We start from the raw sequence: 115,343 nt of genomic DNA on the forward strand, positions 1-115,343 counted from the left end.
CAAACGCAAAGGGAAGGATAAGGATGCTATTCTTGAAAAGTCTGCAGACAACACTTCCGTTTGGGAACTGAAGGGCGACCCGACTGAAGGAGCACTCGTGGCACTGTCTGGAAAGATGGGTCTGACCGCTCAGACGCTTGCCGTAACCTACACTCGTGAACAGGAATTTCCGTTTGATTCTGAACGGAAGCTGATGTCTGTGATCGTAGGCCATCCTGGAGGACGGATGGTATGTACAAAAGGTGCGCCCGATGTACTGCTCAATCGCTGCTCATACATGCTTTGGGAGGGCGGTGTTGTGCCTTGTACGCCGACTTTGCGGCAAAAGGTGCTTGATGCCAATGAGCAGATGGCTTCTGGAGCCCTTCGTGTGCTAGGTATGGCTTACCGGGATATGCGTCCAAATGAACATGTGAATAGTGAAAAGGATGCGGAGAATCAATTAGTCTTTATTGGTTTGGCTGGAATGATTGATCCGCCACGTCGTGAAGTCCGCGATGCCATCAGCGTCACACGCCGGGCCGGGATTAAGACGGTTATGATTACCGGTGACCATGGAACAACTGCCGAGGCTATTGCTCACCAGCTGGGAATTCTGCAGCGTGGGGGAACGGTGCTGACAGGTGCTCAGTTAACCCGGATGGATGATGATGAGCTGGATAAGGTATCGGACAATGTGTATGTATTCGCCCGCGTATCTCCAGAGCATAAGCTTCGGATCGTTAAATCGCTACAACGTCATGGTCACGTAGTGGCTATGACCGGAGATGGAGTGAATGACGCTCCAGCCATTAAGGCTGCGGATATCGGAATAGCCATGGGTATCACAGGCACAGATGTGACCAAAGAAGCATCATCACTTGTTCTCGGAGATGATAACTTCTCTACGATCGTTGCAGCCATCGAAGAAGGCAGAAACATCTATGAGAATATTCGTAAATTCATTCGTTATTTGTTGGCATCCAATGTAGGAGAAATTCTGACAATGTTCTTTGCCATGATGCTCGCTCTGCCATTGCCACTCGTTCCCATTCAAATCCTTTGGGTCAATCTGGTGACAGACGGACTGCCAGCGATGGCCCTTGGCGTGGATCAGCCCGAGAAGGATTTGATGGAGCATAAACCGCGTGGTGCGAAAGAGAATATTTTTGCCCGCCGCTTAGGCTGGAAAATTATAAGCCGTGGACTCTTAATTGGCTTATGTACGCTAGGAGCATTTTGGCTAACTTTACGTATAGCACCAGAGAATCCTGCACAATTGATTCGGGCACAGTCGGTGGCTTTTGCGACACTCGTTATGGCACAGTTGATCCACGTCTTCGATTGCCGCAGCTCGCGCTCAGTGTTCCACCGCAATCCGTTCCAGAATAAGTATCTAGTGCTTGCCGTATTGTCATCAGTCTTACTGATGCTGGCCGTAATGTACGTGCCTGTGCTCCAGCCTGTCTTCAAAACAGTGCCGCTCAATTTCCGCGAATGGTGTCTGGTGTTTGTAACAGCGGGGATCCCAACCTTCTTGATGGGTGCCGGCAGTGTTTGGGGCGGCAAACGTAATCGGGGGCGCAGCGGCAGTACGATGATAAAAAGTACAAAAATTTCAGCATAAAGTCAATACTAATGCTCCATTCCTAAAGGTATACTTGTTGCAGTTAACCGCTCATATGCTTGCGAAATGCTAAATTACACAGAACCTTAAGCTTAAGCGAATGCTAACATAACATAACCTTTAGGAGTGGACTTTTAATGGAATTTACAAAAATGCACGGCCTCGGTAATGACTTCATCGTTGTTTTCGGTGAGCAAGAGCTGCCAAGTAATGCAGCGGAGCTTGCTGTAACCCTATGCAACCGGTTCTTTGGAATCGGTGCTGACGGATTGGTATATATCCTTCCTTCTGAGCGTGGCGATTTCATGATGCGTATTATGAATTCTGATGGTTCGGAGGCGGAGCAGTGCGGAAATGCTATTCGCTGTGTCTCTAAATATGTATATGACCACGGACTGGTAAGCTCAGAGCAGATTGTAATAGAAACGATTGGTGCCGGAGAACAAAAGGTTACATTAAACGTGAAAGACGGTGTTGTGGAGACTGTAACCGTAGATATGGGCGAACCTGTATTGTCCGGTCTGCAAATTCCAGTATCTATTGATGCAGAGCCAGTGCTCTCTCAGCCGATTGGAGCGGACGGAACCGAATTTACGTTCACAGCGGTATCCATGGGAAATCCTCATTGCGTGATTTACGTAGAAGATGCAGTGAATTTTGATCTTGCCACATGGGGACCTAAGCTTGAGGTACATCCTTTGTTCCCGAGAAAGGTGAACGTTGAATTCGCAACGGTGCTTGATCGGGGTAGAGTGGATATGCGCGTATGGGAACGTGGAGCAGGACCTACGCTTGCCTGTGGCACAGGAGCTTGTGCAACCCTTGTCTCCTCTGTGCTGAACGATCTTACAGACCGGGCAGCTTGGATTAGTCTAAAGGGCGGCGATCTCTATATTGAATGGAATGAAGAGGATAATCATGTGTATATGACTGGGCCTGCTGAGGTCGTATTCACGGGCAGTGTAGCAATATAAAAAAATAACAAAAAGGGCAGTCCAAGAGCGCATTCTTGGACTGCCTTTTTTGTGTTTCTAACCTGATGTGACTTTAAGCAGCCGAATAATGGAAGGAGTAACCGAGAATAATACTACAATGTTTATGAAAAAAGGAGGGGAGCTTGTTGAACATCAACGGGTTAACTAAAAGAAATAAATCCGGTAAGGGACAGCAAGCAGACCCGGCGGGTTCAGGTTCTGGAGCCAGATTAACCATTCATCTGGAGCAGACACTAAACAATATCATTACCGAGCTGGGAGATAGTCCGGATCTTAGAATCCGCCAGGTAAAGCTTGGTGAGCAATCCTTTGTTGAGGCTGCTGCGGTACATCTTAATGGTCTAGCTAAGACAGAAACCGTTAATCAATTTGTAATGGGTTCATTGCTCTCTATTACGGATGAGATGCTCAAGGAAAGTAATACTGCAGCAAATAATCTGAATGACCTCATCTTAAACCGTGCCCTGGAAATAGGTGAAGCGCAGCTGCAGGAGGATTGGAACGAGGTGCTGCTCGGAATTCTTTCTGGGAAGACACTGATTCTCATTGAAGGTTATGACAGTGGCATCATGTGTGAGACTGAAGGAGGGGAAGCTCGTTCTGTCACTGAACCCTCGACTCAGCTAGTTGTGCGTGGTCCAAAGGATAGCTTTGTTGAATCTTTGGCTACGAATGTCTCATTAATACGCAGAAGAATAAGATCACCCAAACTAAGGCTCGAGCATGTGAAGATCGGGTCGGTAACTCAGACCGATGTGGCTTTAATGTACATCAAGGATACTGCGGACGAGAAGCTGGTTGAAGAAGCTAGAAAACGGCTGCAACAGATTAATGTAGATGCCATCATGGAATCCGGTTATATCGAAGAGCTGATTCAGGATAAGACCTTTACCCCTTTTCCAACGATCAATAACAGCGAGCGGCCAGACGTGGCTGCAACGAATCTGTTAGAAGGGAGGGTAGTGATTGTCGTTGATGGCACCCCTTTTGTATTGATTTTGCCTGCGGTTTTCACTCTTTTTTTTCAGTCAGCTTCGGATTATGCGCAAAGGTTCGATATTGCTATTCTGATGCGAATTATTCGGTATATCAGTTTTATCGTGCTTATTCTAGGGCCTTCCGTGTATATAGCTTTAACGACGTTTCATTATGAGATGATCCCTACGACTTTGCTGATCAACCTGTTATCGCAACGAGAAAATGTGCCTTTCCCCGCTTTTGTCGAAGCTATTCTAATGGAAGGTGCGTTTGAGATCATCCGGGAAGCGGGAGTAAGAATGCCGCGTGCAGTTGGGCAGACCGTATCTGTAGTAGGTGCTCTGATTCTTGGTCAGGCCGTGGTAGAGGCTGGAATTATTACGCCCGTTATGGTGATTGTGGTCGCGTTGACCGGGATTGCGAGCTTTGCCATTCCAGCGTATAACATGGCGATTGCGGGCAGAATTATCCGCTTTGGTTTTTTGATATTGGCCGGTATGTTTGGTTTTTACGGGATTACATTGGGTTTAATCGTACTGGTTGCACATATGAACAGTCTGCGGACTTTTGGCGTTCCTTATTTGTCTCCAATCGTGCCTTTGTCATCTAGAGGTCAGAAGGATGCCGTCTTAAGGTTGCCTTTGTGGGCGCTTGGCACAGCAGAACCAGCTCCTGCTACTGCGCAGCAAGGGAACATTTCAGAAGGGAAGGAGATCACAACCGGACATGAACAGAACCTATCTCCAAAAATTCTTGATAAGACTAAAGGGACACAGTCGCATAAGAAAGAAAAGCAAGATTCTGAGTAAATGCAATTTTTTCTTAGCAGGACTTTTACCTTGCGTATTGATCTGTCTTAGTCTCACAGGTTGCTGGGATAGTGTGGAATTAAACAGAAGAGCCATCGTTTCGGGTGTGTCCATAGATAGAGGACCTACAGAAGAAGAGAAATACGTAGTATCCTTTCAGGTTATCGTTGCTGACGAAATCTCTGGGAAGAACGCTAGAGGGACTTCACCTGTTTCGGTATATAAAGGTAGCGGCCGCTCTATGTTTGAAGCATTAGCCAATGCCTCGCGTCAGACTGCACGTTTTTTGTCTTTAGGACATATTCGGGTAGTCATCATTTCCGAGAAGTTCGCGCAAGAAGGCATCAAGGATATCATGGATGTGCTGGAAAGGGAAAGTGAAACCCGGCTGACAAGTCTGATTTTTATTTCCAAGGGACAGCCTGCTAGTGAATGTATGACGACTATGACCGTGTTCGGAAGAATTCCATCCAACGATTTGGTGGAAAAGCTGCAGACGACCTCCAAGCAATTCGGATATAACTATCGGATGGAAGTGGATGATATTATCCGGGGGATACAGGTTCCTGGTGGGGGGCCAGTGATCAATGGCGTGCTAGTGACTGGAGATTTGGAGCAGAGGGAAAGTAATGATAATTTAAAAAAAATAAGACCGGAGGCCATAATAAAAGTTACGGGTCTTGCAGCTTTTAAAGAAGACAAGCTTAAAGGGTGGCTGCAAGGGGAGGAGGCGATCGGTACCGTTCTGCTTAAGAATAAAATCTCTCAGATGCCGGTACTGGTCTCGATAGGCGAGAATGATTATATATCGTTTAATGTGTATTTATCACAGGTACATATCCACGCTGATGCGAAAGACATAGAGCATCCTATCTTCACGATTAACGTCACTCAGCAGGCTGGATTAAAAGAATCGCCCAATGGCTTGGATCTAACAGATCCAACGGTGTTAAATAATCTTTCGAAGCTTTTGGAAAAGAATATTAAAGAACAGATTCGCGCTGCCATAACAACTGCCCGTTCGTTAAAAAGTGATTATCTAGGTTTTGGTGAAGCAGCAGAAAGAGCTAATCCACGTGGCTGGAAACAAGTAAAAGATCATTGGGATCGTATATTTGGAACCTGCCAGATTAATATCAATACGGATGCTGTGATCAGGCATACGGATATGCGGAGTGATTCCTTTCAGTCCAAGTATAAGTAATGACGATAAAGGAGGAGCAGCTATGGGAAAAATAAAAATAGGATTACTCCAATTTTTCACGTTGACTTTGTTGTTTGAACTTGGAACAGCACTGGTAGTGAATCTTGGGATGGAGTCTGGTAAAGATGCGTGGATATCCATACTGCTCGGAAATTTGATCGGTTTGATTATTTTTTCGGGGTACACTTATTTATACAGAAAGTTTCCGGATCTCCCCTTAACGGCATATACCCGCAAGCTGCTGGGAAGATCCTTAGGTACGGTGATTTCCGTTCTCTACATTATCCTTTTTCTCAATTTAGCGGGTCGTGATTTACGGGATGGCAGTTCCATGCTGGTTATGGCTACTATGCACCGCACACCGTTGTTTATCATATCTACATTGATGATCTTATCTTCTGCGTATGTTTTGCATAAAGGAGTAGAGGTGTTATCCCGAACTTCATTGGTATTTGCAACTCTCGTAATGCTGATAGGTATATTTTGCTCGATCATGCTGATGTTATCGGGCTCCATTAATTTGAATCGATTGCTTCCTGTTTTTGAGAATGGGTTCCAGCCTGTGATCGAATCTGTCATTCGCCAGAACTATATGTTCCCTTTTGGTGAAATGATTTGTTTTACCATGCTAATGCCCTATCTGAACAATGTTAAAAAAGGTCCTTGGGTCATCGGAGCAGGGATATTTGTTTCAGGTTTGCTCTTAAGTCTGACCATGATGCTGAATATCTCCGTGCTGGGCACAGATATTGTGAAACGTTCACCCCTCCCTCTGATGCCCACGATTAGCAAGATTTCAATCTCTGATTTTATTCAACGTGTGGATATTCTAGTAGTTATGGTGCTGATTATCGGCGTTTTTTTCAAAATGTCAGTGTTTTTTGCGGCGGCACTTATAGGGATTTCCGAATTGTTCAAAATTCCTTACCGGAGAATGGTCTATCCCTGTGCTCTGATCATTCTGTTCAGCTCGATGTTGAACGCGCGGAGCTTTACTGAACATATTAATGAGGGCGGGAGATTGTTATATACGATTTTCCCCTTCTTTATGGTGTTGATCCCTGTAATTCTTGTCATTGTTGCGGCGATAAGAAGTCATCTTTCCCCGCCACGTTCTGGTTGATGTCCTGTTTTCCAGTAGTAGATATCGGGGATGAACAAGCAGAGCAGCAAAATAAAAGCCGTTGCTTTCTCAGAGGCGGTATAGAATAGATAATTAAGGATATAGCCGACGTTACCCAGCCCATAGCCATACAGCCAATCTAGCAAATAAATATACAATAAACAGAGAATGGCTAGCAGTAAAGTTACAGCGTATTTTCGGATCAGAAACTTTCTTGTTTTTTTCTTCAAAGTATTCTCTCCTTTATGGAAATATCAGCATTAACGTTAGTATGAAGCTTTTTATAGATGAACATGCATGGTGGATATTTTGGTCTAAATGCATTTCTTTTGGAAAGCTTATCATCCATACCGATTTATGTTACATTAGTATGAAACTAAAGTTAGAAACTAATGTGGCAGGGGAGGATCTTGTTGTGAAGCCGGATTTACGTTCCGCATGGGGAAATAAAGTATTAGTCGGAGACGGAGCGATGGGCACCTACTTATATCAGAAGGGTTTCCCGGTCGGCATTTCCTATGAAGAATTGAATTTGACCTCTCCGGGAGTAATCGAAGATGTTCACCGCAGCTATATTGAGGCAGGGGCAGTGCTGCTGGAGAGCAACACCTTCTCGGCGAACTATGACAGGCTCTCTAAATATGGTCTAGAATCTAAGGTGGAGGAAATCAATCGAGCAGGGGTTAGAATCGCTCGCCGGGCTGCTGGAGATCATGGGTATGTATTAGGAGCTGTAGGATCTATTCGCGCGGGCAAACGTGCGAATCTCTCTTCCACAGAGCTGAAAAAATATTTTACACAGCAGATTGCTGCATTGTTAGATGAGGACGTAGATGGCATTATGCTGGAAACCTTCTACGATGTTGAGGAACTGCATTTAGCTCTAAGAACGCTCCGCAAGATCAGCTCGCTTCCTGTAGTTTGCCAATTAGCTGTCGATGAAACAGCACGCACATTAGATGGATTAACTTTGCCGGAAGCTTTCCGTATCCTGGAAAGCGATGGCGCTGATGTTATCGGATTTAACTGTAACACAGGCCCGAACGGAATGAAGCGGGCGCTCAAAGCTGTACAAGGGAGCCTGGTTTTGCCAGTTTCTGTGTATCCAAATGCGGGTGTAGCGGATTATGTAGACGGAGAATACCGGTACGGGGCTTCTCCAGAATATTTTGGGCAAATGGCGCAGACTTTTGCGGAGATGGGCTGCCGGATAATCGGTGGTTGCTGTGGTACAACTCCGCAGCATATCGCAGAAATCTCGACTGCACTGAAGAATTATGTACCGCAACCGCTTCCTAAACCGTTGCCACCTACTGTGGAGCGTGTATCGCTGCAAGATAATTTTGGCGATGAAGATAGAGAGGGTAGAGAGCCGAACCTGGTTGATCTGGTAAAGGAACGACATACGGTTATTGTTGAGCTTGATCCACCTCGTGAATTGGATATCGCAAAGTTTATGCAGGGTGCAGAAGCGCTAAGAAGAGCAGGCGCGGATGCGTTGACACTCGCCGACAATTCTCTGGCTGTTACACGGATGAGCAATATGGCGTTGGGGCATTTGGTGCTCGCTAAAACCGGACTTCGTCCGCTAGTGCATATTGCTTGCCGGGATCGTAATTTGATTGGTACTCAATCCCATTTGATGGGTTTTGATGCGCTTGGAATTGATCATGTGCTGGCCGTAACAGGTGATCCTGCGAAATTTGGAGATCTTCCCGGCTCAAGCTCGGTTTATGATTTAACTTCTTTTGAGATAATTAGAATGATCAAGCAGCTGAATGACGGGATTTCCTTCTCAGGTAAACCTTTGAAACAGAAAGCGAATTTTGTAATCGGAGCTGCGTTTAACCCGAATGTTAAACATTTGGATAAGGCAGTGCAACGTCTGGAGAAGAAAATCGCCTCTGGTGCCGACTATATTATGACTCAGCCTGTCTATGATCAGGAACTTATCGTGAAGATAGCTGAGGCAACAGCACATCTGGAAATCCCTGTATTCATTGGGGTTATGCCACTGGCAAGCGGTCGAAATGCAGAGTTTCTACATAATGAGGTTCCCGGTATTCAGCTTACGGACGATGTCCGCAACCGCATGAAGGGACTTGAAGGGGAAGCTGGAAGAGCAGAAGGTGTCGCTATCGCTAAGGAACTGTTAGATGTTGCTACTGCCCATTTTAATGGGATCTATCTGATGACTCCGTTCATGTTCTACGATATGAGCGCACAGCTAATGGAGTATGTGTGGGAGAAATCAGGACGCAAATTGTCCCCCTTGTTTCGCTAGTAATAATCAATTACAATAGTGTAATGGATGTGATTCCGTTGTCATTTAGCATGACCGGATACGGTCAATCGTCCCTGCAATTCGGCGGCTACAAGATTATGTTCGAAGTGAAATCGGTGAATCACCGGTACTGCGAAGTTGTACTGCGGATGCCCCGGGATTGGACGGGTTATGAGGATGTGTTGAGAAGAAAGGTTCAACAGCACATCAAACGGGGAAGAATAGATGTTACCATCAATAGAGAGCACGATGAGTCGACTGTTAGACCGGTTCTGAATCACTCTGCTGTAATGACCTATCTAAAGGCAGCAGAGCAGCTTAAGAATGAATATGGTTTGAGTGGTGAGTTGACTTTACGTGATATACTTTCTATACCCGGTATTATGGACAGCAAAGACGAGGCTGCGGGTGCCGTGTCTGCGACATTAGAAGACTACTCCGAAGTATTGGAGGCGGGACTTGAGCAGTGTTTGCAGTCTCTGCTGGAGATGCGCGCCCGTGAAGGCAGTTATCTAGCCGCAGATATTGAACAGCGCCTGAACCATCTTGAGAACATGCATGCTGAAATGGTTGAACTTGCACCTGTCGTAATCATTGAATATCGAGAGAAACTTCGACATCGATTAAATGAACTAAATGATGGGACGTTCGCTTTTGATGAGCATAAATTTGGGATGGAGATCGCTATTTTTGCAGATCGCTGTAATATTGATGAAGAGTTGACCCGGTTGTATAGTCATTTCGAGCAATGCAGAGCCCTCCTGAAGGGGAAAGGACCGGTAGGACGCAAACTGGATTTTCTCATTCAGGAGATGAACCGTGAGACGAATACAATCGGATCGAAATGCAATCATCTAACTCTCGTGGGTCTTGTGCTAGATATGAAAGCAGAACTGGAGAAGATTCGAGAACAAGCTGCGAACATAGAGTAATCGGGAATAGGTAATAGCATAGAACTTTATGGGGGGAACTACCGGAACATGGCAATCAAACTTATTAACATTGGCTTTGGAAATATTGTGTCTGCCAACCGCATTATTTCTATCGTCAGTCCGGAATCTGCACCAATCAAACGTATTATCCAGGAGGCACGTGATCGGCATATGTTGATCGACGCCACCTATGGCCGACGGACTCGTGCCGTAATCATTACAGATAGTGATCATGTCATCCTATCGGCTGTACAGCCGGAGACTGTGGCGCATCGCTTATCCAGTAAAGATGACGACAACGACGAATAACAACTAAATGGAGTGTATTATGTCAAAAGGATTGCTCATCATATTATCCGGACCTTCCGGCGTAGGTAAAGGTACTGTTTGTACAGCACTACGTCCGAAGATGCCCGAACTTGTCTACTCAGTTTCTGCTACTACTCGCAGTCCGCGTGCGGGTGAGGAAGATGGCGTCAACTATTTTTTCAAAAGCAAAGATGAATTTATGGCAATGATCGAAGCCGATCAATTGCTTGAATACGCGGAGTACGTAGGTAATTATTACGGTACTCCACGTGATTTTGTGGAGAGAACTCTCAATAGCGGCAAAGACATTATTCTCGAAATTGAGGTTCAAGGCGCTCTCAAAGTTAAAGAGAAATTTCCTGAAGGGATTTTTGTGTTCCTTCTTCCTCCATCCATGGACGAGTTGAAGGACCGCATTCGCGGACGGGGTACTGAGCATCCAGATGTGATCGATCACCGCATGACTGTAGCGGAGGATGAGATCAACTTAATGCAGCATTATGATTATGCTGTTGTGAATGATGAGATTGATCTGGCTTGTAAGAGAATAGAAAGCATTATTATCGCCGAACATTGTAAAGTCAGATAATTTATGCTGAAGGTCAAATGTATTAACAGTAAACTATGAAGAGGTGTCCCAGTGCTATATCCATCCATTGATGAAATGATGACTAAGGTTGACAGTAAGTATTCGCTCGTTGTCGCTGCTGCACGTCGTGCTAGACAATTGCGTGAGGGTGGCAAGACAGATGTGAAGAATCCTAGATCGCATAAATTTGTTGGTGTTGCTCTTGAGGAAATTTACGAAGATCGCATTACTCTAACCCGCGGTGAAGAGTAGTCTCAAGCATAAGTAATAATGACCTATTGTAGAAACGGATGCCGCCTATTTGTTTTGAGGCGCTGCCGTTTCTTCTTGGGTTATGGAGCATTTACGGGTCTTAAATTTATGATGAAAGCCCAGAACCGGGCTCTTTATGACAACCGGAAGGTTGTTATTTTTTTCTCGTCGTAAAGATAGCCATTCGTTGTAAGAGTAGGGAACAGGGGGGAGATCATGTTGAAGAGCTTGAAGGGGAAGACTATTTTACTTGGAATCACAGGAGGAATTGCTGCTTATAAAGCGGCGTCCTTGACCAGTAAGCTTGTCCAAAAAGGTGCCGAGGTCCATGTCATTATGACAGCTTCGGCGAAGCAGTTCATTACAGAATTAACTCTACAGTCACTATCGAAGCAACGAGTATACAGCGATACATTCCAGGAGAGAGATCCATCCTCCATTTCACATATTGATCTGGCAGATGCTGCGGATCTTGTGCTGGTAGCACCCGCGACCGCAAATATGATTGCCAAAATGGCGCACGGGATCGCCGATGATATGTTATCTACAACGCTGCTAGCTACTACGGCTCCTATTATGGTTGCACCAGCTATGAATGTTCATATGTATCAGCATCCAGCTGTACTTAATAATTTGAATATTCTCGCTAGTCGGGGCATTCAATTTATTGAGCCTGGTGAAGGACTGCTGGCATGTGGATACGTTGGCAAAGGTCGGCTAGAAGAGCCAGAGGCTATTGTGAGTGTGGTTGAGAATTTTTTTGCACATCAAGCAAGCGTCGCATCCAAACCTCTTGTGGGTAAAAAAATCGTCATCACAGCGGGTGGAACGGTAGAACGCATTGATCCAGTACGTTATATCTCCAATGATTCATCAGGTAAAATGGGCTTCGCATTAGCACGTGCTGCGCGCGTAATGGGAGCTGAGGTAACGTTGATTGCTGCGCGTACAGATGAGGCTCCTCCACAGGATCCAGAGATTTCAGTCATTCGTGTTCAATCTGCACAGGAAATGTATGAAGCAGTTACCGCACAGTGGGACAGCTGCGACATTATGATCAAGGCGGCGGCTGTTTCGGATTACCGTCCGAAGCATAGTGAGCCTTCTAAGATTAAAAAAAGCGGAGAGACGATGACACTTGAGCTTGTGAAGACAACGGATATTCTGGAAACACTCGGTAAGAACAAAAACAAGCAGTTTTTGGTTGGCTTTGCTGCGGAAACGGGCAATACGGAATTTTATGCTAAGGACAAGCTGATCCGCAAAAACTGCGATCTCATCGTTGCTAACAATGTAGCGGCTGCAGGAGCCGGATTTGGAGCGGATACGAATATCGTTTCGATATATGATGTGAATGGTTTGGTGCTTGAATTGCCACAATTGTCGAAGGATGAGGTTGCTCGTCGTTTGCTGACGCTCGTGGCAGAGCGAATTACTGGAGCTTCATTATAATGGATATCGCCAAGGTCATTGTGGATGTGCCTGTACGCAGCACTGACCGGCCATTTGATTATAGTATTCCAGAATCCCTGAAATTATGGATTGAAGTGGGCAGTCGGGTAGCCGTTCCGTTTGGGCACCGGACAGTCCAAGGTTTTGTAGTTTCTTTAGAATCAGGCGAGACCCTAGTGAATCCTAGCCTGAAGCCAATCCAAGAAGTGTTGGATCTGCTCCCGCCTTTATCTCCTGAATTAGTTGAGCTTGCGGACTGGATGAGTAAAAGATATGCCTGTAGACGAATTTCAGCACTGCAGGCGATGTTGCCCACCGCTCTAAAAGGGAAGGCAGAACGGCTGATTTCACTTGGAGATGTGCAGGAAGAGACAGCATTTCCAGAGGATGAATTGTTCCCAATGTTTGCGGACACAGGGGATGAGGAACGGCTAATCACAGAATTTATTGGACGTAGTGGCGAAGTTTCCATGAAGCAGCTTACTCGTGCATTTCCTGAGGCTGCTGAGACGGTGAAGTTCATGCTGCGGCGTGGAGTACTTATAGAGAGTCAATCCATTAAGGATAAAATGGGCAAGAAAAAGCTCAAGGCAGTCGATCTGGCGATAGGTGTCACTGCTGCCCGTGAGGCTTTGAACAAATTTCCGAAAAAATCAGCACGCCAGAAGGAAGTTCTGAGCTTTTTAGTTGATATGGAAGCTACACTCCCCATGGCCCTTAAAGAAGTTTTGTCTGCACTCCTAGTAACGGCAAGTACTGTAAAGGCCTTGGAGGAAAAAGGATTTATCGAGATCAGTGAAATTGAAGTCTATCGCGATCCTTATCAAGGGCGAGATTTTAAACCTACCGCACCTCTACCGCTCACAGCGGAACAAGAGGTCGTATATACAAGGATTTCTCGAACCGTAGAAGAGCAGCTTCACGAAGTATTTCTGCTTCATGGCGTTACGGGTAGTGGTAAGACAGAGATCTATTTGCAGTGTATTAAACGTTGTTTAGATCAGGGTAGACAGGCTGTTGTTCTTGTTCCAGAGATTGCTTTAACGCCACAAATGGTGGAGCGGTTTAAGGGACGGTTCGGCAGCGGGGTCGCGGTTATGCATAGCCGGCTGTCTGTTGGTGAGCGATACGATGAGTGGCGTAAAATCCGTGAAGGAAAGGCCACAGTCGCTGTAGGCGCAAGATCGGCCGTGTTTGCTCCTTTCTCCAACTTAGGGCTGATTATTATGGATGAAGAACATGAGACCTCTTATAAACAGGAGGAGAATCCGAAATATCATGCCCGTGATGCTGCTATTCGTAGAGCAGAGCAGTGTGGGGCAGCTGTGATTCTTGGATCTGCCACGCCTTCGCTGGAAAGCTATCATGCTGCAAGATCGCAGAGTGATATTCATTTTTCACCGGTACTGCTGGAGATGCCTACCCGTGCGCTTGGAAATGAACTTCCAAAGGTGAATGTAGTAGACATGCGGGAAGAGCTTAAAGAAGGCAACCGTTCGATGTTCAGCCGAAAGCTTCATTCAGCACTGGAAGAGAGGCTGGAACGCGGAGAACAGACGGTGCTGCTGCTTAATCGTAGAGGTTTCTCAACCTTTGTCATGTGTCGTAGCTGTGGTTACGTAGCCGGTTGTCCGGAATGTGATATCTCACTAACATATCATAGCCGTAGTGACAATTTGCGTTGTCATTATTGTGGCCATGCTGAACCAGCACCTAAGCTTTGTCCGGAGTGTGGGAGTGAGCATATCCGGTTTTTCGGAACGGGTACACAGCGGGTGGAAGAAGAGCTTGGCAAGCTGTTCCCAGGCATACGAGTGATTCGTATGGATGTGGACACAACAACAGAAAAAGGCTCACATGAGAAGCTGCTGAACCAATTCCGGGACAAAAAAGCGGATGTTCTCCTGGGGACTCAGATGGTAGCAAAGGGACTGGATTTTCCAGATGTCACTCTTGTTGGTGTAATCACAGCAGATTCAGCGTTGAACCTGCCCGATTTTCGCGCAGCAGAGAAGACATTCCAATTGCTTACACAAGTTGCAGGCAGAGCAGGCCGGCATCAGCTTCCAGGCGAAGTGGTCGTTCAGTCCTATACGCCAGAGCATTATTCCATTATTCATGCCAGCGGACATGACTATCTCTCTTTTGTACGTGAAGAGCTGAAGCATCGTAGAGGCCTCCATTATCCGCCGTATTGCAGACTCATCCTGGTCACATTGTCTCATGAACAGCTGCCGCTTCTACTGCGGATGGCAGAGAATTATGCTCTGAATCTTCAAGGAAAAGCCAGACAGCTAAGATGGTATGGAAGTCTCGATAAGCTAACCAGTGATGTGTTAGATCTGTTGGGTCCTGTGGCTTCACCTATCCCTCGATTAAAGGGTAGATATAGATTCCAGTGTATGATAAAATGGCGCGGCGCCATCGATGTAATTGGACTTGTCCGCCAAGTGGCTGAAGAGTTAGAGGATTCTGTACGGGATACTGGTCTTCAGATCAGCATTGATGTGGATCCGCAGATGTTGATGTAAATCCGTATCATGTTACAATGTAAAAAAAGAGCTTTATCAATTGACTTTAAATATAGAAATGTTCAGAACGGGAAGGTGTTTTGTAATGGCTATACGTTTGATCGTTAAGGAACCGGATGAAGTATTGCACAAAAAAGCTAAAGAAGTAGCTGTAGTTACTCCTAATGTTAAAAAATTGCTGGATGATATGGCACATACGATGTATGACGCTGAAGGAGTAGGGCTGGCGGCACCCCAAGTCGGAATTTTGAAACGTCTAATTGTGGTGGATGCGGATGAAGAGCATGGATTGATCAAAATGATTAACCCTGAAATCATCAGCATGGAAGGTGAACAGCTAGGGCCAGAAGGATGTCTTAGTATTCCTGGCTTGAATGGTGATGTACGCCGTGCGGAGACTGTAACTGTACGTGGCCTTAACCGTGAGGGTAAAGAGATTACGATAACCGGCAGTGGTTTACTTGCCCGGGCTTTTCAGCATGAGATTGACCATTTGAATGGAGTTCTGTTTACAGATATCGCTGAAAAAGTGTACGAGATGACTGCTAACGAGACTGAGGAGTGAGGAATATGAAGATTGTTTTCATGGGAACTCCAGCCTTTGCGGTGCCAAGCTTGCAAATGCTGGTAGATGAAGGCTATGAAGTTGTAGCTGTCATCACCCAACCGGATCGTCCGCAGGGGAGAAAAAAGATCTTGGCTCCTTCACCAGTTAAGGAAGCCGCATTAGCTCTCGGATTACCTGTGCTTCAGCCTGAACGCATGCGTCGTCCTGAGGCAGTCGCTGAGCTGGCTGCATATGAGCCGGATTTGATCGTCACGGCTGCTTATGGTCAAATTTTGCCTAAAGCTGTGTTGGACTTACCGCGGAATGGTTGTGTGAATGTACACGGTTCGTTGCTTCCTAAATATCGGGGAGGTGCTCCGATTCAGCGTAGTATCATCAATGGTGAGAAAGTGACCGGCGTTACTTTGATGTATATGGCGGAAGGGCTGGATACCGGTGACATGATCTCTCGTGTCGAAGTGGCTATTGAGGCTGAAGATACCTCTGGAACTCTTTTTGAGAAGCTAAGCCTAGCGGGACGAGATCTGTTAAAGTCTGAAATGCCACGTTTAGTGAGTGGAAAAGTTCAAGCTGTTCAGCAAGACGATAGTGAGGCAACTTATGCTCCTAACCTTAATCGCGAGGATGAACGTTTGGATTGGAACGCGAGCTCGCGTGATAACTATAATCGAATTCGTGGATTAGTTCCTTTTTCCGGCGCATTTACGCTCTGGAATGGTGAGACCTTTAAAGCTTGGGCTTCTAAACTGCCTGAAGAGCAGAAAGCAAGCGATAGTGCTCCAGGAACGGTGCTTTCTGTAACCGAGCAAGGTGTCGAAGTGAAAACAGGTGACGGAAGTCTGCTGCTGACAACGGTTCAACCTGCTGGCAAAAAAGCAATGAGTGCGGCCGATTTTAGCCGTGGTGCTGTTATGAAGCCAGGGACGGTGTTAGGTTGAGCGGCGGTGGAAATGGTGTTGGCCGATCAGCTGTAAATCCTAACGGTGGTAAGAGACAGGGGAACAATTCCAAAGCAGTTGGCAACAACGGCAGAGCTGGCAATAAGGGTAAGGTTGCCCCTGCTTCTGCCCGGGAAATCGCGCTTGATATAATGGTTAAAGTTGAGCAGCAAGGTGCATATAGCAATTTGCTGCTCAACAGCAGTCTACAGAAGGCGACACTTAGCAAAGAAGATGCCGGACTGGTCACAGAACTGGTTTATGGCTCTATTTCGCGGATGAACACCTTGGATTATGTGCTTGAAGGATTTGTTAGTAAAGGGATAGCTAAACTACAGCCATGGGTCCGTAATTTACTGCGGTTAAGTTTATATCAAATTATGTATCTGGATCGTATACCGTCCCATGCAGCTGTTAATGAGGCTGTTAATATAGCGAAGAAAAAAGGCCACCAGGGAATCTCAGGGATGGTTAACGGTGTGCTGCGCAGTGTGTTGCGCGCTGGTGATCTACCGGTTCTGCCTGAGGGGCTGAGTCAAGCGCAGCGGATATCGATATTATACTCACATCCGTTGTGGTTAGTGGAACGTTGGATTACCGAGTACGGTGTCGACACGGCGGAAGCGATTTGTGCATCTAATAATGAGCCGCCTGCGGTCAGTGTACGTGCGAATACAACGATGATCAGTCGTGAAGCTCTGCTGAACCAGATGATTGAACAAGGTCTGCAAGCTTCAGCATCTGAGGTTAGTCCCTATGGCATTGTTGTGAAAGGCGGCGGAAACCTGGCGCTCACCTCCTGGTATCGTGATGGATATCTCTCCGTTCAGGATGAGAGTTCTATGCTTGTAGCTGAAGCGGTAGCTCCGGAGCCTGGGATGAGGGTACTTGACTGCTGCGCTGCTCCTGGGGGCAAAACAGCACATATGGGCGAGCTCATGAAAGATGAAGGATCAATTTACGCTAATGATCTGCATTTGCATAAAGCGAAATTGATCTCAGATCAAGCAGAACGTTTAGGTCTTGATTGCGTATCTACAGGCAGTGCAGATGCGCTGGAGCTGGAGCACACTTTAGAGCATCAATCCTTTGATAGAATTCTTCTCGACGCACCTTGCTCTGGACTCGGCGTAATTCGCCGTAAGCCAGACCTCAAATGGCGTAAGCAGCCGGAAGATGTGGCTAGCGTAGCGTCATTGCAACGGGAATTGCTGCAGTCGGTCTCTAAACTGTTGAAACCGGGTGGCATTCTGGTATATAGTACCTGTACTACTGAACAAGCGGAAAATAGTGAAGTAGTAGCTGACTTTTTGAAGCAGAATCCTGACTTCACCGCTGTAACTTTTGCCTCCACATTATGGGACAGGCTGGAGGGTACTGCGCTGGCTGAGGGTGAGGGAATTCAGCTGCTGCCTCATCATTATGGGAGCGACGGGTTCTATATTTCCAAGCTGCAGAGAGTCTTGTAACATAGCAAATTTTCTGACAATTGTAGTATCCTCCGCCCGCCGGGCTACCGTACGGCGGGCGTTTTCTTTTACCGTCTCTGAAATTTGTGTTAAAATAGGAAGAATGAGAAATAATACGCATATCCTTATGAAAGAACAGGTGTAGATAATAATGAAACCTTTAATATATGATTTTTCCTTAGAAGAGTTACAACAGTGGGCGAAAGACAATGGTGAGCCTGCTTTTCGTGGTGGACAAATTTTTGATTGGCTGTATGTAAAACGTGTGAATGACTTCGAAGCAATGAGCAATTTGTCCAAAGGGCTTCGCCAGAAGCTGAATGAACAATTCTCTATTGCAGCGCTAACAGAAATTACTAAAATGGAATCTAAAGATGGAACTGTAAAATTCCTGTTTGGATTGCATGACGATCATGCTATCGAAACAGTTATCATGAAACATAATTATGGCAATAGCGTTTGTGTAACAACCCAAGTAGGATGCCGAATCGGCTGTACTTTCTGTGCTTCCACACTCGGTGGATTAAAACGGGATTTGACAGCGGGAGAAATTGTAGCTCAGGTTGTCCGTTCCCAACAAATCCTTGATGCGCGCGGCGAACGTGTCAGCAGCATTGTTATCATGGGTACTGGTGAGCCGTTTGAGAACTATGATGCAACAATGAGATTCCTGCGTCTTATGATTCATGAGAAGGGCCTAAATATCGGACAACGGCATATTACTGTTTCCACCAGCGGTATTGTACCGAGCATTTATAAATTTGCAGAAGAAGATACCCAGATTAATTTGGCGATTTCGATTCATGCGCCTAACGACGCCTTGCGTTCAAAGCTAATGCCTGTTAACCGCCGTTTTCCGTTTGATGATGTAATTGAATCATTGCGTTATTATCAAGCTAAGACGGGACGACGTGTCAGCTTTGAATATGCCTTGATCGGCGGGGTAAATGACCAACCGGAGCATGCTGAGGAATTGGCCGGGGTGCTTAAGAGCATGCTGTGCCACGTCAATTTGATTCCGGTAAACCATGTGCCTGAGCGAAAATATGTACGTACTTCACGCAATGATATCTTTGAGTTTCAACGTATTTTGGCTGATAACGGGGTGAATGTTACTATTCGCCGTGAGCAAGGCCATGATATCGCGGCCGCATGCGGACAGCTGCGTGCCAAACATATGGAGTTGGGGTGAGGATATTTGATCAGAACAGTTCATGCCAGCGATATTGGCCGAGTACGCTCTGTCAATGAGGATTCGGTCTGGATCGGCGCGACGCGCCACGGTTATACACTCGGTATTATTGCCGATGGGATGGGTGGACATCAGGCTGGTGAAACCGCAAGCAGGCTCGCTTTGGAGACAATGAGGAATAACCTGGACGGGTTAGAGCCTGAACTTCAAGACGAAGCTCTGCGTGATGCGTTGTCAGCTGCTATTTTGGAAGCTAACAGCACTGTGTTCAGGGAGGCTTCCGGTGACGATAAGTATCATAATATGGGTACTACTGTCGTTGCTGTTCTTTTGAATGGATCAAACGGATATATTGGCCATATCGGAGACAGCAGAGCCTATTTAATAAAAGACAGTGCGGCAGTTCAACTAACCGAGGATCATACGCTAGTCAATGAGCTGTTCAAGAACGGTCAGATCAGTGTGGAGGAATTGGATAATCATCCGCGTCGTAATGTGCTGACGAGGGCGCTTGGAACAGATGCTGAGGTTGAGGTTGATATGGCGCCTATAGCTCTGTTACCAGGGGAAATTTTGCTTCTATGCAGCGATGGTTTAAGCAACTTTGTCACAAATGAGCATTTAGGCAAAGTAGCAGGTATACATGAGATATCGTTAGAGGAAAGAGCGGACCGTTTACTTCAGCTGGCACTGCTCGCCGGCGGTGGCGATAATATTAGCGTCGCTTTGTTAGAACATCATGGAGAGGCCGCTGTGCCCGAAACAAAGGAGTGGGATTGATGATCGGTCACGAATTGGGCGGCCGTTACCAAGTCATCGAACGGATCGGGGGAGGTGGAATGGCGCTCGTCTATAGAGCACATGACATTCTTTTAAACCGAAATGTCGCCATCAAAGTATTGCGCAATCAGTTTGTACATGACGAGGAATTTATTCGCCGTTTTAGGCGTGAGGCGCAGTCTGCCGCATCTTTGTCTCATCCGAATGTCGTCAGCATATACGATGTAGGACAAGAAGACGAAATTCATTACATTGTCATGGAGTATATTGAGGGTCAGAATCTTAATGAAATTATAAAAGAACGAGCGCCATTGCAGGTTGATGAATCCGTACGGATCGCTTCACAAATCTGTGATGCCCTAGATCATGCGCATCAGAATCAAATTATTCATCGTGATATAAAACCACATAATATCCTGATCGGACGCAATGGACGGGTGAAAGTAACCGATTTTGGGATTGCCCGCGCAGTTACGTCAACAACCATTACACAGACCGGTTCTGTGGTTGGTTCAGTACATTATTTCTCGCCAGAGCATGCCAAAGGTGTCTCTACAGGAGAAAAGTCTGACTTGTATTCTTTAGGTATTGTACTTTATCAAATGCTTACTGGAAGCCTGCCCTTTTTGGGAGAGAGTCCGATTAGTGTAGCTTTAAAACATCTGCAAGAAGAGTTTGAAGAGCCAAAACTTCTGAATCCACTCATTCCGCAAAGCGTTGAGAATGTAATTCTGAGATCAATGCGTAAAAACCCGGAGGAGCGGTACGACTCTGCCAAAGAAATGTTACAGGATTTGGAAACATGCTTATTGCCGGAGCGCCGCAGTGAGGCGAAGATTCTGTTCAACGATGAAGAAGACGAGGATCGTACGCGGGTTATCCCGGCGATAAAACCGATTCAAAGAAGCAATGGTAATCGTAATCATCGTGAGGAACGGATGGTTCGTGATGAAGATGATGAACCGGTGCCTTCAAGTAAAGGTAAAAAACAATGGGCAAAACCCACATTATGGATTGGGCTTACCTTACTGTTGCTGTTGGCTATGGCCAGTCTCGTATGGTACGTTAAATCACAGCTAGTTGTTCCTGAGGTTTCCGTTCCTTATGTAGTAGGTAAACAGATAGAACAAGCACAAACTGAGCTTGAGGATTTGGGGCTTGAGGTTGCTGATCCTATTCTGTATGACTACAGTCCGAATTTTGAAGAGAATGTGGTCATTAAGCAGAGTAGGGAAAAGGATGCCAAAGTGAAAAAAGGAGCGTCCCTTATACTCACTGTGAATACGGCTAAGCCATTACCCAAGATGCCAGACGTAGTTAACAAGAGCTTTGATGATGCGGTTAAAGCATTGATGGCGCTGGGTGTAGCCCAGGACAGGATTGATAATAAACCTCTCTATGACGAAAATACAGATGAAGGTCTCATTGTAAAATCTGACCCTGCATTAAATGCTGAATTCGATCCTGAGACGGTTCAAATCACCCTTTACGTAAGTAAAGGAGAAGAAAGTGTACTGTTGCCAGATCTCATCGGTAAGACGGAGAGTGAGGCAAAGGCGCTGCTTGAAGGTGCCAAGCTTGTTCTTGGAGAAGTGAAGAAAGAATCCAGCTTCAGCATTGAAGAAGGTAAAGTAACAAAGACTTGGGCATTTGATAAAGGGACAGGTACTTCTGTTCCACCTGGAACAGCGATTACGATTTACTTAAGTACAGGTTATCCACCTGAAGCCCTGAATTATACCTTTAATGTGCCAGTCGCTCCTGCTCAGGATGGGAAAAAGAGCAAGATTCGTATCGAATTCGTGGATGCGCGCAATAATGGAGAGAAACAGGATTGGGGAACACGTACCATTGGAAAAAGCCAAGTGTTATCTGTGAATCTAGTATTGGCTCCTAATAAAGATGGTTCAGTTATTGTTACCCGTGACGGTGTACTTTTGGACACTTATGTCATTCCTTATATCGATGCGAAGAACGGAACCGTTCAGGAGCCTGAGCCACCAGTTATAGCAACACCACAGCCAACTCCAACACCTTCTGCTGAACCTACGCCTACAATTGAACCTACGATTGAACCGGAGATCTTGCCGGGTTCAGGTTCAGAGAATGACGGAGGGAATAACGGGGCGGTGAATCAGACAGGGTTCGTAAACAATAGTTCTATAAATAGTGAATCGACTAATAATGGCAATAATAAGCACAACAATAAAGGCAAGGATAAATCTAAAGATAAAAACAACAACTAAACAGGGTTTAACCTGAACGGTTGGCGTAGCGAAATGACCCGGGGATATCAGACTTGGGTCATTTTCGCAAAATCAGGAGAGGAAGGCTCACTATGTATGCCTGAAGGAATAATAGTTAAGGCGTTAAGCGGTTATTATTATGTGAAACCGCTCCGCGAAGGATTAATTGCGACTGAAGAGCATTCTGTTCAATGCAGAGGCCGAGGAATTCTCAAGAAAAAAGGGATCGCTCCGCTAGTTGGAGATCGGGTTATTTATATCCTTACTGAGCATGGAGAAGGAATGGTGGATGAACTTCTACCTAGAGAATCTGAACTGATTCGTCCACCTGTAGCGAATGTTAAGCTCGCAGTGCTTTTATTCTCCGTTCGGGAGCCCGATATGAACCTGAATCTGTTGGACAAGTTTCTAGTTCATATTGAGCATTCGGGTCTGGAACCCCTAATTGTTCTGACTAAACAGGATTTGGCGGATGATGATGGTGAAGCTACCCGTTATGTTAAAGAACTTTATGAGGATATCGGATATGAAGTGATGGTCACAAGTTCACTTACTGGTGCCGGAAGCGATGAGCTAAGACAAAGGCTTACTGGAGGCATCAGCGTATTTGCGGGTCAATCCGGGGTTGGTAAGTCCACCTTATTGAATCGTATTGTTCCAGGGCTTAAACTGGAGACTGGAGAGATCAGTTTACGATTGGGACGTGGTCGTCATACGACCCGTCATGTGGAGCTGATGGATATTGGTGGTGGAGGTTTTGTTGCAGATACCCCAGGTTTTAGTCAGCTTGATTTCTTGGAGCTTGGTGTAGAAGAGCTGTCCACTTGTTTTCGTGAATTTGCTCAATACGCATCCGATTGTAAGTTCCGGGGCTGCAGTCATCAGCATGAACCAGGCTGCCGTGTAATAGAGGCTTGGAAAGCAGGGAAAATTGCGGATAGTCGCTATGATCATTACAAACTGTTTTTTAATGAAATGAAAGATAAAAAGCGGAGGTACTAACATCATGATACGAATAGCACCATCTTTATTGTCGGCGGATTTCGCGCGTTTAGGTCCAGAAGTTGCAGAGGCGGAAGCCAGTGGTGGAGATTGGATACATGTGGATGTAATGGACGGTCATTTTGTGCCGAATATCACGTTGGGTCCACCTATTGTAAAAGCTGTATCGTTACATACCAAGCTGCCACTTGATGTTCACTTGATGATTGAGTCACCAGAACGTTATATTCCTGATTTTGCTGCAGCTGGTGCAAGTGTGATCACCGTTCACGCTGAGGCATGCGTTCATTTGCATCGTGTGGTTCATCAGATCAAGGAACTGGGGCTGAAGGCAAGTGTAGCAATTAATCCGGGTACTCCGGCATTAGCGGTGCGTGAGGTGCTGGAGGATGTGGATATGATTCTGGTGATGACCGTTAATCCAGGCTTTGGTGGTCAAGCATTCATTCCTAACACTTTGCGCAAAATCACTCAAATTCGAGAATGGGCGAATGAAGTGAATCCAGATTTATTGATCGAAGTAGATGGTGGAGTATCGGAAGATACAGCACCATTGGTTGTGGCAGCTGGAGCCGATGTTTTGGTAGCGGGGAATGCAGTTTTTGGCCGGAGTGATCGTGCTGCGGCGATCCGAGGAATTCGAGAAGCAGCCGAATCAGCACTGCGTTAAAAAATAGGCGATTGAGACTAGAGGTATAGGCCAAGTCCTCGGTGCATAAATATGGTTACATGAGCAGAAATCTCATGTAGCCTTTTTTTGTTTTGGCAGGGAGGACTGCAGTTCGTTTCCGTTATTGACAAGAGGAAAGTCTCCTGCGTACGGCATGAATTGATGGGAGGGTAAATCATGAAATTTTACACGTTTAAGCTGCCAAGGTTTTTGGGAGGTTTTGTTAAAGCAATATTGAACACATTTCAGAAGAGTTAAGCCTCTAACAGAAAAGAAAACATGAAAAAAAGCACCTTACAAATGTAAAGGGTGCTTTTTGCTTCATATAAGTTATCGTTCGGTCTTAAAAATTGCTAAAGACTAAACGCGTTCAACTTTACCGGCTTTCAAAGCACGGGTGCTGACGTACACGCGTTTTGGTTTACCGTTCACGAGGATACGGACCTTCTGAACGTTAACTCCCCAAGAACGACGGTTGCGGTTATTAGCGTGAGACACGTGGTTGCCGCTGCTCGGTTTCTTGCCTGTTACTGCACATTTGCGGGACATAGATTACACCTCCTTATTCCTAACACCTGCATAAACAATACTTATCTATAATATCACAGCAAATTTTGCTACGTCAACCGATTCAAAAACATTTATTTCTTTTAATACTTATAGTACAATGTAAATTAGTGCATTATGTCCTGTTAATCATAGAATGATTAGGCATGAAGTTAGGAAGGGGAATTCTCAATTGAGTAAGCGTTCTATAAACGGAACAGATTTTACCGCTATGGTATTGGCTGGAGCGGATAAGCTGCAACAGCATGCAGAACACGTCAATTCCCTAAATGTTTTTCCGGTCCCAGACGGAGATACCGGTACAAACATGAATTTGACGATGACCGCAGGTGCGAATGAATTAAAGAAAAATAACACCACTTCTGTGGGCCAATGTGCAGGTGTACTCTCCAAGGGCTTATTAATGGGAGCTCGCGGGAATTCCGGCGTTATTTTGTCCCAGTTATTCAGAGGGTTTAGCAGGTATGCGGCTCAACATGATGAGCTTAATACACAGCAGTTCGCTGCTGCGCTGCAAACCGGAGTGGACGCTGCGTATAAAGCAGTTGTAAAGCCTGTAGAGGGAACTATTCTTACTGTAGCTAAAGAGGCTGCAAGACATGCTGTTTATTATGCCCGCCGTACTACTGACGTTGTGGAGCTGATGACAGAGGTATTAGCCAAAGCAAAAGAAGCCTTAGCTTATACACCTGAGCAATTACCTGTATTGAAGCAAGTCGGTGTTGTAGATTCTGGCGGTCAAGGTTTGGTCTACATTTATGAAGGGTTTCACCAGCATCTGACGAACGGAAGTACCGGTCTGTCTGAATCTGTGCAAGGACAAACCCACACACCAGTTGCACCAGCGCCTAAACCCGTGTTAACGAAACCTGAAAATGAACTGTTTTCTGTACAGTCTTCTGCACAGTCACAGCTATCTACTGAAGATATAGAATTTCTATATGATATGGAGTTTTTCATTAATCGCCAGTTAGGCGTTAACGTGAGAACTAATTTTGATGAGGAAGCTTTTAGGAAAGCGTTGTCAGTTAATGGCGATTCCATTATTGTAATTTCGGATGATGAGACGATTAAAGTGCATGTGCACTCTAAGGCTCCGGGTGAAGTGATGAACTTGGCTCTTCTTTATGGGGAGATCACGCAGATTCATATTCTTAATATGCGAGAGCAGCATCGTGACCTGTTGACTGCGGGCATGGATATTGCACCAATGCCTGATGTGTTCGCTGATATGCCGAATGAGAAGAGCGCAGTGCAAATGTCTCCTGCTGAACCACCAGCTGATGATTTGGCACCTTACGGCTTCATCGCGGTATCTTCTGGCGCAGGTATTGCTGATATTTTCAAAAGCCTTGGAGTGGATGTAGTCCTTGCTGGTGGTCAAACAATGAATCCTAGCACGGAGGATTTCGTGAACGCGATTTCTTCTATATCTGCGAAGCATGTTTATATTTTGCCGAATAACTCGAACATTGTTCTTGCCGCTCAACAAGCTAAAGATCTTCTAGAAGGCGAACGTGAGATTACGGTGATTCCAAGTAAAAGTATTCCACAGGGAATAGCAGCAGCTTTTGCGTTCCAAGAGGAAGATGCTGTGGAGACTAATTCTGAGAATATGCTGGAAGCAATCTCTCATGTGAAGTCCGGACAAGTAACGAACGCTGTGCGTGATACAAGCTTTGATGGGCTGGAGATTAAATCGGGCCAATTTATTGGGATTTCTAATTCTAAAATTGTTGCTGCGGCGGATGATCTTTTGGCTGCAAGTCAGGCGCTGTTATCCAACATGCTGGAGAATGGCGACGAAATCGTCACGATCCTTATTGGTGCAGAAACAGAATCCGAGGCTACTGATTCTTTGAGTGAGTGGCTGGAAGAGACTTATCCGAATGTGGAAGTTGAGATTCATGAGGGTGGCCAACCCCTGTATTATTATCTGTTCTCTGTAGAGCCATAGATAGGAATTAATGGTTCTATAACAATAGAGTAGAAATTTGTTATTGCGTAGTTGGCAAAATTATAGCTTGGGGGAGAAAATCCATGAATCGTACCATTATCGTCACCGACAGCACTTCAGATATCCCGCCAGCAATGGCGGAAACGTACGGAATTGAGGTAGTACCGTTGACCTTAATGTTCGGCGAAGAGGCTTTTAGGGACAATCTGGATATGACTCCGGAGCAGTTCTATGAGCGTCTTCCCCGTACCTCACAGCTGCCGACTACTTCTCAACCCTCACCGGTTGAATATATGAATGTGTACCGCAGTATTCTGGAGCGTAACCCGGGCTGTTCTATCCTTTCCTTTCATATTTCTTCTGGACTGAGCGGGACTTATCAATCTGCATTGCTGGCTAAATCGATGCTGGAGGAAGAGGGAGAAGGAATCACTGTTGTGGATTCTCTCTCCGCTTCTTATGGTTTTGGATTTATGGTAGTGGAAGCTGCCAGAATGTCTGCTGAGGGCAAAGGACCTGAAGAGATACTTGAGGCTGTAGAAAGCCTACGTCAATCGCGTAAGCTTTACTTCTTAGTAGATACACTTGAATATTTACAAAAAGGCGGGAGAATTGGGAAAGCCTCCGCTATTCTGGGGACACTTCTGAATATTAAGCCGATCCTGTCCATTGATGCAGAAGGTATTATTTATGCGGTGGAGAAAGTTAGAGGCCGTAAGAAGGCTGTCGCCCGTATGATTGAACTGTTCAAGCGGGATCTGCAGGGTGTAAACAAAATCAATGTGGCCGTGGGTCATACGGCTGAACCGGCTTCCGGCGAAGAGTTCCTGAATGAGCTTGCAGGACACTTCACCTTGGAAGAAAAAGTGCTGACGAACGTCGGCCCTGTCGTGGGCAGCCATGTCGGTAACGGTACATTAGCTGTGTTCATTTGGCCTGCAAAATGAGGGATAAATATGACACTGGCATTAAATCAAATTGAAGTAAAAAACATAACTGGCGTGAGTGCTCAAAAGCAAAGCGAGCTTCACGCCTTTGGCGTCTTTACAGTAAAGGATTTGTTAGAGTATTACCCGTTCCGCTACGAGGATTATCGGCCCCGAACGCTTAGCGAGACTAAACACGGGGATAAAGTGACCGTAGAGGCAAAAGTAATCGGTATCCCTGTGCTGCAGCGCTTTGGCGGCAAGTCACGTCTCAGCTGTAAGATGGTTGCAGAGCCATGGATGTTCACAGCAACCTGGTTTAACCGCCATTACGTAAGAGAGCAACTCACTGTGGGACGGGAAATTGTGCTGACCGGAAAATGGGATCAGAAGCGCAATCAGATTACAGTGACTGATTATGAATTTCCGGATCGTGGTGAAGGAAAGACGGGAACACTGCAGCCAGTCTATTCAGTAGGTGGTAAGATCACGCAATCCTGGATCAGGAAGGTTATTAATCAGGGACTTCAGCAGTATGGGGATCTGATTCCAGAGATTTTACCGCATTCTATTATGAGGGAATATGACTTCATGCCGCGTAAACGGGCCATTGCCACTATTCATAGGCCTGAGGACACTCGTGAAGGGCAGCAGGGGCGCCGTAGGATGGTATATGAGGAACTATTCCTGTTCCAGTTGAAGATGCAAGCCTTCAGAGTTCTGAACCGCGGGCGGATGGATGGGGTAGTCCACACAGTGGATAACGCGACGGTACGCCAGTTCGTACGCAGTCTGCCCTTTGAGCTTACAGATGCGCAGAAACGTGTAGAGCTGGAGATTTTACATGATCTGCGTTCACCATATTGCATGAATCGTCTGCTGCAAGGAGATGTTGGCTCGGGTAAAACAGTGCTTGCGGCAGTGGCGCTTTTTGCTACGGTAAGATCTGGTTTTCAAGGTGCGCTTATGGTGCCTACAGAGATTTTAGCAGAGCAGCATATGCGTTCACTTACCAGAATGTTTGAGCCGTTCGGGATTACTGTAGGACTCCTTACGGGCAGTGTGACTGGCCGAAAACGTAAAGAATTATTGGCCTCGTTGCAAATGGGGATGCTTGATATCGTGGTAGGAACACATGCTTTGATTCAGGAGGATGTATTTTTCCGTGATCTGGGACTTGTAGTAACTGACGAGCAGCATCGTTTTGGTGTGAATCAGCGTGGTGTATTGCGGCGTAAAGGATATAATCCGGATGTACTGACGATGACGGCGACGCCTATTCCTCGTACGCTAGCCATCTCTGTTTTTGGCGATATGGATGTATCCACTTTATCTGAAAGGCCGAAAGGCCGGGTGCCAATAACTAGCTACTGGGTAAAGCATGATCTCATGGATCGTGTGCTGAATCTGATTAAGCGTGAAATTGATCTCGGTCGTCAAGCTTATCTGATCTGTCCGCTTATTGAAGAGTCAGAGAAGCTGGATGTGCAGAATGCTATTGATTTGCATATTCAGATGAGCCAAGCTTTCCCTAGCTATAAAGTTGGGCTTTTACATGGTAAAATGACTCCCGCTGAAAAAGATGAAGTGATGCGGGCGTTTTATAACAATGAGCTGCAGCTGCTTGTGTCCACTACGGTGGTGGAGGTGGGTGTAGACGTTCCTAATGCTACATTGATGATCATTATGGATGCGGATCGTTTTGGCCTGTCACAGCTGCACCAGCTGCGTGGACGGGTAGGAAGAGGGCAGCATGCCTCTTTTTGTGTGTTGGTAGCTGATCCAAAATCTGAAATCGGACGTGAGCGAATGACTGCCATGACCGATACGGATGACGGATTTGAGATTTCCCGAAGGGATTTGGAGCTGCGTGGTCCGGGGGACTTTTTTGGGACAAAGCAGAGTGGATTACCGGAGTTTCGGCTGGCAGATATGACGGCTGACTTTGAAATTCTCGAGCAGGCGCGGGATGATGTTGCTGAGCTGCTTAAGGATGAAGCCTTTTGGACATCACCTGAATATGCATCTCTTCGGCATTATTTACAGAGTGAACAGATCTTCCAAGGAGAATTAATTGACTAACTAGGCACATGTAGCACCGAAGGCTCATATACTGTGAAAGATTGGATATGACGGGAGGTGCTACACTTGGGTTATCAACAATTCGGAATTAGCCCTCAGTTGGTGGATCGCATCAAGCTGAAGATGAAAAACTCGACTGTGAAGGATCGTATCAAAAGTATGATTGAGGGCATCTCGAAACAGGAGCTGCAGGATCCTGCGGTTGTTCGCAGATTGGTACGAAAAGCGTCAGGTGTATTGAACGAGAAATTGACCTCGACACAGGAAGAACAAATTGTGAAGTTTATCATCGCGCAAAAAATCGATCCGAACAACACCTTTCATTTGATCCGCTTGTGGGGAATGTTCCGTTAAGTAGCGTATTAAATGAAAAGTAGGGGTTGTCCATAGATGTTTTTTTCATCGTATGTGACAGTCTGCAAGCAGCGATCCTCCTATTACTGGAGGATCGCTGCTTTGCGTTTTTGGCCGTAGTTACGGCAAGCTGCAATACGTTTCTATTCTGGACAAACCGATGCCACCGAATCGTGGTCATTCGTCGTCCGATCCCGCCGAATCATGATCATCCGCTGCGGCTTTCGGACTCCAATGACGTTATTCGCAAATATATCGCCATTGGAGCAAGGTTTCGGACCCCAGTGCAGTTATTCATATGAATTAGACTCATAGTTGGCGTTTTTGGTGCCAATAGGGGCTATGGGGTCCGATAGCATCCAAAATTCAGAATAATTCAGCGTATAAGGTCCACTGTGTCCGATGTCAACGAATCACATTCATCTTCGGTGAGGTATCGCTGAATGATGTTAATCCATCGTCCGATGCTACCGAATCATGTTCATCTGCTGTCCGTTACCACCGAATCTTGTTCATCCACCGTCCGATCCCGCCGAATCATGATCATCCGCTGCGGCTTTCGGACTCCAATGACGTTATTCGCAAATATATCGCCATTGGAGCAAGGTTTCGGACCCCAGTGCAGTTATTCATATGAATTAGACTCATAGTTGGCGTTTTTGGTGCCAATAGGGGCTATGGGGTCCGATAGCATCCAAAATTCAGGATTATTTCGCGTATAAGGTCTCCTGTGTCCGATAGCTGCCTCAATCGCGCAAACATGTTAGATTAAGCGAAGTTGAGGCCTCACACAAGGAGTTTGAGGCTTCGATCAAGAAGTTTTGGGTCTCAAACAAAAAAAAAGGAGTCTTCGCTCAAGAAATTAGGTCTCGCTCCGAAAAATTGGTTGCGATCAAAGGCTAAATTCAAAAAGAAGGGAGCGCTCCAGCCATTTTGATGGCTTAAGGGCGCTCCCTTCTTTTTATTCGTGTAAGCGTGTTTGTCTATGATCTTTAGTGGCTGATCTAAACACAATTTGGCTCTCTGAATCACACTGTAGAACGAGTGCCCGAAGATGCTCTTCTTCCATTCTGTTCGTCAGACAAAACAACGTGCTAACCTCTCCATCTTGCCCTGAACCTTCAGCAATCGCAGCTTCTCGGTTTAGGGAGCTTGCGATTGCTTGCTGAATGTCCAAACATCGGCTGCTGGTAATCCAAGCAGTGCGGGAGTGGGATAATCCCCGTAGTGAGATACGAACACCTTCGAAAGCCAGCAGGTAGGCAATGATAGAATACATTGCTTGCTCCCAACCGAACAATGTACCTGCAAAAAGCAGAATTGCACAGTTCAGGATCATAATAACGACTTCCGTTGACTTTGGAGGTCCGCCGCTCAGCAGAGAATACCCCTGGTCACTGGCTTGTTTATTTACACCGCCGAATCTCACAGATATTCCAATACCTACTCCAAGACAGATGCCTCCTGCCATTGCCGCAGGTAAAGGATCGCTAATCACAGCAGGAAAACGATGCAGCGCAAGAGACGCGATGGTTAGGCAGGTTAATCCCAAAACAGTGTAAAGAGCAAAGCGGAGATTTACTTGTTTTCGCGACATAAATATAAAGGGCAGGTTGAATAGAAATAGAAACAATCCAAGCTGCATTTCAGTAGTATGAGCGAATAATGCGGATAAACCTGTAATCCCGCCGACAACAAGGCCATGTGGCATTAAAAATAATTCCAATCCTACAGCAGCAAGCAATGCGCCGGCAATGACTGTGAAAACTCGGAAGGTAGAGCTTCTTTGTAGCTGTTGACGTTGATTTATTTTGTTCTGCATAGTTTTTCCTCCTTCAACAGGGGAAACGACCTTACTTATTTTCAGTGGCTATGGCAGATTCTTTGGATATTCGTGCATCATGTCGTTTCTCAAAGTTGAATACTTTATCCGTTATTTTACAAATCTATTTAGATTCCTTCGTCAGACAATGTCCAAGGACAACAAGGATCAGCACGTAAATGGCTGCGAATGGCTGCGAATGGCTGCAAATGGCTGCGAAAGGCTGTAAATGGCTGCGAATGGCTGCGAATGTCTGCAAATGGCCGCAAATGGCTGCAAATAGCTGTAAAGGGCCGCGAATGGTTGCGAATGTCTGCAAATGGTTGCAAATAGCTGCGAACGGCTGCAAATGGCTGCAAATAGTGAAGACTAGCCAGCACTCCGCTTTCTTTACCCAAATTGGCTAAAACAATTTAAAGTTTATCCCGTGAGACTATAGGCATCCAATGATAGATGAAGCATGAAGGCTGTGACCAACGCTACGTCCGGCCAGTAAGCCTGCAACGAAGTTGCGCCAATCAGTATAACGATAACTGCTGCAAGGGAGTACCAGAGCGCCTCACCGCCTAAGGTGGGTGGATGTACCTTAGTCTCAAGCTGAAGAAGAAGATGGCACCTAAGAAATAACGAAATAGGATCACGAGCTTTTCAATTCGTCTCACATGTTCGGTTTCAGCGAGGACAAGTCCACTAGTAGTGCGCCAATAACTTCTGTCTGCTAGACGAGTGCTCTCGGAGAATCCAGCAATCAAGAATAGTGCTGCGAATATTACTAATGTAAAAGCGCTCCGGAACGGATATCCAGAACATGGTTCAGCCAAGATACTTGCTTTCTTCCAGTGGATGATGAGCAATGCGAGCATGTATACCTACCGGTAAATCCGCATCTCTATAATTCATGATACATAAGATTTTTATCAATTGAAGTTCTAAATTCCCTTCAGCCGACATTCATTTAGGGCAGAGGTGAACTTCGTTAGTGGAGTGAAATTAGAAAATGAGACGTGAATTTTAACAGGTACAGCCGTAGTCGAAGCAGGAATTTATAAATCACTGGACGGAACAGTAAAGAAAGTACAGGGAGTATTGCAACTACCGCAAGAGACTTCGTTCCCCACTGTTCAGTTATTTTGATGGCTCCTACCTGAGGGGTTATTTGAGGTGCAATCCTTACGGGGGGTGTAAACTTTCGCTCGTAGCGTTCAATTTCGGATGTCGTTGATTCTTGCTCCGTAGTGAATAATCCTCCAGACCAGGCAGGTGGAAAGGAGAACATCATTCCCAGAATTAGGACGATACGAAGAAACCAATGTAGTGATAAACGCGCTATATATTGCACCGAAATAACACCTCCCAACTGTATGTAGTATAAAAAGCATACCATACCTTTTCCTTTGAATCCAAATTGTTTTGTGAAAAAAATTCATATATAGATGATGAAAACATGAAACCGAACGGGAAAAATGACGTATTTCGCAGCATAGATAACTTTTATTATCTTGTTTCAGTCAGGAGGGATAAATTTGAGCGAATGGCAGGATTTTAACGGTTTTGATGAGCGCAGCTTTTTCGGAAGTTTCATTCATGAGATGCCACTGTTTTTTAAATTATTTGCTTTGCTTTTTCTTGGCTTTTTCGTTTTTATAATTGTTAAATCAGTGAGAATCTGGATGTCCAATAACGCAAGTCCTTTGATAAAAGCAAACTGCACAGCGGTCACCAAACGAACCGAGGTATGGGGTGGATCCGGTGAATCGAGAGCAAATACTAGTTATTACGTTACGTTTGAGTTTGCCGATGGCTCTCGTTTAGAGTTGCAGGTAAGAGATCAGGATTTTGGCCTGATTGTAGAAGGTGACCGAGGTGAACTCCTGTATCAAGGGACTAGGTTTAAAAGCTTCAATCGCGATTTGAAGAAAGAACATCTAAATTTTTAAAAAAGTACATACCATTCAAGAATCACCATGCCTGTTTTGGGTAAAACTCATATGAGAGGTTTTACCAGATCTCAATTCTGGAAGGAGGCTATGGTCTTGAATTCAAATAATTCACAATCGCAAGGGCTGGTACCCTTCCATACACTGAGCGAGGAAGAAGTGCTGAATAGGCTGGAAACTCGGAAAGAGGGTTTATCTTCCGATGAAGCGGCTAAACTTCTGGAGCGATATGGGAAGAATGTACTGCAAGAAGCGAAGACTAAATCGCTATTAGAAAAGTTTATCGAACAATTTAAAAATGTAATGATCTTTATTTTGCTAGTAGCAGCTGTATTGTCAGGAGTTTTGGGGGAATGGACGGATACGATTATTATTTTGCTTGTAGTCATTCTGAACGCGGTGCTTGGAGTTATTCAGGAAAATAAGGCGGAGCAGGCACTCGATGCGCTTAAAAGCATGTCCTCTCCGCATGCCAGAGTAAGACGTTCCGGTCAGGTTACTGAGATAAAAAGTGAAGACCTCGTTCCCGGGGATATCGTATTACTGGAAGCCGGAAATGTAGTTCCGGCGGATATAAGACTTTTGGAAGCCGCATCGTTAAAGACGGAGGAAGCCGCGCTTACAGGAGAATCATTGCCATCAGAAAAGCGGGCCGGTGTGCTTGAAGGCAGCGACATTGTAATCGGTGACCGCACCAATATGGCTTATATGAGCAGCAGTGTTACTTATGGCCGGGCGGTTGGTGTCGTTACAACAACAGGAATGCAGACGGAGGTCGGTAGAATTGCCGGTTATATCTCGGAGGAAGATAATGATGTAACACCGCTGCAAAAAAAGCTGGATGAACTAGGGAAATATTTCACCTTTATTATTCTTGGCGTTTGCGTGATTATCTTTGCCGTTGGGATCTTCGAGGGAAGAGAGCTAATGGATATGCTACTTACCTCGATCTCACTTGCGGTAGCGGCTATCCCGGAAGGGCTGCCAGCAATTGTTACGATCATTCTCGCGCTTGGTGTGCAGCGAATGGCGGGACGAAAAGCGATCATTCGCAAGCTTCCTGCCGTGGAGACACTCGGAAGTACAGAGATTATATGCTCTGATAAGACAGGTACTTTAACATTAAATAAAATGACTGTCGAAAAAGTACATGTCAACGGAAAGACCACTGATTCCAGTGCAGGACTTGAAGGGATTCCTGGTGGTGAGTTATTGCTTCAAGCTATGACGCTTTGTAATGACTCCAGCATTGACGAAGGAAAGACTCCTAGTGAAACTGAAGCAAAAGCTGGAACCAAGGATCCCCAAACCAAGAGCGGAAAAGCAATCATCGGCGATCCGACGGAGACCGCGTTAGTCGATTATGCGCTTAGTATAGGTACTGACAAAAGGGAGCTTGAAAAGAAAAATCCACGTAAAAATGAGCTGCCTTTTGACTCTGATCGCAAGCTGATGACAACGATTCATGAGGTAGAAGATGGTCGATATCGTGTGCTGACAAAGGGTGCACCAGATGTACTTTTGTCTAAATGCAGCCATATTTATGTGGATGGAGAAATTGTACCTCTACAAGACGAACATAAGCGGAATATCATGGAGAGTAATAAAATGCTCGCAAATGACGCACTTCGAGTGTTGGCGTTTGCTTTCCGAGATGAGGAGCAGCTGCCGACCGATCTCTCACCAGATACCACGGAGATAGAGTTAGTATTTATTGGTTTGGTTGGTATGATAGACCCGCCGCGTGAGGAAGTACGGGATGCGGTAGCCATCTGCCGTAAAGCGGGAATAAGACCTGTAATGATTACAGGGGATCATCGTGATACAGCAGCGGCTATTGCCAAAAGATTAGGGATTATTGAAGATGAATCAGGTGTATTAACGGGCAGTGAGCTGGATAAATTCAGCGAAGAGGAATTTGCGGAGAAGGTTACCGATTATTCGGTTTATGCACGCGTCTCTCCTGAACACAAGGTGCGTATCGTTAAGGCTTGGCGGCAAAAAGGAAAAATTGTGGCGATGACCGGAGATGGTGTAAATGATGCTCCTGCACTTAAATCATCCGACATCGGTGTGGGCATGGGGATAACTGGAACGGATGTTGCCAAGGGTGTATCAGATATGGTACTTGCCGACGATAACTTTACGACTATAGTTGTTGCCGTTGAAGAAGGACGGAAAGTTTACAGCAATATCCGCAAAGCAATCCAGTTCCTTCTCTCCGCTAACCTTGGGGAAGTGCTGACATTATTTATTGCCACTATGATTGGTTGGCGTATTCTAGAGCCGATCCATATCCTGTGGATTAATCTCGTTACGGATACTTTACCTGCACTTGCCCTCGGGCTTGAGAAAGCCGGTGAGGATGTAATGGCGAAGAAGCCGCGTAAAGCAAGCAGTAGCATTTTTGCTGGCGGCGTAGGGATCGGGATTATATATCAAGGGATTATAGAAGCGGCACTTACGTTATTCGTGTACCAATGGGCGCATACGCATTACAATGAAGGTATTGCGGTTACAATGGCCTTTGCCACATTAGGATTACTGCAAATTGCCCATGCTTTTAACGTGAGATCCAATAAAAAATCGCTATTCCAGATTGGTTGGTTCAGCAATCGGTATATGTTATGGGCGTCGCTGATCTCTATACTAATGCTTGTGCTTGTGATCATCATCCCGGGCTTAAACGACTGGTTTGGTGTCTCACATTTAAGTGGATTACAGTGGGGAATAGTATGTGCAGCAGCCGTAGCAATTATTGTCATAGTAGAACTTGTAAAGCTGTTTGTCCGGATAAGCGGAAGGGGCAAGAGCTGGGATTAAGAATTTGGTTAAGAGTTGTAGTCAAAAAGCCTGAATCCCTTCAATAGGGATTCAGGCTTTTTGAATGATTTCTTTTAAAGTATGGGAAGCTTATAAAACACGTTGCATGTGGAGGATTACATTACTCCAATAACCTGAGTCGAGGTCACTGATCTGAACTCCGGGTTCACCCCAAGTGTGGATAAACTTTCCGTCTCCAATGTAAATACCGACATGACCAGGTATAGCATCACTTTCAAATCGGCCGGGAACGGTAAAAAAGATAAGATCCCCTACATCCAGTTCGCTTCGACTTACACGAGTACCTAAATTATCTTGATCTTTAGCTAAACGAGGTAAGCTGACACCGAATTTTTTGAAAACATGCCTTGTAAAAGAAGAGCAATCAAATTTTTTGGTTTCTTCATAAGATCCAGCGCCAAAGTCGTAGGGTACACCTAAGAAATTTTTGGCAAAAGCGACTAACTCCTTTTTATCCGCTTCAGAAATACTTTGAATGCGTAAAGATTTAGATTCACTCGTGGATTCGACCGTCGATAATTTTTCGATAGTCTTACGTTCGGACGGTGTAGCAATGTTTATCTCACCCGACTGGGGATTCCAGCCTACTTCTGTTTGCAGAAATTTGGACAAGGCTAAAGGGGTGATATAGATTTGCCCTTCTTGCCGTCTAGGGGCTTGTGGCAGTGTGATTTTTTCCCCAAGTGAGAATACCTGTGGTGAGCCAGGGCGCAGCATATACATAACATCGCTATAACCGATTTTAGTGTATCCATCACTAGAACCATCATCTTTCATCCGATATCCGAGCGAAGTAACCGCAGGCTTAAGTGGAATCCAATACTTTCCCTGAGCGTCGGTAATTGCAGATTGTTCATAATAACTGGAGGCATTTGTTCCATCAGGAGTTAGCGCGTTAACCTTAGGTTTTTGCGATTGAGATGAATAACCGCAGGATGAACTCGTTAAAGCGACAGCAAGCAATACAGTAGCGGTGGTTAGTAGTCTTTTGTGATTATTAGCCATTTAACACGCTCCATCTTCAAACTGTAAATTCAGTTTGTGCAGGGCGATTTTTTTTATGTAAAAGAAACGAAGGCAATCGCTGTAAGAGACAACCAAGCATTACCTGTTTTGATGTCATATATTCTTCAGAATTTGAAATCTATGGAAATATGATAAGTGATTGACGGATAAACAACCTCCATATAATATAGGTTTAATAGATTTCTATCATTAATGTGAGGTACGTGTAAGCTTATGCTTTAATGCTTTTATCGATAAAAGTGATAATGCTGAGTCGCTCACCTTGATGTATGCGTTAATAAACTAATGAAATGGGGTACTTTGATGAAAAAGAGAAACATTTTGGCGGGATTAAGCTTATGCTTCATGCTCGTAGCAGCTGGTTGTGGTAACAATAACACTGCGGGAAACGCAGGAAATGCAGCGAATTCCGGTAATTCCCCTACGAATGCAGGAGCAGCAGATTCAAAAACATACAAAATTGCGATCTCGCAATATGTGGAGCACCCCTCACTCGATGCTACACGTGAAGGAATTCTCGCTGCTTTGAAGGATGCAGGAATCGTTGAAGGTGAGAACCTGAAGGTTGACCTTGAGAATGCTCAGGCTGATCAAGCGAATAACTTGTCCATTGCTCAAAAGATTGCCGCTGACTCTAATGATTTGGTATTGGCAATTGCAACGCCTTCCGCTCAATCAATTGTTCAAGCACTCAGCAAAGCAAGTAAGGATACACCGATTTTATTCGCAGCAGTAACTGACCCACTCGACGCGAAGATTGTCACGGATCTGGAGCATCCAGGTGGCAATGTATCAGGTGTATCGGACACCAATCCCGAAGCGATTAACAGATTAATGCAATTTATAGCTACCCAATTTCCTAACGTGAAAAAGCTGGGCATCGTTATTAATGAAGGTGAACCAAATGCAGTAATTATGGCTGAGATTGCTAAAAAAGAGTTGGATAAACATGGAATCGAGCTAGTGAAGGCTGCCATCACGAATACCTCTGAAGTCAAACAAGCTGCAGAATCACTTGTGGGTCGTGTAGATGCATTCTACATTACTTTGGATAACACAGTCGTAAGTGCAGTGGATACCATTATTCAAACAGCTAATGACAAGAAAATTCCCTTCTTCTCCAGTGACCGTGATACGGTTGAAAAGGGAGCTTTCGCCACCGTTGGTTTTAAATATTTCGATCATGGCTATCAAGTGGGTCAAATGGCCGTGGATATTTTGAAAAATGGTAAAAAGCCAGCTGATATGAAAGTAACCATGCAAGAAAAACTCGATCTCATTCTTAACCTGAAATCTGCAGCAGCGCAAGGCATAGAAGTGACTGATGCAATGAAGGCAGAAGTTGCCGATCAAGCTAACAATATTATTCAATAAGCCATTATATAGGGGGCGATTTCGTGAGAACGCCCCTTTCCGCTCGAAGGAGGAAGTCATCTATGTTAAATTCGATGCTCGGGGCCGTTGAAATGGGACTGCTTTACGCATTTATGGCTTTAGGTGTATACATTACCTTTCGTATTCTTGATTTCCCTGATTTGACTGTAGATGGGAGCTTTACCACTGGTGGTGCCATTGCCGCTGTTATGATTACTAACGGTTATGCACCATGGCTTGCTACCCTGGCCGCTATTGCTGGTGGAATGCTGGCAGGAATGTGTACGGGCCTATTACATACGAAAGGCAAGATTAATGGACTGTTATCCGGGATTTTGATGATGATTGCACTCTATTCCATTAATCTGCGGATATTTGGTGGCAAACCGAACTGGTCTTTAATGGGCGACACTACCTTGTTCACTTCCATTGATCCTCTGCTCGTACTGCCGTTTGTAGTTATTTTTGTGAAAATAGTAATGGATTTATTCCTGCGTACAGATCTTGGACTTGCGCTGCGGGCTACCGGAGATAATGCAAGAATGATCCGTAGTCTGGGTGTGAACACGGATAATACCACTATTCTTGGCGTCAGTTTGTCCAATGGAATGGTGGCGCTCTCGGGGGCGCTAATCACTCAGTATTCTACTTTTGCGGATTCCTCTATGGGTATTGGGATGATTGTAATCGGGTTAGCTTCGGTGATCATCGGTGAAGCCATATTCGGTGCTAAAAATGTATTTCGGGCCACATTGGCTGTTGTGCTCGGATCCATAGTTTACCGGATCGTAGTTGCACTTGCCTTGCGGGTACCGTGGCTGAAAGCTTCGGATCTTAAGCTGATCACAGCAATTATCGTTATTTTCGCTCTTGTATTCCCGTCGATTCAGCGTTTCCTGAAGCAGAAGAATATGGCGCGGAGGCGTTCCGTTGAATTAGCTGAGCAGGCGCTAAGCAGCAAGAGAGGAGGCACCATCGATGCTTAAACTGGAGAACGTATCTAAGCTGTTCAATCCCGGAACACCCGATGAGAAAATAGCGCTGCTCGGCATTGACTTGGAGCTTCTTCCCGGTGATTTTGTCACCATCATTGGAAGTAATGGAGCTGGTAAATCTACGTTGATGAACATTATTTCCGGTGTCATGAAGCCGGATCTGGGTACAGCCAGCATTGAGGGAAATTCAATCAGCCATTTGGCGGAATTTCAACGGAGTCGTTGGATTGGCCGTGTCTTTCAGGACCCAATGGCGGGTACGGCTCCACATATGACGATTGAAGAAAATTTAGCTATGGCTTATAAAAGAGGCAAAAGCAGAGGGTTAACCTTTGGCGTAAATAAAGCTAAAAGAGCTTTGTTTCGCAATGAGCTAAGCCGTCTGGGGATTGGGCTGGAGGATCGCCTGCGGGCAAAAGTAGGGTTGTTGTCAGGGGGAGAGAGACAAGCGCTAAGTCTGCTAATGGCGACCTTTACTCAACCGCAAATTTTACTTTTAGATGAACATACAGCAGCCCTTGACCCTTCTCGTGCGGAGCTGATTACTAAACTGACAGAGTCCATTGTCCGTGAGATGAAGTTAACCACCCTAATGGTTACTCATAACATGGAACAGGCCATTCGTCTTGGCAATCGTCTGATCATGATGGATAAGGGCCGTATTATTTTGGATATCGATGAGGAACGTAAAAAAGATCTTACTGTAGAACGGCTGCTCGGAGAATTCGAGACAATCAGCGGACATAAATTGGCAGATGACCGAATGATGCTTGGCTAGTCAGTTGTAGGTTGAAGGTAGCTCAATATAAGGGCTTGAAGTGAAGTCTGATTCTGGATTTCATTTCGAGCCCTTTTTTACATAGGAATTTTTTCGCCGAGCCATTATACTATCCTTATCTTTCAGTTCACGTAAATTTACCCAAATGGAACATTATGGTTTATAATGGAATTATAGTGATAATAAATGAAAATTATCATATTTAGGGAGCGGAGAATGCAGATGATTTGGAAAAATGTTAGCGCTTACAGAAGTTCGGGCATTTTCAACAAAATGATACTGATTATTTCCTTTTTGCTTCTACTTTCCTTTTTATTCTCTTTGACCGTTTTACAATATGTGTATCGTATCTATGACAAGCAAATTTATGAAAAGGCCTCTGAGGTACTGGGGATGTCCTCCATTAGCATCGAAAATGCCCTAAGAGAATTGGATCAGCTTTCTTTTACAGTGGTGTCTGATGAGCAAATTCAAGAATGCCTGCGCCAATTGCAGAATGATCCACAGCCTTATGAAAGACAAGTTCTACATAACAAGATCATAAACAGGCTGGTTGCTTTTGCAGGGGCAGAGAAATACGTTTATTCCATGATGCTGATGGATACGAGTGGCGGAGTAATGACTGCGGGCAATCGTGAAGGGGTATCACAGGATCTGCAGGATCAGTTAAAGCCGTTAGCTGCGGAAGCTAGCGGGAGTATAGTGTGGTATCCGCAAGGAAACAGAAATTCACTTTTGGCGGTTCGGCAGATTAAATCTTATACAGGGTCAACGTTTACGCTGGATGATCTGGGAACACTCGTGATCCGTATTCGGATCGACCTAATCATTGCGGATAGTACGAGCGATACTGATCAATTAATCGCAGTTGATGCCACGACGGGACAGGCAATCTATCCTGAAGCACCGATTCTTTTGCCAGATGAGCTTAAAGAAGAGACAGAACGTCCGGAGCTATATCGCACGGCCAAATATCAAGAAGGTACTTATTTTATAACCAAGACGAAATCATCTTATATAGATTGGATCTACATCAATGCCACTCCATTTAATGAGATGTTCAAACATATTACTTTTGTCAAAAAGCTGGTCGTCATCATATTCGCACTAATCTTATTAATTGGTCTCCTTTTAGGCTACAGGCTTGCTCGCAGTATTGTACGTCCGATCTCTAAGCTGACCAAAAAAATGAAGCAAATCGAGAAGGGCGATCTGGACAATCTGGAGGAACAGTCATTAGGTGTGGTTTCACAGACTGCGCAGGACGAGGTTAGTCAGCTAAACCGGACTTTTAAAATGATGATCCGCAGGATCAGAGAGCTTATTGATGAGAACTATGCGAAGCAGCTGATTATTAGAGAGACAGAGCTAAAAGCTTTGCAGGCCCAGATTAATCCGCATTTTTTGTACAATACACTGGAATCGATCAACTGGTTAGCCAAAATGAACAAACAAGCCAAAATCTCAGAAATGGTAGAAGCGCTCGGTTACTTGTTCCGCAGCTCTATTGGTCTAAAGGATCCGCTGATTACACTTGAAAAAGAGATCACTATCGTGCGCAATTATGTCATTATCCAGAAAACACGGTTTGATGAGAGGCTTGATTTCCGGATGGATGTACCTGAACATCTGCATGACGCTTTGATTCCGAAGCTGACCTTGCAGCCTTTAATCGAAAATGCTATCCGCTATGCACTAGAGCCTAATATTGAACCGTGTACCATTTCTATAACAGTTAGTGAAGATGAGCAGGGGCTCGATATCAGAGTCAGTGATAATGGACCGGGAATGAGCGCTGAATTTATCAAAGATTTGCAGATGGGAAGAGTTAAGACCCGTGGAGAAGGCATCGGCTTAGCTAATATCGCGGAACGGATTCAAATCGTCTTCGGTCCTGAATGGGGCACTTCCATAGAAAGTGAACCGGGTCAAGGAACAACTATACATGTGCGTATACCTTACTTAAAAGGAGTGCTAGAGAATGTATAAACTGCTGCTGGTGGATGATGAACGCTTGATTCTGGAAGGGATATCGCAGGTTGTGGACTGGGGACGAGCGGGAACAGAGCTTGTAGGCACGGCGTGGAACGGGATTGAGGCTTTGGTGAAAATAGAGGAGCTTAACCCTGAAATAGTGATTACGGATATTTCTATGCCTGGTTTAGATGGTTTGGGACTGGTGCAAAAATGCAGTGAACGATTTCCAGACGTGAAATTCGTTATGCTGACTGGTTATAAGGATTTTGATTATGCTTGTATTGCTATGCAGAACGGGGTTAAACATTATCTTTTAAAGCCGTGCAATGAGAATCAGATCCATGATGCACTGGTTGAGCTGGTAGCGGAGCTCGATGAACAGAAGAGCCGGGGCGAATTCGTAAATAGCATGAAACAACGTCTTCAGAAGGTATTGCCCCATGTGAAAGAACAATTTTTGAAGGAATGGATCTCTAACAAAACTTATGGAAGTCAGGATCTAGAGTACTATCAGGAATTATTCGGCATTGAACTCAATGACAAAACGGTACGCTTGCTCCTGTTCCGGCTGGAAGGTTCTTACGAATATGAGCAATTGTTCGCTCTGCAAAATATTGCCCAGGACGTACTTCAGGAAACACTCCTGAGTGCGACGATAGGCGGTCATTTATTAATATTACTGGAAGACGAAGGAAATACGGTGCAGAATAGCCCCTTGCTTAAACGTATCGCTGAAGTAAGAGAGGTCTTCTGCAAGTTTTATAAAATGGATGTGACAATCGCGATTAGTGATGCTGACCTTATGATTCATTCCCGGAGATTGTATCGTCAGACCTTGCAGTGCCTGAACCATCGTTTTTATTTGGAGGCGGGCGGTTTGATTACCGGGAGTGATATCCCAAGTGATGAGCTAAGTGGAAGAAATGATATCGAGCTAGATGAAGAGCATATTTGTCTACTAATCAAGTCAGGTGACCAAAATACGGTAGAGCTGGAATTGGAACGATTATTCAACTTGCTCGCGGATGAACGGTTAGATATTAACGTGACGCGTTCATATGTTTTACAGTTATATTCCGCTATGATTCGTTTAGCAGTCCCTGATGAAAGAAATAGCTTCACATCGGGCTTGGCGGAGCTTGCCGAAATTAGAACCTTGGGAGGTTTAAAAGCATATGTCAAAGAGGCAGCGGTTCGCTTAACAGCGATGTATGACCGACATTTTAGTTCCCGGCAATCGCTGATTGTAGACAAAATGTTCAAAATTATCGCAGAGGATTACAAGAATGCAGAGCTGTCGCTTAGCTCGGTCGCTGCTGAAATGTTATATATGAATCCCGACTATCTCGGCAAAATATTCAAGAAAATTACCGGGGAGAAATTCTCGAATTATGTAACCAATTACCGGATTGCTAAAGCATCGGAGCATATTTTGAGAAGTGGGGATGTAAGAGTATTTGAACTGGCTGAAATGTTCGGCTTCGGTGGAAATGCACAATATTTCAGTCAGGTTTTTAAAAAAGTAACCGGCCAGACCCCTACAGATTTCATGAAACCCCCTCAAGCGAACTGATTATTGAACAAACAAGACGGTTTTTTGTATTCAATAATCACGGAATATTTGAGAAAATTTAACCAATGAAAGCGCTACCTAAAGGGATCAGAGCCTTTACACTATCATAGGAAAAGGGGACATGAAATTGAAAAAGAGATTCGCTTTACTAGCCGTACCATTATTGCTGTCGTCAATGTTAGCTGGTTGCGGTGGAGGTAACAACAATAACAATGCTGCTGCTACGGATTCCGCTACAAATACTCCTTCGGAGACGAAACCTGCGGCCACGACCTCAGCAGAACCAGTAACCCTGCGTATCGCATGGTGGGGTGGAGATACAAGACATTCTTATACACAACAAGTTATTGATATGTATGAAGCCAAATATCCGAATGTAACCATTGAGCCTGAATATGCATCCTTTGATGATTACTGGAAAAAGCTTGCTCCGCAAGCTGCTGCAAATAGACTTCCTGATATCGTTCAAATGGATATTTCCTATATTAATCAATATGGATCTAACGGACAGCTCGAAGATTTGAAACCTTATTTGAACTCTCAGATTCAAGTCGGCGATGTGAATGAGAACGTGCTGAGTACTGGAGTGATCGGTGAGAAGCAATACGGAATTCCGTTAGGGGTTAACGTACTTGGTTTTCAATATGATCCAGAATTGCTGAAAAAGGCAGGTGTTGATTCTATCCCAGAGAACTGGACTTGGGATCAATACAAGGAAATCGCCGCGAAAGCTAAGTCGGCTGGACTGTATATGGACGGTTCCATGGCAGCAGACGTGTTCTTCAACTATTATCTGCGTACAAAAGGGCTGGCACTCTATAACAATGATGGTTCCGCACTTGGCTATGAGGACGATGCGTTGTTCACTGACTTTTTCGGAATGTTGTCTGGTCTGATTAAAGATGGAGCGGTCCCATCACAAGACAAACTGAGCCAAAATAAAGGGGTTATTGAAGAGTCGGATATTGTTAAAGGGACAGGTATCGGTGTATGGCAATGGTCGAACCAATACGTTGCTTTGCAAATCGCTGTAAATCGTCCTATGGAGCTGGCACAAATGCCTGGTCCAGATATGGATAAAGGGCTTTACATGCAGCCAAGTATGTATTGGTCAATTACTTCTAACTCTAAAGTGAAGGAAGAAGCAGCGAAGTTCGTTGATTTCTGGATTAATGATGTGGAAGCTAACAACCTGATCAAAGGCGAACGCGGAGTACCGATTTCAAGCAAAATCAAAGAATCTGTAGCTACACAATTAACTGATTCCGGTAAGCAAGTATTTAAGTTTGTTGCTGACATGGAGCCTACTACTTCACCTATGAGTCCACCGGTTGGATCACCAGAGGTTGTAGCCCTGCTTACAGACCTTGCTGAACAAATGAACTTCGGAAAAATCGATCCAGCAGCAGCAGCAGCACAGTTCCGAAAAGAAGCGAACTCTATTCTCTCCAGCCGTTAATCGTAGGGTAACAGATAACTATACTGCGTCTCACATGGGAAACGGCATGCCATTTCGCTAGGCGGCATCCCGTTTCCCATATTATTCACATAAAAAGGAGTTGGAGACCCTTGGCATTAACGAATCCCCTACCTTCGAATCCATTGGCTGTTAAGAAAAAGAACCTCACCGGCCGGCGGTTACGAAGCAACCTTACAGGATATGCCTTCATCAGTCCGTTCGTCATTGGCTTCCTTTGCTTCACACTGATCCCGATGATCATTTCGCTGTATCTTTCTTTTACCAAATACAATTTATTCGCTCCACCTAAGTGGATTGGATTTGATAATTACATCAAAATGTTCTCAAATGACCCGAAATATTTGCATTCACTAAAGGTAACGCTGCTTTACGTATTTATCGGTGTGCCTTTACGTCTAACCTTCGCATTATTTGTGGCCATGATTCTAAATACGAAATCACGTATGGTAGGAGCCTATCGGACAACTTATTATTTACCTTCTATTATAGGGGGTAGTGTGGCGGTCTCCATCATGTGGCGTAATATTTTTAGTGATACTGGAATTATTAACGGCATGCTTGGCTTTTTCGGAATTGGACCGGTAAGTTGGTTTGGCAATCCGAACGCTGCGCTTATCATGTTGATAACTCTATCTGTGTGGCAGTTTGGCTCATCCATGTTGATCTTTCTGGCAGGTCTTAAAAATATTCCTGGTGAAATGTATGAGGCAGCTAGTGTAGATGGAGCCGGATTCTTCAGAAAGTTCTTCAAGATTACTATGCCACTCTTAAGTTCAGTGATTCTGTTTAATCTAGTTATGCAGACGATCAGCGCATTCATGACCTTTGTTCCAGCTTATATTATCTCTAAAGGTGAAGGCGGACCTATGGACGGCACTATGTTGTATTCTCTCTATTTATTCCGTCAGGCCTTTATGTTTAATAATATGGGTTATGCTTCGGCTATGGCTTGGGTAATGTTGTTGCTTGTCGGCATCATGACCGGAATCTTGTTCAAGACATCCAAATCGTGGGTCTTCTACGAGTCGGAAGGAGGAAAATAATCCATGGCGAAAATTAAACTGAAATGGCCGCTTTATCACATTCTTATAGGTGGCCTCGCTATCGTTATGCTGTATCCGATTCTGTGGATGATCATGAGTTCTTTTAAAGAGAGCCGGCTTGTGTTTGTTACAGCGCAGCACCTTATACCTGATCCATGGGAATGGGGGAACTATGCTAAAGGCTGGGAAGGTATTGCAGGTTACTCCTTTGGTGTCTTCATCAAGAACTCTTTTGTAATTGTTATTGTCGCAACACTGGGCGCAGTCATTTCATCTTCACTGGTTGCCTTTGGTTTTGCCCGCAATAAATTTGTAGGCCATGGCTTATGGTTCGGAATCATGATGATGACCCTGATGCTTCCTTCCGATGTGGTGCTCGTCCCTCAATACATTATCTATGCCAAATTGGAATGGCTCGACAGTATCAAACCGATCGTTGTTCCACAGTTCTTCGGTGTCCCGTTTTTCATTTTCCTAATGCTGCAGTTTATTCGGACCATTCCTGTTGAACTTGATGAAGCGGCTACCATCGATGGTTGTGGGAAATTTGGACTTTATTTCAGAATTATACTTCCACTCATTCGTCCTTCTATGGCTACTGCGGCGATCTTCTCCTTCTATTGGCGCTGGGAAGACCTGCTTGGACCGGTATTGTACTTGAACTCACCTTCTAAATATACAGTTTCGATGGGGCTGAAAATGTTCCTGGACAGTGAGTCCGTATCCAACTGGGGTCCAATGTTCGCCATGTCTGTTCTAAGTTTGGCACCAGTCATGATTATCTTCTTTATCTTCCAAAAGCAGATTGTAGAAGGAATCAGCACCAGTGGTTTGAAAGGTTGATTTCAGCAAACGAATATAAATGTTTTAAATCTCTAATTAAGAAAGGTGCGGCTGAATTTGGATAGCTATCGTTTTGATTTTGGGATTAAGGAAGCTGAGCCTGGCTACACCAAAATTCGGCCGGACACATCTTATTCTAAGGAAATAGGGTATGGTTTCACTTCTGATTCCTCCGTCTTTGGTCGTTTCAGAGGGGGAACAGATATACTGCGAAGCGATTGCTGCATCCCACAGAAAGCAGTTTTTCTTCTGGATCTCCCGAATGGGATCTACCGTGTTACGCTGCTGTTGGGTGATGCTCTGGCAGATACCAGCACATTTATCAAAGCTGGAGAAGGCAAGTTCGTATTGGACACGCTAAATGTGCCTGCGGGCCAATATTTGCGCGAATCCTTTGCAATTAGGGTTAAGGATGGGCAGCTAAAGCTATCGTTCTCGGGTGCGGCACCGCGTATTAACGCCTTGGACATTCAGATGGACAATGAAGCGCTAGTCTTATTTCTGGCGGGAGATTCCACGGTGACCGATCAAGGGGAAGAAGGTTACCCCTATGCGGGGTGGGGCCAACTGCTGCCACGCTGCTTCAAAGCCGGAATAGCTGTAGATAATCGAGCACTTTCTGGACGCAGTTCCAAGAGTTTTATTGAGGAAGGGCATTTGGAGGGCATTGCCGCAGATATCAGACCCAGAGATTATCTGTTCCTCCAGTTTGGACATAATGATTCCAAAACTGATGATTTAAGACATACCGAGCCCTTTACTACATATAAAGAACATTTGCTCCGGTTGATTACAGTCGCCCGAGAAGCGGGGGCCTATCCGGTTCTTGTGAGCTCTGTACATCGGCGAAGATTTGATAGTGAAGAAGCAATTGTAGACACGCATGGAGATTATTTAATCGCCATGCGGGAACTCGCAGATACCGAGCAGGTTCCACTGATTGATTTAGCCGAGAAGAGCCGCAAGCTCTTTGAAGCTTATGGCTCAGAGGGCTCAAAAGATTTATTCATGTGGAGCTATCCAGGAGAATTTATTGCGCATCCAGGTGGGGTGCAGGATAATACACATTTTCAGATTTTAGGGGCTCGTCTTCTAGCTGAGCTTATAGTGGAAGGGATCCGGGAAGTTGGATTAAACGATCTCATCATTCATCTTCGTCAGGGAGAATAATAATCCTAAAGGAAAAGTAAATATCTGTCGGTTCAACTTCTGTATGCAAGGTTAAGGTTAAGGAAAGAACTTAACTGGAAGACTTGCATGATAAGAAGGAGGATATCACGATATGGCAGATAAAAAGCTTGTAGGTAAGGTTGCAGTTGTAACCGGAGGCGGCTCAGGAATTGGCCGGGCAACCGTGCTTGAGTTCGCACGTAACGGAGCCAAAGTTGTATTATTGGACAGAACTGTAGAGAACGCTGAAAAGGTTAGACAGCAAGTGGAGAAAGAGGGCGGAGAAGCCCTAGTTATCGAATGTGATGTTGCTGAACCACCACAAGTGGAAGCGGCGATAAATAAGGCGGCCGCGAAATGGGGTCGTCTTGATGTTGTTTTTGCCAACGCAGGGATTAATGGGGCGATGACGCCTATTGAAACGATGGATATTGAAGCTTGGGATCAGACCATTCATATTAACCTGCGTGGAACCTTCGCGACTGTTAAATATGCGATACCGCATCTAAAAGAAAGCGGAGGCAGCATCCTGATCAACAGCTCCATTAACGGAAATCGTGTATTTTCTAATGTTGGTTTTTCTGCTTACAGTACGACAAAGGCAGGACAGGTTGCTTTTATGAAAATGGCGGCACTGGAACTGGCTCAATTTCAAATCCGCGTAAATGCGATCTGTCCTGGGGCTATAAAGACCAATATAGATGACAACACTTTTCCATCAGAGGATCTGAAAGAAGTGAAAATCCCAGTAGAATTTCCTGAGGGAGATCAACCGTTGGAAGAAGGTCCGGGGCGACCTGATCAAGTAGCGAAGCTGGCGCTGTTTCTGGCGTCTGAAGATTCAGATCATATTACGGGGACGGAAATTTATTGTGACGGTGCAGAGTCGCTTCTGCATGGTTAGTTTTTCAACATAATCTTGGCCTCTCATAACGGATTCCATCCTCGTCGCTATGCCGGACCACACGGGTCGAAAGAGCATATGCGCTGAGGATGGTTATGCCGTTTTTTGTTGTAAAATAAAGCTAATCATTATCTCCAATTTCCGTTATAATGGAGTATCTCTGGAGAAAGGAGATTGCGATATGGATTTTCAATTGGAATCATTAATGAAGTTACTAGTGGCCATGCTGTTCGGGCTGTTCATCGGGATTGACCGACAGATCAAGCAGAAACCGCTGGGGATACGGACCAGTATGGTCATAAGCATTGCGAGCTGTCTTGTCACAGTGGTGTCTATCCATGCCTTTGATAAGTTCGCAGGACCAGAGCATCCCAACATGGACCCAATGCGGCTTGCGGCTCAGATTGTCAGCGGGATTGGTTTTTTGGGTGCGGGTGTTATTCTGCGTAGAGGCGGAGATGCCATTTCGGGCCTTACTTCGGCAGCACTCATCTGGACAGCTTCTGGAATTGGTATAGCTGTGGGTGCGGGATTCTATATTGAGGCAGCATATGCGGTTATTCTGCTGATGTTTGCTGTGAATTTAGTTCCTCATTTAATCCGTTCGCTAGGACCAGAAGTACTGAATAAACATGAAGTTTCAGTGAGGATCATTATGGAAGCTAATTTTGTGCTTACAGAAGTGATCCAAAAAATCGAGCGGCCTCAGGTCAGCTCGCAGCGTAGTACTAGAGGTCCATCCCGAGCGATTCGAAGAATGAAAATTAAAGATTTGGAAGATGGCAGACAAATGATCGATATGGTGATCTCAGCACCGGATCGGGATTACGCAACAGAAATCTATTACGATGTGAAGAAAATTGAACATGTAATGAGCGTAGAAGTGGAGCAATTGTAAAAAGAGCATGTCACCTCATGACTAGATGTGGTAATCTATCAAGTGGAGACAATTATCAGACACTGGAAGGGAGAACAATATATTATGTCAATCACAGCGTATGAAGGACAATATGAAGGAGAAGCAGCTATCTGGTTGAAAGCCGGTCGTTATGAGGCAGCTATTCTGCCAGGCATTGGCGGCAACCTGATCTGTTTCCGTGATACCGAAAACGGATATCGCTTCCTGCATGAGCCTGGAGCTGAAGAAATGGAAGCCTTCAAGGCAAGTCCGGGGATTCACGGAATTCCTGTATTATTTCCTCCAAATCGTTATGAGGATGGTAAATTTCCATGGAATGGTCAAACTTATCAATTCCCAGTAAATGAAGTTGCAACGGGCAACCATTTACACGGATTTTTACATACTGCAGCTTGGGAAGTCGAAGAATATGGCAGCGGTAAGACTGAAAGCTTCGTAACCGTATTCATCAAGGTGGATGAGAATCATCCTTCTTATCAGTATTTGCCACATAAGTATACGATCAAATTGCGTTATACCCTCGGCGAAGGAGGATTATCTCAACAGGTGTTGGTGCACAATGATGGAGAAGATGTGATGCCTTGCTTGCTGGCATTCCACACTGCCATTAACGCACCTTTCGCACCAGGAAGCACGGCACAAGATTACCGCGTAAAAGCTACTATTGGCGAGCGATGGGAGCTCAACGACCGCATGCTGCCAACAGGCAAATTCCAGGCGTTGGAGCCAGGAGAAGTTCAGCTTCGTGAAGAAGGTGTGAATCCATATTTTGCATCGATGGACAATCACTACACGGCTGTACCTCAGAACGGACGCAACCGGATGGAGCTTACCGATAGCAAAGCTGGAGTAACCTTGGTGTACGATGTAGGGACTTCGTACAAACAATGGATGATCTGGAATAATGGTGCTACAGAACAGTTCTTCTGCCCTGAACCACAAATTAACTTGGTAAATGCGCCAATGGTAGATCTTCCTGCTGATGAAATCGGCTTGTTCAGCCTGAAACCAGGCGAATATTGGGAAGAAAGCAGCCGCCTGTACGTAAAATAGAGTTCAGTTGACATGAATAGGTTATAAAGAAGGGGCTGTCTCAAACGTAGTTTCTCTACGATTAGACAGCCCCTTAAATTTATCTTTTACTAATAATCTCTTCATTAATCTGTTCAATGATGTCTTGGATACTCTTCGAACCAAGATCACCTTCACCACGTTTTCTTACAGAGACAGTGTCGGAATTTTTTTCGTTCTCTCCAAGTACGAGCATGTAAGGTGCTTTTTCAAGCTGAGCTTCACGAATTTTGTAGCCTAACTTCTCATTTCGGATATCTACTTCGACACGAATGCCAGCCTTCTCCATGTGATGCTTCACTTGCAGTGCATAGTCAACATAGTTCTCAGAGACTGGCAATAACTTCGCATGAACAGGTGCGAGCCACAGTGGGAAAGCTCCAGCGAAATGTTCAGTAATAATCCCCATAAAACGATCGATCGACCCATAAACAGCGCGATGGATTACGACCGGGCGATGTTTAAGATTATCTTCCCCGATGTAAGTAAGATCGAATTTCTCTGGCATTTGCCAATCTAGTTGGATTGTTCCACATTGCCAGCTTCGTTTTAGCGCATCTAAGATATGGAAATCAATCTTAGGTCCATAGAACGCGCCATCCCCTTCATTCACACGATATTCGATCCCGAGATTGTCTAATACATTTTGTAAAGATTGTTCAGCCTGATCCCATAATTCTTCAGATCCCATATAATCTGCCGGCCGAGTAGATAATTCAATCTTATACTCAAAGCCGAACACTTGATAAATATGGTCAATCAGTGAGATTACCCGTCTTATTTCATCCTCAATTTGCTCTGGCAAAACGAAGAGGTGAGCATCATCCTGGCAGAAAGTGCGGACTCTCATCATCCCGTTCAGTGCTCCGGAATATTCATGGCGATGCACTTGACCGAATTCCGAGATACGGATAGGCAGTTCCCGGTAGGAATGCAGATTATTTTTGAAAATTAGCATATGCCCAGGGCAGTTCATCGGCTTAAGGGCAAATTTTGTTTCATCTACATCTGTGAAATACATATTGTCCTTGTAGTGATCCCAGTGTCCTGACTGCTCCCAAAGCCGATTGTTCATCATCAGCGGTGTGCGAACTTCATCGTAATCTCTCTGTCTTTGTAATTCCCGGGCAAAGTTCTCAAGCTCTGTACGGATTGTCATTCCCTTGGGAAGATAGAAGGGCATGCCTGGCGCTTCTTCAGAGAACATGAACAACTCAAGTTCTTTGCCGAGCTTACGGTGGTCACGTTTTTTAGCTTCTTCAAGAAACAGTAAATGTTCCTCTAACTGCGCTTTTTTAGGAAAGGCAGTTCCATAAATACGTTGCAGCATTTTGTTATTGGAATCTCCACGCCAGTAGGCACCCGCTACATTCAACAGCTTAAAGGCTTTGACCAAGCCAGTAGAGGGAAGATGTGGCCCACGGCAAAGATCGGAGAATTCACCTTGATCATAAATAGTTAATACTGTGTCTTCCGGCAGATCATGAATAAGCTCCAGCTTTAAAGGCTCATTTAGCTCTTCAAAAAGTTTAATGGCCTCTGCGCGGCTCACCACACGGCGGACAATCTGGTGATTCTCTTGGATGATTTTCGCCATTTCTTGTTCGATTGCAGCAAGATCATCAGTGGATAGAGGTTTCTCAATATCAATGTCATAGTAGAAGCCGTCTTCGATAACAGGACCTATGCCTAGCTGGACAGCTTTATCTCCATATATACGTTTTATGGCCTGCGCCATGATATGTGCAGTACTGTGTCTATAAACCTCAAGACCGTCTTTGCTATCCAACGTAACAATATCGAGCCGGCAATCATGTTCGATCGCTTGGTTTAGATCAACAGATTTTCCATCAATTTTTCCAGCTACAGCATTTTTTTTCAGACTGGTACTTATGGCACCTGCTGCTTCTTTAATCGTTGTTCCTTGCAGTACCTCTCTAATTGTTCCATCTTGCAGTGTTACCTTGATCTTCATGATTTTAGCCTCCATTTCTCAAATATTGTTAGTTGTGAACGCAAAAAAACGCATCTCTCCCAGAAAGGGACGAGTGCGTTCAGCTCGTGGTTCCACCCTAATTCGACCTGTCATATAGACAGGACCTCATTGGTATCCGATATCGGGGATAAATCGGTGCCGCATACTACCGAAAAAACAAAGTTCTACGGATTCAGCGCCACGGCTACAAAGGGGTAACTTCACAACCGGTAACTGGAGAAGCTTGCAGCCTGGACTTCTCTCTCTGGACAGTTCGTGTAGGAAATCATGTCTTTGATCATTGCCATATTCTGTTGCTAGTTAATATTACTCAATAGTATTCGATAAAGTCAAGGGGGGAGGTGCACAGAAATCGGATGATCGTTTCTACGCGGTCTTCATTTGCTTATTGGTAAAGGAAATGAGGATGGACTTGGCGAATTTATATTTCAACATGCTTAAGGGGGATTGTAATGCAGATTATTGCCATGCTGACGATGCTAATCGACCATATTGGCTATATCTTTTTCCCGGAGAATCTTGCTTGGAGATATGTAGGGAGAATAGCTTTTCCGATTTATTGTTATGGGCTTGTGCAGGGACATATCCATACTTCATCCAGACCTAAATATTTATTTCGGTTGCTCTTGATTGCGATTATTGCCCAGATTCCCTATAATCTAGCGCTAAATTCTGGTGGCTGGAACGTGGTGTTTACGTTATTGCTGTCAGCAATCGTACTGGTAATTTTGGACAAGCTGCCTTCACTATGGCTTGGTATACCTGTGGTAATTGCTGTTATAGTGTTAATGGATTATTACCCTATAGATTATAATGCGTACGGTTTGCTCTTAGTATTGATTTTTCGTTATACGAAATCGTACTGGCTTGTTGGAGCCCATCTGGCACTGAATCTTTTCTATATGTTTTATAATTATTGGGTTGTACAGATGCTCAGTATTTTACCTACCTTGCTGATTGCTTTTACGCCTTTAATTTGGGATCGCTTGGAGCGGCACCGGGTTCCGCGCTGGATGTGGTGGTCATTTTATCCTGCACATTTACTGATGTTGGCGATAGTCAAGGCTGTAATTTACAAGGATTGGGCTCAGATCGAATGGCGAAGTTTGTTGAATTTCTAAACATTTTACAATAAAAGGAACTTTGATTTACAAAACTTACCTTAGCTGAGATAATGGATTGATTTCACAAAATAAGATGAAGGAGACATGCTATGAGTAGAGTTAAAGCGAAATTGAAGTGGTTTTTGCCTTTTGTCGCACTGATGCTAGTTCTTGCCGGCTGTCAGTCGGTAGGGGGGTTCGATGTTAATAAGGCGTTGATTGGGGATGTTGATGTTAAATCATCAGAATCCAGTATGACTTTTTCCATGAATGCTGAGCCCATAGAGGGAATTAGCGCGGAAGATAAGGAAATGGTTGATCTTATTAATTCTTTTTCCTTGAATATTAGTAAAGCTAAGTTACAAGATAATGGGAGTTTATCGGCCCAAGGAACTGTTGGTTATAAACAATTGAATATTCCATTCACCTTGTTTATGGACAAACAAACACTTGCTTTTACAGTTGAAGGAGCAAAACAACCGTTCTACTTCCCTGTACAAGGATACGATGAAATCTTAGGTGAAGTAGGATTGGATACGGCAAAAGCTGAAGATGTCAGTAAGCTGTTGACGAAATTCGTTGTTAAGAATCTTCCAAATCCTGGCGTAATCAACATTACACCGGTTAGTGATGCTGTGTATGGTGAGCAGTTGAACATGACGAAGCTGCATGCAGAAGTGACTGGTGATGAGCTTCCTGCATTGTTAAAAGGCTTCCTGAAGTCTGTTTCCAAAGACACAGAAGGTTTTACTGAATTGGTGGGTGGTCTTTACGACTATCTGTACCCTGTGATCAAAGCTATGGATGAAGACGGTTCTGGCGATATTTTCAATCTGGGATTCGGAGATATTCCACTGGATGATAAAGAAGCTGTCGTAACTGTATTGCATGATGCTGCCAAATTGGCTGTTGATGCATTGCTGCTAGTATATGACAATCAAGTGGACAGTCTTTACAAATCAACTCCTGAGATGAAGACCGTGTTGAGTAAGGATACGAAGTTATCTGTTGATATTTTCGTTGATAGTGCTCTGCATGTGCGTAAACAGAATGTTGATCTGAAAGTGGCTCTTCCGGGTACCGAGGATTTCCCATTGAAGAGCCTCTCGCTTAAAGCTTCCAGTCAGATTTGGAACATTGGCGGTGCTGTAACCGCTGATCCAATCAGCACTGAAGGTGCACTTGATATTTCTTCCGGACTTACACCTGGAGAGACTTTGAGAAACTTTGCCCCAGATTCTGATGTATATCGTATATTGAAGGATGATCTGGGCATTACGAAGAGAACCATTGTTATCGAACCTGATGACGAATATTATTACCCGATTGTAGACAAGAACACTACTTATATCCCACTGCGTTATTTGGCAGAAGATTTAGATGCTACTGTAGAATGGGATACGGCCAATCGTGCAATTAACGTTACTGATGGTGTGTACGGAGATAAACTGGTATTCAAAATCGGTTCTTCCGAAGCCTTGATTAACGGCACGGCTGTAAAGCTTGCCCAACCTGTATTTGTTGACGAGTATGGCGATGCATATGTATCCTTGCGTCTGCTTGCTGAAGCGCTTCATGCTACTGTGTCGGTAGATGAAGATGGTTGGATTACTATTGTACGGAAATAGTTGTATCTTAACGATTAATTAACACAATAAACCCAGCTTCCATCTGACGCATAAATGCGGGTGGAGGCTGGGTTTTTCATATGAATACATAATCCAGTTATTGCTTCGTTAATACCACCTCTAAAGCTATATTACTAAGCTCTTTATCCTCTGTCATACTTTGGATGTATCCACCTAAGAAACCTTCTTGTAGGCCTTCCCAAAGCTTGTAGCCTGGCATCGCTTTAATATCTTCTGAGGAGCTGCCGGCTGTCCCCGCGAAATATCTTACATTTAGCTTGGCCATTACCTCTGCCATCGATGCCTTTTCAGACTGCGTAAAGGAACTCTCCTTTAAACCATCCATAGCTTTGTTATAAGAGTTTGTAGCAAAAGTATCCTCAGCATAGGTCTTGAAGTTTAAAAGATTCTGATCTGTATTGCCATTAGCTTTAGCCCATCCCTCTACATTTAAGGGCGTTGCTTCATAATTGACGGTTCTGCTCAGGGGATCGAAGGTCATCGCTCCGTATTGATGTGGATAGACAGCCATTGCACTTGTTGCGATATCATAAATTGGCGTTTCTTCCGAAGAAGTTACCGGGTCTACCCGGATGTCCTGCATATGGATATGGCCTGACAAGACTAAATTAAGTTCATTTTCACGAAGTACCTTTATTGTTTCCTGACTGTTGTTAAGCTTAAAGCCTGAAACAGACATAGAGGTGTGGCTTAGTAGATTGTGGTGCATAACCGTGAGAACAGAAGCATGCTCCTTGGCAGCCAGTTTAACAGAATTATCTATCCATGATAGGGTAGAGGCGGTCAGGCGTCCGTCCGTTTGGGGGAAACCGTATTTCTGATTGTTATGATATTGGCTGCTGTCAATCATAAGGAGCCATAAATTTGGCGCTGCCTTAACGATGTAACTTAGTGATTCTTTATCACGTGATACAGCTTCTTTGTAACCGAAATCCTCATACATCTTGGTAAAGTCTTTGTCTGTAATGGAATCCGTAACAAGCTGCTTATCCCCGCTGAAGGATCTGGCCCAAGGATTAAATAAATCGTGGTTGCCTGGAATGACATAAACAGAGGTTCCTTGTGCTTCGATTCGCTTTAATTTTTGGGTTAGCTCCTGATGGCTGCTGCGTTCTCCGTTATTTGTTAAATCTCCACTCAGGATGAGAAAATCAGGCTTCTGCTGCTCAGCGTCATAAACCAAGGTTTCAAGGATTTCATCACTGTAAGGCAGCATTTTTCCATCACCGCCAGTTACATATTTTTGAAAAGCTGTACCGCCATCCTGTAGCTTCTTATCTAAGAAGTGAGTGTCCGTTGCCACCCAGAAAGTGAGGGGGTGAAGATCATTCGGATCTTGTGCTGTTGAGGTTAAATTAGACGAATTTGTGTCTTTACAGCTAGTTAGAGCCAAGCTCATTGAAAGGAGCAGCAATAATGAGATTAAGGCTGATTTTCTATGCCGAACAAGGGCTTTCTCGCTTGGGAATTTCATGAGCATAACCTTCCTTCTATACATTTGCTGCACTATTGTAGCGCATTTTAGCTCGTGGTGTATATCGGAAAAGGAAGAGGGCAGTTTCTAGCCCGCCTGAAGTGATTAATGATTAATAGATCAGGTGCATAATTAAGCCCATAAATGCGACAATAAGAGTTGGCAACGAATATACCCGACAAAATAAGTTGTGAATAACTGTTGTGTTTTCAGAAAAAAGGTGCTAAGATATACAAAAGTAAGTTACTAAAATTAATGGAGGTAGTTATTTTATGTCTAACAATTTCTTTGAAGCAGTAAAAGGAAGACGTTCCATATATGCCCTTAGTAAAGAATCTACGATTTCGGATGCACAAATTGTAGAAATCGTTGAACAAGCGGTGCTACATAGCCCAACTTCTTTCAACTCCCAAAGCTCAAGAGCCGTTGTTCTTCTTGGAGAACAACACGATAAACTATGGGATATCACTACAGAAACATTGCGTAAAATCGTTCCTGCCGAACAATTTGAAGGAACAGCGCAAAAATTAGCGTCTTTCAAAGCAGGTTACGGTTCCGTACTATTCTTCGAAGATCAAACGGTAGTGAAGAGCCTGCAAGAGAACTTCGCTCTATATGCTGAGAACTTCCCAATTTGGGCTAACCAATCCTCTGGTATTCTGCAATTTGTAGTATGGACAGCACTTTCTGAAGCAGGTGTAGGTGCATCCTTGCAGCACTATAATCCACTGATTGATGATGAAGTAAAAGAAGCATGGGGCATCCCGCAAGAATGGAAATTGATTGCTCAATTGCCATTTGGTAAAACAGTTACTCCTGCTGGTGAGAAACAATTCCAACCGATTGAAGATCGTGTTAAAGTCTTTAAATAAGTGAAATAAGCGTTTGAAACCTCCTTAACCAGGCTAAGTATGTATATAGACTGGTTAAGGAGGTTTTTGGTATGCCATGGAACAAAGAGGATTATCCAGAATCATTGAAGAACTTCACAGCACCTGTTCGCAATAAGGCAATCGATATTGCGAATGCGCTCCTCGAAGATGGTTATGAGGAGGGGCGGGCGATTTCAATTGCCACAGCGCAGGCGAAAGAGTGGGGGGAGAACCACGATAAACAAATCCGTAAAAAAGGCCATTAAGGTTTAATCAAAGGCCTGAACATAGATATAAAAAAACAGGACAGCGTTTATTAACGCTTGTCCTGCTTTTTGACGGGCACAATTATTTAGTGGATTCATTTCCTGCTGCTGCGCTTGCAGTTGGCTCAGCTGTTGCAGCTGCATCTTCTTTAGCGTCAGTAAGTGTGTTCGTGATTTTTGCTTTTTCAGTTGTTTCTGACATCCAAGTGGAGGACAGAGCGGAAACCTTTTGCGAAACTAGTGTTTTACGAATTTCATCTTTCTTTTCTTCCAGTGTATAGTCTTTAGCATCTTTATGGTCGGTTACTTTAATGATGTGATAACCATAATCGGATTTGACAGCATCACTGGTTTCACCAACTTTTAGCTTAAAGGCTACATCAGAGAATTCAGCTACCATATCGCCACGTTTGAAGAAGTCTAGATCTCCGCCATTATCCTTGGAACCCGTATCAGAGGATTTTTCCTTGGCAAGAGTAGCGAAATCTGCGCCTTCTTTCAGTTGTTTCAGAATTGCATCTGCTTCTTCTTTAGTCTCAACGAGAATGTGGGAAGCGCGAACTTGTTCTTCTTCACTGAAAGTAGCTTTATTTGTGTCATAGTATTCTTTGATTTCATCATCCGTTACAGTGACTTGTGGCTCAAGGATTTTACGCAGCTTTACTTGCAGCGGCATTTGCTTTTTCAAGTCGTCTACAGTCATTGAGCTTTGGGACAAAGCAGCATTAAAGGCAGCTTCTCCGCCGAATTGTGCTTTAAGATCTTCAAGTTCAGTGTTGATGTCTTCATCTGTAACAGTTACGTTAGCTTTTTTAGCCTCTTGATCAACAAGCTCAGTTGTAATCATAGATTGCAGCGTGCTTTCTCCGCCTGCTTCGATCAATTTATCATAAAGTTGTTCTTTTGTGATTTTTGTTCCGTTTACTGTTGCAACAGCTTTTTTGCTGTCGTCTTTTTGGACGACCAGAACAATGATTAGTGCTGCAGCTAATACGATAGAGGCAATCATCCAAGCTTTATTGCTTCTAGGAGCAGTCGGAGGTGTAGGTGGCGTAGCGTTGTTCGCACCGACTTTGTTCATGACTGGAATACTGTCTGCTTTTGTTGTATTCACAGGTTCCTCAGCAGCAACTTGCGCTACTTCAACCTCTTCATTGATAATCTCGGAAGTGTTCAATTCTTCTTCCGTGGTACCGTTGTTTTCTAAGTTCTCATTTCCATTCAGATCTTTTTTGTCCATTATTAGTAATGACTCCCTTCAATATAGGTGTTGCTTGTCTATTTACAACTTTAACAGAAATCCTAATCCTAAACCTTAAGAAAGTATAAAAAAAGGCAGGATCTTTTTAAGTTTCTATTAATAAAAAGCAAAAAGCCGGAAATGGCACCAGTAACATGCCCTTCCGGCTAATGGGATTAAGATGTCTACTTCAGTCCTTTCAGAAGATGACGAATGCTTTCTTGTTTTCGTCTTGGGACACGTACGTTTTTAGCATACAGGCCCATTTCACCGAAATAAATGCAGTCATCTGCGATAGAGCTGATCTTGTTCAGGTTGACATAACAGCCACCGTACACATGATAATAACTTGAATTGGACAACAATCGATTTAATTGCTCGGCAGTCATTCTCTTTTTTATGTTATAGTTTCTGCCGTGAAAAATGACCAAATCATGGTCCCCGACCTTAAAGAACAGAATGTCTGTTTCCACCTCGAAGTCCTCGTACACATTTCTGGCTTCCAGCAGGATGCTACTCATTCATGTTCCCCCTTTATACGGAATAAAAGACTAATGTTAGCGCTTTCATTATATCACAACAGTTAATCGTAGGAAAGACCCATTTTTGAATTGTTTCGTACATTTCTAACTTTATCGTTTGTAATTAACGTTTAAAAATTGTAGATTATATAGATGATCACATCTAATGAGTGTGAAGTAGCAATACTTTTGAGGAGGAATATAGAGATGAATGAGCAGAATAAGTTATTGCTGTTTACAGGTTCTTATGCAAGTGCCGCGGAAAGCGGAGTGCAGGTGTTTGAATTCGATGGAGCTGCAGGTGGTACGCTAAAGCTGCTGGATTCGGTGCAGGGCTTAACTAATCCTACCTTTGTTAATGTAGATACCGCTGAAAAACGTCTATATGCTATAGGAGAAAAACCGAATGGTGAGGGTGGAAAAGAAGGCGAGGTTGTTACCTTTGCCATTGATCCAAAAGACGGGAAATTGAGTGAACTGAAACGCATTCCCTCCATGCCTGTTTCTGGCAACCGTCAAACAACCACCTGCCATATCAATAGAGATTTGAATGATGAATACGTTGTTGTATGTAGTTATCATGGTGGAAGCGTTGGTTTGATCAAATTAAATGAAGAGAAAGCTGCGGATCAATTAGTTGATGTGGCCGTACATTCAGGTCATGGCCAGCATCCTGAACGGCAGGACCGCCCTCATCCCCATTCCGCTATTTTTAGTCCGGACGGGCAGTATGTGTTTGTATCTGATCTTGGGCTTGATTTAATTCGTGCCTATAGAATCAATAGAGAAACCAATAAGCTAGAAGTGCATGGTGATACGGCGCTGCATCCAGGAGCGGGACCACGCCACTTCACTTTTCATCCAGACGGAAAGTCTGCTTATGTAATTAACGAGGTGGATTCCACCATTACATCGTTTACATATGACAGTGCCGCAGGCACTCTGCACACTGTAGATACAGTGCCGACGCTGCCTGATGATTTTAACGAAGAGAATACTTGCGCTGAAATCGCCATTTCCAAGGACGGAAAATATCTGTACGCTTCAAACCGTGGGGCTGATAATATCGCTGTGTATGCTGTGGATAATGCATCTGCTAAGCTTACACATCTGGAATATGTATCTACTCGTGGGGGACATCCACGTCACTTCGCATTGACACCAGATGGAGCTTATCTTATCGTGGCAAATCGTGATGCGAATAACCTGGTTGTATTTTCAATAGAAGCGGCAAGTGGCCGACTCGAATTTACTGGAAATACAGCTGAAGTATCCAAACCGGTATGTGTGAAGCCCGTAAATGTTCCTGTATAAAGTTACTCCATTTGAAGAGTGAATCAGTGATCTTGGGAAATGCTAAAGGGAACACCGGATATAAAGTCCGGTGTTCCCTTTTTTTTGAAAATAAAAGTCTGTGATTATCTGGTTGATGTGGTGAATGAGGGAGTAGACTATTTGAGCGAAACGGGCTTAAGAGGTACAATAGTGGATACTGCAGATTTGAATAGTACATTTTGCCTGCCATCACCTTGACCTTGTAAAGTGATTGTGAAAGCATCGTACGAAGTTACGAGCCCTTGCATTTTCACACCATTCGTCGTAAAAATCGTCACAGGCACCTTTGTGGAAATGAACTGGTTCAACAATCGTTCTTGCAATTTTAAACTCTCCACTTTGGCAGCACTCCATCTTCTGTGAATTTTTTTCTCTCAATAATTATAACATGGGTTAGTCCCTCACTGGAAATGAGATCAACAGTCACCTGAATAGACATGGAGGTATTTATGCTTTATTATCAGAACTGGTCTAGAGCTTTTCGCTTTTTTTTAGGGTTTGCTGCTTGTTTCGCCGTTATAGCTGTCCTTGTAAGTATGAATAAGGTATCAACCTTTGATAACTATATTATTGATGGGGTACAATCAGCGGAATCACCGGGGTTGACCTCATTCGCCAAAGGTTTATCTCTGATTGGTTCCTCTAAGATCGCTATTGGCCTATCTATCGTTACCATGGCACTGCTCTATTTTTTGCTGAAACACCGATTTGAATTAATCTTGTTCCTGTGGGTTGGATTAGGCTCACAGCTCTTGAATACAATAATGAAGTTATGTTTTCACAGAGAACGTCCGAATTTACATCGCATTGTTGAAGAGATTGGTTATAGTTTTCCGAGCGGGCACTCAATGGCAGCATTCTCTTTGTACGGCGTTATTGCCTTTTTATTGTGGCGTCATCTGCGGCGGAGGCATGAACGGGTCTTATTAATAATGTTCGCCGTATTCATGACCGTGGGGATTGGCTGGAGCCGTATCTATCTGGGTGTTCATTACCCGAGTGACGTAATTGGGGGATATATGGCTAGTGGCGCTTGGCTGATGTTGTCCATTTGTTTATTTCAAATCTACAAGAGCTCGCGTAAGAAGTAGGATAGATACAAAAACGGATATCTTTCATAACGCATGAAGATATCCGTCTTTATGTGTAAGAGGATTGTTTAAGGAGTCGTCACATGTTGTTCAGATGTTTTGCGATCCTGGAATTGCCCCATTTTGCTTATTCTTTGCTTCAGCATCGCAGGAAGTCCTGCTTTAAGCTTTTGGGCTTCGTCTTTTGTCAGACGTCCTTCGGTGATGGCTTGATCCAGCCGTTGGTTTGCCGATTCGCAGAGCTTCTGAATATATTGATCTTCCGTCCAGCCTTTTTTCTCAAGAGCAAGCTGCGGGAGCGTTTTGCCTGCTTTCAGGCTATTGATTAGCTCTGTACGATCCATTTCCAGCAGTTTAGCCGTTTCAAAAATAATGAAATGTCCACCAGCCCTAACCTTTCCGTCTTTTCCTGGATGGTGACCGTGACCTTTCTCTGAAGGATGGGCACCAGGTGCGGTGGCTGTAGGGGTTACATTCTCAGCAGAAGCACTTCCGATTGGCGCAAGGGCTGGAGACAGGCTGAGAAAAATAACGGTCGTGAAAGTCATTAATCTTTTGATATTGTTATTCATTCACTCACCTCGTATGTTATGTGATAAGCACTACTCGAATTAGTATTCCCTGAAAGCTGAAAGAAACATGAGTGAGAGCTTAAAGGTTCTTAAAATTCATCAACTCCAGGCTGGGGTAATTAGAAGTACGAGGGTTCGCTGATGTTCATATTGTAGCGTGGGCTAATTTTTAGGAGGGATAGGTTTGGCTTTAGGAGCTCGCATATTTAAAACAGGTTTGGCCGTTACGCTAGCCCTGTATTTAGCTGTAATGCTTCAATTTCCTTCTGCCGTGGGTGCAGGGATTGCGGCGATTTTCGCTATGCAGCCCTCTATTTATCGCTCTTGGCGTTATTTTCTTGACCAGCTCACGACTAGTACAATGGGGGCCGTTCTGGCTTTACTCGGAGGGATGCTGTTATCCAACAGCCCAATAGCAGTCGGTTTGGTCTGTATTCTAGTCATTATGATCAGTATGAAAATCAACCGGGCGGATACGATAAGTCTTACATTAGTTACTGTAATAACAGTGATGGAGGCTTCGGGTGAATGGCAATTCGCACTTAATCGTTTTTTATTAACTTTGACAGGTATTGTTTCTGCATTTCTAATCAATATTATTGTCGTTCCTCCAAAACCTCGTAAACAATACATTAAGCAAATTGAGAATGTTTTTTCAAGCCTCTCTTTATTGCTGAGAACAGCGGTTTCTCATGAGATGAAGGAAAGTGTATTTCGTGATGAAAAAAATGCTTTGCATTCATCCATAAAATCGTTGGCTGATAAGTATGCATTGTTTGAGGAGGAGCAGAAGCAGTTAAAACGGGCCAAGTATAGCCAGACTAGACAAATGGTTGTGTATAAGAACCTGTTAGCTTCTTTGCAAAAAGGTTACGATGTTCTCGAGGCCGTAGATCGGCATTATTTCCAGGCGGATCGGACCGAACATACAGATGCTCTATTTGATAATCATTTGGAACATTTAATCAAATATCATCAGCATATCTTACTTAAGTTTGAAGACAAATTAAAGCCCAATGCCAATGAATCCGAACCCTTGGGGGAAGACAATGATGAATTCCTGAATACTGCGATTTTGGGGTACAATGCAGAGAAAATAGGTCAGCTGCGTTTATATGTTGTGGCTGCTGCAATTTATGATTACGGATATCAATTGGAGCGCTTAGATAAAGTGGCCGATCAGATGAATCGTATAGCGGAGGATAAAGAATCTGTGCATGAAGCCTAAACATAACCTTGTGAAGAGCAACATATAAGCTTTGTAACAGCAAAAAATCCGGTTCCACAGGGACCGGATCATCTATTTAAGAGAATACTTGAAATCTCAAACTGAAATTGCTAAAATGATAAGATATCGAATAAGTATGCATTTAAAAACATAAATATGCAAATTTATCATATCATGATGCAAATGGAATGTCAACCTTCCAAAAGGGGATGAAATGTAGTGGATAACAATGAAAGTCAGTGGAAAGAGGAACAGGAACGGGTTGACGGAGTAACCAAGCTTTTGTCCGCCCATATTCGCAATTTATCAGAGGAGCTTGGACTTCATCGCAGTGATGTAGTGGATATGCGGAAAGACTTCTGGGAAGAGGTAACCGTAAACTTCAGTAGCCCGGATGATTTGGGAGAAACCTCAACAAGTCTTCGCCAACAGTCCCAAATCCTAAATGAACGGGAACGTCATCATTTGCAATCAAGCAAGGCGCTGAAAAAATATAAAAAGCTGGTTGTCTCTCCTTACTTTGGCCGAATTGATTTCACAGAGGAACCAAAGGGCGGGCTGGAAAAGATTTATCTAGGGATTGGATCCTTGATGGAGGATGATGGCACCTTTTTGATCTATGACTGGCGTGCGCCTATCTCCAGTCTGTATTATGACGGAGCCCCAGGTCCTGCAGCTTATGAAACACCTGGAGGATTAGTCTCCGGAACAATGAATCTTAAACGCCAGTTTGTTATTGCTGACGGTGTAATTGAAGTTATGTTTGACACTGGGGTTACGATCGGGGATGAGCTGCTGCAGCAGGTGCTAAGTCATAGCGCTGACGATCGAATGAAAAGTATTGTTGCTACAATTCAAAAAGAGCAAAATGCGATAATCCGCAACGACAAAAGCCGGATGCTAGTTGTGCAAGGAGCAGCGGGAAGCGGAAAAACCTCTGCTGCATTGCAGCGGGTAGCTTATCTTCTATATAAATACCGTGAAGTATTATCAGCAGATCAAATGCTGCTGTTCTCACCGAATCCGCTGTTTAACAGCTATGTATCTACAGTGCTCCCGGAGCTAGGCGAAGAAAATATGCAGCAAACAACGTTTCAAATGTATTTAGAACATCGTCTTGGACATGAATTCCTGCTGGAAGATGTCTTTAGTCAGACCGAAAGTTTACTTAATGCTCCTGAGGGTCCTGAGGTTGCTATACGCAGAGAAGGCATTGCCTATAAATCGTCTGTCCCTTTCCTTGATGTGATTCGGCGGTATGCTACGTTGTTGGAGCAGGAGGGCATGCTTTTTAAGCCTTTAATGTTTCAAGGGAAAGCAGTGGTCAGTAAAGAAGAAATGGAACGCCAGTTCTACGCGTACGATCCTGCCATAAAGCTTGCAAATCGTGTGGATTTGATGATCCGCTGGCTGCTAAAGAAAATTGCAGATTTTACTCATGAGGAAAGAAATGCGAAGTGGGTCGAAGATCAGATCGAGCTGCTGGATTCCAGCGATTATCACCGTGCATATCAGATGTTGCGTCGGAAGAAGAAAGCTTCGCAGGATAGCTTTGACGATTTTGATACGGAAAAAGAAGTGTTATCTCGTTATGTAGTCAGCCAGCGGCTCAAACCCCTGCGGGGTTGGACTAAACGGGGGCGTTTTGTGGACGTTAAGGGCTTGTACAGCACGTTATTTACAGATCGCGAGCTTATGGTGCGCCTCAATGGAGATTATCCTTTACCAGAGGTGTGGGATGATATCTGTGAGCAGACATTGGAATCCATTGGAGTGAACGAGCTTGCTTATGAGGATGCTACGCCATTCCTTTATCTGAAGGAGTTAAGCCAAGGCTTCCGGACCAACACACTGATCCGTCATGTGATTGTAGATGAGGTACAAGACTATTCTCCATTCCAATTAGAGTTCATGCGGCGTTTATTTCCAAGAGCAAAAATGACCGTGTTAGGCGACCTGAACCAGGCCATTTATGCGCAAGGTGAGGTACTGGGGGATTTGTCTAGTCTCGTAAGTATATATGGTGAAGAGAACACAGAAGTGATCTCGTTAACCCAAAGCTACCGTTCAACTTATGAGATCGTGGAGTTTACGCGGTCAATGATCCCTGGAGGAGAACGAATCGTACCTTTTAATCGGCGGGGAGAAGAACCCCAGATAAGTGTGGTATCCAGCGAGAAGGAGCTTCTGAATGCTGTGGAACAGGATATCCGCAAGCTGCATTCTGAGGGATATCATTATGTGGCGGTCATCTGCAAAACAGCGGAGGAAAGCGCAAGGGTTCATGCTGAACTGAATCGTAGCCTGCCGGTGAGACTTGTTACAAAGGAAACACCGAATTTTCAGAAGGGGACACTGGTTCTGCCTGCTTATTTAGCCAAAGGCGTGGAGTTTGATGCGGTCGTCATCTATGATGGCTCGGCTGAACAATATGGCAGAGAAAGTGAACGCAAATTGTTTTATACGGCGTGCACTCGGGCTATGCACTTGCTGCACATTTTTAGTCTGGGTGAACCTAGCCATTTTATACCGTCCGCTAATGTGGCATCTTTAAGCGCCGGGTCGCTGTAAGCATAGATTTCTTCATTTTAAGATCGTCCTTTCCGCAGCAGCGGAGGGACGGTCTTTTTGTTTTCATGAATAAAGAAGGGCGAACAAACCACAATAAAGAATGTTGTACACAATGACAAAGGTGGTCAGTTCATGAAGGAAAGAAAATGGGATCTGCTTGCCTTAGCATCAATCCCACTAATAATGACCCTCGGTAACTCCATGCTGCTGCCTATTCTGCCGCAGATCTCCAAAGAACTCGGCATTAGCGCTTTTCAAGTCAGTATGCTGATTACCGTGTATGGATTGATGGCAATTGTAATGATCCCTATTGCAGGTTATCTGTCAGACCGTTTTGGGCGAAAGAAGGTTATTCTTCCGAGTTTAATCATTGCCGCAATTGGCGGTGCTGTCTGCGTGGTGGCTGCTTGGTTTATGAAGGGGGTTAGCGCTTATTGGGTGATCTTAGCGGGGCGTCTGTTGCAAGGAATTGGTGCAGCGGGTGCTTTTCCAATTGTAATCCCCTTTGTAGGCGATTTGTTCAAGGAAGAAGAAGATGTGAGCAAAAGTCTGGGAATCATTGAGACCTCCAATACGTTCGGTAAAGTACTCAGTCCAATTCTTGGTGCCTATCTTGGGATATGGCTCTGGTTTGCTCCTTTTATTGCAATTCCCATTCTATGTCTAATTTCATTTTTGTTAGTCTTATTTCTGGTCCGAAAACCCGAAGCAAAGGATGAACCTGAGAAACAGGAACTTCAGGCGTTTTTATCTGGAATTGTGAGCGTTTTACGTAAAAAGGGACGTTGGTTGTACGCTATTTTTGCCATAGGCGGCATCTGTATGTTTGTGACCTTTGGTGTCCAATTCTATTTATCAGAAATGCTGGAAACTAAATATAAAATGCACGGAGCGACGAAGGGGTTTGTGCTGGCGATACCGCTTGCCCTCTTATGTCTGTCCTCCTATGGAACAGGAAAGATCATTGGTCAGAATAAAACGCTAATGAAATGGCTGGGCTTTGGGGGCATGGTGTTACTGACTGCGGCGATGATTTGTGCGGGATTCAACAAAGGCATTTATTTTTTAGTAGGGTTTATGGGTTTAGGCTGTGTTGGAATCGGAATTGTACTTCCCTGTATGGATGCTTTAATCACGGAGGGGATTGAGAAGGAGAACAGCGGCACAATCACCGCTCTTTATAGTAGTATGAGGTTTATAGGGGTAGCGTTGGGGCCACCGGTGGTATCGTTGCTGCTAAGCAGTGGGCATTGGGTCTTGTTTGCGTTGATGGCTACAGTAGGGGCAATTGGTGGATTGCTGACCTTGTTTGCAGTAACTCCGAGTAAGGGGGAAAAGGGGGAGCCAGGCGTTAAAGACAAAGAGAAGATAATTCCTCCGATCTGGCCGAAACGTGTTCGCCAAACCTCCTCAATGTCTCTGGATGGAAAAAAGGGCTATCCCTAAGCTGCGTAGCCGCAGCTTGTGGGATAGCCCTCTTGATAAAAGAATAAAAGATATTCTTAGGCTTGTGGAACGGATTCCCAATCCTTCAAGAAACGTTCAATACCGTTATCTGTCAGCGGGTGCTTCCAGAGGGTTGGCAGAAGTGAACCTGGGATTGTAGCGATGTGTGCACCAGCAATAGCTGCTTGCTCAACATGAGCAATGTTGCGGATACTTGCTGCAATGATCTCGGATTTCAAGTTGTAGTTAGTCAGGATAGTTTTCAGATCCTTGATCAGCTTCATTCCGTCAACACCGATATCATCCAGACGACCTACGAAAGGAGAGATATAAGTTGCGCCTGCTTTAGCAGCCATCAAACCTTGAGCCGCGGAAAATACTAGTGTAACGTTAGTTTTGATGCCTTTTTTAGTAAGCTCATAACAAGCTTCCAAGCCATCTTCAGTCATAGGGAGTTTAATTACAACGTTTGGAGCCCATTCAGCAATTTCGTATGCTTCTTTAAGCATTTCTTCTGCTGTAAGTCCGATTACTTCTGCGCTTACAGGTCCTGGAACGATTGCAACGATTTCTTTGATAACATCCTTGAACAATCTTCCTTCTTTAGCGATCAGCGAAGGGTTAGTCGTTACGCCATCCACTAGTCCTAGGCGAGTAATACGTTTGATTTCTTCAATGTTTCCGGTATCCAAGAAAAACTTCATTTTAAAATTTCCTCCCTTGATTTCCATATGGATTGACAAGCAACATTCATATTTACATTATGAGACATGCAAATCAAAGTTTCAACTGTTATTTTGAATATTTCAAAATAACTTTATAGAATCAGTATTACCTGTATGCGCTGAATTTCAGATAATATAAGATTGGCTTAGGCCTCCCTCCATGATAATATATAACCGGAATTGTTATTTTGGAGTGGGAGGTGGGGATGGGATGATGTATGCGATATTGGTGATTTTACTTGTGCTTGTGCTGGCAGCAGCGGGATTCCTTGCCTACCAAAACAGCAAGTTGGTGTCTAATCAGAAGAAACTCGGTACTTCATCAAGTGATCCTTCCCTTATGTATTCTATCTTTGACCAATCTTGTGCAGCTGGTGTTGAAGAACCTGAGGCCATTCCGTTATTTCAATACACTGTATTTGCGCGGTCGAATGGAGCGGTTGTAGTGAACAAGCCTGTAGCTATGATTATTTTGTGCAGAGTTGCAGCGGGAAAAGGGGATTACTTATTGGCTGATGTCGAGCGTAATATGCTTGACAAGATTAGTAGGCCAATGCCTTTGGATGCGTATTCTGAGCATAAAGCCTACTTACACAGGACGGCTAATCACACAGAAAAAGAGATGATTCTCAATCTAGAGGATGCAGTGAATTTACAATATACATAGAGTAGGGTGAAAGATATTGATTTTTTGCTCTGCGCAAAGCATAATACAAATTTGGATATAAAAAAAGAATCAAACAGCCGGAAGCAATCGCGTTTTATGTAAACACAGCTACCGGAATTGTTTGGTAAAATAATGGATGGCAGTCAGCCTTAGGCATGATATCTCCCTACGGGTGCATTAAGCACCCATTCCAGCATCATGACCATATCTTCAACTCTAGTGAGCTGAGCTTGTAGGTTATCTTGCTGTGGGCTGTTCTCTGTTAATGAAGCTAATCTTGATTCCAGAGATCTGCGCTGCAGTGTCAATTCGTTGATTTTAGATTGAATTTGGTTTTCGGTTCTCATCCGGAATCCTCCTGAACAATAGGTGATTTCAACATCATCATAGATCATTATAACGGATAACATGGGGGTAATAAAATGAGTATCAATGTTAAACAATTAGCCGCGGAAAAAGCAGTGGAATTTGTAAAAGATGGCATGAAGATCGGCCTTGGCACTGGATCTACAGCCTATTGGGCGATCAACAAGCTTGGTGAGCGCGTCAGTGAAGGTCTAAAAATTACCGCTGTAGCAACCTCCCGTGCTTCCGAAGAACAGGCGCGTGAACTTGGGATTCCAATCGTAGCTTTTGGAGATATTGATAGTCTGGACCTGACCATTGACGGAGCGGACGAGCTGGATAGTAGTCTACAGCTTATTAAAGGTGGCGGTGGCGCGCTGCTTCGGGAGAAGATTGTTGCGAGTAACAGTACTCGTATGATCGTTATTGCTGATGAGAGTAAAGTGGTAAACATACTTGGCAAATTCCCGCTGCCTGTGGAAATTGTTCCTTTTGCATGGGAATGGACTGTGGCTGAACTTGCCAAGCTGGGTTGCAATCCTGAATTGCGTCGTAGCGGAGAAGAGCTGTACAAGACAGATAACGGCAATTACATCGCAGACTGCCGGTTCGAAGTCATTGAGTCCGCACCGAAGCTGGCACTGACCATCCAAAGTATTCCAGGAGTTGTGGAACACGGCTTATTTGTTGGAATTGCAGCAATGGCTATTGTGGGTAAAAAAGATGGAAGCATTGAAATTATAGAAGTTAAACCGGGCAATTGATCATTCGTAGATCTGGAGAATCTAGCAGTTTACGAAAGCTGAGAGCATTGACACGGATAGGGCTGACTCTGTATAGTGCTACTGTTATCTATTGGATGTTCATCGGTTTTGGGCGTGAGATCCATACAGGTGGCCCGCTTCAGTACAATTTGATTCCATTACGTACGGTGTCACTTTATTTCGACATGAATAACGGGGTATCGCTGATCAGCCGGTTTGTGAATCTGCTTGGAAATGTTGTTGTGTTTATTCCAATTGGTATACTAATTCCACTTGCAAAGACACGGCCAATTTCTTGGAAAAGAATCTCTTTATATGCTGTTCCTTGCATCCTGCTTTTGGAGTCTCTGCAAATGCTGCTGCATGTCGGAAGCTTTGATATTGATGATCTATTGTTAAACATGTTAGGGATATGGACAGGTTACTGTATGTTTCGAATCGGGTACAGAAGCAACAGAGAAGGAGGAATGTGAACAATGTTGGTAGATCTTAAATCCCTTATTGGTTCGCCTGAGGTGAACGAGCTGTTGACGTATGCGGTCATTGATGACCCCAACGCGTTGGAGCAGACATCGTCTGAGTACAGCGAACAAGCCGGGCTGCAGTTATATGGCTGGGAAGAAGAAGAACTCCTGCTTGGTCTTGTAGGCTTCGAAGAAACCGAAGACGGTTCTTTGGACATTCGGCATATTGCCGTCTTGCCAGAGAATAGAGGGAAAGGTTATGCACGGGGGATGATTCTGGAGCTGCTCGCTACTCGTCAGCCGCGTTATCTGGTAGCTGAGACTGAGGATGAAATCGCCGCAGATTTTTATCGTAGTCTAGGGTTCATGGTGTACAGCTTAGGAGAGAATGAAGCCGGAATTGAAATGTTAAGATGTGTATACGAAGTTGAAGAGACCGAGGATGAGGACTAAAAAGTCTTTGAAGGTCATAAAATGGCAGGTCGAGAGGAATCTCGGCCTGTTTTTTTTGCGTTTTGCCTTTAAATGCCCGAAAAAAAGCCAATTGACTTTTATAAAAGCAGGTATTATAGTTTGACAATGAAACTGTTCGATAGTTGAACTATATTTTGGAGGTAGGAAGCTTTGGATAACGAAGTGCAACATTGGATCAATCGCTACATGGATGCTTATTTGATTGTGACAAGACAAGTAGCAGCAAGAATTAAAGATAGTATTGCTGCGGAGACAACGAATGATCAGTATCAAATTCTTCGGTTGATTAATGCTCAGGAACAATGTACGTCTACATATCTTGCTGAATCTTTTTGCGTGGGTAAAAGCTCCATTACTGCAATCATTAACAGATTGGTGCAAGCGGGTATAATCGAGCGAACTCGTGACGAGAATGATCGCCGCCAGGTGTATTTGTCGATGTCTGAGCACGGAAAAAAAGTTTTTGAAGCAGCGGAGACGCAGGTACATGAAGTGATTTCCCCGTATTTGTTTCATTTTGAAGAGAAGGATATTGAAATGTTCGTCATGATGTTCGAGAAGCTGGCGAATTTAATTCAGAATGATGATGGAGGGAAGAATCCATGAAGACGATTCTAAAAGCAAGATGGGCGGTTATCGCAATCTGGCTCGCTGTGGCCGTAGTTTTGGTCATGACGGCCCCATCGTTCTCTGATCTTGTACGTGAGAAGGGGCAGGTTACTGTACCTGATGGCTATTCCTCATCTAGAGCAGCAGAGATCTTAAAGGAAGCGGCGAATGACAAGGGCGGAGAGACACTTCATCAGGTAGCTCTTGTATTCAATAATCCAGAGGGAATCGGAGCCGATGATACAGCTAGTATACAGCAGGGTGTTGAGAAGTTGGCTGCGAATAAGGAGATGCTGCAGATCGATTCCATCACCGATCCTTTTTCACAAAGTGAGCTTAAGGATACGTTGATTGCCAAGGATGGCAAGACGATAATGGTGGCGTTGTCTATCAAAGGCGGAGGAGAGTCTGTCACCGCACTTCCTGATAAAGTGGATGAATTACTCACAGATGTTAAGGCGGATCATTATTTAACCAGTGAGGGTTTGATTACTGAGGATATGATTGCTAGCTCGGAAGCCGGGCTTAAGAAATCGGAATATATTACGGTAGTCTTTATTTTACTTATCCTGTTCGTGGTATTCCGTTCGTTCGTGGCACCGTTTGTTCCGCTACTGACGGTAGGACTCAGCTATATTGTTTCTCAGTCCGTTGTGGCTTTTTTAGTGGACCGTTATGATTTTCCATTATCTACATTTACTCAAATCTTTATGGTTGCGGTCATGTTCGGGATTGGTACGGATTATTGTATCCTGTTAATCAGTCGTTTTAAAGAAGAAATGATGACAGCAGAAGATACCAAAAGTGCTATTATTGCAACCTACCGTAAGGCTGGGGGAACGGTGTTCTATTCCGGACTTGCGGTATTCGTAGGTTTTGTAGCGATTGGATTATCCAAATTCATTCTGTATCGCTCGGCGGTAGCCGTTGCCGTGGGGATTGCGGTTATGCTGCTGGCGCTTGTAACCATTGTTCCATTCTTCATGGCGGTACTTGGCAAAAAGCTCTTCTGGCCTTCACGCGGCAAGCTGGAGCACAGTGAGAGCCGTATTTGGGGAGCAGCAGGTTCTTTTTCCTTAAAAAGACCATGGGCCGCGCTGCTAATTGTTGCAGTAATCGTAGCTCCGTTCCTTGTTACCTATAGCGGAAAGCTGTCCTTCAACAGCTTGGAGGAAATTGGCTCAGAATATGCCTCGGTAAAAGGATTTAACATCATTTCGGATAGCTTCGGGCCGGGTGAATCCATGCCTGGCAAGATCGTAATCAAAAATGATGATCGGATGGATACTTCAGAATATCTTGGACTTGCAGAAAAAATCAGCCGCGAGCTGGAAAAAGTGGACAGCGTAAAATCGGTGCGCAGCATGTCTCGTCCAACCGGAGAGCTAATCAGTGATTTCTTAATCCCGAATCAGGTGGGGACTTTATCTGACGGTCTGGATCAGACCAGTGAGGGACTGACCAAGATTCAAACGGGATTGTCTGAAGCTAGTAAACAGCTGAGTGAAAATGCACCTAAGCTTACAGAGGCTGCTCAAGGCAGCGCTAAGCTGACGGAAGGCACAGCAGAACTGAAAGATGGGATCGTCGCGTTAGGCGATGGGCTGGCACGTATTGAGAGCGGAATAAAAAGCGGCTCAGCTGGTGCAGGAGAAATCAAAGCAGGACTTCAACAGGCAGCTGCTAGTGCCAAGCAGCTTGCGGATGCCAATACGAAGCTGTTGGAGGGATATAAAAAAATCGGCAGCGGTTTAACTGCGCTGAATCAAGGGCTTGGGCAGCTTCCGCAGCAGCTGCAAGGTGTGGCAGAAGCGTTGAAGGGACTGGATGGTTCTTTTAATGGTCTTGAGAGCAGTTATCCGGAAATTCTGCAGGATGTTAATTACCTGACCATTAAAGGCACCGTAACGCAGAGTGGTGCTGGGGCAGCACAGCTGGCAGCGGGTCTCGGGCAGATCTCAGAGCAGCTTAAAGGAGCAGCAGCTGGCTTAAATGAGGCGAATGCTGGCTATGCCAAAGCTTCGGCAGGGCAAACCGCACTCGCACAAGGTTTAGCTAAGCTTGTTGCGGGCATCGGTCAGCTGCAATCTGGGCTGGAGCAGGCCGCAGCAGGCCAAGGACAGATCGTAGATAAAATTCCATCCATTACTAGTGGCCTAGATCAATTGCAAGGCGGACAGCAGCAGCTTGCGGATGGTTTTGGTCAATTAACTGGGCAGATAGGAGCCTTAACTACTGGTTTAAGCGACAGTGCAAACGGCTTGAAACAAATTACCAGTGGGCTGGGCTCTGCACAAGATTATTTGAATCAGATTCAAGCGGCTAAGGATGATGAGCTGAGTGGATTCTTTGTACCGGCTGAGGCTCTTGAAGCTGAAGGTATAGAGCAGGTATTTAATACCTACTTGTCTGACGACCGTAAGGTAATGACGCTGGATGTAGTATTCACTGAGAATCCATATAGTTCAGAAGCTATTGACAGTGTTGATGATATTCAAGCAGCAGTAGATCGTGCAGTGAAAGGAACGAAGCTGGAAAATGCAGAGTCTGCAATCAGCGGGGTTACAAGCAGCCAGAACGATTTGCGTAATATTTCCAACGAAGACTACACACGTACAGTAATCTTGATGCTGGGTGGGATCTTCATTATCTTAGTGTTGCTGCTTCGTTCAATCGTAATGCCGATTTACCTTATTATTTCTCTTTTGATTACTTATTTTTCGGCATTGGGTGTTACAGAGGCTATATTCGTTCACCTTCTGCACTTTGAAGGGATTACCTGGACAACGCCATTCTTCAGCTTTGTTATGCTGATTGCACTTGGAGTAGATTATAGTATTTTCTTAATGGCCCGCTTTAACGAATATAAAACTTGGGATGTGCGGGAAGCGATCCTGCATGCTATGCGAAATATGGGAACAGTCATTCTTTCGGCGGTAGTTATTTTGGGCGGTACCTTCGCTTCGATGTACCCTTCAGGCGTATTGTCGATGATGCAGATTGCAACAGTGGTGCTTGTAGGGTTGGCCTTGTATGCACTAATCTTCTTGCCGTTTTTTGTTCCTGTTATGGTGCGGATCTTCGGCCGTGGGAACTGGTGGCCATTTGCGGTCAAACAAAGTGGAGAACCCACTAAACAAGATGTAAACATGTAATCACTCTACACAGCAAAAAACCTCTAGTGTTTGCCTAAATAGGCGGCTAGAGGTTTTTTTGTGAAAATATAAGTACAAAGTTTATTTCATTTTGGCAAAAAAGCTACGTAACGCCCAGCCGCGTTCTTGCCGTTTTTTATATTTGGGTAGCGAACGGTAGATGGCGGTGGATTCGTCGAAAGCACGTTTAGCATCCTCAGTTCTGCCCAGTGCTTTGTACATGGAGCCGGCTAAATAATAGGCTTCACTAGAGGAAGATTGAATCTCTTGAAATTGAGTAACGTAATGCAACGCTTTATCGTGATTTGTATGGCGAAAGGTTTCCGCTAACCGAAGATATGGCTGACCATATTGGGCTTTTCGGTTGATTTCTAGACCTCGAAGCATCTGATCTTCGCCTTCTTCCAAAGCGCCCAGCTTAAGATTCACATGACCCAGCTCCACCCAATATTCGGCAGATTGTTCGTAACGGTCTTCGATCTGTAGCAGGATATCCTTGGCTTCCTTGTATTTTTTACGTTCTGACAGATTCCGGGCTAAATCAAATTTAGCAGAAACATCATTTGGATTCAAAGATACTGTTGTGCGCAGCTTGGAGATTTGCCGCACTCGTTTGAAGGGCTTTGTAATACTAGGGAAAATTCCCACGTATCGCCGATCTAAGAAATATAAGATAACAAGCAGGATGAATAAAGCCAGAAAAGGGTTGCCCACTAATCTGAAAAGCATCATAATACCTATAAATTTAAGCATGATTTCCCTCCATGATCATTTGGTTCCGGTATTGCGGTTGAATAAGAGTAGATCTAAGGCAGCGTAATTATATCATAATTCAAACCAATCTGAATCCCGGGATTTAAGATAAACTACAACTTTTGTCAGCTTTATAGCGTCTTAGTGTAATAGAAATAATAATTACAATAATATCATAAGAAGGGAAAATCAAGATGCACTTATTTTCAAGGAAGCTAAGGCTGTTTAGTTTGTTGGTTTGTTCAAGTCTGGTGACTGCATTGTCTGTCCCTCAAGTTATAAGTGCAGCTCCATCACCTGGGAAGTTGGGTGGGATTAAGGAGATTGTTGCTTCGCCTGGTTTTTGGGGTGGAAGCTCTTTTGCGGTGGGAACTGACGGAGATGTTTGGTCCTGGGGGAGTAATGTTTTTGGTCAATTTGCTAATGGAACTGCCGGGCCTGAGGGTTGGACGATTACTCCCCATAGAATAGCTGGGCTTGAACATACGAAACAGCTGGCGATCGGCGAAGCGTACTATGTAGCGCTGAACGAAGACGGTACGGTTAAGGCTTGGGGAGATTATCGGGATAAGAGTGTAGCAGAAGCTGGCAATGGGGCAAGTGCTAAACAACACAAGGTTCTGCTTCCTCAAGGGATCTCAGGAATGAGTGATGTGGTTAGTATATCGTCAGGATTGCATAGTGCATTAGCTTTGAGAAACGATGGAAGTCTACTCCAGTGGAATCCTCCAGAAGCTTCAGATGTGGGCTATACAGAGCTGCCTGCTGCCACTAAGGTACAGGGTTTGAGCGAAGTGAAGTGGATCGGAAGCAGTATTTATCATGCCGCCATTCGAACTAACGGTACGCTGTGGATTTGGAGTGCTATCCCGCAAACAGAGAACACGAATGTGATGAAGAAACCGACCCCAGTTAAGGATTTATACCATGTAAAGTCCGTCTCTATGAGCGATCGCAGTATACTGGCTTTAACCGAGAGCGGGAGCGTCTGGGGAACAATTGACAGCAATAATTATAACGAAGTCACGATGAGCAAGATGCCAGGTCTTACGGATATTGTATCTGTCCAGACGAAAAACGGGTTCAATCTTGTTGGCAATAAAAAAGGAGAATACTGGGTATGGAAAGCTGGTACCTCACTACAAGGTCTGCAAAAGATTACAACCGTAAAAACGATCTCAAAACTTACGCTGGATTTAGACAACTTTGCAGCTGTTAAAAAAGATGGCACCGTGTGGACTTGGAGTACCCAACCATCAACCGACAACCGTTTAGTTTTTACGCAGCCTAAGTTAATAAAAGGATTGAGTGATCCTGTTTCTTTTGCCATGGGTGAGAATAGTAAGTATGCAGTCCTGAAGGATGGAACAGCTGTGGCTTGGGGAACAAATAGGTTTGGTCAACTCGGAATTAGCGCGGTTGATTCACGTCCTTTTACTATATCTCCTATTTTAAAGCCTGTTACTGTAATTGTAGATGGTCAAAAAATGGATTCCGCACAGTCTGCTATTTTTATGGATGGAAGTGTAAAAGTACCGATTAGGGATGTAGCAGAAAGTCTGGGATATACCCTGTCTTTGGAGGGGGAACTGACGTTGACGAAAGCTGGGAAGAAAATTTCATTACCGTCAGCAGAATCCATTAAAGTAAGCTACACTTCTCTAGTGCCAGCAGCGGCTTTGGCCAAAGCTACAGGTCTATTTGCGGAGTGGAATAGTACGCTGTACCAATTAACATTACAAACAAAAAGATGACTTACATTTAACACATATATTAATATTCTGAGGTACAATAAGTGAATTAATCTCAATTTCACCATAATAACCAGTCTGGAGTGATAGGAATGGCTTTTACAATATGTGTGTTTGCCGGATCGAATCCAGGTCTTAACTCTGAATATACGGAAATGGCTAGGGAATTAGGTTATCATATAGCGGCACAAGGCTGTAGGTTGGTCTATGGAGGTTCGCGGAATGGCCTTATGGGACAGGTTGCGGACGGGGTACTCGCTAATGGTGGCGAAGCTGTAGGAATTATGCCAGTGGATCTTTTTCAAGATGAAATCAGACACTCCGGATTGACGAATCTGATTGAGGTCTCTAGTATGCATGAACGTAAGGCGGTAATGAGCGGTATGGCGGATGCTTTTATTGCTTTGCCGGGAGGTCTTGGAACCTTCGATGAGCTATTTGAAATTCTGTGCTGGATGCAGATTGGTATTCATCAGAAGCCTATAGGGCTGCTGAATGTTCGAGGTTATTTTAATCCACTGCAAGCCCTGATCTCCCATAGTGTGGCTGAAGGTTTTGCACCAAAAACTGCACTTCAAATGCTGCATATGAACTCAGAACCCGAATATCTGCTTGAACTGATGAGAGGGCGAGTGGATCATAATAATGATGAGAAGGGGAAAGCAAGGTTCCCGTCTCAGCGCTAGATTCAAGGTTTCCACTGCTCTAAGGTGCGAATAATTGGTTTTGGTTTAGCACGCTATTCAAAATAAGGACGCAAACACTTCACGGTGTCTACGTTCTTATTTTTTTTCTTTTTGTAAAATCATTTAGTAATAGGGGGAAGGCTTATGATTCGAAAATTAGGCTTTGCGGCTGACGACCGTCTGTTAATAATTAATGCTGACGATTTCGGAATAACTAAAGGAACTAATGAAGCTATTGTTAACTTATTTGAAGGAAAAGCTATAACATCCACATCTATTATGATGCCTTGCCCAGACTCAAATGACGCTATAAAGATAATTAATTGGAAAGGAATAAAGAATATTGGAATTCATCTAACGCTAACGAGTGGCGAGAAATATCCGTATCAACCAGTATTCAAAGAAAAAATCTTGAGTAGCTTAATTACGGGGGAAGGGTATTTTCATCAAGATGCCACTCTTCTGGAAAGAAACGCTGCTGATGACGAGATTAGATTAGAGTTAGAATCGCAAATCCAAAGTGCAATCGTACAAGACATTGATCCAACTCATCTGGATAGTCATGGGGGGAGTATCATGGGGTTATACACTGGGCGAGATTTTATAGAAATAATATTTGATTTGTGTGAAAAGTACCGTCTGCCCTTTAATTTACCTATTAGGATATTAGAACAACCCTTTTTTAATAATGATCAGTTGAAATTGTTTCAAAAAAGAATTTCTTCAGCAAAAGAAAGGGGGATTTTATTAATCGATGATATAATTTCTCTTCCTTACTGTTTTTACCCTGCTGCGGAATATAGCAAAATGAAAATGAGATTAACTGAATTGTTAAAGAATTTAAAACCTGGAATAACACAGTTAACTATACATCCATCTAAAATAACAGATCAATTAATAGCAATAACGAAATGTTATACAGAAAGAGAATTGGAATATCGTCTTTTAAATGATATTGAAATTAAGGAATTGATTATTAATGAGGAGATTAAACTTATTTCGTGGAAAGACATACGTGATTTACAAAGATGTATTTAGCATATTGTAAAGGGTGCACTTTTTCATTTTTTAATATGAATCTGATAAAACTGTTTAAACTTTGGCGAAGCTGGGTAAATAAGCCGTAAGTAACCAAGCAGAAATGCAAATTTCAGTAACATCACGGAAGGAGGTTGAAATCCAATGAATGTGATCGTACATAATCTTATGGCTTACAATCATCAGTTTTTTAGACCTCAGCCCGTGGTCAATCCCAAGCAAGGAAAAGCAGACAAGAAGAGAATGAGTTTCCAGGAAGTTCTGAATGAGAAAATGAAAGCGTACAGCACCTACAACAAAAATTAAAGATGAAAGCTATACCCTATGTCTGTTAAAGAAAGCCGGAACGCGATGATCCTAGAGATCATTGCATTCCGGCTTTCTTTAGGGTCTAACCTCAAAAAATTCGCAGCTCTTGCGTGAGTAGTAAGTCAGATCACTAACTCTAGATTGAATAACAACATCGAAATCAGTGAAGCGGACAACGGTTGCTCCTGAATTTACTAAATGATCGTCCTGAAATACACGAACAGGTAATTTGCGGTCAACGGCTTCTTGGAAATCGCTGTCGCTTAGCAGCGGGCGGTTAATGGGCATGGGAAATAACTCCTTTGATCATGTAATGAAGTAAGAAATAAAAATAGTATACCTGCGGAAGCACAAGAAATCCAATTTAAGATGAAGTACACGTATTCTGTGAGGAACATATTTGGACGAAATTTTATACTCCCTCCTTAGACATAACATAGATATGAATGGTTTCGTAATTATTTCCACCATAAATCGGAAGTTTACCTCCTCAAAAAAAGAATTTAAACCCTGTACACTAATTCTTGTAAGAGAAACCTTTGAAAGGGGTACAGGGGAATGAATAAAGTAAAACACTTGGCGCTATCGTTAGTCGCTATCATGCTCGTAGGTTCACTGGCAGCATGCGGAGGCAACAACGCCGAGAACAACAACACATCAAACAAAAATGCAGGTAACAACGCAGCAAGCACAAGTGAACCTACTAAGGATGAGGGAACAGAACCGGCTGAGAAAATCGAACTTTCTTTCTGGACACTGGGCAACGTGAACTACGAGGATTTAGCGAAGGAGTACACTAAGGAACATCCAAACATTACGATCAAAGTGCAAAATACCGGTGACCAAACCGCTCACCATAATAATTTGACCACTGCTTTGTCGGCTGGATCGGGTGCGCCTGATATTTTCCAACTTGAAATCGGTTTCATGGAACGTTTCATCAACGCTCAGGACAAGTTCTATAACCTGAATGATCTGGGTGCCAAAGATATTCAAGCCAACTATCTGGATTGGAAATGGAAACAAGCTTCTTCCGTAGATGGCAGCTTCCAGCTAGGTCTTCCAACAGATATCGGTCCAACGGTTGTATATTACCGCACAGATTTGGCTGAAGAAGCTGGGCTGCCAAGTGATTCAGAAGGATTCGGCGCTGCTATTGATACTTGGGATAAGTTCGCAGCTGTTGCCAAAGCTTTTAAAGATAAAACAGGCAAACCATTTGTAGACCTTACGGATCTTACCTTTAATGCTTTGCGTGACCAATCTGCTGATGAAATCTATTTCAGCAAAGCTGATGGCAGCTTTATCGGAGATACCAATCCGCAAGTCAAAAAAGCTTATGATTTCACGGTTAAAGGTATTCAAGAAGGCTGGATCAGCAATGTTATGCTCTGGTCTCCTGAATGGGGTCAAGGCATGAACGACGGTTCATTTGCAGTAGTTATGGGACCAGCTTGGATGGCGGGAAATGTTAAGAGTAATGCTCCAGACTCCTCTGGCAAATGGAAAATTGCTCAGCTCCCTGAAGGTGCTGGTAACTGGGGTGGCTCGTTCCTGACGCTGCCAAAAGAAGGCAAACACTCGAAAGAAGCTTATGACTTTATCGCATGGATGGATAACAAGGAAAACCAACTGGAATCTTTCAAAACCAAAGGCCTTATGCCTTCCATTCCTGCCCTGTATGAAGATCCTGCATTCGTAGATTTCAAAGATGATTTCTTCGGTGGACAACAAACCGCTGTAGAATTCGGTAAAGCAGCAAACCGGGTAAAACCTGTATACTACGGTCCGCTTCATGACCAAACCGATACTTTCTTCAAAAACGCCTTGAAAAATGTGTTGGAGAAAAAAGCAGATCCGACCAAAGAATGGAACGAAGCAGTAAAACAAGCGAAAACATTGGCTGAACGCAGCTAAGATTTCAAGCTTATGAAATTCAATTTCTAGAAGGTCCGGATTCATAGAGTGAAACATTCTCTGTGAATTCGGATTTACACGTTAGATTACCTGGAGGTGTGACATGGCACAACCTGTTATTTCAAGTCCGCATGCCGAGAGCAAGCGCCGCTTTTTAACTGAACAAAGAAGGAGCCGCATCACTGCTTACACGTTTATTTCGCCCTTTTTTATTCTGTTCTCGATATTTGGACTATATCCGATCTTTTTCACGATCTATCTCTCGTTCTTTAAATGGGATGCCCTGAATCCTATGAAATTTGTAGGGTGGAAAAACTATGATCTGGTCACAAGTGATCCGACCTTTTGGATTTCTTTTAGCAACACGTTAATTATGGGGCTTATGGGTACTGTTCCACAGATATTACTAGCTCTATTGATTGCTGTTTTGTTGAATTCGGCGATGACTCGCTTTAAGAAGACGTTCCGGGTTTTATTTTTTATGCCTAATATTACGTCTATCGTTGCGGTTACGCTCGTGTTCAGTACACTGTTTGGCAACAACGGAATGATCAACTGGATACTAAACGGCCTGGGACTGGATAGTATGGCCTTCAACTCTGGCTGGTGGGGCGTTAAAATCGCCATTTCTACGATGGTAATGTGGCGCTGGACGGGATATAATGCCATTATTTTTCTATCAGGCTTGCAAAGTATCCCTACGGATCTATATGAAGCGGCACGTATTGACGGTGCGAACAGAAGACAACAGCTAACCTTTATAACGTTACCGCTATTGAAGCCATTCATTGTATTTGTTACCTTGCTTTCAACTATAGGTGCCTTGCAGCTGTTCACTGAGCCTTATGTATTTTTGGGCCAAGCGGGAACTGGATCTACACGTCAGGAAGGAATCACTATGGTTACTTATTTGTATAGCGAAGCATTCCGCAACGGATTTTTTGGTACGGCAGCAGCTACGGCAGTCTTGCTGTTCCTGGTCACGATTATTTTCTCTGTCCTCAATATGCTGGTCTCAAATCGCATGGGTGGAGATACGGGAGGGGGTAAAGCGTGAGTACGCTGCGTGTATTTAAAAAAGATCCGGATGATCTAGGGATCATCGGCAAGTTAGGATTTTATCTGCTGCTGATTGTTGGTGCGCTCGTGTCCATCTTTCCTTTTTATTGGATGTTTGTAGTTGGCACTAATGACAGAGGCGCAGTATTCCATGTGCCACCTTTGCTTACGGTTGGAGACCAGTTTTTTGAGAATTTCCAGCGGGTACTGGACAAAACAGACTTCTTTCAAGCCTTGGGCAACTCTTTATTTGTCTCATCTATGGTTACAATATCAGTCGTGTTTTTCTGTACACTGGCAGGTTATGCCTTTGCCAAATATGAATTTCCGTTTAAAAATTTTCTGTTCTACTTTGTAATTGCTACATTATTTGTGCCACAGCAGCTTGGTGTATTACCTACTTACGTAATTATGGCCAAGCTCCACTGGATAGACTCTTTCAAGGCACTTATTGTTCCGGCGATGGTTAATGCCTTCGGGATCTTCTGGATGCGGCAGTATATCACTACAGCTGTACATACGGAATTGATTGAAGCAGGTCGGATCGATGGCGGCGGACATTTCCGGATCTTCTGGAACATCGCTATTCCGGTCATTACTCCAGCTATGGCTACACTAGGTATACTGAATTTTATGACCGTTTGGAATGACTTCTTCTGGCCTTTAGTGGTACTGAAGAATCAAGAGCATTTCACAATTCAAATTGCGCTCCAGCAGCTGTTCTCCAATCGCGATGGTCTAGACTACGGAATGATCATGTCAGCAACATTTACGGCAACCTTGCCACTGCTGATTGTATTCCTGTTATTTAGCCGCTGGGTGATTGCTGGACTTACTTCAGGAGCTATTAAGAGCTGATCTTACTTTTTGATCTTTACAGGGAATAGGCGGTTTTGTGAAGAATACTAGAGGACAGAGACAGCAGGGGGAAGGGGAATATCATGAAACTCCGCCGTAAAATCTTGTTCGCTATTATTCTTCTCGTCTTTATTCCGGTTATTCTGATGGGGATCGTCACTTACGTTAATTTTTCTAATGCAATGGAGAAAAAATCAAGCAACTTCTACTGGATTTCACTGCTTGAAACGGATCGAAAGCTTAAATTCGCGCTTAGTGAAATCACCTCGATCACGAATTCAAAAATTACGCAGCCGGTTGTTCAGCAATCACTGAAGCAGAAGAACTTTGTAATCACTTATGATCGAAAGCAGGAGCTTAGCAGTTATCTCATTGATCATCCAATGATTACTTCATTTAGTTTTTTTAGTAAAGATCGTTTAATTTATCAATACAATGCATCGATGTCTTTTGAGGACTTGAAGAGACAAAGCTGGTTTGACGCGATGGAAGGCGCCGAAGGGCGGCCTGTGTGGTCAGGACCGGGAGAAAATGGCTCGGAGATCTCCGGCAATCCGGTACTTGTACAAGCAAGAGTAATCAAAGATTCATATTCTCTCGAAGATATCGGATATCTGGTTGTTAATGTAAAACCTGATTTATTGGATCAGATTTTCTGGGAAGCAGCAACCCTCAAGAAGGGGGATATTTTGCTGGTCAACAAGCTAGGAAATATCGTTTTTAATAAATCCGGTGAACATATTGGACAACGCACAGATTTCCCCTTTTTACAAAATGATTATGCTAAGGAACATGACTATTACATCGACAACTATCAGGGGGAAAAATCACTCATAACCTTCCTACCTTCTCATAATGCAGCCTGGTATTTAGTAGCCATTACACCTATGAATCTCATCTCGTCAGAATCTGTATCCATCCGGAATATTGCGATTATTTTAAGTACAGTTTCGCTGTTATCCGCCATTTTGTTCGACCGCTATTTCGTACGGAGGCTCGTTCATAGTATTAATAGTGCGGTTAACGGGATGAAGCGGGTGAAGCAGGGGATATTTACGCCGATCACTACACCCTATCGTGCTGATGATGAAAGTGATTTGCTGATTGATGGCTTTAATCGGATGAGCACGCAGATCAATGAGCTGCTTGTGCAGGTGGAGACTGAGCAGGGACGTAAGAAGGAAGCAGAAATGCAAGCGCTAATGGCGCAGATTAACCCTCATTTTATTTATAATTCACTCGAATCGATTAATTCGATGGCAGTGCTGCAAGGCAATAAAGATATTAGCAAAATGGTCATCTCACTCGGCAAGCTGCTGCGAATCAGCATCAGTCAGAATCAGGAGCTGATTCCGCTGCATATGGAGTTCGAGCATGTCCGTCATTATTTGGATATCCAGAAGTTTCGTTTTGAAGATAAATTCTCTTATGTTATAGATCTTTCGGATGGTCTTAGGACGTTCATGACACAAAAGCTGATCGTTCAGCCGATTGTTGAGAATGCGCTGTATCATGCGATTGAGCAGATGGAGGACCCAGGGATCATTGAGATTACGGCCTATGAAATGGGCATGGATATGATCATTATCGTAAAAGATAACGGACCCGGCTTTGACCTTGCCAAGATGATGAGTCTTTGGGATAACGAGGGAATTGCTCAGAAGAAATACAGTGATAGCGGCGTGGGGCTTAAAAATGTGCATGAACGCTTGAATATTCGATTCGGCAGTCCATACGGCATACTAGTGTGTTCATCCCCCGGCTTTGGTTCAACCATCCGAATCCGAATACCAAAAATACTGCCGTAATCGACCATACGAAAAGAAAGGGGGAGAATGTTATCAAAAAATGGTTATTGAAATGGGGCTGGATGTGGTTATATCTAGTGCTGATTTCGGGTGCGGTTTTATTTATAACTTTAGGAAAGCAAGAACCCATTGAAGATGATTCACCAGAGAAAATCACATTAACTTTCCGTCATTTCTGGATTAAAGAGCATGATCGGCCACTGTTGACTATTTATGAAGATATCGTGGACAAATACCAGTTAGAGCATCCAAATGTGAAAGTTAACTTTGAAGGTGTGGATCAGACGTTGCACCGTGATCAAAAGCTGAAGAACGAGATGGTTACTGGCACCCCGCCAGATATGTTTGTTTTGTTCGGTGGAGCGGAAATTGAGCCCTATGTGCGCTCTAAGCGTCTGATTGATCTGACGGATTTCGTCCGGGAGAATGCGCTAACCAATCAATTCAAGGATCTGGATCTCTGGACCTTTGACAACCATATTTATGGCTTGCCCATTGAAGGGAATGCTGAACCTTTATATTTTAATAAAACCATATTCGAAAAGCTCGGTTTGAAGCCGCCAGAAACGCTGCAAGAGCTTGATGCTGCCATACTAAAGCTGAAGTCGGCAGGATATATTCCATTTGCACTTGGCAACGAGGATCGTTGGCCCGCAGGAATTTTTGCACATTATTTAATGGATCGTTATGCCGGCGCCGACTTGATCGAGAAGCTGATCACTGGTGAAGATCAAGACAGCTTTCAGAATGAGGCGTATTTAAAGGCTTTTCAGCACTTGGAGCAATGGATCAAAGAAGGTGCCTTCAGTACGAAATCGAATGCGTTATCCACAGAAAATGCGGTGGGACTATTTACGAGCGGCAAGGCTGCGATGTATCTGAACGGAAACTGGGATATCAATTTATTTGCCGGAACAGCAGCTCCTACGGATTTTCAAAATGAGGTAGGTGTTATTCCGTTTCCCACATTGAAGAAGGGGGAACAACCTTCGATTGCCGGCGGTTATACATTTGGCATCGGTCTTTCCTCCGAACTAAGCGGAGCGAAGCGGGAGGCTGCACTCGATCTCATGAAAGCTTTTTACACCCAGGAGGTTCAGACTCGGATTGTATATGAAGGGTTGAGAATTCCGTCCATGCGCATCGCCTTTGATCCTGAGAAGACAGGACCCGTATTCGCGCAAGTTATGAATATGATGGAAGTTAACCGCAAGAGCTTTGTCCCTTATGATAATGTATTGTCACCAGAAGTGAAAAAAACGTTCCTGAGTGTTATAGAACAGATGATTAACGGAGAAATGTCTGCTGAGCAAGCGTTAAAGCAAGTGCAGGCATCCTCCATTCAATATTGGAATTTGATCCAAAGCTCAAGTGTACAATGATCCTGGAGGTGCAGGGAATGGATGAGTTACAAGAGAAATATAAAGTAATAATCGTGGATGATGAGCCGATTATTCTTCGTAGCTTAAAAGCAGCCATTCCATGGAATGATCTTCAGATGGAGATTGTGGGAGAGGCCCGAAATGGAGAATTAGCTCTCCGCTTGATAGAAGACACTTCACCACATATCGTGATTAGTGATATTCGCATGCCCGTAATTGACGGGATTACGTTGATGAAGGAAGTATTGTCTAAAAACCCGAAGCTGGTGTTTATTTTTATAAGCGGGTACGGAGAGTTCGAATATGCAAGAGAAGCATTACGTCAAGGTGCTTTTGATTATTTATTGAAGCCGATCGATCATGATGAACTGGTTGAAATGCTAAACCGCGCCAGAACTAAGCTGGATGAACAGAAGCAAAATGATCAGCTGATTCATTCTGTCCAGATGCTGTCACTGCTTGCACGTGAACGTCTGTTTGCAGAAATCACTTTGGGAAATGCAAGGCCGCTTGAGCATCTGAAATGGCTGGAGAACAGTGAACTGGAGAGCGGATATTTCATGGCTGTTGTCCAGTTAGATGACTACACCACACTGAGCAGTCAATGGAGTGTAGAAGAAAAACGGCTATGGCTGTTTGCAATCCGCAATATTGTGGAAGAATGGTCACTGGAGCATGGCGTGCTGACGGTTTTCCCGTTTCATAATGGAGAGTGGATACTACTGTTCCCTGGATCTTTAAGCGCCAGCAGGAGAGAACTTGGTGAACATTTGATAGCGGGAATCAAGAGATACTCCAAGCAGTCTTGTTCCGTAGGCATCAGCCGCACCACACAAGGCATTGATCAATTAAGTACGGTTTACCCTCTGGCCGCGAAGGCCTTATATCAACGCTTCTATTCGGGTCTTGCCGGGGTCTTTATTGATGAAGAGATATCGTTCCCAAGCAGTAAAGAGGTGAAATACCCAAAAGAGCTGGAAACCGCGCTGATAGAAAGTATACGTACCTTAAATAGAGACCGGATGTGGTCTTTATTTGATAAGCTTGCTTTATTTATTGAGTCACAAGCTGTTCCTAAGGATATGGCTGAACGTCTTCTTGTTGAACTGATTGTTGTTTTGTATAGAAATTATGAGTATTTGAATATAAATTCAGATTGGTCCTTGCATGGATTACTTAGCAAGATGCACAATCTCGGCACTTTAAATGAAGTGATCTCTGCTCTGAAAGAAGAGTTTGGTGTGCGATTGGAGCAAGGGAACAAGCCTGTGAACCGCGAGGATACGCGTAGCGCCATCGAGAAAGCGAAACGTTATATTGAGAGTAATTACCATAAAGATTTAAGTATTGAGGAAGTAGCGGAGCTGGCTGATCTCAGCATCAGTCATTTCTGCACTTTATATAAGCAAATAACGGGATATACCTTTTTGGAGTATGTTACACACTGCCGGATGGAGAGGGCAAAGTATATTTTGCAGAGCAGCAACGTAAAAGTGTATCAGATAGCTCCTCTTGTCGGTTATCAGGACCCGCGTTATTTTACACAGGTTTTTAAAAAGGCTAGTGGTCAAACACCAACAGAATACCGAGAAGAGCATACTAAGCAGAGCCATTAACGAGGAGGTAAGGGATGGAATTTCATTTGGAGATGATTGTTAAGTGTTTAACGAACCACAAGCTGCAGAAATATTGGAAAGGGTTCGAGGCTGTTTCATTCGCATTTTATAATAAGGATAACGTGTATCTGTACAATCATCCCAAATTCAAAACGGTAGGATATCATCCACATTTGCTTCCTTGGAGTAATGAATTCTCAGGAGATACCATCATCTTATATGAGGATCACCCTACAGCCATCGTTAATCTGGAATTACATGAAGAATTCGAAGACTTGTACGCCATTTGTGTACACGAATTATTTCACGGTTATCAATTCCTGATGGGAGATGAACGTTATGCAGATGAATTATTGATGATTACCTACCCTTTATCCCTCGAAAATATGGAATTGCGGATTCAAGAAAGACATCATTTATATCTTAGTGTAATGGCAGCTACTATTGAAGAGCGTAATCACGCAATGTACAGATTTATTGCCATCCGTCAACAAAGAGAACAACTGCTTGGGGAGTACGTGCTAAATGAATATCTTATCGAAACGCTGGAAGGACCCGCTTGGTATGTTGAATTAAATGCCTATGCCGAAAAATCCACCCTACCTAATGAGGGAGTATTGCACAAATTCAGTTCGTATTTAATAGATGAACTTGAATCTTCGGCTAATATCAGAAGAAGCTGCTACGGTTCTGGTCTGTTTATATGTTTGCTGCTGGATGAGCTTCGCTCCGATTGGAAAGAAGAGTTTATGAAGTCGGAGTTAAGTTTATATGCGTTTTTTAAGCAATTTGTGGATCAAGTCATCATTCCCTTCGAGGAGATATCCATCAGCAAAGAAACGGAAGATATTATGCAATCGGTCAAAACAATCAGGGAGAAGGAATTCATTGATTTTATCAGCCTTGATGGGTACCACCTGTATATTGAAGGAGATATAAAATCTACGGGTTTTAATCCTATGGGTATTATTGGTGGAGATGAGAAATGCATTCATAAGAATAATTTACGAATCCAAATCAATGATGCGGAGTATTTTCTGGAAAAGCCAGTGATTAGCTACTATACAGCTGACCTTCGAAATATTAATAAACTGCACCTCGTACTAGATGAACCTCCAACTTTTAATAAAGATTCGTTAATCCTTAATGGAATTGGTGAGATCAAAGGTCAATACGAAGTGAAGGAAGATGGATGTTGGCTGCAATGCTAACGTAATTTAAATGAGAAGGAGAGTATGACATTTGTCATACTCTCTACTTGATGTTTATGACTTATAGGATGACACTTCATCACCTATACTTAGAGTAGATGAAAAGATCCTTAGCCGGACACATCAAGGAGGAAACGATATAGATGACTACAAAACAGACATCACAGCTCTCCAGCCTTAAAAAGAGTGTAGCCCCTTACGAGAAAAATGACCGCAACGCAAGTATAAGACAGCTCATCAATACTTTAGGACCACTTGTGCTGTTATGGGGCGGAGCTTATTTCTCTTTATCCGTTTCCTATTGGCTCACCCTTCTGTTAGCTATTCCTGCAGCAGGATTTGTAATTCGAACTTTTATTATTTTTCATGATTGCACACATGGATCGTTTTTTAAGAATCGTAAAGCGAATGATATTATCGGAACGATCACAGGTGTACTGACACTGGTTCCTTATCGGCAGTGGAAACATAGTCATTCCATTCACCACGCCAGCTCCAGTAATCTCGATAAAAGAGGGATCGGCGATATTTGGATTATGACGGTCGAGGAATACGCAGCGGCTTCCTTCTGGAAACGTCTATATTACCGGATTTACCGCAATCCCATCGTGATGTTTGGTCTTGGACCGATTGCTGTATTTATGATTCAGTATCGTTTCAATGTTAAAGGTGCTAGACGCAAAGAGCGGATGAATACCTATTTGACGAATATTTCAATCGCAGCGCTTTATGCCTTACTGATATGGGCGATTGGCTGGCAGGCATTTCTTATGGTGCAGCTGCCTGTAGCATTTGTATCAGGGTTTCTCGGCATATGGTTGTTCTACGTCCAACATCAGTTTGAAGACTCTTATTTCGAGAATGAATCTGAATGGAGTTATGTGATGGCCGCGGTTGAAGGTAGCTCATATTATAAGCTGCCGAAGGTGCTGCAATGGATTACGGGCAACATCGGCTTCCACCATGTGCATCATTTAAGTCCAAAGGTGCCAAACTATAATTTGGAAAAAGCGCATAACGCGACGCCACCGCTACAAAAAGCAACAACAATTACGATTGGTACCAGCCTGAAGGCCCTTAATTTCCGTCTTTGGGATGAGGAAAATAAACGATTCATTAGCTTCAAAGAGATGAAGTCCATATTAAATAAACCGAAAACTGCAGGCGAGGTCCTGCAAGTTCATAAGCCCAGACTCCAGGGAGAATAATAGCTACATTGTAATCAAATAGCACAAAATGGAAGGTTAGAGCCGGAGAACTCATTCGCGCTCTAATCTTTTTTCTATTTATCGTTGTGGTTCACCGGATTTTACCGGATTTATGCTAGAATAAGGTGAGTGGCATATGGCAAAAAGGAGAGCGAACATGCAGAAGTGGCATCATATTTTTCATAAAAGTACAGGTCTTAGCCCTTATGTATGGGTCGTATTTTATATTCTACCGTTTTATTTCATCTTTCGGTCCTCTTCTCCCTACCAGGTAGTTTCGGGAATCTTGATGATCGCTGTGTTTTTTGTTTGTTATGTGCTTTCTTTTGTCTCCAAGGGTTGGTTAGTTTATTTTTGGACGAGCGTGCAGATACTGGTCTCTATAACGATGACGTTGTTGTTTGGATATATGTATTTTGCGCTTTTTTTAGCCTTTTTTATTGGGAATATCCAGAATCGAGTAGGGTTCTTCACCCTGTACTCCATTCATTTGCTGACTACGATTATTACGATCAATTATGAGCTGCTGTCGCGTAATCCCGTATTTATCAGCCAGCTTCCCTTTGTTCTTGTCAGTATGATTGCAGTTATCCTGCTGCCAATCAGTACCTATAACCGCAATAATCAAGGGAAGCTGCAAGACCAATTGGAGGATGCTAATAAGCGTATCTCAGAATTGGTTAAGCTCGAGGAACGCCAGCGGATTTCACGTGATCTTCACGATACATTAGGTCAGAAGCTTTCGTTAATTGGTCTGAAAAGTGATTTGGCAGGAAAGCTTATCGACAGTAATCCGACGCAAGCCAAAGCCGAGATCAATGATGTACGCCAGACGGCAAGAAGTGCACTGAAAGAGGTCCGGGAGATGATTACGCGAATGCGCGGCATTCGGCTTGAGGACGAACTCGTTCATATTCAGCAGTTTCTTGCGGCTGCGGAGATTGACTATGTTTTGCAAGGCAATCCTAAACTGTCTAATACTTCATTGATTACGGAGAATGTGCTCAGCATGTGTATTAAGGAAGCTGTCACAAATGTTGTGAAGCATAGTAATGCACAATCTTGCGCAATTATCATTGAACCCACACGCACAGATCTCATCATTAAAGTGAAAGATGATGGAACTGGCATCCCAGGCAATGATCTTTATTTTAAAGGACATGGGCTGCAAGGTATGCGGGAACGTCTTGAATTTGTAAATGGCTGTATGGATATCGTGCGAGATGAGGGTACTACGATAGTGATTAAGGTCCCAAATGCATTTAAGCATCCGGAACAGGAGGTAACCGTATAATGATTAAGATTGTAATCGCTGAGGATCAGCGAATGCTCCTTGGAGCGCTGGCATCTTTGTTGGATTTAGAAGAGGATATGAAGGTCGTGGGCCGGGCAAGCAACGGAGAAGAAGCTGTAGCGATGGTTCAGCAGCATAAGCCGGATATCTGTATTATGGATATTGAGATGCCAGCGATGAGTGGTCTCGACGCTGCGGAAGCGCTGAAGAATAGCGGCTGCAAAACGATGATATTAACCACCTTTGCCCGTGCGGGATATTTCGAACGTGCGCTCAAGGCGGGAGTTCATGCTTATCTGCTGAAAGACAGTCCTAGCGAAGAACTGGCACTTTCGATACGTAATGTGATGGCAGGCCGACGCATGTATGCACCGGAGCTAATGGATGAAGCCTACAGCGGTGAAGTAAATCCTCTGACTCAGCGGGAGAAGGAAGTGCTTGGACTCATTGCCGACGGTAAAAATACAAAAGAGATTGCCAGCCAGTTGTACATTACCACGGGAACAGTCCGGAATTACATCTCAGTTATACTAGATAAGCTGGATGTAGGTAACCGCATCGAGGCGATCACTCGATTTAAGGAAAAAGGTTGGTTTAAGTGAGCGGGGGTAAGAAACGATTAGTTGGTTGAAGCAGCTTGTAAACGTGAATAGCTGAGCGCTGAACGCTGAACGCTGATCGCAGATTCCTGATTTATACTCACCAATCGCAAATAGATGTATTTCCTGCAACTATATGCTATAAAATGCTCTGCAGATGCGATTTAGTTGCATTTCTTACATCTAAAAGTTCGCTTAGAGGGCATTTCCATTATTTTTCGGGGAAATAGTTGTAGAGAATGCAGTTAAAGAGTTGTCTAAGCAGAAAATATACTTATAATTGTACAGAGTGCAGCTATTCCCTTCATTAGTATTAGTGAAATTCAATATAATCCGCTAAAAATAAAATTTTTAATGTTATTTTGATGTTAACACTCGCCAAATGTTCCCGCGCCGTATATCATTAATTATCGGCCTATTATTCACAATAGGACAGTTAATCAAAAGGAAGTGTATTTTCTGATGTCAAGAAAGCTAAGAGCCGGCATAGTTGGCGGCACAGGTATGGTAGGACAACGTTTTATTGCCCTTCTAGAGAATCATCCTTGGTTTGAAGTAACTGCGATTGCTGCCAGTGCTAGATCTGCTGGAAAAACGTATGAAGAATCGGCCAAGGGCAGATGGAAGTTATCTACTCCAATGCCTGAGAACGTAAAGAATATTATGGTCCAAGATGCTTCTAAGGTAGAAGAAGTTGCTGCGGACGTGGATTTGATTTTTTGTGCTGTAGACATGAAAAAAGATGAGATTAAAGCGCTCGAAGAGGCTTATGCTCGCACCGGAACGCCAGTAATCTCCAATAACTCAGCGCATCGCTGGACGCCTGATGTGCCTATGGTCATTCCTGAGATTAATCCGGAGCATCTTGAGGTTATTGCACAGCAAAGAAAACGTCTGGGAACAGAGACAGGTTTCATTGCGGTTAAACCTAACTGCTCCATTCAAAGTTATGTGCCTGCACTTCATGCGCTCAAAGACTTCAATCCATCTAAAGTGGTGGTCACCACCTACCAAGCCATTTCTGGTGCAGGAAAGACTTTTGCAGACTGGCCAGAAATGCTGGACAACGTGATTCCTTATATCGGTGGCGAAGAAGAGAAAAGCGAGCAAGAGCCTTTGCGGATCTGGGGAAGTGTTCAAGAAGAGGGTATCGTAAAGAGTGAAGCGCCAACGATTACTTCGCAGTGTATACGTGTGCCTGTAGCGGATGGACATATGGCTGCTGTATTTGTTTCTTTTGAGAAAAAACCGTCCAAAGAAGAGATTCTGAATCTCTGGAAGAGCTTTAAAGGACGTCCTCAGGTGCTTGAACTGCCTAGCGCACCTAAACAGTTCATTACCTATTTTGAAGAGGACAATCGTCCACAGACCAAGCTGGATCGTGATATCGAGAACGGAATGGGCGTATCGACGGGCAGACTTCGGGAAGATGCCCTCTATGATTACAAATTCGTAGGTCTCTCCCATAACACCCTGCGCGGAGCGGCTGGCGGTGCTGTGTTGATTGCTGAGCTTCTGAAAGCAGAAGGTTATATTCAACCGAAATAAGTCCATGCATGAGCTGCAAAGCTGATGTGAATAGACACCTCATCAAAGCTTAGTCTTTGGTGGGGTGTTTTTATTTTAATTTTGAATTTGGTAAAATAAGCTATGGAAGGAGAGGATACCATTGAATAAATATTTATTAGCTTTTATATGGTTACCATTAATCCTGTTTACAAGCGGTTGTACATCGTCAGCTCAAGAGGAACAAGAGTATGGAGTGTCCTCTATAAATGCCGAAATTCCTATTCCGAAGAATGCCAAAGAAATCGAAGTGACAACAACTTCAAGTAACCCCAATATAAAAATAGGTGTAAAGTACGAATTGGATAATATAGGGGGAGAACAAGGTCTTTATCGACCTGACCACTACTTTAATAAATTAAACGATGCTGGATGGATAGAGCTGGAGGACAAGCGGTTAGGACATGTGCAATTTTTTGAAAAAAAGGACACCGTCATCGCCATCGAAATACATCAGGATACCTTTGATATTCATGAAATGAATAAAGATGCTAAATTCTAAACAGTGGCTAGTTAGATGAAGCATTTGTTATTACTTAAACAGAAAGGTTGAGAGTGTGGTAAGATAGGTAAAGTGTATAAACTATACGAATTCTGAATGACTGACGGAGTGATATGATGGGTGCAAAAAGTAAAGGTGGCGGCACAGGCAGAGGTACGGGGAGTAAAGGCTGGACACGCTGGAACAAAACAGCAAAACCAGTTAAACCTGCTAAAAGTGATCCAACGACGGGTCCAGGTGCTAAAGGTGCAAGTGGAAGCAAGGGCAGTAACGTGAAAAAAAGCGGAAGCACCAAATAGCTCCCTTAAACTGGGTTATTCCTGAAGGTTAACATCTGATTTTGATCGTTAAAATCAGGTGTTTTTTTATGACTAGAGGTAAGGTAAGTATATAGAATGAAAGTAGGATCAGCAGTGAGAATCGATAAATATATAAGCGAAACAGGCTTTTGTTCCAGAAGGGAAACCAAACGATTAATTGCAGCAGGTCGAATCGCTGTAAACGGTATTGTCTGTGAGGCGAACATTCTTATAGAGCCAGAGGATATCGTATGGATCGATGGGGAGCCGATAACAAGCAGTAAAGGGGAGCCAGTGTATCTCGCTTTGAATAAGCCGATAGGCATTACCTGTACAGCAGCCCCACATGTGGCTGGGAACATTATTGATTTTGTAGGGTATCCTTCACGGATCTTTGCGATTGGCAGATTAGACAAAAACTCGGAAGGCCTCATTTTGTTAACCAACGATGGAGAGATTGTAAATAAAATGATGCGTTCCGAGAATGGGCATGAAAAAGAATATGTAGTTCATGTAGACAAACCGGTTACGTCAGAATTCTTACAAGAGATGTCTAGCGGCGTGAACATTCTTGGAGTCACAACGAAACCTTGTGAGGTCTATCGGATCACAGAATGTCAGTTTAGAATTATCCTAACTCAAGGTCTTAATCTGCAAATACGCAGAATGTGCAAGGAGTTAGGATATAGAGTACTAAAGCTGGAGCGCATAAGAATTATGAATATTACATTAGACGGCTTGGAGCTGGGACAATGGCGGCATTTAAGCAGTGAAGAGCTGTATGAGCTTATGTCCCGCTTAAACTGACTTTGTCAACAAAGCCTCTGGCAGTTGTGGTAATATCTTCAGCTCCGGCAATCGCTGAGATAACAGAAATCCCATCCGCACCAGCTGTTAATACTGGTGCAACATTTTGCAGCGTGATTCCCCCAATGCCAACCAATGGGATGGTAATGCCTTTATTTCTTAGTTCTTCAATCATCGCAGTGCCTTGAACAGCTTTGGCATCCTCCTTGGATGACGTAGGATAAATGGGACCCACGCCCAGATAGTCGGCTCCATCGGCAATCGCCTGCTGAGCTTCAGCGAAGGAGTGAGCGGATACACCAATGATTTTATTCTCTCCAAGTAGCTGGCGGATCGCCAATGCAGGTGTATCCTCCTGTCCTACATGAATTCCGTCCGCATCAAGTGCGATCGCTAAATCAATGTCGTCATTCACGATAAAGGGCACGCCATTGGTATGACAGATCTTTTGAAGTCGTCTGCCAAGATTAAGTCGTGCCTCATCGCTTAAGGACCCGGTACCCTTCTCACGGAATTGAAACATGGTTATGCCTCCAGCAACCGCTGCCTGCAGCACCTTAACAGGAGCTTTACGGCAATTTACGCTGCCCATAATGAAATAGACTTTTAATAGATCTCGCAGATGTTCACTGTTCATTCGTTGCATTGTTTATCCCTCGCAGTCTGTTCTGATAAGCAAAATGATTGGTTGGTCCATGCCCAGCCCCTATGCCCAGCTCGTCCTCAATCGCCGCTTGTATAAATGCTTTGGCAGTTTGAATGGCCTCAGCTACGGATTTGCCTTTGGCTAGCTCGGCGGTAACTGCTGCTGAATAGGTGCAGCCTGTACCATGCGTATGTCTGGTCTGAATCCGGCTACTCTCCAATAAGGTATATTCGTGACCATCATATAGAAGATCGGTTACGGCTGTGGTTGAAGTATCATGTCCCCCTTTTAGCACTACATATTTGGAGCCCATGCCATGAATGATTTTGGCTGCTTTTTTGCGTTCTTCTATGGTGGAGATCGTCATCTTTGTGATCATTTCGGCTTCGGGAATATTGGGTGTCGTCACCAATGCTAAGGGCAGCAGATGGCTGATTAAGGATTGAACCGCCACCTGCAGCAGCAGTGTGGACCCTCCTTTAGCGACCATCACAGGATCAATTACAAGATTAGACCAGCCGTAATACTTAATTTTATCTGCCACAATGCGGATGATGTCGCTGTTAAATAACATCCCGGTCTTTACGGCATCTGGTTGCAGGTCAAGTCCTATAGAATCAAGCTGCTGATTTATAGCTTCCAGAGTCACTGGATAAACCCCTTGGACACCCAGCGTATTCTGCGCTGTCACAGCTGTGAGGACGGACATGCCATAGACAGAAAGCTCTTGAAAGGTTTTTAGATCGGCCTGAATGCCAGCACCACCGCCGCTATCGGAGCCGGCAATGGTTAGAGCTTTGGATATAATCATCGAATTCACTCCTTTTGAGGGTCATTAACTGAGCTGTTTGATACTAGATCTTTCTAGGAAGACTTCTGGCGTGACCCATGTCAGTTGATTTAGAAACTCAACCTGAAAGCTTCCCGGTCCTCGACCAGTTGTTAGTTCAGCGGCGATTTCAGCGGCTACTCCATAGAAGGAGAGGGCTTCCACTGCGGCCTCCAACGAGGCACCTCCACTTACCGCGAGAAATGCACCCACAACAGCACTGAGCAAGCAGCCAGTTCCTGTAACCTTCGTGAGAATAGGGTGACCGTTGCTGGCAATATAAGTGTTTTTTCCATTCGTGATCACATCGTCTTTTCCAGTTATGATGACCACACAGCTTAACTTCCTCGCAGCAGCTTCAGCCAAAAGGACTACATCGCCTTCACCTTCGCCAGCATCCACCCCTTTAATGGACCAACTCTCCCCAATCACATTAGCGACTTCAGCCACATTCCCCCGCAGTGCGGTGATTTGCATCTCATTCACTAGTTTTTGAGTGACAGCGGTCCGATAAGAAGTTGCGCCTGCACCTACCGGGTCAAGCACTAGGGGAACCCCGTGTTTATTAGCGGATTTACCAGCGAGCAACATAGATTGAATGGCGTAGTCATTGAGTGTGCCTATATTTAGAACTACAGCAGACGACATAGCGGCGATGTCGATCACTTCTTCGTGGGCATCCGCCATAAAGGGAGAGGCACCCAGTGCCAACAGACCGTTGGCTGAGAAATTGGCTACTACAATATTAGTGATGTTGTGGATCAACGGGTTGGATTCCCGTACTTTGGCTAAGTAACTCATCATAATTCCTCCTCAAGCTTGTATAAATAACCAACTAAACGTTACAGATTGATAAAAGCTTCCTGTGCTTTAATATCTTCTGTTAGAAGATCGTTGGTGGATAACCACTGCTGAACCTTTTCCCAAGATGTCGGGTCTTGATAACCAAAAGTTTGATCGCCTGCATTCATCAGCGGCAGTAGAATTTCAAGACTTTTTTTCTCAATCTCCTTGTCGAGCGGTGAAGTTGCATCTTCATGTGCAATCAGTAAATCCAGGGCTTGTTCAGGATTCTGCTCCACAAATTCCTGTCCTTTTGTTATGGCATTTAGAAATTTTTTAAAGTAGGCTTCAGAATTTTGCAATCCTTGTTCGCTGGCCACCAGCACAAGCTCATAATAGTCAGGGACTCCGTAATCCGTTGGATTAAGCGAGGTGACCGGATGTCCCTCTTTTTCAAGGATCAGTTGTTCATGGTTGATGAACCCGCCCATTATTGCGTCCACTTGTCCTGTAGAGATCGCAGGGATAAGGTCAAAACCTACATCAATCAGCTTGGCGGATGAAGGATTGCCTCCATCACTCTGGATCATTGTCCGAATCATCGCTTCATAGAGCGGAATAGAGGAATAGCCGATTTGTTTTCCTGCGAGCTCTTTGGGACTATGAATACTGCCTGCCTGAGGAACCATCAGATGATTCAGTGGATGCCGCACGATAGCTGCAATCGAACGTACAGGGATTTTCTCGCCGCGTGCCATAAGTACCTGAGGCTGATAGCTGAGCGCTAGATCAATTTGATTTGCTGCTACAAGCTTTAGGGCGTCATTGCTGTCCGCAGGCATTTTGATCTCGACATCCAAACCTTCCTCTTGGAAAAAACCTTGCTGTTGCGCAGCGTATAGAAAGGAATGAACGGCATTGGGATACCAATCAAGCATAATCGTCAGCTTGTGTGACTGTTTATTTTCGGAATTGGAGGAACCGGTTTGGGAGTTGTTATTTAGCTTGTCTGCCTTCCCGCAGCTGCTTAAGAGCAAAAGTGTGCATACTAGAAATACAGAAATAAGTCCTCGTTGTGGTGATTTTAAATGATTCATTGGTTAGATCCTCTTTTCTTTAAAAATAATTGTTCGAGTAAAGCTATCGCCAGAAAAAGCACAACACCAAGCGCGGACAGCAGAAATACAGCCGCGAACATTTCATCGCTCTGCATATTTCCGGCCATTCTGCGGCTGAAGTAACCGAGTCCTTTACTGCCGCCGAGCCATTCCCCGATAGTAGCTCCGATGACGCAGTATACAATGGACAGCTTTAAGCCAGAGAAAAAAGCAGGCAATGCCAGTGGAATTTGGGTTTTGACAAGCAGCTGCCAGCGGTTTGCACCAAATGTTAATAATAAGTCCTTGTAAGTCTGGCCACTTGTACGAAGTCCATCATATGTACTCACTACGACTGGAAAAAAAGCCGTCAAAAACACCACAGCCACTTTGCTCCACAGCGAATATCCGAACCACATAATAAAAATGGGGGATAGCGCAATTAATGGGACCGTCTGGCTAATGATAAGGAAGGGATAGATGGCCTTTTCTACGGGGCGAAACAGGAACATTCCAATGCCCAGCAATACACCACAAACCACAGAAAGGACAAAACCTACCAGTATCTCCTGCAACGTCGCTAATAAATGCTGTCCAAATAATAATTGCCTGTGCTCGATCAATGCGATGCCAATAGATGAAGGTGCAGGGAGAATAAAGGCTGGAATCAAGTGAAGGCGAACAGCTGACTCCCAGATTACAAGAATGAGCAGTACCAGAAGAAGGAAGGGAGCATAGTTGTCTAGATGTTTTTTAAAAGGTATAGGTTGCATGCAATCTTCGCTCCAACTCTGCCCGTAGTGCTATAAACCGGGGTTCATAGTTCATCTTATAATGTCTTGGTTTTGGTAGATCGACAACGATCTCCTGTAATTCGCTGTGCGCACCGCCAGATAATAAATAAATCCGGTCACTGAGCAATAGGGCTTCTTCCAGATCATGAGTGATGAGCATAATCGTCTGATTCAGTTCACCCCATAACTCCAACAGCCAACGGTGTATCTCACGTTTGGTCATGGCATCGAGAGCGCCAAAGGGCTCATCCAGCAGCATAAGACCACTTCCGCCTCCAGCCACTAAGGTGCGCAGAAATGCTACTCGCTGTTTCATACCTCCCGAAAGTTCATGGGGATAAGCCTTCTCTACATCTGTTAAGCCGAAGCGGGCCAACATTTCCCGAATCTGAGTGATCGTTTTCTGTTTACTAAATCTGGGCTTGATCTCCCAGGGCAAAAGGCAGTTGTCGAGCACTGTTCTCCAAGGCAGCAATAAATCCTGCTGAGGCATATAAGCGATCTGACCTAAACGACTAGCGGTTGAGGGGAGCGTAGGGAGTTTTATTTTTCCATGAGTAGGTTCGAGTAAACCGGCAACCGTTTTGAAAAATGTGCTTTTCCCGCATCCGCTAGCACCTACTACGGAGACGAATTCCCCTTGCCTGATATCCATGGATAGATTTGCGAATACAGGGGGTTGTTCAGTTTCCGGAAAAGAGTAGGTTAGGCCTTGCATAGATAAAATGGTCGTGATGATCTAACCTCCTAATATTTTTGTGGAGCGTCTAAACAAATAAAGACCCATCCATTTCCAGAGGAAATGAATGGGTCAAAAAGTTCATTCTGCATAATAACACTTAACATGCTTGATGAAAATTCTGCTCCACTTCCCTCCGCTGGTATGATCCAGATCAGGTTCCAAGGGTCCGGAGCTTGAAGCTCCGTCTCAGTCGGCCGACTCCCCTAGTGAAATAACAGGTCCATATTAATTTGTTTATAAATATACCATATCTTTCTGAGAAGTAAAGAGAGAAAGAAGTGAAGGATTAATCCAAGATTGGGTAAGATATAAGTAGAAATCTAGTTAATATTACAATTCCGATGTATATTATCGGAAAAAAGCATTGACGATCATGTGATGGCAGTGTACTATTCAATTTACCGGAAAAAAACCGGATAGAGAGAGGGGATTTAATAATGAAAAAATGGAGTCTAACTATTATATTGGCGTTAACCGTGGTTCTTGTAGCGGCTTGCGGCAATAATTCGAATACCAATACGGCTGCTGAACCAACAGCTGGAACGAATGGTGGAGCAGCATCTTCAGCGCAAAACAGTTTGGAGGCTGTGAAGGCCAGCGGCAAATTGCGGATAGGTACAGAAGGGACTTATGCACCTTTTACTTATCATGACACTGCGGGGAAATTGACGGGTTTTGACGTGGAAATTGCCGAAGAAGTAGCCAAACGTTTAGGTGTTGAAGCTGAATTTTTTGAAACTCAGTGGGATGGTATTTTTGCTGGGATGGATGCGAAACGGTTTGATGTCATTTTTAATGAAGTTTCCATTAACGAAGATCGCAAAGTGAAATATGATTTCTCTGAACCCTATATTGTATCCAAGGCAGTATTGATCGTGAGCGAAAACAATGAGGATATTAAGACCTTTGCTGATCTAAAAGGTAAAAAAGCCGGACAATCCCTGACCAGTAACTTATCCGACATCGCTCGTGAGAACGGTGCTGAAATCGTAGCTACGGACGGTTTCAATCAAGCGATGGATCTGCTGACTTCGGGACGTATTGATGCAACTGTGAATGATGGCTTGTCTTATCTGGATCTGAAAAAACAAAAACCAGATGCAAAAATTAAAGTGGTTGATGAGATTCCTGAAGGCTCACAAAGTGCTGCGGTATTCCTGAAAGGCAATGATGAGCTGGTGAATGCGGTCAGTGATGCGATTAAAGAGATGAAAAGTGATGGAACGTACTTGAAAATTTCCGAGAAATACTTTGGAGCTGACGTTTCAAAATAATACAAGGCTAGCAAGGCTAATTAAGCCTAGAAGCTAAAAAGGATGTCTGAATAATGGATGACCGCAAAATACAAATTTTCTTAGATACACTGCTACCCCTGCTTAAAGCCGGGGTGGCTTTTACCATTCCGTTGGCGCTACTTTCCTTTGTGCTTGGATTGATTTTGGCGATCCTAACCGCGTTGGCACGTCTTTCACCGTGGGTAATTCCGAAGCTAATCGCCCGTTTTTATGTATGGGTCATTCGGGGAACCCCGTTGTTAGTGCAGCTATTTATTATATTTTATGGTTTGCCGGCTGTTGGTATTGTACTCGACCCTTTCATTGCCGCCACCATTGGATTTACCCTTAGCGTAGGGGCTTATTCATCGGAAATCGTACGCGCTGCTATCCTGTCGATACATAAAGGCCAGTGGGAAGCTGCCTTCTCAGTCGGGATGACTCGCGGGCAGGCTCTGCGCCGCGTAATTCTGCCACAAGCTGCACGCGTTTCTGTACCGCCGTTATCCAATTCTTTTATTAGCTTGGTCAAAGATACATCGCTTGCAGCGATCATCACCTATACGGAGATGTTTAGAACTGCTCAGCAGGTAGCCTCTACCACTTATGAGCCTCTGCTGGTATACTCCGAAGCAGGATTGTTTTATTTAGTGTTCTGTTCTGTGCTGTCGGCGCTGCAAAATTACTTGGAGAAACGACTCGATCGTTACTCTGCGACCTAAAGGAGAGATACTTGTGATTGAAATCATTAATTTGCATAAATCCTTCGGCGCACTCCAAGTGTTAAAGGGTATTGATCTGAAAATGGAGCATGGAAAGGTACTTGTCATTATTGGGCCATCCGGCTCCGGAAAGACTACACTGCTGCGCTGTTTTAATCTGTTGGAAATCCCGGATCAAGGCAGCCTGTCACTCGGGGATATCACCATCAATTTTACAGATCATAAGAAAATTTCTCAGAATTCCGTATTGGCTCTTCGACAGAAAACAGGGATGGTCTTTCAATCGTATAATTTATTTCCGCATATGACTGCGCTAGGCAATGTGATGGAGGGACAAGTAACTGTCTTGAAACGAACCAAGGAAGAAGCGCGTAAGCGGGGCCTTCAACTGCTGGCTAAGGTGGGTTTGGCTGATAAAGCTGATAACTATCCACATCAGCTGTCAGGTGGACAGCAGCAGAGAGTGGCCATCGCCCGGGCTATGGCAGTAGATCCAGAAGTGCTGTTGTTTGATGAGCCCACTTCGGCGCTCGACCCCGAGCTGGTAGGGGAAGTGCTTAAGGTCATCAAACAATTAGCAGCAGAAGGTATGACTATGGTGATTGTGACCCACGAGATGAAATTTGCCGCCGATGTAGCGGACCGGATCATTTTGATGGATGGCGGTCATATCTTAGAGCAAGGAACGCCGCAAGAAGTGCTGGAGCATCCGAAGAATCCCCGGGCTCTGCAATTTCTGAATAGACTGAATGGTGAAGAAGAGTAGAAAGACAATATACACGAAAAAGCAGCTCGGGAATCATCCGGAGCTGCTTTTTCGTGTGTGGATTATTCAAATGAGAAGAGTAACTGAAATTTGGCTTATCCTCCAGTTTTCAGGAACTCCAAAGCGTTGTAAAGCATAATCGCTGCTTCGGCACGGGTGAGTTCGCTTTTTGGATTAAACTTTCCGTTAGCGTCTAGAGTATTGATCTTGTATTTCAGGGAGCGCTGAATACTGCCTTGATACGCAGGGGTCAGTGACGCTTCATCAGCGATATCTACTGGAACGATATTGATCATCGGCAGATTACCTACGCCTTCGATCGCTTGCACTAGATAGTTAGTGAATTGCTCTTTGGTCATAATTAGGCTAGGATCAATGTCTTTTGGTAGCTTAACTTGATTGTAATAAGCATTGATAAAGGCTTCAGCGTACCAGGCTTTGTCTTTTACTTTTGTGAACAAGCCGCTGGCAACAGGAGCTTTGTTAAAGTCAATGGCTGCGAGGCTGAGCTGGAGACCGCCGGAGATAAACTGAATCCCTTGGGCTGTAGTTACCTTAGAGCCAGGGAGAAATTGAGATTCGCTGACACCTTTAATTAACCCTTGATTTTTTAAAGAAATGATTTTTTCTTTGCCGTTTATGTTATCAATATCCTTAAAGGTGTTCCCAGCTGCAAACATCTGACCACCCAAAGAAAAGGAGAAAATGGCTACGGTTGTGATTACTGCTAGTGTGCTTTTTTTCATGTTCATGTCTTTTCACCTCGTTGTATGGATAGGCTCCTTAGCCTTTGTCACTCCTTTAACGTTGTAAATTATGGAAAGGTTGCGGTCTAATCTGTATTATTTCACGAAAAAGTAGATTTTAATAGAAATATAGGCCAGATTGGGGTGTAGTACTTTGGATAAGTGGCATGAAATGATATAATGATGTCAGGCTCTTTTCATTCGTGGTTAATTTTGTTATGATTATATCGTAACGATTACTATTTATGGTTTGTCTTAACTGCATAAATAGGAGCGTCTCAGAGGGTACGGATGTTAAATCGTTCCGGGAAGGTAGGAGACCAAATGGATCAAATATCAAATATCAGTCAATTGTTTGCGGCGCAAAAATATAAATTAACGCCTCAGCGTGAAGCTATAGTGAACGTTCTGCTCGACAATGAGAAGGACCATTTAAGCGTAGAAGAAGTATATATGCTTGTTAAGAACAGCTATCCACATCTGGGCCTGGCAACGGTATACCGTACACTTGAGCTTTTATGTGAGCTACACATTGTAGAGAAGATGAACTTCGGAGACGGAGTTGCCCGTTACGATTTGCGCGGGAACGATCATTCGCATATGCATCATCATTTAATATGCAGCGTATGCGGTCGGTTGGAGGAAATTAAGGACGACTGGCTTGTGGAGCTGGAGAGAAGAGTGGAACGTGAATATGGTTTTAACGTCACGGATCACCGCCTTGATTTCAAGGGTACTTATGGAACATGTAAACGTACTGGCTGCAAAAAAGCAAAAGCAGAAGCAGATAAAGCAGTCTCGTAAGATTGCTTTCTAACCTAAAGACACAGGCTTTCTCTAAGCCTGTGTCTTTTTTGATTACTGCGTTCTAGGAAGTCTAGCTTCGAGTAGGCACAAAGGATTTGATCCACGTTCCGAAACTGCCAGGGTTACGGCTCTGAACGAGAATTACACCTTCTCCACGGAAGCGGCAGACAAGTGCTTCACCACTGGTTATGCTGTTAAGCCAGCCAGAGGCTGCCTTTTCCACCTTGTAGTCCATATAGTCTGGCCATGCTACGAGGTGTCCGTTATCGATAATCATTTCTTCACCAGGTCCTAAATTTATTGCATGGATAGCACCGAAGGAAGACAGGAACACCGTTCCTCTGCCACTGATTTCTACAATGAAGAAGCCTTCACCGGAGAAGAGCCCTCTGGTTAAATTCTGCATTTTGGTATTTACTTGAATGCCTTCAGTTCCGGCGAGAAATCCGTCTTTTTGAACTAACAGTTTATACGATCCGTCTAATTCTATCGCCTGAATATCGCCGAGTGAGCCAGGCGACAGCAATACCTCACTTTGACCACGGGTCGCTCTAAGTTCTTGAAAGAAGAATTTCTCACCGCTCAGCATTCTCCCGAGACCGCGCATTAAACCACCATCCACGGTTCCTTTTAATTCTACGTTAGGTGACATCGCGACCATTGCGCCCATTTCAGCCTTTACGCTTTCACCGGGATTTAGTTGGACCTTTAACATAGCAAAAGCACCTTCATACAAAACCTGGTAATTCATCCTTTAAACCTCCGCATCTATTTAGATAAGATAGAATACTAGCTTTGCTCTAAGTGTAACGGAATTCTTGCTTCGCTCATAGTCTGGAATATGTTAAAATGAAGTTGTCTTATAGATGTAAGATCAATAATCATTCACCCATGAATAGGAGAGTGGTGTCACATGGCACGAACCAAGACACAAAAAGCCTTGCGTAAGGCAGAGCGCTCCGGAGCCTGGTGCGCAGCACAGAGTCGTAGATTGAATAGTGATTATGGAGCCATTTCACAGCATGTACGATTAACACCAAGCAAGCAGGAACAATTGAATAAGAATAGATATAAGGGGCAGATCTTCCAAGATGATGCTCCTTTTTTATTGGCTATTTGATAAGAGAACATCGCTCAGCGTATAGTAATTGAAGAAATAATATATAGGAGATGTATCCCTGATGAAACAAAATAAATATGACGATTCGAATTTCTTCTCCGCCTACCAGCAAATGCCCCGTTCTATTGGAGGGCTTGCAGCAGCAGGAGAATGGCATGTATTAAAGGCGCTTCTTCCAGACTTACATAATAAAAGTGTGCTTGATCTGGGCTGCGGCTTTGGCTGGCATTGCCTATATGCCCGTGAGCAGCAGGCGAGTTCAGTTATAGGTGTGGATATCTCTGAAAAAATGCTGCAACAGGCGCGTGAAAAAACGAACGATCCTGCTATAACTTATATCCAGCTGCCGATTGAGGACATTGATTTTGCGAGCGAGCAATTTGATGTGGTTCTCAGTTCATTGGCTTTCCACTATATTGAATCTTTTGCAGCCATCTGCCGAAAGGTGCATTCGTTTCTTAAGCCTGGCGGGAGTTTTATTTTTTCAGTGGAGCATCCAATCTTTACTTCACGTGAAGAGCAAGACTGGTATGCCGATGAACAAGGAAACCGCCTGCATTGGCCCGTAGATCATTATCAATCAGAAGGACTTCGTGAAACTAAATTCTTAACAGAAAATGTGATTAAATACCATCGCACGATTTCCACCTATTTCAATGACCTGATTGAAGCTGGCTTTACTATTAAAGCGGTTAAAGAACCAAAGCCTTCAGCAGAAATGAGTAATGATCCATGGATGAAGGATGAGGAGCGTAGACCGATGTTCCTGATCATTTCGGCTGTAAAAGAATAATCTCATGCTCACGAGTTATGTTCGAATATAGAAGCAGGGGTTGTCCTAAAAGTAGCTTTTTCTACTAAGGGACAACCCTTTTGCAATGAAACGGGTTTTCTTCATTTACACCTGCTCTCTGCTGTGCACACGATATTCTCTTGGTGACATCCCGAAACGACTTCGGAAGACCCGGTGAAAATAGGTATAGTTCGCAAAACCACAAGTTTCTGCTACTTGCTCCAGCGGCATGGGGCTGAAGGTTATCCGTTCTCTGGCCATTTCCAGTCGGACATCGTTTACATATTTAATAATACTGGTCCCAAAGGCTTCCTTAAATAAATGAACGGCCCGCGAGACGGATATACCCACAAAACCTGCTACATCTTCCAATAGAAAGGGTAGGGTTGCGTGCTCCTCAACATATTGCTTCATTCGGTATGCCAGATAACCTTTTGGAGTAATTGCTGGCTGGTCTGTAATTAGCCGGTCGATTTCCATACATAGAATTTGCAGATAGCAGGCAGATATTTCTGGAGAGAAGTCGGAAAGTCGACGGTGCTCCAGAATCAATTGGCGAAACAAGCCAAGAAAATTCTCACTAAGCGGCACACTTAGACGAGTGGGTCTTTGTGAACGTTGCCACCATTCATCAATCCATGTTCCTCCGCAAAAGATATGATAATCTCCGCTTTCAATTCGTGGCTTGCCTACAGGGTACTCTTCTTTATCTATGATCAAATAGTAAGGATCATTTGGAGCGAATAACATAATATCCCCGCTTTCCACAGGTGACATTACACCATCGATCAATGCACGGCTTCTTCCTTCTGTTTGCAGACGTATAAGAAAGTTCTGGTTCCCTTGACTTTGAGACATATGAAAAGGCTTGCGATGAAAAGAAAATCCGGCTGATAATACGTGACAGGTAGCAGAATGAGTCATAGGTCCTCCTGAGTGTATTGAAATGATAAGCAGATTGTTCATGTTTTAATCATATTATTCATTTTAATATATACGCTTTCATATTACTATGTAGCTAAGCAATAAAGAAAGAAATCGACCATCAACGCTAGAAACAGTCGGTATTAGCTGTGCTTACAAGAATGACAGTTTAAGGAAACTGATGTGAATCAGATTAGTCAATTCTGTTACAGCATTATTGTTCAAGTGATTGTCACTACAGAAAGCCAACTTTAAATCCAATTGGAGTGATTCGAAAATGCTGAAGATAGGCCTGCAATTGTATACGCTCAGAGAAGAACTGGAACAGGATTTTGAAGGGACACTGCGTAAAGTAGCAGCCCTTGGTTATAAAGGTGTAGAGTTTTTCCATTACTTCGGCCGTAGCGCAGCAGAAGTCAAACAATTGCTTGATGAACTTGGACTAGTAGCGCTGGGCGCACACCGTCCCTATGACGCGTTGTTGAATGATACAGAGGCAGAGATCGCGTACAACCTGGAGATTGGAAATCATAATCTGATTGTGCCGTATCTGTCAGAAGAACAACGTAACTATGAAGAAGTTGCTGCGAATCTGAAGATTATTGGAGAAAAGTGCAAGGCGCGTGGAGCGGTTCTTTTGTACCATAATCATGACTTTGAGTTAACTGATCGATATGGTGACCGTACAGCGTTTGACGGTTTGTTTGAAGAGGTGCCGGCTGATTTGCTGCAAGTTGAAATGGATACATGCTGGGTACATCACGCAGGTTATGATGCCGTAGAATATATCAATAAATACGCTGGCCGGTTGCCAATCATCCATCTTAAAGATTTGAAGAAACATGAGGATGGTTCACCGGAAACGGTTGTTCTAGGCGAAGGAGAAGTAAACCTTACAGCAATTCTTGATGCGGCTGTACAGGCAAAGGTAGAGTGGGCGGTAGTGGAGCAGGATTATTGCAGCCGTTCACCATTAGGAAGTGTAGAAGATAGTTTGAAATGGGTAAAAGCATACGCTAATCAAGGGGGAAATGTTCATGTCTAAAAAGTTGAGAATTGCTATTGTCGGTTGCGGTGGAATTGCTAACGGAAAACATATGCCAAGTTTGTCACGTCAAGCAGATGCTGAAATGGTAGCCTTTTGTGATATCGTCGAAGAACGTGCACAGGAAGCAGCAAAAACCTATGGTGCTGAAGGCGCGGCTGTATATACAGATTATCAAGAGCTTTTGAAAGCCGGAGGATTCGATATCGTGCATGTATGTACACCGAATGACAGTCACTCCGTGATCACAATCGCAGCATTGGAAGCTGGCAATCATGTAATGTGTGAGAAGCCAATGGCGAAGACTACAGCTCAAGCACAGGAAATGTTAGAGGCTGCCAAACGCACTGGCATGAAATTGTCTGTAGCTTATCAGAACCGTTATCGTGCGGATAGTGAATATCTTAAAGACGTTTGTGAAAACGGTGAGCTTGGTGAGATCTATTATGCAAAAGCGATTGCCGTTCGTCGTCGTGCGGTTCCTACATGGGGCGTATTCCTGGATGAAGAAAAGCAAGGCGGCGGTCCGCTGATCGATATCGGTACGCATGCGCTTGATCTAACATTATGGATGATGGACAATTATAAACCGCGTAGTGTTATGGGCTCGACTTTCCATAAGCTTGGTAACCGTAAAAACGGCGGAAATGCCTTTGGTCCATGGGACCCTGAACAATTTAAAGTAGAAGATTCAGCATTTGGATTTATTACCATGGAAAATGGTGCTACAATTGTACTGGAATCAAGCTGGGCTCTTAATGTATCTGAATTTGGAGAAGCGAAGACGCTCCTAGCAGGTACAGAGGGTGGCGCAGATATGAAGGACGGGTTACGCTTAAATGGTGACCGTGGTGGCCGTCTATACGAGACTAAAATTGACTTGTCCGCAGGGGGAGTAGCTTTCTTTAACGGAGGACAAGAGAGTGAATCCGATCGTGAAGCTCGCTTGTGGCTTGAAGCAGTTCGGGAAGATAAAGAACCAGTAGTTAAACCTGAACAAGCCCTTGTCGTTACCCAAATTTTGGAGGCTATTTACGAATCTTCCCGTACAGGTCGTGCTGTGTATTTTGACGGAACATCAGATAACTAAACGAGAAGCAGGTGTGAAGTTCATGAGTTCAAACAGACATTCTGTAGTCATTGTTGGTTTTGGAGGAATGGGAAGTTATCACGCAGGATTGATAAAAGAGACCTCTACCTTAATCGTAGTTGGAACGTACGATGTGCTTGAAGCACGTCGTACCAATTCCAACGACGCTGGCTACAAGGCGTACCAAAGTTATGAAGAAGTATTGGCAGATTCTTCGGTCGAAATTATTCTAATTGCCACACCGAACGATGTGCACAAAGAAATTGCGATTCGTGCATTACAAGCTGGCAAACATGTCATTTGTGAGAAGCCAGTTGCTCTATCTAAGGTTGAATTTCAAGAAATACTGGCGGCGGCTGATCAAGCCGAACGTGTGTTTATGGTGCATCAGAACAGACGTTGGGATGAAGATTTTCTAACTATCAAAAAAATGTACGATGAGGAGACGATTGGATCCCTATTCCAGATCGAATCCCGCGTGCACGGAGCGAACGGAATTCCTGGAGACTGGCGTCATGTTAAGGCACAAGGCGGAGGGATGCTGCTGGATTGGGGCGTTCACTTATTGGACCAGCTATTATTCATGATTGATAGCAAAATTACCAGTGTGAGCAGTAGTCTAAGCTTTATTTTAGGAAACGATGTCGATGACGGTTTTGAAGCTATTCTGCAATTTGAGAATGGAATTAAAGCGATCGTAGAGGTTGGGACGACTAACTTTATTACTTTGCCAAGATGGTATGTGAAGGGTATCGAAGGCACTGGAATTATTGAAGACTGGTCTTTAACTGGAAGATTGGTGACAAGAAATAACGCAGGCGAAAAAATCGAACCGAAGCCGATTCGTGCAGGTGTAGGACTAACTAAAACTATGGCACCTCCATCGGAGGGGGCGACGATCACTGAGGAATTACCTCAGCCGTCGGAGTTAAGCTCTAGCTTTTATGATAATTTCGCTGCTGTCATTGAGGGTACTGCAGAACCTATCGTTAAGAACGCTGAGGTTATGCGGGTACAGAATTTGATTGAAGTTATTTTTGAAGCTGCTGAGAGTAATCAAGTGGTGAAGAATTTTGATATCTACGATAAATAATAAGTAAACTATTTCCAAGAGGAGGTGGCCTACAATGAAACTTGGAGTATTTATGGTCTTGTTTGGAGGTCGTAAGCTGGAGGATGCTCTTGATTACGTAGTATCCAAAGGGCTAAAGGCGGTAGAAATCGGTACGGGAGGCAATCCTGGCAACAGCCACTGCGACCCTAAAATGCTGCTGGAGAATGAAACAGCCTTACAAGAATTCAAACATGCCGTGGAATCTCGCGGACTTACAATCAGTGCTTTGAGCTGCCACGGTAACCCATTGCACCCGCAAAAAGAACTTGCTCAAAAGGATCATGAGGATTTCGTAAACTCGGTCAAATTGGCGCAGAAGCTAGGGGTTCCGGTTGTGAATACCTTCTCTGGATGTCCTGGAGATCATGAGGGTGCTAAATATCCGAACTGGCCTGTAGCTCCATGGCCCAATGATTATCAAGAAATTCTGGACTGGCAATGGGAGAACAAGGTTATTCCTTATTGGAAAGAATGGGGTGCCTTTGCCGCTCAGCATGATGTAAAGGTAGGTCTTGAGCTGCATGGAGGATTCTCAGTACACACACCAGGTACTCTGCTGCGGCTGAGAGAAGCAGCAGGTGAAGTGATCGGTGCGAACCTTGATCCGAGTCACATGTGGTGGCAAGGAATTGATCCTGTGCAAGCGATTCATATTTTGGGACGCCAAGGTGCAATCCATCACTTCCATGCGAAGGATACCGTTATTGATCCTGTGAATGTCAATATGCACGGATTAACTGATATGCAGTCGTATACCAAGATGCTTGACCGTGCTTGGCAGTTCCGTTCTGTCGGTTTTGGACATGATCTTAAGACTTGGGCTGACATTATTAGTGCACTTCGTTTGGTTGGGTATGACTATGTGGTTAGTATTGAGCATGAAGATGGGCTGATGTCTATTGAAGAAGGTTTCTCCAAAGCTGTAAGTAACCTTCAACAAGTATTGATTGAGGAGCCACTGACAGAAATGTGGTGGGTTTAAACGAAATGGAGAGCTTCACGAAAGTTAAATTAAATGATGAACAGCTGGATATTTTGGTGAAAGCGGTTTTCGGTTCAGAAACTGCGGTTAACCTTAGTTCAGAACTTACGGGAGGCTTTTTTAATACAGCCTATGATTTGGAACTCAGCACTGGGAAATCTGTCATTCTAAAGGTTGCCCCTGCTGTAGAGACAGATACGTTAAGTTACGAGAAGAACATTATGCGAACTGAAGTGGAAGCTCTCCGTATGGTTGCAGATAAGGGTGTTGTGCCCGTGCCTGCCGTCTACCATTATGATGAAAGTCTGCTGCTTATTCCTATTCCGTATTTCTTTATGGAGAAGGTGGAGGGCCAGCCCTACAGTGATGTAAAGGAGAGTCTTTCACTTCCGGAGAGAGACGCTATCGAAACTGAGCTGGGGCGTTACAATCGCATAATCAATGAGATACGCGGAGAACGTTTTGGCATTTTTGGAAGGGATTCAGAGGAGCCAAGAGCCTCGTGGAGAGAGACCTTTTCATGCCTGATGGAAAGTGTACTTGCTGATGCCAAGAGGCTGAATGCACAGCTCCCTGCGTCCAGTGAAGAGATAATGCAGGAGGTTTCCAAGTATCTCCCTGCATTAGATGCCGTAACCGAGCCACGACTGGTGCATTGGGATTTATGGAATGGGAATGTATTTGTGAAGGATGGAGTCATCGTATCACTGATTGACTGGGAGAGAGCCCTGTGGGGCGATGTGCTGATGGAGTATTATTTTAGGCATTTTGAGAATTCTGCCGGTTTCTATAAGGGGTACGGAACAACCTACGACAGTCCGAACGAGATTCAGCGGAAGAAGATTTATGATCTTTATCTTGATCTTATTCTTACTATCGAATGTTATTCACGCAAATATGCAGACGAAGGTTATGTCCGTTGGACGCATGATAACTTGACTGAGGGTTGGAACCGTTTTAAAAGCAGCAGTGAATGAAGGTTATAGGTGTGAAAAATGACGTGCGAAAGCACGTCATTTTCCTGTATCTAATTAGATTGGAGGATTACCATGCAGCCGTTAAAAATACCGAGAGAACATAAGCTTCAGATTACAGCTAGTATTCAAGAATATTTTGATACAGAGCTGTCCAGTGAAATTGGGCAATTAGCCAGCGAGAACCTTCTCGATTTTATGCTCAAAGAACTTTCGCCTTATATTTACAATCAAGCGTTGGCAGATGCACGAAAAATGATTGAGCAAAAGATGATTTCTCTGGAAGAGGAAATATATGCTCTCGAACAACCCTTATCCTCAGGCAGAAGATAATCCAAAACACGATTAATTTTAGCGCAGATTTATAACAGTTACGTCTGGATCAGTATCAGCTTCGTAATCTACACCTTCAGTCTCGAATCCAAATAGCTGGAAGAATTCCTGTTTATAGCTATGCAGATCCGTTAGGTCGTAGATATTGTCTGAAGTAAGCTGGTCCCAGATTTCTATAACTTCTTGCTGGACTGCCGGAGACAATTCCCAATCATCTATACGGATACGCCCTTCTTCATCCACAGGAGTTCCTTTCGCTGCGTAGAGATGTTCAGCAAACAACCGATAGGTTTGCTCAATACAACCTTCATGAAGACCGTGCTCTTTCATGACTTTGTAAAGGGCGGAAATATAGAGGGGCACGACAGGAATCGCCGAGCTGGACTGTGTGACAAGACCTTTTGTGACCGCTACATAAGCTCTACCGTGAGTAACAGCTAACGCTTCGTTAAGTGTTCTTGCCGTAGCTTCGAGATGGTCTTTAGCAAGTCCAATCGTTCCCTGGCGATATACGGCTTGAGTAAGCTCTGATCCGATATACGAATAAGCAATAGTGGTTGCGTGATCAGCTAATACTCCGGCTTGCTGGAGTGCTTCTATCCATAGCTGCCAATCATCACCGCCCATCACCCGTTCGGTATCATGAACTTCCTTATCGGTCGCAGGTTCGATGGAGATTTGAGTGACTTCACCCGTATGAAAATTTACAGTTTTGTTGGTAAAGATGTCGCCAATAGGTTTGAGAACAATGTTATATACTTCGCCTGTCTCCGGGTCTGTACGGCGCCCAGAAGCAACACTGTAGATGACCAAATCGACTTGTCCTAATTCGCTGCGGATCAGCTGAATCGTTCTTTCTTTGGTCTCTTTGGAGTAAGCATCTCCGGTAACGCTGTAGGATTGCAGGCCTGCAGACTCCGCAAGTTGTTCGAAGGCGGCGGAATTGTACCACCCAGCAGAG

At 44.1% G+C, this 115,343-nt stretch carries 111 protein-coding genes and 1 riboswitch (2 of these 112 cut by a window edge); of the genes, 85 read left to right on the plus strand and 26 right to left on the minus strand.

Features of this window, described 5'->3' with window-relative positions; translation table 11 throughout:
- From NYE58_RS14940 to NYE58_RS14960, 5 genes are all read left to right on the plus strand, one after another.
- Positions 1-1,606, plus strand: the 3' portion of a protein-coding gene (locus NYE58_RS14940; RefSeq protein ID WP_076189874.1) for a calcium-translocating P-type ATPase, SERCA-type. Its footprint begins 1,211 nt before the window's first position; only the last 1,606 of its 2,817 coding nucleotides appear in the window; the start codon falls outside the window, past its left edge; its stop codon occupies positions 1,604-1,606.
- Positions 1,607-1,743: 137 nt separating this feature from the next.
- Entirely contained in the window at positions 1,744-2,580 is an 837-nt protein-coding gene (gene dapF, locus NYE58_RS14945; RefSeq protein ID WP_076219510.1) for a diaminopimelate epimerase, read from the plus strand.
- Positions 2,581-2,726: 146 nt separating this feature from the next.
- A complete protein-coding gene (locus NYE58_RS14950; protein WP_076275859.1) occupies positions 2,727-4,388 on the plus strand; it encodes a spore germination protein in 1,662 nt (553 codons plus the stop codon).
- Entirely contained in the window at positions 4,306-5,592 is a 1,287-nt protein-coding gene (locus NYE58_RS14955; RefSeq protein WP_341002219.1) for a Ger(x)C family spore germination protein, read from the plus strand. The genes NYE58_RS14950 and NYE58_RS14955 overlap by 83 nt, the downstream gene beginning before the upstream one ends.
- 22 nt (positions 5,593-5,614) lie before the next feature.
- The gene (locus NYE58_RS14960) at positions 5,615-6,715 is read left to right on the plus strand and encodes a GerAB/ArcD/ProY family transporter (protein WP_076129140.1); all 1,101 of its coding nucleotides are present in this window, start codon (positions 5,615-5,617) and stop codon (positions 6,713-6,715) included.
- Here NYE58_RS14960 and NYE58_RS14965 read toward each other — a convergent pair.
- Positions 6,688-6,945, minus strand: coding sequence for a hypothetical protein (locus NYE58_RS14965; protein WP_076275858.1), 258 nt, complete (start codon positions 6,943-6,945; stop codon positions 6,688-6,690). The two genes, NYE58_RS14960 and NYE58_RS14965, sit on opposite strands and share 28 nt — an antisense overlap.
- A 185-nt stretch (positions 6,946-7,130) precedes the next feature.
- On the opposite strand from NYE58_RS14965, the gene NYE58_RS14970 reads away from it, so the two are divergent.
- From NYE58_RS14970 to spoVM, 16 genes are all read left to right on the plus strand, one after another.
- Complete coding sequence (locus tag NYE58_RS14970; protein ID WP_076217707.1) at positions 7,131-8,999, plus strand: bifunctional homocysteine S-methyltransferase/methylenetetrahydrofolate reductase; 1,869 nt, start codon at positions 7,131-7,133, stop codon at positions 8,997-8,999.
- Positions 9,000-9,037: 38 nt separating this feature from the next.
- Entirely contained in the window at positions 9,038-9,931 is an 894-nt protein-coding gene (locus NYE58_RS14975; protein ID WP_076217708.1) for a YicC/YloC family endoribonuclease, read from the plus strand.
- A 48-nt stretch (positions 9,932-9,979) separates the two neighbouring features.
- On the plus strand, positions 9,980-10,240 hold the full coding sequence (gene remA / locus NYE58_RS14980) for an extracellular matrix/biofilm regulator RemA (RefSeq protein WP_006209218.1): 261 nt from the start codon (positions 9,980-9,982) through the stop codon (positions 10,238-10,240).
- A 19-nt stretch (positions 10,241-10,259) separates the two neighbouring features.
- Positions 10,260-10,829, plus strand: a complete 570-nt coding sequence (gmk, locus tag NYE58_RS14985) for a guanylate kinase (RefSeq protein ID WP_076129144.1) — start codon at positions 10,260-10,262, stop codon at positions 10,827-10,829.
- Positions 10,830-10,880: 51 nt separating this feature from the next.
- Positions 10,881-11,081 carry a DNA-directed RNA polymerase subunit omega gene (gene rpoZ / locus NYE58_RS14990; RefSeq protein WP_036686188.1) on the plus strand — a complete coding sequence of 67 codons (201 nt, stop codon included), beginning with the start codon at positions 10,881-10,883 and terminating at the stop codon, positions 11,079-11,081.
- A 216-nt stretch (positions 11,082-11,297) separates the two neighbouring features.
- Positions 11,298-12,533: a bifunctional phosphopantothenoylcysteine decarboxylase/phosphopantothenate--cysteine ligase CoaBC gene (gene coaBC / locus NYE58_RS14995; RefSeq protein WP_076217709.1), complete on the plus strand. Its 1,236-nt coding sequence runs from the start codon at positions 11,298-11,300 to the stop codon at positions 12,531-12,533.
- Positions 12,533-15,064, plus strand: coding sequence for a primosomal protein N' (priA, locus tag NYE58_RS15000; protein WP_341002221.1), 2,532 nt, complete (start codon positions 12,533-12,535; stop codon positions 15,062-15,064). Before coaBC ends, priA begins: the two co-directional genes overlap by 1 nt.
- 85 nt (positions 15,065-15,149) lie before the next feature.
- Complete coding sequence (gene def / locus NYE58_RS15005) at positions 15,150-15,629, plus strand: peptide deformylase (RefSeq protein WP_036686193.1); 480 nt, start codon at positions 15,150-15,152, stop codon at positions 15,627-15,629.
- A 5-nt stretch (positions 15,630-15,634) separates the two neighbouring features.
- Positions 15,635-16,570: a methionyl-tRNA formyltransferase gene (fmt, locus tag NYE58_RS15010; RefSeq protein WP_076129147.1), complete on the plus strand. Its 936-nt coding sequence runs from the start codon at positions 15,635-15,637 to the stop codon at positions 16,568-16,570.
- A gap of 152 nt (positions 16,571-16,722) precedes the next feature.
- Positions 16,723-18,039, plus strand: coding sequence for a 16S rRNA (cytosine(967)-C(5))-methyltransferase RsmB (rsmB, locus tag NYE58_RS15015; RefSeq protein WP_405174059.1), 1,317 nt, complete (start codon positions 16,723-16,725; stop codon positions 18,037-18,039).
- Positions 18,040-18,190: 151 nt separating this feature from the next.
- Positions 18,191-19,231, plus strand: a complete 1,041-nt coding sequence (gene rlmN / locus NYE58_RS15020; RefSeq protein WP_036686196.1) for a 23S rRNA (adenine(2503)-C(2))-methyltransferase RlmN — start codon at positions 18,191-18,193, stop codon at positions 19,229-19,231.
- 6 nt (positions 19,232-19,237) lie between these two features.
- Positions 19,238-20,011 (plus strand): Stp1/IreP family PP2C-type Ser/Thr phosphatase, encoded by a 774-nt coding sequence (locus NYE58_RS15025; RefSeq protein WP_076129149.1) that lies wholly within the window; start codon positions 19,238-19,240, stop codon positions 20,009-20,011.
- Complete coding sequence (gene pknB / locus NYE58_RS15030; RefSeq protein WP_076129150.1) at positions 20,011-22,257, plus strand: Stk1 family PASTA domain-containing Ser/Thr kinase; 2,247 nt, start codon at positions 20,011-20,013, stop codon at positions 22,255-22,257. The genes NYE58_RS15025 and pknB overlap by 1 nt, the downstream gene beginning before the upstream one ends.
- Before the next feature lie 96 nt (positions 22,258-22,353).
- Positions 22,354-23,259: a ribosome small subunit-dependent GTPase A gene (gene rsgA, locus NYE58_RS15035; RefSeq protein ID WP_036686201.1), complete on the plus strand. Its 906-nt coding sequence runs from the start codon at positions 22,354-22,356 to the stop codon at positions 23,257-23,259.
- A gap of 4 nt (positions 23,260-23,263) precedes the next feature.
- Positions 23,264-23,929 carry a ribulose-phosphate 3-epimerase gene (gene rpe, locus NYE58_RS15040; RefSeq protein WP_076275853.1) on the plus strand — a complete coding sequence of 222 codons (666 nt, stop codon included), beginning with the start codon at positions 23,264-23,266 and terminating at the stop codon, positions 23,927-23,929.
- Between the two features lie 177 nt (positions 23,930-24,106).
- Complete coding sequence (gene spoVM / locus NYE58_RS15045) at positions 24,107-24,187, plus strand: stage V sporulation protein SpoVM (protein WP_020431362.1); 81 nt, start codon at positions 24,107-24,109, stop codon at positions 24,185-24,187.
- Between the two features lie 102 nt (positions 24,188-24,289).
- Here spoVM and rpmB read toward each other — a convergent pair whose 3' ends face one another.
- Positions 24,290-24,478: a 50S ribosomal protein L28 gene (rpmB, locus tag NYE58_RS15050; protein ID WP_036686205.1), complete on the minus strand. Its 189-nt coding sequence runs from the start codon at positions 24,476-24,478 to the stop codon at positions 24,290-24,292.
- Between the two features lie 190 nt (positions 24,479-24,668).
- Between rpmB and NYE58_RS15055 the strand changes: the two genes are divergently transcribed.
- From NYE58_RS15055 to NYE58_RS15075, 5 genes are all read left to right on the plus strand, one after another.
- Complete coding sequence (locus NYE58_RS15055; RefSeq protein ID WP_076217713.1) at positions 24,669-26,453, plus strand: DAK2 domain-containing protein; 1,785 nt, start codon at positions 24,669-24,671, stop codon at positions 26,451-26,453.
- Between the two features lie 83 nt (positions 26,454-26,536).
- Entirely contained in the window at positions 26,537-27,400 is an 864-nt protein-coding gene (locus NYE58_RS15060; protein ID WP_036686209.1) for a DegV family protein, read from the plus strand.
- 9 nt (positions 27,401-27,409) lie between these two features.
- Positions 27,410-29,461, plus strand: a complete 2,052-nt coding sequence (gene recG, locus NYE58_RS15065) for an ATP-dependent DNA helicase RecG (protein ID WP_076183407.1) — start codon at positions 27,410-27,412, stop codon at positions 29,459-29,461.
- 66 nt (positions 29,462-29,527) lie between these two features.
- Positions 29,528-29,815: a stage VI sporulation protein F gene (locus NYE58_RS15070; RefSeq protein ID WP_036686212.1), complete on the plus strand. Its 288-nt coding sequence runs from the start codon at positions 29,528-29,530 to the stop codon at positions 29,813-29,815.
- Positions 29,816-29,841: 26 nt separating this feature from the next.
- On the plus strand, positions 29,842-30,117 hold the full coding sequence (locus NYE58_RS15075; protein ID WP_143761851.1) for a hypothetical protein: 276 nt from the start codon (positions 29,842-29,844) through the stop codon (positions 30,115-30,117).
- A gap of 659 nt (positions 30,118-30,776) precedes the next feature.
- On the opposite strand, the gene NYE58_RS15080 is transcribed toward NYE58_RS15075, so the two are convergent.
- The 3 genes from NYE58_RS15080 to NYE58_RS15090 all read right to left on the minus strand — a co-directional run bounded on the left by NYE58_RS15080 (position 30,777) and on the right by NYE58_RS15090 (position 32,976).
- Entirely contained in the window at positions 30,777-31,637 is an 861-nt protein-coding gene (locus NYE58_RS15080) for a YitT family protein (RefSeq protein WP_076275851.1), read from the minus strand.
- A gap of 128 nt (positions 31,638-31,765) precedes the next feature.
- The gene (locus NYE58_RS15085; RefSeq protein WP_341002223.1) at positions 31,766-32,035 is read right to left on the minus strand and encodes a hypothetical protein; all 270 of its coding nucleotides are present in this window, start codon (positions 32,033-32,035) and stop codon (positions 31,766-31,768) included.
- A 578-nt stretch (positions 32,036-32,613) separates the two neighbouring features.
- Positions 32,614-32,976 (minus strand): hypothetical protein, encoded by a 363-nt coding sequence (locus tag NYE58_RS15090; RefSeq protein ID WP_340012445.1) that lies wholly within the window; start codon positions 32,974-32,976, stop codon positions 32,614-32,616.
- Between the two features lie 184 nt (positions 32,977-33,160).
- On the opposite strand from NYE58_RS15090, the gene NYE58_RS15095 reads away from it, so the two are divergent.
- Complete coding sequence (locus tag NYE58_RS15095; RefSeq protein ID WP_235219531.1) at positions 33,161-33,574, plus strand: DUF2500 domain-containing protein; 414 nt, start codon at positions 33,161-33,163, stop codon at positions 33,572-33,574.
- A gap of 126 nt (positions 33,575-33,700) precedes the next feature.
- Complete coding sequence (locus NYE58_RS15100; protein WP_341004269.1) at positions 33,701-36,397, plus strand: calcium-translocating P-type ATPase, SERCA-type; 2,697 nt, start codon at positions 33,701-33,703, stop codon at positions 36,395-36,397.
- Between the two features lie 90 nt (positions 36,398-36,487).
- Here the strand turns inward: NYE58_RS15100 and NYE58_RS15105 are convergent, their stop codons facing one another.
- Positions 36,488-37,423, minus strand: a complete 936-nt coding sequence (locus NYE58_RS15105; protein WP_076125886.1) for a C40 family peptidase — start codon at positions 37,421-37,423, stop codon at positions 36,488-36,490.
- A 324-nt stretch (positions 37,424-37,747) separates the two neighbouring features.
- On the opposite strand from NYE58_RS15105, the gene NYE58_RS15110 reads away from it, so the two are divergent.
- The 12 genes from NYE58_RS15110 to NYE58_RS15165 all read left to right on the plus strand — a co-directional run bounded on the left by NYE58_RS15110 (position 37,748) and on the right by NYE58_RS15165 (position 51,553).
- Positions 37,748-38,818 (plus strand): ABC transporter substrate-binding protein, encoded by a 1,071-nt coding sequence (locus NYE58_RS15110; protein ID WP_076125887.1) that lies wholly within the window; start codon positions 37,748-37,750, stop codon positions 38,816-38,818.
- 62 nt (positions 38,819-38,880) lie between these two features.
- Positions 38,881-39,804 (plus strand): ABC transporter permease, encoded by a 924-nt coding sequence (locus NYE58_RS15115; RefSeq protein ID WP_036686219.1) that lies wholly within the window; start codon positions 38,881-38,883, stop codon positions 39,802-39,804.
- Positions 39,797-40,591, plus strand: coding sequence for an ABC transporter ATP-binding protein (locus tag NYE58_RS15120; RefSeq protein ID WP_076125889.1), 795 nt, complete (start codon positions 39,797-39,799; stop codon positions 40,589-40,591). The genes NYE58_RS15115 and NYE58_RS15120 overlap by 8 nt, the downstream gene beginning before the upstream one ends.
- A 222-nt stretch (positions 40,592-40,813) precedes the next feature.
- A complete protein-coding gene (locus NYE58_RS15125) occupies positions 40,814-42,580 on the plus strand; it encodes a sensor histidine kinase (protein WP_341002226.1) in 1,767 nt (588 codons plus the stop codon).
- A complete protein-coding gene (locus NYE58_RS15130; protein WP_341002227.1) occupies positions 42,573-44,141 on the plus strand; it encodes a response regulator in 1,569 nt (522 codons plus the stop codon). Before NYE58_RS15125 ends, NYE58_RS15130 begins: the two co-directional genes overlap by 8 nt.
- A 121-nt stretch (positions 44,142-44,262) precedes the next feature.
- The gene (locus tag NYE58_RS15135) at positions 44,263-45,600 is read left to right on the plus strand and encodes an extracellular solute-binding protein (protein WP_036686225.1); all 1,338 of its coding nucleotides are present in this window, start codon (positions 44,263-44,265) and stop codon (positions 45,598-45,600) included.
- A gap of 143 nt (positions 45,601-45,743) precedes the next feature.
- Positions 45,744-46,664: a carbohydrate ABC transporter permease gene (locus NYE58_RS15140; RefSeq protein ID WP_076105030.1), complete on the plus strand. Its 921-nt coding sequence runs from the start codon at positions 45,744-45,746 to the stop codon at positions 46,662-46,664.
- Between the two features lie 3 nt (positions 46,665-46,667).
- Positions 46,668-47,507 (plus strand): carbohydrate ABC transporter permease, encoded by an 840-nt coding sequence (locus NYE58_RS15145; RefSeq protein WP_038570347.1) that lies wholly within the window; start codon positions 46,668-46,670, stop codon positions 47,505-47,507.
- Between the two features lie 57 nt (positions 47,508-47,564).
- Entirely contained in the window at positions 47,565-48,677 is a 1,113-nt protein-coding gene (locus NYE58_RS15150) for a rhamnogalacturonan acetylesterase (protein WP_076217717.1), read from the plus strand.
- Between the two features lie 112 nt (positions 48,678-48,789).
- A complete protein-coding gene (locus NYE58_RS15155; RefSeq protein WP_076105002.1) occupies positions 48,790-49,581 on the plus strand; it encodes an SDR family oxidoreductase in 792 nt (263 codons plus the stop codon).
- 181 nt (positions 49,582-49,762) lie between these two features.
- Positions 49,763-50,479, plus strand: a complete 717-nt coding sequence (locus tag NYE58_RS15160; RefSeq protein WP_036686231.1) for an MgtC/SapB family protein — start codon at positions 49,763-49,765, stop codon at positions 50,477-50,479.
- Between the two features lie 84 nt (positions 50,480-50,563).
- The gene (locus NYE58_RS15165; RefSeq protein ID WP_076275846.1) at positions 50,564-51,553 is read left to right on the plus strand and encodes an aldose 1-epimerase; all 990 of its coding nucleotides are present in this window, start codon (positions 50,564-50,566) and stop codon (positions 51,551-51,553) included.
- A gap of 79 nt (positions 51,554-51,632) precedes the next feature.
- On the opposite strand, the gene thrS is transcribed toward NYE58_RS15165, so the two are convergent.
- The gene (gene thrS, locus NYE58_RS15170; protein ID WP_076125897.1) at positions 51,633-53,546 is read right to left on the minus strand and encodes a threonine--tRNA ligase; all 1,914 of its coding nucleotides are present in this window, start codon (positions 53,544-53,546) and stop codon (positions 51,633-51,635) included.
- Between the two features lie 473 nt (positions 53,547-54,019).
- Here thrS and NYE58_RS15175 point away from each other — a divergent pair, with 473 nt between their 5' ends.
- Together NYE58_RS15175 and NYE58_RS15180 are read left to right on the plus strand one after the other, a co-directional pair.
- Positions 54,020-54,688, plus strand: coding sequence for a TraX family protein (locus tag NYE58_RS15175; protein WP_341002228.1), 669 nt, complete (start codon positions 54,020-54,022; stop codon positions 54,686-54,688).
- A gap of 92 nt (positions 54,689-54,780) precedes the next feature.
- Positions 54,781-56,298, plus strand: coding sequence for a copper amine oxidase N-terminal domain-containing protein (locus tag NYE58_RS15180; RefSeq protein WP_076125900.1), 1,518 nt, complete (start codon positions 54,781-54,783; stop codon positions 56,296-56,298).
- A 97-nt stretch (positions 56,299-56,395) separates the two neighbouring features.
- On the opposite strand, the gene NYE58_RS15185 is transcribed toward NYE58_RS15180, so the two are convergent.
- On the minus strand, positions 56,396-57,793 hold the full coding sequence (locus NYE58_RS15185) for a metallophosphoesterase (protein WP_076189892.1): 1,398 nt from the start codon (positions 57,791-57,793) through the stop codon (positions 56,396-56,398).
- Between the two features lie 272 nt (positions 57,794-58,065).
- Here NYE58_RS15185 and NYE58_RS15190 point away from each other — a divergent pair, with 272 nt between their 5' ends.
- Positions 58,066-58,665: a nitroreductase family protein gene (locus NYE58_RS15190; RefSeq protein WP_076125903.1), complete on the plus strand. Its 600-nt coding sequence runs from the start codon at positions 58,066-58,068 to the stop codon at positions 58,663-58,665.
- A gap of 71 nt (positions 58,666-58,736) precedes the next feature.
- Complete coding sequence (locus NYE58_RS15195) at positions 58,737-58,931, plus strand: hypothetical protein (protein WP_036686240.1); 195 nt, start codon at positions 58,737-58,739, stop codon at positions 58,929-58,931.
- 82 nt (positions 58,932-59,013) lie between these two features.
- On the opposite strand, the gene NYE58_RS15200 is transcribed toward NYE58_RS15195, so the two are convergent.
- Together NYE58_RS15200 and NYE58_RS15205 are read right to left on the minus strand one after the other, a co-directional pair.
- On the minus strand, positions 59,014-60,171 hold the full coding sequence (locus NYE58_RS15200; RefSeq protein ID WP_076275844.1) for a peptidylprolyl isomerase: 1,158 nt from the start codon (positions 60,169-60,171) through the stop codon (positions 59,014-59,016).
- A 185-nt stretch (positions 60,172-60,356) separates the two neighbouring features.
- Positions 60,357-60,692, minus strand: coding sequence for a LytTR family transcriptional regulator DNA-binding domain-containing protein (locus tag NYE58_RS15205; protein WP_036686243.1), 336 nt, complete (start codon positions 60,690-60,692; stop codon positions 60,357-60,359).
- A gap of 207 nt (positions 60,693-60,899) precedes the next feature.
- Here NYE58_RS15205 and NYE58_RS15210 point away from each other — a divergent pair, with 207 nt between their 5' ends.
- Complete coding sequence (locus NYE58_RS15210; RefSeq protein WP_341002230.1) at positions 60,900-62,006, plus strand: lactonase family protein; 1,107 nt, start codon at positions 60,900-60,902, stop codon at positions 62,004-62,006.
- Between the two features lie 137 nt (positions 62,007-62,143).
- Here the strand turns inward: NYE58_RS15210 and hfq are convergent, their stop codons facing one another.
- Entirely contained in the window at positions 62,144-62,365 is a 222-nt protein-coding gene (hfq, locus tag NYE58_RS15215) for an RNA chaperone Hfq (protein WP_036686247.1), read from the minus strand.
- Between the two features lie 111 nt (positions 62,366-62,476).
- On the opposite strand from hfq, the gene NYE58_RS15220 reads away from it, so the two are divergent.
- Positions 62,477-63,118: a phosphatase PAP2 family protein gene (locus NYE58_RS15220; RefSeq protein WP_076125909.1), complete on the plus strand. Its 642-nt coding sequence runs from the start codon at positions 62,477-62,479 to the stop codon at positions 63,116-63,118.
- Positions 63,119-63,186: 68 nt separating this feature from the next.
- Here the strand turns inward: NYE58_RS15220 and NYE58_RS15225 are convergent, their stop codons facing one another.
- Positions 63,187-63,690 carry a hypothetical protein gene (locus NYE58_RS15225; RefSeq protein WP_076217723.1) on the minus strand — a complete coding sequence of 168 codons (504 nt, stop codon included), beginning with the start codon at positions 63,688-63,690 and terminating at the stop codon, positions 63,187-63,189.
- Positions 63,691-63,874: 184 nt separating this feature from the next.
- Between NYE58_RS15225 and NYE58_RS15230 the strand changes: the two genes are divergently transcribed.
- From NYE58_RS15230 to NYE58_RS15240, 3 genes are all read left to right on the plus strand, one after another.
- A complete protein-coding gene (locus NYE58_RS15230; protein ID WP_076125912.1) occupies positions 63,875-64,918 on the plus strand; it encodes an FUSC family protein in 1,044 nt (347 codons plus the stop codon).
- 219 nt (positions 64,919-65,137) lie between these two features.
- Positions 65,138-67,489: an RNA polymerase recycling motor HelD gene (gene helD, locus NYE58_RS15235; protein ID WP_341002232.1), complete on the plus strand. Its 2,352-nt coding sequence runs from the start codon at positions 65,138-65,140 to the stop codon at positions 67,487-67,489.
- Between the two features lie 132 nt (positions 67,490-67,621).
- Positions 67,622-68,935, plus strand: a complete 1,314-nt coding sequence (locus NYE58_RS15240) for an MFS transporter (protein WP_341002233.1) — start codon at positions 67,622-67,624, stop codon at positions 68,933-68,935.
- A gap of 56 nt (positions 68,936-68,991) precedes the next feature.
- Here NYE58_RS15240 and fsa read toward each other — a convergent pair whose 3' ends face one another.
- Positions 68,992-69,639: a fructose-6-phosphate aldolase gene (fsa, locus tag NYE58_RS15245; RefSeq protein WP_036686257.1), complete on the minus strand. Its 648-nt coding sequence runs from the start codon at positions 69,637-69,639 to the stop codon at positions 68,992-68,994.
- 232 nt (positions 69,640-69,871) lie between these two features.
- Here fsa and NYE58_RS15250 point away from each other — a divergent pair, with 232 nt between their 5' ends.
- The gene (locus NYE58_RS15250) at positions 69,872-70,327 is read left to right on the plus strand and encodes a hypothetical protein (protein ID WP_076217724.1); all 456 of its coding nucleotides are present in this window, start codon (positions 69,872-69,874) and stop codon (positions 70,325-70,327) included.
- Between the two features lie 149 nt (positions 70,328-70,476).
- Here the strand turns inward: NYE58_RS15250 and NYE58_RS15255 are convergent, their stop codons facing one another.
- Positions 70,477-70,674 carry a hypothetical protein gene (locus tag NYE58_RS15255; protein WP_076183447.1) on the minus strand — a complete coding sequence of 66 codons (198 nt, stop codon included), beginning with the start codon at positions 70,672-70,674 and terminating at the stop codon, positions 70,477-70,479.
- Positions 70,675-70,755: 81 nt separating this feature from the next.
- Between NYE58_RS15255 and rpiA the strand changes: the two genes are divergently transcribed.
- From rpiA to NYE58_RS15280, 5 genes are all read left to right on the plus strand, one after another.
- A complete protein-coding gene (rpiA, locus tag NYE58_RS15260; protein WP_341004270.1) occupies positions 70,756-71,436 on the plus strand; it encodes a ribose-5-phosphate isomerase RpiA in 681 nt (226 codons plus the stop codon).
- Between the two features lie 47 nt (positions 71,437-71,483).
- The gene (locus NYE58_RS15265) at positions 71,484-71,909 is read left to right on the plus strand and encodes a VanZ family protein (protein WP_341002235.1); all 426 of its coding nucleotides are present in this window, start codon (positions 71,484-71,486) and stop codon (positions 71,907-71,909) included.
- Between the two features lie 3 nt (positions 71,910-71,912).
- Positions 71,913-72,353 (plus strand): GNAT family N-acetyltransferase, encoded by a 441-nt coding sequence (locus NYE58_RS15270; protein WP_076125920.1) that lies wholly within the window; start codon positions 71,913-71,915, stop codon positions 72,351-72,353.
- Between the two features lie 171 nt (positions 72,354-72,524).
- Positions 72,525-72,980: a MarR family winged helix-turn-helix transcriptional regulator gene (locus NYE58_RS15275; protein WP_038570382.1), complete on the plus strand. Its 456-nt coding sequence runs from the start codon at positions 72,525-72,527 to the stop codon at positions 72,978-72,980.
- Positions 72,977-76,138 carry an MMPL family transporter gene (locus NYE58_RS15280; protein ID WP_341002236.1) on the plus strand — a complete coding sequence of 1,054 codons (3,162 nt, stop codon included), beginning with the start codon at positions 72,977-72,979 and terminating at the stop codon, positions 76,136-76,138. The genes NYE58_RS15275 and NYE58_RS15280 overlap by 4 nt, the downstream gene beginning before the upstream one ends.
- A gap of 81 nt (positions 76,139-76,219) precedes the next feature.
- On the opposite strand, the gene NYE58_RS15285 is transcribed toward NYE58_RS15280, so the two are convergent.
- Positions 76,220-76,891: a tetratricopeptide repeat protein gene (locus NYE58_RS15285; protein ID WP_076218208.1), complete on the minus strand. Its 672-nt coding sequence runs from the start codon at positions 76,889-76,891 to the stop codon at positions 76,220-76,222.
- A gap of 194 nt (positions 76,892-77,085) precedes the next feature.
- Here NYE58_RS15285 and NYE58_RS15290 point away from each other — a divergent pair, with 194 nt between their 5' ends.
- The 4 genes from NYE58_RS15290 to NYE58_RS15305 all read left to right on the plus strand — a co-directional run bounded on the left by NYE58_RS15290 (position 77,086) and on the right by NYE58_RS15305 (position 80,672).
- The gene (locus tag NYE58_RS15290; protein ID WP_341002237.1) at positions 77,086-78,645 is read left to right on the plus strand and encodes a hypothetical protein; all 1,560 of its coding nucleotides are present in this window, start codon (positions 77,086-77,088) and stop codon (positions 78,643-78,645) included.
- 89 nt (positions 78,646-78,734) lie between these two features.
- Positions 78,735-79,328: an LOG family protein gene (locus NYE58_RS15295; protein ID WP_076125930.1), complete on the plus strand. Its 594-nt coding sequence runs from the start codon at positions 78,735-78,737 to the stop codon at positions 79,326-79,328.
- Between the two features lie 144 nt (positions 79,329-79,472).
- Positions 79,473-80,366, plus strand: coding sequence for a polysaccharide deacetylase family protein (locus NYE58_RS15300; protein WP_341002238.1), 894 nt, complete (start codon positions 79,473-79,475; stop codon positions 80,364-80,366).
- Between the two features lie 144 nt (positions 80,367-80,510).
- Positions 80,511-80,672 (plus strand): hypothetical protein, encoded by a 162-nt coding sequence (locus NYE58_RS15305; protein ID WP_172628809.1) that lies wholly within the window; start codon positions 80,511-80,513, stop codon positions 80,670-80,672.
- A gap of 78 nt (positions 80,673-80,750) precedes the next feature.
- Here the strand turns inward: NYE58_RS15305 and NYE58_RS15310 are convergent, their stop codons facing one another.
- Positions 80,751-80,963 carry a hypothetical protein gene (locus NYE58_RS15310; protein WP_076125931.1) on the minus strand — a complete coding sequence of 71 codons (213 nt, stop codon included), beginning with the start codon at positions 80,961-80,963 and terminating at the stop codon, positions 80,751-80,753.
- Between the two features lie 270 nt (positions 80,964-81,233).
- Here NYE58_RS15310 and NYE58_RS15315 point away from each other — a divergent pair, with 270 nt between their 5' ends.
- The 14 genes from NYE58_RS15315 to NYE58_RS15380 all read left to right on the plus strand — a co-directional run bounded on the left by NYE58_RS15315 (position 81,234) and on the right by NYE58_RS15380 (position 96,801).
- A complete protein-coding gene (locus NYE58_RS15315; protein ID WP_076125933.1) occupies positions 81,234-82,592 on the plus strand; it encodes an ABC transporter substrate-binding protein in 1,359 nt (452 codons plus the stop codon).
- A gap of 103 nt (positions 82,593-82,695) precedes the next feature.
- Complete coding sequence (locus tag NYE58_RS15320) at positions 82,696-83,649, plus strand: carbohydrate ABC transporter permease (protein ID WP_036686279.1); 954 nt, start codon at positions 82,696-82,698, stop codon at positions 83,647-83,649.
- Positions 83,646-84,509 carry a carbohydrate ABC transporter permease gene (locus NYE58_RS15325; RefSeq protein ID WP_038570403.1) on the plus strand — a complete coding sequence of 288 codons (864 nt, stop codon included), beginning with the start codon at positions 83,646-83,648 and terminating at the stop codon, positions 84,507-84,509. Before NYE58_RS15320 ends, NYE58_RS15325 begins: the two co-directional genes overlap by 4 nt.
- A gap of 83 nt (positions 84,510-84,592) precedes the next feature.
- Positions 84,593-86,317 (plus strand): cache domain-containing sensor histidine kinase, encoded by a 1,725-nt coding sequence (locus NYE58_RS15330; RefSeq protein WP_341002239.1) that lies wholly within the window; start codon positions 84,593-84,595, stop codon positions 86,315-86,317.
- 62 nt (positions 86,318-86,379) lie between these two features.
- Complete coding sequence (locus tag NYE58_RS15335) at positions 86,380-87,699, plus strand: ABC transporter substrate-binding protein (protein ID WP_076218212.1); 1,320 nt, start codon at positions 86,380-86,382, stop codon at positions 87,697-87,699.
- A gap of 17 nt (positions 87,700-87,716) precedes the next feature.
- Positions 87,717-89,315 carry a response regulator gene (locus tag NYE58_RS15340; RefSeq protein ID WP_076306336.1) on the plus strand — a complete coding sequence of 533 codons (1,599 nt, stop codon included), beginning with the start codon at positions 87,717-87,719 and terminating at the stop codon, positions 89,313-89,315.
- Positions 89,316-89,329: 14 nt separating this feature from the next.
- The gene (locus NYE58_RS15345) at positions 89,330-90,526 is read left to right on the plus strand and encodes a hypothetical protein (protein WP_341002240.1); all 1,197 of its coding nucleotides are present in this window, start codon (positions 89,330-89,332) and stop codon (positions 90,524-90,526) included.
- 143 nt (positions 90,527-90,669) lie between these two features.
- Complete coding sequence (locus NYE58_RS15350) at positions 90,670-91,734, plus strand: fatty acid desaturase (protein WP_076189903.1); 1,065 nt, start codon at positions 90,670-90,672, stop codon at positions 91,732-91,734.
- 157 nt (positions 91,735-91,891) lie between these two features.
- Positions 91,892-93,028 carry a sensor histidine kinase gene (locus NYE58_RS15355; RefSeq protein WP_076179017.1) on the plus strand — a complete coding sequence of 379 codons (1,137 nt, stop codon included), beginning with the start codon at positions 91,892-91,894 and terminating at the stop codon, positions 93,026-93,028.
- On the plus strand, positions 93,028-93,630 hold the full coding sequence (locus tag NYE58_RS15360) for a response regulator transcription factor (RefSeq protein WP_036686291.1): 603 nt from the start codon (positions 93,028-93,030) through the stop codon (positions 93,628-93,630). Before NYE58_RS15355 ends, NYE58_RS15360 begins: the two co-directional genes overlap by 1 nt.
- Positions 93,631-94,089: 459 nt before the next feature.
- Positions 94,090-95,175: an aspartate-semialdehyde dehydrogenase gene (gene asd / locus NYE58_RS15365; protein WP_341002241.1), complete on the plus strand. Its 1,086-nt coding sequence runs from the start codon at positions 94,090-94,092 to the stop codon at positions 95,173-95,175.
- A gap of 121 nt (positions 95,176-95,296) precedes the next feature.
- A complete protein-coding gene (locus tag NYE58_RS15370; protein ID WP_341002243.1) occupies positions 95,297-95,695 on the plus strand; it encodes a hypothetical protein in 399 nt (132 codons plus the stop codon).
- Between the two features lie 116 nt (positions 95,696-95,811).
- Positions 95,812-95,994, plus strand: a complete 183-nt coding sequence (locus NYE58_RS15375) for a DUF3934 family protein (RefSeq protein WP_076218200.1) — start codon at positions 95,812-95,814, stop codon at positions 95,992-95,994.
- Positions 95,995-96,108: 114 nt separating this feature from the next.
- Positions 96,109-96,801, plus strand: a complete 693-nt coding sequence (locus tag NYE58_RS15380; protein ID WP_076218199.1) for a pseudouridine synthase — start codon at positions 96,109-96,111, stop codon at positions 96,799-96,801.
- Here NYE58_RS15380 and thiE read toward each other — a convergent pair.
- The 6 genes from thiE to NYE58_RS15410 are packed head-to-tail and all read right to left on the minus strand — an operon-like array spanning position 96,782 to position 101,668.
- Entirely contained in the window at positions 96,782-97,447 is a 666-nt protein-coding gene (thiE, locus tag NYE58_RS15385; RefSeq protein ID WP_341002244.1) for a thiamine phosphate synthase, read from the minus strand. The two genes, NYE58_RS15380 and thiE, sit on opposite strands and share 20 nt — an antisense overlap.
- Positions 97,428-98,258, minus strand: coding sequence for a bifunctional hydroxymethylpyrimidine kinase/phosphomethylpyrimidine kinase (gene thiD, locus NYE58_RS15390; protein ID WP_341002245.1), 831 nt, complete (start codon positions 98,256-98,258; stop codon positions 97,428-97,430). Before thiD ends, thiE begins: the two co-directional genes overlap by 20 nt.
- A 24-nt stretch (positions 98,259-98,282) precedes the next feature.
- On the minus strand, positions 98,283-99,077 hold the full coding sequence (thiM, locus tag NYE58_RS15395) for a hydroxyethylthiazole kinase (RefSeq protein ID WP_076125949.1): 795 nt from the start codon (positions 99,075-99,077) through the stop codon (positions 98,283-98,285).
- A 41-nt stretch (positions 99,078-99,118) separates the two neighbouring features.
- Positions 99,119-100,156, minus strand: a complete 1,038-nt coding sequence (locus NYE58_RS15400; protein ID WP_076218197.1) for an ABC transporter substrate-binding protein — start codon at positions 100,154-100,156, stop codon at positions 99,119-99,121.
- The gene (locus NYE58_RS15405) at positions 100,153-100,929 is read right to left on the minus strand and encodes an ABC transporter permease (RefSeq protein WP_341002246.1); all 777 of its coding nucleotides are present in this window, start codon (positions 100,927-100,929) and stop codon (positions 100,153-100,155) included. The genes NYE58_RS15400 and NYE58_RS15405 overlap by 4 nt, the downstream gene beginning before the upstream one ends.
- Complete coding sequence (locus tag NYE58_RS15410) at positions 100,910-101,668, minus strand: ABC transporter ATP-binding protein (RefSeq protein ID WP_341002248.1); 759 nt, start codon at positions 101,666-101,668, stop codon at positions 100,910-100,912. The genes NYE58_RS15405 and NYE58_RS15410 overlap by 20 nt, the downstream gene beginning before the upstream one ends.
- A gap of 135 nt (positions 101,669-101,803) precedes the next feature.
- A riboswitch (TPP riboswitch) is annotated at positions 101,804-101,907 on the minus strand.
- A 222-nt stretch (positions 101,908-102,129) separates the two neighbouring features.
- Between NYE58_RS15410 and NYE58_RS15415 the strand changes: the two genes are divergently transcribed.
- The 3 genes from NYE58_RS15415 to NYE58_RS15425 are packed head-to-tail and all read left to right on the plus strand — an operon-like array spanning position 102,130 to position 104,454.
- Positions 102,130-102,966 carry an amino acid ABC transporter substrate-binding protein gene (locus tag NYE58_RS15415; RefSeq protein WP_076183478.1) on the plus strand — a complete coding sequence of 279 codons (837 nt, stop codon included), beginning with the start codon at positions 102,130-102,132 and terminating at the stop codon, positions 102,964-102,966.
- A 53-nt stretch (positions 102,967-103,019) separates the two neighbouring features.
- Positions 103,020-103,688 (plus strand): amino acid ABC transporter permease, encoded by a 669-nt coding sequence (locus tag NYE58_RS15420; protein ID WP_036686309.1) that lies wholly within the window; start codon positions 103,020-103,022, stop codon positions 103,686-103,688.
- 13 nt (positions 103,689-103,701) lie between these two features.
- Positions 103,702-104,454, plus strand: coding sequence for an amino acid ABC transporter ATP-binding protein (locus NYE58_RS15425; protein ID WP_076218194.1), 753 nt, complete (start codon positions 103,702-103,704; stop codon positions 104,452-104,454).
- Between the two features lie 95 nt (positions 104,455-104,549).
- Here the strand turns inward: NYE58_RS15425 and NYE58_RS15430 are convergent, their stop codons facing one another.
- Positions 104,550-105,206 carry an S-layer homology domain-containing protein gene (locus NYE58_RS15430; protein ID WP_076310412.1) on the minus strand — a complete coding sequence of 219 codons (657 nt, stop codon included), beginning with the start codon at positions 105,204-105,206 and terminating at the stop codon, positions 104,550-104,552.
- A gap of 318 nt (positions 105,207-105,524) precedes the next feature.
- Between NYE58_RS15430 and NYE58_RS15435 the strand changes: the two genes are divergently transcribed.
- A complete protein-coding gene (locus NYE58_RS15435; RefSeq protein WP_036686314.1) occupies positions 105,525-106,004 on the plus strand; it encodes a Fur family transcriptional regulator in 480 nt (159 codons plus the stop codon).
- A 73-nt stretch (positions 106,005-106,077) separates the two neighbouring features.
- Here NYE58_RS15435 and NYE58_RS15440 read toward each other — a convergent pair whose 3' ends face one another.
- Positions 106,078-106,758: a TIGR00266 family protein gene (locus NYE58_RS15440; RefSeq protein WP_036686316.1), complete on the minus strand. Its 681-nt coding sequence runs from the start codon at positions 106,756-106,758 to the stop codon at positions 106,078-106,080.
- 162 nt (positions 106,759-106,920) lie between these two features.
- Between NYE58_RS15440 and NYE58_RS15445 the strand changes: the two genes are divergently transcribed.
- Both NYE58_RS15445 and NYE58_RS15450 read left to right on the plus strand, forming a co-directional pair.
- Entirely contained in the window at positions 106,921-107,127 is a 207-nt protein-coding gene (locus NYE58_RS15445) for a hypothetical protein (protein ID WP_076125962.1), read from the plus strand.
- Positions 107,128-107,188: 61 nt separating this feature from the next.
- Positions 107,189-107,920 carry a class I SAM-dependent methyltransferase gene (locus NYE58_RS15450; protein ID WP_076218191.1) on the plus strand — a complete coding sequence of 244 codons (732 nt, stop codon included), beginning with the start codon at positions 107,189-107,191 and terminating at the stop codon, positions 107,918-107,920.
- Positions 107,921-108,025: 105 nt separating this feature from the next.
- Here NYE58_RS15450 and NYE58_RS15455 read toward each other — a convergent pair whose 3' ends face one another.
- Positions 108,026-108,844 (minus strand): AraC family transcriptional regulator, encoded by an 819-nt coding sequence (locus NYE58_RS15455; protein WP_076135544.1) that lies wholly within the window; start codon positions 108,842-108,844, stop codon positions 108,026-108,028.
- A 277-nt stretch (positions 108,845-109,121) separates the two neighbouring features.
- On the opposite strand from NYE58_RS15455, the gene NYE58_RS15460 reads away from it, so the two are divergent.
- The 6 genes from NYE58_RS15460 (at position 109,122) to NYE58_RS15485 (ending at position 114,382) form a co-directional block, all read left to right on the plus strand.
- On the plus strand, positions 109,122-109,889 hold the full coding sequence (locus tag NYE58_RS15460; protein ID WP_076202612.1) for a sugar phosphate isomerase/epimerase family protein: 768 nt from the start codon (positions 109,122-109,124) through the stop codon (positions 109,887-109,889).
- Positions 109,882-110,979: a Gfo/Idh/MocA family protein gene (locus NYE58_RS15465; protein ID WP_036686323.1), complete on the plus strand. Its 1,098-nt coding sequence runs from the start codon at positions 109,882-109,884 to the stop codon at positions 110,977-110,979. Before NYE58_RS15460 ends, NYE58_RS15465 begins: the two co-directional genes overlap by 8 nt.
- Positions 110,980-111,001: 22 nt before the next feature.
- A complete protein-coding gene (locus tag NYE58_RS15470) occupies positions 111,002-112,072 on the plus strand; it encodes a Gfo/Idh/MocA family protein (protein WP_341002250.1) in 1,071 nt (356 codons plus the stop codon).
- Between the two features lie 34 nt (positions 112,073-112,106).
- Complete coding sequence (locus NYE58_RS15475) at positions 112,107-113,075, plus strand: sugar phosphate isomerase/epimerase family protein (RefSeq protein WP_076101695.1); 969 nt, start codon at positions 112,107-112,109, stop codon at positions 113,073-113,075.
- Positions 113,063-114,052 (plus strand): phosphotransferase family protein, encoded by a 990-nt coding sequence (locus NYE58_RS15480; RefSeq protein ID WP_341002252.1) that lies wholly within the window; start codon positions 113,063-113,065, stop codon positions 114,050-114,052. The genes NYE58_RS15475 and NYE58_RS15480 overlap by 13 nt, the downstream gene beginning before the upstream one ends.
- A 72-nt stretch (positions 114,053-114,124) precedes the next feature.
- The gene (locus tag NYE58_RS15485) at positions 114,125-114,382 is read left to right on the plus strand and encodes a DUF2164 domain-containing protein (RefSeq protein ID WP_076125970.1); all 258 of its coding nucleotides are present in this window, start codon (positions 114,125-114,127) and stop codon (positions 114,380-114,382) included.
- A gap of 18 nt (positions 114,383-114,400) precedes the next feature.
- Here NYE58_RS15485 and fabV read toward each other — a convergent pair whose 3' ends face one another.
- Positions 114,401-115,343 carry the 3' portion of an enoyl-ACP reductase FabV gene (gene fabV, locus NYE58_RS15490; RefSeq protein ID WP_341002253.1) on the minus strand. Its footprint extends 248 nt past the window's final position, so the window shows 943 of its 1,191 coding nt (coding positions 249-1,191); the start codon falls outside the window, past its right edge; it ends in the stop codon at positions 114,401-114,403.

Origin of the sequence: Paenibacillus sp. FSL L8-0708, from assembly GCF_038009325.1 — a bacterium.
Taxonomy (GTDB): Bacteria; Bacillota; Bacilli; order Paenibacillales; family Paenibacillaceae; genus Paenibacillus_AQ; species Paenibacillus_AQ odorifer.

Excerpts from the sequence above, each read along its gene's own strand:
- NYE58_RS15205 (WP_036686243.1), bottom strand. The coding sequence starts at position 60,692 with ATGAGTAGCATCCTGCTGGAAGCCAGAAATGTGTACGAGGACTTCGAG.
- NYE58_RS15295 (WP_076125930.1), top strand. The coding sequence starts at position 78,735 with ATGGCTTTTACAATATGTGTGTTTGCCGGATCGAATCCAGGTCTTAAC.
- NYE58_RS15305 (WP_172628809.1), top strand. The coding sequence starts at position 80,511 with ATGAATGTGATCGTACATAATCTTATGGCTTACAATCATCAGTTTTTT.
- thrS (WP_076125897.1), bottom strand. The coding sequence starts at position 53,546 with ATGAAGATCAAGGTAACACTGCAAGATGGAACAATTAGAGAGGTACTG.
- NYE58_RS15320 (WP_036686279.1), top strand. The coding sequence starts at position 82,696 with ATGGCACAACCTGTTATTTCAAGTCCGCATGCCGAGAGCAAGCGCCGC.
- NYE58_RS15270 (WP_076125920.1), top strand. The coding sequence starts at position 71,913 with ATGTTGGTAGATCTTAAATCCCTTATTGGTTCGCCTGAGGTGAACGAG.
- priA (WP_341002221.1), top strand. The coding sequence starts at position 12,533 with ATGGATATCGCCAAGGTCATTGTGGATGTGCCTGTACGCAGCACTGAC.
- rlmN (WP_036686196.1), top strand. The coding sequence starts at position 18,191 with ATGAAACCTTTAATATATGATTTTTCCTTAGAAGAGTTACAACAGTGG.
- NYE58_RS15440 (WP_036686316.1), bottom strand. The coding sequence starts at position 106,758 with ATGAATTACCAGGTTTTGTATGAAGGTGCTTTTGCTATGTTAAAGGTC.
- NYE58_RS15210 (WP_341002230.1), top strand. The coding sequence starts at position 60,900 with ATGAATGAGCAGAATAAGTTATTGCTGTTTACAGGTTCTTATGCAAGT.
- NYE58_RS15250 (WP_076217724.1), top strand. The coding sequence starts at position 69,872 with ATGATGTATGCGATATTGGTGATTTTACTTGTGCTTGTGCTGGCAGCA.
- recG (WP_076183407.1), top strand. The coding sequence starts at position 27,410 with ATGACACTGGCATTAAATCAAATTGAAGTAAAAAACATAACTGGCGTG.
- NYE58_RS15155 (WP_076105002.1), top strand. The coding sequence starts at position 48,790 with ATGGCAGATAAAAAGCTTGTAGGTAAGGTTGCAGTTGTAACCGGAGGC.
- NYE58_RS15430 (WP_076310412.1), bottom strand. The coding sequence starts at position 105,206 with ATGAACATGAAAAAAAGCACACTAGCAGTAATCACAACCGTAGCCATT.
- NYE58_RS15470 (WP_341002250.1), top strand. The coding sequence starts at position 111,002 with ATGAGTTCAAACAGACATTCTGTAGTCATTGTTGGTTTTGGAGGAATG.
- NYE58_RS15445 (WP_076125962.1), top strand. The coding sequence starts at position 106,921 with ATGGCACGAACCAAGACACAAAAAGCCTTGCGTAAGGCAGAGCGCTCC.
- NYE58_RS15420 (WP_036686309.1), top strand. The coding sequence starts at position 103,020 with ATGGATGACCGCAAAATACAAATTTTCTTAGATACACTGCTACCCCTG.
- NYE58_RS15135 (WP_036686225.1), top strand. The coding sequence starts at position 44,263 with ATGAAATTGAAAAAGAGATTCGCTTTACTAGCCGTACCATTATTGCTG.
- NYE58_RS14960 (WP_076129140.1), top strand. The coding sequence starts at position 5,615 with ATGGGAAAAATAAAAATAGGATTACTCCAATTTTTCACGTTGACTTTG.
- NYE58_RS15240 (WP_341002233.1), top strand. The coding sequence starts at position 67,622 with ATGAAGGAAAGAAAATGGGATCTGCTTGCCTTAGCATCAATCCCACTA.
- NYE58_RS15160 (WP_036686231.1), top strand. The coding sequence starts at position 49,763 with ATGGATTTTCAATTGGAATCATTAATGAAGTTACTAGTGGCCATGCTG.
- fsa (WP_036686257.1), bottom strand. The coding sequence starts at position 69,639 with ATGAAGTTTTTCTTGGATACCGGAAACATTGAAGAAATCAAACGTATT.
- NYE58_RS15345 (WP_341002240.1), top strand. The coding sequence starts at position 89,330 with ATGGAATTTCATTTGGAGATGATTGTTAAGTGTTTAACGAACCACAAG.
- NYE58_RS15465 (WP_036686323.1), top strand. The coding sequence starts at position 109,882 with ATGTCTAAAAAGTTGAGAATTGCTATTGTCGGTTGCGGTGGAATTGCT.
- rpmB (WP_036686205.1), bottom strand. The coding sequence starts at position 24,478 with ATGTCCCGCAAATGTGCAGTAACAGGCAAGAAACCGAGCAGCGGCAAC.
- NYE58_RS15435 (WP_036686314.1), top strand. The coding sequence starts at position 105,525 with ATGGATCAAATATCAAATATCAGTCAATTGTTTGCGGCGCAAAAATAT.
- NYE58_RS15455 (WP_076135544.1), bottom strand. The coding sequence starts at position 108,844 with ATGACTCATTCTGCTACCTGTCACGTATTATCAGCCGGATTTTCTTTT.
- NYE58_RS15110 (WP_076125887.1), top strand. The coding sequence starts at position 37,748 with ATGAAAAAGAGAAACATTTTGGCGGGATTAAGCTTATGCTTCATGCTC.
- NYE58_RS15360 (WP_036686291.1), top strand. The coding sequence starts at position 93,028 with ATGATTAAGATTGTAATCGCTGAGGATCAGCGAATGCTCCTTGGAGCG.
- NYE58_RS15175 (WP_341002228.1), top strand. The coding sequence starts at position 54,020 with ATGCAGATTATTGCCATGCTGACGATGCTAATCGACCATATTGGCTAT.
- NYE58_RS15310 (WP_076125931.1), bottom strand. The coding sequence starts at position 80,963 with ATGCCCATTAACCGCCCGCTGCTAAGCGACAGCGATTTCCAAGAAGCC.
- NYE58_RS14955 (WP_341002219.1), top strand. The coding sequence starts at position 4,306 with ATGAACAGAACCTATCTCCAAAAATTCTTGATAAGACTAAAGGGACAC.
- NYE58_RS15165 (WP_076275846.1), top strand. The coding sequence starts at position 50,564 with ATGTCAATCACAGCGTATGAAGGACAATATGAAGGAGAAGCAGCTATC.
- coaBC (WP_076217709.1), top strand. The coding sequence starts at position 11,298 with ATGTTGAAGAGCTTGAAGGGGAAGACTATTTTACTTGGAATCACAGGA.
- NYE58_RS15185 (WP_076189892.1), bottom strand. The coding sequence starts at position 57,793 with ATGAAATTCCCAAGCGAGAAAGCCCTTGTTCGGCATAGAAAATCAGCC.
- NYE58_RS15115 (WP_036686219.1), top strand. The coding sequence starts at position 38,881 with ATGTTAAATTCGATGCTCGGGGCCGTTGAAATGGGACTGCTTTACGCA.
- NYE58_RS15280 (WP_341002236.1), top strand. The coding sequence starts at position 72,977 with ATGAAGACGATTCTAAAAGCAAGATGGGCGGTTATCGCAATCTGGCTC.
- NYE58_RS15315 (WP_076125933.1), top strand. The coding sequence starts at position 81,234 with ATGAATAAAGTAAAACACTTGGCGCTATCGTTAGTCGCTATCATGCTC.
- NYE58_RS15220 (WP_076125909.1), top strand. The coding sequence starts at position 62,477 with ATGCTTTATTATCAGAACTGGTCTAGAGCTTTTCGCTTTTTTTTAGGG.
- rpe (WP_076275853.1), top strand. The coding sequence starts at position 23,264 with ATGATACGAATAGCACCATCTTTATTGTCGGCGGATTTCGCGCGTTTA.
- NYE58_RS15255 (WP_076183447.1), bottom strand. The coding sequence starts at position 70,674 with ATGAGAACCGAAAACCAAATTCAATCTAAAATCAACGAATTGACACTG.
- thiE (WP_341002244.1), bottom strand. The coding sequence starts at position 97,447 with ATGCAACGAATGAACAGTGAACATCTGCGAGATCTATTAAAAGTCTAT.
- NYE58_RS15145 (WP_038570347.1), top strand. The coding sequence starts at position 46,668 with ATGGCGAAAATTAAACTGAAATGGCCGCTTTATCACATTCTTATAGGT.
- rsmB (WP_405174059.1), top strand. The coding sequence starts at position 16,723 with ATGGTTAAAGTTGAGCAGCAAGGTGCATATAGCAATTTGCTGCTCAAC.
- NYE58_RS15415 (WP_076183478.1), top strand. The coding sequence starts at position 102,130 with ATGAAAAAATGGAGTCTAACTATTATATTGGCGTTAACCGTGGTTCTT.
- NYE58_RS15340 (WP_076306336.1), top strand. The coding sequence starts at position 87,717 with ATGGATGAGTTACAAGAGAAATATAAAGTAATAATCGTGGATGATGAG.
- NYE58_RS15405 (WP_341002246.1), bottom strand. The coding sequence starts at position 100,929 with ATGCAACCTATACCTTTTAAAAAACATCTAGACAACTATGCTCCCTTC.
- NYE58_RS15080 (WP_076275851.1), bottom strand. The coding sequence starts at position 31,637 with ATGCAGAACAAAATAAATCAACGTCAACAGCTACAAAGAAGCTCTACC.
- NYE58_RS15400 (WP_076218197.1), bottom strand. The coding sequence starts at position 100,156 with ATGAATCATTTAAAATCACCACAACGAGGACTTATTTCTGTATTTCTA.
- dapF (WP_076219510.1), top strand. The coding sequence starts at position 1,744 with ATGGAATTTACAAAAATGCACGGCCTCGGTAATGACTTCATCGTTGTT.
- NYE58_RS15410 (WP_341002248.1), bottom strand. The coding sequence starts at position 101,668 with ATGCAAGGCCTAACCTACTCTTTTCCGGAAACTGAACAACCCCCTGTA.
- NYE58_RS15200 (WP_076275844.1), bottom strand. The coding sequence starts at position 60,171 with ATGGACAAAAAAGATCTGAATGGAAATGAGAACTTAGAAAACAACGGT.
- NYE58_RS15060 (WP_036686209.1), top strand. The coding sequence starts at position 26,537 with ATGAATCGTACCATTATCGTCACCGACAGCACTTCAGATATCCCGCCA.
- NYE58_RS15300 (WP_341002238.1), top strand. The coding sequence starts at position 79,473 with ATGATTCGAAAATTAGGCTTTGCGGCTGACGACCGTCTGTTAATAATT.
- NYE58_RS15335 (WP_076218212.1), top strand. The coding sequence starts at position 86,380 with ATGTGGTTATATCTAGTGCTGATTTCGGGTGCGGTTTTATTTATAACT.
- rsgA (WP_036686201.1), top strand. The coding sequence starts at position 22,354 with ATGCCTGAAGGAATAATAGTTAAGGCGTTAAGCGGTTATTATTATGTG.
- NYE58_RS15190 (WP_076125903.1), top strand. The coding sequence starts at position 58,066 with ATGTCTAACAATTTCTTTGAAGCAGTAAAAGGAAGACGTTCCATATAT.
- fmt (WP_076129147.1), top strand. The coding sequence starts at position 15,635 with ATGAAGATTGTTTTCATGGGAACTCCAGCCTTTGCGGTGCCAAGCTTG.
- NYE58_RS15125 (WP_341002226.1), top strand. The coding sequence starts at position 40,814 with ATGATTTGGAAAAATGTTAGCGCTTACAGAAGTTCGGGCATTTTCAAC.
- NYE58_RS15290 (WP_341002237.1), top strand. The coding sequence starts at position 77,086 with ATGCACTTATTTTCAAGGAAGCTAAGGCTGTTTAGTTTGTTGGTTTGT.
- NYE58_RS15350 (WP_076189903.1), top strand. The coding sequence starts at position 90,670 with ATGACTACAAAACAGACATCACAGCTCTCCAGCCTTAAAAAGAGTGTA.
- NYE58_RS15225 (WP_076217723.1), bottom strand. The coding sequence starts at position 63,690 with ATGAATAACAATATCAAAAGATTAATGACTTTCACGACCGTTATTTTT.
- gmk (WP_076129144.1), top strand. The coding sequence starts at position 10,260 with ATGTCAAAAGGATTGCTCATCATATTATCCGGACCTTCCGGCGTAGGT.
- NYE58_RS15330 (WP_341002239.1), top strand. The coding sequence starts at position 84,593 with ATGAAACTCCGCCGTAAAATCTTGTTCGCTATTATTCTTCTCGTCTTT.
- NYE58_RS15485 (WP_076125970.1), top strand. The coding sequence starts at position 114,125 with ATGCAGCCGTTAAAAATACCGAGAGAACATAAGCTTCAGATTACAGCT.
- pknB (WP_076129150.1), top strand. The coding sequence starts at position 20,011 with ATGATCGGTCACGAATTGGGCGGCCGTTACCAAGTCATCGAACGGATC.
- NYE58_RS15375 (WP_076218200.1), top strand. The coding sequence starts at position 95,812 with ATGGGTGCAAAAAGTAAAGGTGGCGGCACAGGCAGAGGTACGGGGAGT.
- asd (WP_341002241.1), top strand. The coding sequence starts at position 94,090 with ATGTCAAGAAAGCTAAGAGCCGGCATAGTTGGCGGCACAGGTATGGTA.
- NYE58_RS15195 (WP_036686240.1), top strand. The coding sequence starts at position 58,737 with ATGCCATGGAACAAAGAGGATTATCCAGAATCATTGAAGAACTTCACA.
- def (WP_036686193.1), top strand. The coding sequence starts at position 15,150 with ATGGCTATACGTTTGATCGTTAAGGAACCGGATGAAGTATTGCACAAA.
- NYE58_RS15130 (WP_341002227.1), top strand. The coding sequence starts at position 42,573 with ATGTATAAACTGCTGCTGGTGGATGATGAACGCTTGATTCTGGAAGGG.
- thiM (WP_076125949.1), bottom strand. The coding sequence starts at position 99,077 with ATGAGTTACTTAGCCAAAGTACGGGAATCCAACCCGTTGATCCACAAC.
- NYE58_RS15180 (WP_076125900.1), top strand. The coding sequence starts at position 54,781 with ATGAGTAGAGTTAAAGCGAAATTGAAGTGGTTTTTGCCTTTTGTCGCA.
- NYE58_RS15105 (WP_076125886.1), bottom strand. The coding sequence starts at position 37,423 with ATGGCTAATAATCACAAAAGACTACTAACCACCGCTACTGTATTGCTT.
- NYE58_RS15120 (WP_076125889.1), top strand. The coding sequence starts at position 39,797 with ATGCTTAAACTGGAGAACGTATCTAAGCTGTTCAATCCCGGAACACCC.
- NYE58_RS15285 (WP_076218208.1), bottom strand. The coding sequence starts at position 76,891 with ATGCTTAAATTTATAGGTATTATGATGCTTTTCAGATTAGTGGGCAAC.
- NYE58_RS15460 (WP_076202612.1), top strand. The coding sequence starts at position 109,122 with ATGCTGAAGATAGGCCTGCAATTGTATACGCTCAGAGAAGAACTGGAA.
- spoVM (WP_020431362.1), top strand. The coding sequence starts at position 24,107 with ATGAAATTTTACACGTTTAAGCTGCCAAGGTTTTTGGGAGGTTTTGTT.
- NYE58_RS15450 (WP_076218191.1), top strand. The coding sequence starts at position 107,189 with ATGAAACAAAATAAATATGACGATTCGAATTTCTTCTCCGCCTACCAG.
- NYE58_RS15475 (WP_076101695.1), top strand. The coding sequence starts at position 112,107 with ATGAAACTTGGAGTATTTATGGTCTTGTTTGGAGGTCGTAAGCTGGAG.
- thiD (WP_341002245.1), bottom strand. The coding sequence starts at position 98,258 with ATGATTATATCCAAAGCTCTAACCATTGCCGGCTCCGATAGCGGCGGT.
- NYE58_RS15355 (WP_076179017.1), top strand. The coding sequence starts at position 91,892 with ATGCAGAAGTGGCATCATATTTTTCATAAAAGTACAGGTCTTAGCCCT.
- remA (WP_006209218.1), top strand. The coding sequence starts at position 9,980 with ATGGCAATCAAACTTATTAACATTGGCTTTGGAAATATTGTGTCTGCC.